This window comes from Renibacterium salmoninarum ATCC 33209, from assembly GCF_000018885.1.
In the GTDB taxonomy this organism is placed as follows: domain Bacteria; phylum Actinomycetota; class Actinomycetes; order Actinomycetales; family Micrococcaceae; genus Renibacterium; species Renibacterium salmoninarum.
Map to the genome: position 1 here is coordinate 1 of NC_010168.1, position 112199 is coordinate 112199.

The window sequence follows — 112199 nt, forward strand, 5'->3', positions numbered from 1 at the left end:
CTTACCTCGCTTCTCGCTACCACAAGGCCAATTCATCCCCTAGTCTTGTTCAATGGCCTCTTATCCACTGGTTGTGAATAACTCTGTGGATCACGGTATTGGGATCGGTTGAAGCCATAACGAAGTCAAACAAAGGTAGCTAAGTGAACACTGAAAGCAATGGCGATATCGCCGGATCATGGCGCAAGGTAGTCAAGATCCTCGAACAGGACGAACATGTCTCGCCTCGCCAGCGCGGGTTCATTACCTTGGCTCAAGCTCAAGGTTTGATCGGATCAACTCTCTTGCTTGCTGTTCCTAACGAGTTGACTCGAGAGGTTTTACAGAATCAAATCAAAGGATCCCTCGACCTGGCGCTGCGCGAAGTCTTTGGTGAGGACGTGCTCTGCGCGATCAGCATCGACACTGATCTCACGCCGGTACCAGAAGAAGTTCGCCAAGAAGTTGAACCTGATGAACCTTCGGAAGAATCACGACCACAACCAGGACCACCCAGTACCTCTAACGAATTTGGCCGACTGAACCCTAAGTACCTCTTTGATACTTTCGTCATCGGACAATCAAACCGTTTTGCGCACGCGGCCGCAGTTGCGGTAGCTGAAGCGCCAGCAAAGGCCTACAACCCGCTCTTCATTTACGGTGATTCCGGCCTGGGAAAAACTCACCTTTTGCATGCAATTGGCCACTACGCGCGCCGGCTCTACAACGGGATCCGAGTTCGTTACGTAAATTCTGAAGAATTCACCAACGAGTTCATCAATTCCATTCGTTATGACGAAGGCACCAGCTTCAAGACCACCTACCGCAATGTGGACATCTTGCTGATTGATGACATCCAGTTTCTCTCCGGCAAAGAAGCAACTCAAGAAGAGTTTTTCCACACTTTCAATGCGCTACACAACCACAATAAACAAGTGGTCATCACTTCAGATTTGCCACCAAAGCAGCTATCAGGCTTTGAAGAACGGATGCGTTCGCGGTTTGAATGGGGCCTGCTCACAGATGTTCAGCCGCCCGAACTAGAAACTCGAATCGCTATTTTGCGCAAAAAGGCTATCGGTGAGGGTTTACACGCGCCGGACGACGTTCTTGAGTACATCGCTTCAAAAATCTCTACCAATATCCGAGAGCTTGAAGGAGCTCTCATCCGTGTCACTGCGTTCGCCTCGCTGAACCGCCAATCAGTCGACGTCGGTCTTACTGAGACTGTTTTGAAGGATCTCATCACCGATAATGGCGACCAACAGATCACCGCAGCAACAATCCTTGGTCAGACTTCGGCATATTTCAAGCTGAGTCTCGACGAGCTCCGGTCAAAATCCAGAACCAGAACTTTGGTTAATGCCCGGCAAATTGCTATGTATCTTTGCCGAGAGCTAACAGATCTCTCGCTACCAAAAATTGGTCAAGAACTTGGTGGTCGAGACCATACAACGGTGATTCACGCCGACCGAAAGATCCGCGAGTTGATGGCTGAACGCCGCACAATCTTCAATCAAGTAACCGAACTAACCAACCTCATTAGGCAGCAACAGCGCGAAGGTTGAGTCGACTTTTTAACAGGTGTGGAAAACTTTGTGGATAAACCCGTGGACAAACCCGCTCGTTATGGTGACAACTCAACCACTGGCTGTGGATCAGCGAAATGGCGCAGAAGTTGTCCACCGTGGTCGTGCTGGCTGATGTCGCTGAACCAACATCTTGTACACAAGCAACTTCACCCAGATTGCAAGGGCCAGAGGAGTTATCCACAGTATCCACAGCAGTTATTAACACTACGATTCCCAATAATTTGAATCCATCAAATAACAACTAAGCTTCCGAGATCACCCGGACTCCCGCTCTCACGACAAAAAACCAAGCATGGACGAATGGTCGGCGAGAGCAGCTAAGCTGGTGAGCAATATGTCATTCCCGACAGCAAGGTCGGGAGATGTCCAATGCGAGGAAAAGGGGCGCCCTGCAGTGAAGTTCCGAGTTGAACGGGATGTTCTCAATGACGCGGTGAGCTGGGCGGCACGAGCTCTTTCACCTCGCCCTCCGGTACCAGTTTTGTCCGGGCTGTTGCTCAAAGCGTCAGCTGGCACACTGAGCTTGTCGAGTTTTGACTACGAAATCTCAGCCCGCCTCGAAATCCCGGCAGATATTGCTGAAGAAGGCACCATCTTGGTTTCGGGACGGCTATTGGCTGATATTTGCCGAAGCTTACCCTCCGCACCGGTGGAAGTAAGCACCGATGGGTCGAAGGTAATTTTGACTTGTCGAAACTCTCGCTTCAATTTGGCAACCATGCCAGAGGCCGATTATCCAGAACTTCCAGCGCTGCCAAAAATCAGCGGCACTGTTGCCGGTGATGCGTTTGCCAAAGCGGTTACTCAGGTCACGGTCGCGGCTAGCAAAGATGACACTTTGCCTATTTTGGCCGGCGTCAAGGTTGAAATTGAAGACGATCTAATCACCTTGTTGGCCACTGACCGGTACCGATTGGCCATGCGCGAGCTCAATTGGAAGCCAGCGGTGCCAGGTATCTCGACCTCTGCATTGGTCAAAGCCAAAACTTTGAGCGAAGTCGCGAAAACTCTTGGCGGCGCGGGTGAGATCAACATTTCGCTTTCGGAAGATTCCGAGCTTATTGGCTTCGAAAGCGGCGGCCGTCGGACCACCTCGTTGCTAGTTGACGGCGACTATCCAAAAATTCGTTCTCTTTTCCCCGAAAATACGCCAATTCACGCCACTGTTGAGACCTCTGCGCTGGTTGAAGCGGTGCGCCGCGTGGCCTTGGTCGCGGAACGAAATACGCAAGTTCGGCTAGCCTTTACCGATGGCCAAGTCGGTCTAGATGCCGGAACTGGCGAGGATGCACAAGCTTCAGAGGCGCTCGAAGCGGCGCTCACCGGAGAAGAAATCACTGTTGCCTTCAACCCGCATTATTTGAGCGAAGGTTTGAACGCATTTGAAAGTAAATATGTTCGGTTTTCTTTCACCTCTGCACCGAAACCGGCCATGATGACGGCGCAAGACAGCATCGATGGCGATGATCAAGATCACTACCGCTACCTCGTTATGCCAGTAAGACTTCCTAACCAGTAACTCGGTTAGCTGCCAAACAAAGGTTCGAGAGAAAAGAGTCATCATGCATATCGGTCTTATCGGTTTGGGAAAAATGGGATTTAACATGCGTGCGCGATTGCGCGAAGCTGGAATTGAAGTAACCGGCTTTGATCGAAATCCAGAAGTGACTGACGTTTCTTCAATCGACGATCTTGTCGCGGCTCTGCCGGCACCCCGAATTGTTTGGGTAATGGTCCCCTCGGGCGCGATTACCGATTCCGTCGTTGACGAGTTGAGTGCAAAACTAGCTGCCGGTGATTTGTTGATCGATGGTGGCAACTCGCGATTTACCGAGGATCAGAAGCACACGGCACAGTTGGCCGAAAAATCCATCAAATTCTTGGATTGTGGCGTTTCCGGCGGTGTGTGGGGACTTCAGAACGGTTACGGCTTGATGACTGGCGGCTCGGATGAAGACATCGAAGCCGCGATGCCGATTTTCGATGCGCTTCGGCCGGAAGGCGATCGGGCAGACAGCTTCGTTCACGTGGGCGGAGTTGGCGCAGGACACTACGCCAAAATGGTGCATAACGGCATCGAGTATGGACTGATGCAGTCGTACGCCGAAGGTTATGAGCTGCTTGCCGCGAAAGACATCGTTAAAGATCTCCCGGGCACATTCCGAGCTTGGCAAAAAGGCACCGTAGTTCGGTCTTGGCTGCTTGATTTGATGGTTAAAGCACTCGAAGAAGATCCCGGTCTGGCTGCAATCGATGACTATGTTGAAGATTCCGGCGAAGGACGTTGGACCGTGGAAGAAGCAATTGCCAGCTCGGTGCCAGTGCCAGCAATTACCGCAGCGCTCTATGCTCGGTTCTCCTCTCGCGAAGATAATTCCCCGGCGATGCGCATGGTTTCGGCACTGCGCAATCAATTCGGCGGACACGCGACCAAACCGGCGAAATAGTGTGTATTTAGAGCAGCTTTCGCTCACGGATTTTCGCAGCTATCAGCAAGCTGATCTTGGTTTGGAGCCTGGTGTCAACGTTTTTATTGGCTCAAATGGCTTAGGTAAAACCAATTTGGTTGAAGCACTTGGCTATTTGGCTTCATTGAGCTCGCATCGTGTTTCGCAGGACGGACCGTTAATTCGGTTCGGTGCGGAGCAAGCATTGATCCGTGGAAATCTTGTGCGCGGCACCCAACGGCTCGGTCTAGAAGTAGAAATTAATGCAAGTCGCGCCAATCGGGCGCGGATTAATCGGGCTAATCCGGTTCGAGCTCGCGAAATTTTGGGGCTTTGCCGCACGGTGCTTTTCGCCCCTGAAGACTTGTCATTGGTAAAGGGCGATCCTGGCAACCGACGGCGGTTTTTGGATGATTTGCTGCAGTCTTTACATCCAAGATTTGCCGGGCTCCGCGCGGATTACGAGCGCGTGTTGAAGCAACGTAATGCCCTGCTAAAGTCCGCGCGGGGACACAGCAGATCGCGGCAAGCGCCTAGCGCTGATTTTCTTTCCACCATTGAAGTTTGGGATCAGCATTTTGCCAACCATGCTGCGCAGCTGCTTTCGGCCAGGCTAAAGGTCTTAGAACAACTCAAACCAGAGATGTCGCGGGCGTATCAAGAACTCACTGATGGTTCGAAAGAGTTGTCCGCTCGTTATCGATCAAGTTTGGACGGCTACCAAGAAGACTCGGATGACGCCGCTGAAATTCACGATGACGAAGCTGCCTCATTAGTCAGTGCGAGTGTGGAATCACTCACTGAACACTATTTATTGGCCTTAGCAGCAGTGAGGCAGCGTGAAATTGAACGCGGTTTAACTTTGATTGGACCGCACCGAGACGAGGTGGAACTCGGCTTGGGTCAGGCGCCGGCACGGGGCTACGCATCGCACGGCGAAACATGGTCTGTAGCGTTGGCTCTGCGACTAGCTTCCTACTATGTGCTCAAAGCAGATCAAGAGATTGACGGCGCAGATCCGATTTTGGTATTGGATGATGTTTTTGCGGAGTTGGACTCTTCACGGCGTAGCAAGCTCGCTCACATGGTTGCCGGTGCGGAACAAGTTCTTGTCACCGCTGCAGTAGACGATGACGTGCCGGCTGAGCTTAGCGGCCGTCGAATCAGAGTTTCGGCGATTGGGGTTGTCGATGACTGAGTCAGAGAACGGTCATGAATCAGAGACCTGGGCGGATGCTAAAGATCAGGGCATTGATGCGGCGCAATCTGCGCTAAATCGAATGCGGGAAGCCGCCAAATCTCGCGGTGATCGACGGGTGCGCAGCGCAGCCGCGTTGAGTAAAAGTCAACGCGCTAAAGCGCGCCCCGGTGGGAAGTCATCTGAAAATGATGTTTTTGTGGGTCGCGATCCACAAGGCTTGGGTGGCATCGTTTCGCGGATGGTTGCCGAACGCGGCTGGTCATCCCCAGTAGCAGTTGGTTCGGTGATGGCGCAATGGAACACCCTTGTTGGCGCTGAAATTTCAGCTCATTGTCAGCCCGAATCTTTCACCGGTACCGTGCTACACGTTCGCTGCGATTCGACCAGTTGGGCTACCCAACTGAGGCTACTTTCGGCAAGCCTCTTAGCGCGATTTGACGCAGATTTGGGCAGCGGAGTGGTGACAAAAATCCAGGTATTAGGGCCCACCGCGCCAAACTGGCGCAAGGGTGGCCGAACAGTAAATGGCCGCGGCCCAAGAGACACCTACGGCTGACCGCCAAATAATCCTCTCAGCCGCTTGCGCACTCCCTGGTATGTATCCGGAGTCATAAGCAGGAGCCAAGATTCGTTCTGAGCGGTTTTTTTGACCTTTTAGGGCTATTTCTGGGCTAGCTTCACCCCTAAAACAACCAGACCCTGTAGAATAATCAGAAGGAATGAATCGGACGCTTACTCGGCCGACGCGATGGCGCATGCCACGAGTCGAATACGTGAAGCTGATTAACCAAGAATAGAGGGGTCGAGCACGCCTGTGTCCACCAGCAACCCAGAAAATCCGCAGAATCCAGATGCATCAGTTGATGAAGCGGCCCAGCCTTCCCCCTCAGCAAAAGCTGTTCCCACCTCGCACGTTTCACCCGAAGAATCGCATTACGATGCCAGCGATATCACGGTCTTGGAAGGCCTTGAGGCGGTCCGTAAACGGCCAGGAATGTACATCGGTTCTACCGGACCTCGAGGCTTACACCACCTGATTACCGAAGTTGTTGATAACTCTGTTGACGAAGCTTTGGCGGGCTACTGCACGCATATTGAAATCACACTGCAAGCCGATGGTGGCGTCCGCGTCGATGATGACGGCCGCGGTATTCCGGTAGATATGCACCCGACTGAGGGGAAACCCACCGTTGAGGTGGTCATGACGGTTTTGCACGCTGGCGGTAAGTTTGGCGGCGGTGGTTACGCGGTTTCTGGTGGCTTGCACGGCGTCGGTATCTCGGTAGTTAACGCACTTTCTACTCGCGTAGAGACGACGGTCAAACGACAAGGTTTTGCTTGGCACCAGTCATTCGCTGACGGTGGACAGCCGGTTGGTACGCTGCGAAAAGGCGAACCCACCGATGAAACAGGAACCACTCAGCTCTTTTATGCAGATGGCAGCATCTTCGAATCAACTGAATACGATTTTGAAACACTGCGCGCACGGTTCCAGCAGTATTCCTTTTTGAATAAGGGCTTGCGGATCACGCTCACGGATGAACGGGTCACTGAAAGCGTCGAGGAAGAAATCGCTTCCGATGCAGAATCAGCTGAAGATACTCCGGCACATCGTCAAGTGATTTATCAGTACGACAATGGCCTGATTGATTACGTGACGTATTTGAATTCGTCCAAAAAGGTCGAGGTGATCAATCCCGACGTGATCGCTTTTGAAAGCGAAAACAAGGATCTTAACGGTCGCTCGATCGCGCTCGAACTGGCTATGCAGTGGACTACCGCGTATTCGGAAAGTGTGCACACTTACGCAAACACCATCAACACTCATGAAGGTGGAACCCACGAAGAGGGCTTCCGCGCGGCAATGACTTCCTTGATCAATCGCTATGCACGCGAGAAGAACATCATCAAGGAAAAAGATGAGAACCTCACTGGCGACGACATCCGTGAAGGTCTTACCGCGGTTATCTCAGTCAAGCTTTCTGAGCCGCAATTTGAGGGCCAAACTAAAACGAAACTTGGCAACTCAGAAGCTAAAGGCTTTGTTCAGCGCGTTGTGACTGACGAACTCGGCGATTGGCTAGAGCGCAACCCCGGCCCGGCCCGCGATGTGATCCGGAAATCAATTCAGGCAGCGCAAGCTCGGCTAGCGGCGCGAAAAGCTCGTGAATCAACTCGACGCAAAGGCCTGCTTGAGTCCGGTGGTATGCCTGGAAAACTGAAGGATTGTCAGTCTAAGGATCCCTCGAAGAGCGAGATTTATCTGGTGGAGGGTGACTCTGCAGGCGGTTCTGCAGTTCGCGGGCGAAACCCCGAGACGCAAGCAATTTTGCCGTTGCGCGGAAAGATCCTCAACGTCGAACGTGCTCGGTTGGATCGCGCGCTTGGCAATGCTGAAGTCCAGGCAATGATCACCGCGTTTGGCGCGGGCATTGGTGAGGACTTCGACGTCGAAAAGGCCAGGTATCACAAGATTGTGCTGATGGCAGATGCTGACGTTGACGGCCAGCACATTACGACCTTGTTGTTGACCTTGCTGTTCCGCTACATGCGTCCGCTTGTTGAACACGGGTATGTCTACCTAGCCCAGCCGCCGCTGTACCGGATCAAGTGGTCCAACGCCCCGCACGATTATGTGTACTCGGATAAGGAACGCGACGAAGCGCTGACCAAAGGTGCAGCTGCCGGCCATCGGATCCCGAAAGACAATGGCATTCAGCGTTACAAGGGTCTCGGTGAAATGGATTACACCGAATTGTGGGAGACCACCATGGACCCGGACCACCGTACGTTGCTGCAGGTGACCATGGACGATGCCGCATCGGCGGATCAGACCTTCTCCATTTTGATGGGTGAAGACGTTGAATCGCGTAGGCACTTCATCCAGACAAATGCCAAGGATGTGCGCTTCCTTGATATCTGAGCTGGGTATGCTCGCCAGTGCGATGCAAAAGAACTCCGAACGTTATAACGAACCCAAGATGTTGAACGGGGCCACACAATGAGCGATGAGACCGGCGAAATCATCACAGACCGGATTGAACAGGTCGATCTGCAAACCGAAATGCAAAGGTCCTACTTGGACTACGCCATGGCAGTTATTGTTGGCCGTGCGTTGCCGGATGTGCGCGATGGGCTTAAGCCTGTGCACCGTCGGGTGCTTTATGCGATGTACGACGGCGGTTACCGGCCGGATCGCTCGTTCAATAAGTGTGCTCGTGTGGTCGGTGAAGTTATGGGCCAGTACCACCCGCACGGCGATTCAGCGATCTACGATGCCCTGGTCCGCTTGATCCAAGATTGGACCATGCGCTACCCCTTGGCACTTGGCCAAGGTAACTTTGGTTCGCCGGGTAACGATGGTGCTGCCGCTCCGCGTTACACCGAAACCAAAATGGCGCCACTCGCGATGGAAATGGTCCGTGACATCGACAAGAGGACCGTCGATTTCCAGGACAATTACGACGGTAAGAATCAAGAGCCAGTCATTTTGCCGGCGAGGTTCCCGAACCTGCTGGTCAATGGCTCCTCCGGCATTGCCGTTGGTATGGCTACCAACATTCCGCCGCATAACCTGCGTGAGGTCGCCGAAGGTGCACAGTGGTACCTGGCTAATCCAACGGCAAGCAAAGAAGAGCTGCTCGAAGCCCTGATTCAGCGAATCAAGGGGCCAGACTTCCCAACAGGTGCCCAGATTCTGGGGCATAAAGGCATCGAAGACGCCTACCGCACTGGCCGTGGTTCAATCACCATGCGCGCTGTGGTCAATGTGGAGGAGATCCAAAACCGCACCTGCTTGGTCGTTACTGAGTTGCCGTACCAGGCAAACCCGGACAATCTTGCGGTAAAGATCGCCGAGCTGGTCAAAGATGGCAAGATCGGCGGCATTGCTGACCTTCGCGATGAGACTTCTGGCCGCACCGGCCAGCGCCTCGTCGTCGTCCTGAAGCGCGACGCCGTCGCCAAGGTTGTGCTGAATAACCTCTATAAGCACACCTCGCTACAAGATAACTTCAGCGCCAACATGCTTGCCATTGTTGATGGCGTGCCCCGCACGCTGAGCTTGGACGCGTTTATCCGGCACTGGGTTGCGCACCAGATGGAAGTAATTGTGCGCCGTACCCGCTTCTTGCTCAACGAGGCAGAAGCGCGGGCACATATCTTACGAGGCCTACTTAAAGCACTTGATGCGCTTGACGAAGTAATTGCTTTGATTCGCCGTTCACCCACGGTAGACGAGGCTCGTGGTGGCCTTATCGACCTGCTTGGCATCGACGATCTGCAAGTGAACGCGATCCTGGATATGCAGTTGCGTCGACTGGCTGCCCTGGAACGGCAGAAAATCCAGGACGAGAATGCGAAGTTGGAGCTCGAGATTGCCGAGTACAACTCGATCTTGGCTTCCGAGGATCGCCAACGCACTATCGTCAGTGAAGAATTGGCGGAGATCGTCAATAAGTTCGGTGATGAGCGACGGACTCAGATCATGCTCGGCTATGACGGCGACATGAGTATGGAAGACCTTATTCCTGAAGAGGAAATGGTCGTCACGATTACTCGCGGTGGTTACGTCAAGCGCACGCGCAGCGATAACTACCGTTCACAGCATCGCGGTGGCAAGGGCATCAAGGGTGCTCAGCTGCGTGGAGACGACGTCGTCGAGCATTTCTTTGTCACGACCACGCACCATTGGCTGCTGTTCTTCACCAACTTGGGTCGTGTTTACCGGGCTAAGGCCTATGAGCTGGTTGAAGCTGGACGGGATGCTAAGGGCCAGCACGTAGCGAACTTGTTGGCTTTCCAACCTGACGAGAAAATCGCCCAGGTCTTGGATTTGAAAGACTACCAACAGTCGCCGTATCTGGTGCTGGCGACCAAGAACGGCTTGGTTAAGAAAACCCGGCTCGAAGACTACGACACTAACCGTTCAGCCGGTGTGATTGCGATTAACCTACGCGATGAAGATGAGCTTGTTTCCGCTCAGCTGGTCTCGGAGAGCGACGATATGTTGCTGGTTTCCCGCAAGGGTCAGTCGATCAGGTTCACCGCGACTGATGAGGCGCTGCGTCCGATGGGCCGGGCAACTTCCGGTGTCACGGGAATGAAGTTCCGCCAGGATGACGAATTGCTCGCCGCTAACGTAGTCACAGAAGATTCATATGTCTTCATCGTGACTGAGGGCGGTTACGCCAAGCGCACCGCGGTGGAAGAATATCGTACCCAGGGACGAGGCGGTTTGGGCATCAAGGTTGCCAAACTTGTTGAGGACCGCGGAGATCTAGTTGGCGCACTGATTGTTCAGGACGACGACGAGGTTTTGGTCGTTATGGAAGGCGGCAAGGTAGTTCGTTCTAACGTGGCTGAGGTTCCTGCGAAGGGCCGTGACACAATGGGCGTTATTTTCGCTAAACCGGACAAAAATGACCGGATTATCGAGGTCGCACGCAATAGAGAACGCGGCTTGGAGAGCGAAGAAACCGAGGATGAAGTACCGTTGACTGAAGGCCAGACGGCTGAAGGCCAGACTGAGACTGGTACCGAGGAGGCACCGATTGAGCACGAATAACTCGAACTCTAAGCCCGGCGTGGGCCCAAGGGTAAGTGCGCCTGCCCGCCCGCCGCAGCGGCCGACGTCGACCACGGCTACCGCTAGTCGGCCGGCCTTAGTCAAACCGGCTCCTAAGGCTAAAGTCCGCCGTGCAAGGCTCCAGGTTTCTCGGGTAGATCCCTGGTCAGTGCTAAAAATGGCGTTCTTGCTTTCGGTTGCCCTTGGCATCATTACCGTGGTTGCCGCGATCGTGCTCTGGACCGTTTTGGACTTGACTGGTTTGTTTAACCAGATCAATTCATTGCTTGGCGATATTCAGGGTCCGGAGGGCACACCGCTGGACGTGAAGAAGTTTGCTTCGCTGGGTCAGGTTGCGTCCTTCGCCACAATCATTGCCGTGGTCAACGTGGTGTTATTGACCGCACTTTCGATGCTTTCAGCGGTGTTGTACAACATCTCCGCCACTTTGGTCGGTGGAATTGGCGTCACGTTAACTGACGACTAGGCGCTGTGACGGCTGCCAATTTTGGCAGCCGTCACATGATGCTGTAGAGTTTTATCTCGGCCCGAGAGGGTCGTGGGGGCGTATAGCTCAGGCGGTTAGAGCGCTTCGCTGATAACGAAGAGGTCCCAGGTTCAAGTCCTGGTACGCCCACGGATCCTACTAGCGCAGGAGGAACGATGAAGAAATTGATCGTGATCGCAGCAGCTATTGCTGGCGCAGTTTTCTTGCGAAAGAAAATGCAGGTTTCGAAGCAACAAAAGAACGTCTGGAACCAGGAAACTGATAAGGTTGACTGAAGCCGCTACGGGGGGCATGGCGCAATTGGTAGCGCACCTGCTTTGCAAGCAGGGGGTTCGGGGTTCGATTCCCCGTGCCTCCACCGTATGAAGAAGCCCGGGTCTAAAGATCCGGGCTTCTTTGTGTCTAAAACGTGTCTAAAACCCATTGAGGTGCCTAAAGCCCGTCGAGTGTCGAGTTGTGGTCGCTAAACACGGAGTTTAGCGACCACAACTCGACACTCGACGGGAATAGCGGGGATGAGGGTGCGGAGAAGCGTGCCATACTCTGAACCTGTGAACTTCGTATTGGCCACGATTGCCATTTTGGGCGTCGCTGCATCCGGCCCCATTATGGCCGCGACCGCAGCACCGGCAATAGCCATCGCTTTTTGGCGAAATGCGCTGGGTGCAGTGCTTATGGGCGCCCCAACAATGCTCAGGCAACGAAGCAAGTTCCGTCAGCTGACTGGTAAGGATGTTTTTTGGGCAGCGGTAGCAGCAGTGGCCCTGGCTATGCACTTCGCCTGTTTCATCACGGCGCTCAAACTGACCTCAGTTGCTACCGCTACCGCTCTGGTTTGTTTGCAGTCGGCCTGGATTGTGTTGTTTCAGTTACTGCGGAAAGTGAAACAGGTACCGGCGATCTTTAATTGGCCTTGCTTTGGCTTTTGCCGGTGTAGTGATCATTACCGGATTCGATTTAGGCACCTCGCCGACGGCGATTATTGGTGACCTTTTGGGACTTGGCGGTGGGCTATTGGCCGGGGCATACACACTCACTGGCTCTAAAGCACGGCAGACGATGGGCACAGGCGTCTACACGACGCTCTGCTACGAGTTTATGCGCTGCGCTCCTCTTATTCCTTGCGCTGGCCTTGCAGGTGCCTTTGCTGGCGTTTCCAGCGGCCGCCTGGATTGGCATTGTTGCTGTCACAGTGGTTGCGCAAATTCTTGGTCACAGTATTTTTAACTATTTGTTGGCCAGCATGAGTCCATTAGTTATTTCGATGCTTATTTTGCTTGAAATTCCGGGCGCGGCAATCTTGGCCGGCATTTTTCTACAAGAACGCTTGCCTGCTGGAATTTATGCAGGTTTGCTATTGATCTTGGTTGGACTTGCCGTTGTGGTCTTTGGGCAAGGCCGCGGAATTTCACCGTGGAAGCGGATTAGGAACGCAGCGCCCGTCGTGCCATCTGATTGACGTTGGCAGTGTGTACTGCTCGCACGACCTTCAAGGGGAAATACACCGAGAAGAAGACCACCATAGGTGTCTTCAAGGCTAGACCTTTCACATTGTGCGCCTTGTAGGTCCGTTCGAAGCGGGTCACGTAGTAACGGTAATCTCTCGGAGAATCTTCTAGTCTGCGGGCAGACATGCCACTAACCATGGTCTGCACGTATTGAACTTTGAGCGAGTGTTCAGCTAAATGCAGGGACAAATCAATATCCTCATGCATTTCGTCTTTTTTGTCCCGGCAGGTCTCGTCCCTGATCTGTTCCCAAGCGCTGCGCCGAAGGGCCATATTGGACCCGAAGAGAAAATGGTATTGATGTTTGGCAAGCTTGAGCATTAGTTGACGCATCTTGTCGTCAGCTTTCAGACCGAAGCGCCGCAAAGGCATATCGTAATAAACGACCGGACCAGTCGCGGCCGAAATGGCGGAGTCAGTGAAGGCTAGTTGTAGCTGTTCAACCCAGTCCGGTTCGATGACCGAATCTGCATCGATTCGGCCCAAGACATCACCCGTTGCGTGGTTTAGTCCGTAGTTTCGAGTCGGGATGAGGCCTTGTTCTTTGCTTTGATGGAGCAAAGAGATGGGGCTCTCCGGGTATTCCAACTGAATTTGCTCAACGATTGCACAGGTTGAGTCAGTGGATTTGTTGTCGACCACGATTATTTCGTGCGCCGGAACGGATTGGTAAATTGCGGCGATCAGGCATTGCCTGATCACGCTTTCTTCGTTGTATGCCGGGATCACTATGGATACACTCGGCAGGCCCGGTGGAATTCCTGGGGCCCATGAGTCATCGCCTGACATGGCTAAGTCGCTTGGCATCGGATCAAATCTAGCATCCAATGAAACGGGACGGCAGGTTACCTTCCGTCCCGTTCACAAAGATTGCCTAGTCTTTGGCTTCTTCTGCCTTGTCAGCAATTTTCTCGCCCAAGTCCTTCGCGGAGCCCTTGGCCTTGGAAACCGTCGCTTTTGCGGCGTCCTTGACGTCCTGGGCCTTGTCGACGACGGCGTCTTTTGCGTCCGCAGCCGCATCGGATGCCTTGTCCGCAACCTTCTCGGCTTTGTCAGCTACCTTTTCGGTATTGTCCGCGATCTTTTCGCTTACTTTGCTTGCCGCGTCGTCCGCTTTGTCAGCTACTTCGGAGACCTTTTCGGCTGCAGCGTCCTTGACGTCCTCAGTCTTGTCCGCGATGTTTTGTGCGGCGTCCTTGACTGGAACCGGAGTCTTCCAGGGATCCTCAACCGGGCGCGAGGCACGCCATACGGCAACGCCAGCCGCAGTGGCAGCCGCGATAATGCCGAATACTAGCCAGCCTTTGCCGCCGGAATTATTGGATTTCTGTTCCCGCTTGAGCTGGCTAGCTGCCTCCTTGGCCGCCTGTTCAGCTACCTTTCGGGCCTGGTTAGCGGCACGCTTGCCCTGTTTGATGACTGGCGCAACCGTGTCAGCAGCCTGAGTTACCGCCTTCTGAGCTGCCGGAGCAACCGTGTCAGTGACGTAATCAGAGACATTGCTATTTACGCCGTCGAGCGCTTTACCTACGGCGGTAGCTGCATCGCCGAGCTTGTCGGAGATCAGCGGAAAGTATTCATCGACGACTTTGTCTTTGGCATTTTGCAAAGCGGGCGTCGCTTTCTCTAGAGCTTCAGCAATCTTAGGTGCGGCATCGTCCACCGCATCTGAAATCCTCGGGCCAAGCTTCTCCAGGCCCTCTTGAAGCTTGGGCGTGACGTTTACTACGCCGTCGGCAGTGAATTGAGCCGCTTTTCGGAGTCCTTCTTGCACCTTTGGCGAAGCATTCTCGATGCTCTTCTCCGCCCAGCTGCGTGCTGAATCAAGATGCGGGCTTGCCCACTCTTTGGCATTTTCTACACCGTTGGCCAAGGTTTCCTCAAGGTCACGGGTGACGCGGTCTGCTTTTTTCACAACTACCTCCCGAGTATTGGAATCTTTCCCTAGCCTACGTGGAATGGCCGAGTCGAGCGAGTCTGCGCTCTCAGTGGAACTACCGGGCAGGATCTGGGCGAACATGGAAGAATTGGCGCATGACTGCGATTCCAACAGCAAAAGCGACTCTGCACACTAACCAAGGAGACATCCGGATCGACCTCTTTGGCAATCATGCGCCCAAGACGGTCGACAACTTTGTCGGTTTGGCTACCGGCGAAAAGACCTGGACGCACCCGGCAACGGGCCAGGAGAGCAACGAACCGTTCTACAACGGCGTAATTTTCCACCGCATCATCCGCCAGTTCATGCTTCAGGGTGGTGATCCTTTAGGTCAGGGCACTGGCGGCCCCGGCTACGTTTTTGACGACGAGATTCACCCAGAGCTGGTTTACAACAAGCCTTATCTGCTGGCAATGGCCAACGCTGGTATTCAGATGGGCCACGGAACCAACGGTTCACAGTTCTTCATCACCACCGTTCCTACCCCGCACTTACAGGGCAAGCACACCATCTTCGGTGAAGTTTCTGATGATGAGTCGAAGGCCGTCGTTGACGCGATCGAAGCAGTTCCTACTGCGCGCGGCGACCGCCCGCTAGAAGATGTAGTGATCAATTCCGTCACGATCGAAAAGCTCTAGAGGTTTACTAACGTGAGTTACGGGATTCCGACGGCGGCCTCCGGCGAGGGCGCGCAAGTTCCGGTTTGTCCTCGACATCCGGATCGGGTCGCCTACGTGCGCTGTCAACGTTGCGGCCGTCCGGCTTGCACCGAGTGCCAGCGGCAGGCCGCCGTCGGGATCCAATGCGTTGATTGTGTTCGGGAAAGTGCCAAAAACGCTCCGGTCAATCGAACGATGGCCGGCGGCGTGGTTACCACCGGTAAGCCGATCATCACCTATGTGCTTATTGCGCTATGTGTTCTGGTCTTCGCTGCCGAACTGATTCCTAATGCCAATGTGATCAACTACTTGGCTTATGCGCCCTTTGCCACGGAACAAGAACCATGGCGGATACTGACGTCAATTTTCACGCATTCAACCACCTTCTTGCCGCACATTCTGTTCAATATGTACTCGCTGTACATCTTGGGCACGGTACTGGAACCGGTACTCGGACGGCTCAGGTTCTTCGCGCTATTTTTAGTCTCCGGTCTAGCTGGCTCGGTGGGCGTTCTGCTCATTGCACCGGTTGATTCGGTAGTAGTCGGTGCATCCGGGGCGATCTTCGGCCTCTTCGGTGCGCTTTTCGTCTTACAGCTCAAACGCCGCGGCGATCTGCGCCAGATCATCGTACTTTTGGTGGTCAATGCCGTGATCGGTTTCCTACCCGGTGCCAATATTGCCTGGCAAGCGCACCTAGGTGGCCTTATTGGTGGCGCCTTGGTCGCCGCGATTTTGATCTATGCGCCTACTGGCTGCATCCGGCAAGTATTGCAATGGGGCGGCATTGCCGCTGTTTTACTGATCCTGATTGTGTTGACTGTTTTGCGCACGGCAGCCATCCATCCAATGCTGGTACTGTAGCACTTTGGATTAAGTTATCCACAACACAGTCCACAGTTGGGCATAACTTACACAGCTGTAGTTCAGTAGATACCTTCCCAGGAAGGGAATTTTTTCCTCGCTCGAGCTATTCCTCATAATAGCAGGGACCATTAGGGTCCTAACAGAAGATCCTTATGGCTGGATCGTGGTGAGCGGGGAGATCGTATGAGCATTTGGCAATGTGCAACGTGTGGCGTCGAGCGAGCTGCCGAACCGGTAGCAGCTGATGTTTGTCCGATTTGTGCGGATGAGCGTCAATACGTTCCGTTGGATGGACAAGTATGGACTACCGTTCAAGCACAAATCGATCAAGGGATGACCCTAGACGTTTTTGACGTTGAGCCTGGACTTGTTGGAGTTACCTCAACCGGCATTGGCATCGGTCAGCAAAGCATGCTCGTGGTCACGCCGGCCGGCAATCTTTTGTGGGACCCGGTTGGCCTAATTTCCGCAGACGCCGTTGCCGCCGTTGCTGCCTATGGTCCAGTTGTGGCCGTCGCAGCAAGTCATCCGCATATGTTTGGTGTTCAGGTGGAGTGGGCTAAAGTCTTAGAGGCAAAAGTTCTAGTTAACCAGGCCGACGCCGAATTTCTGCAGCGCTCAGATGATCGAGTGGAATATTGGTCTGGTCAATATGAAGTAGTGCCGGGCGTCACCCTGCACCAGCTTGGCGGGCACTTCAAAGGCAGTGCGGTTGTTCATTGGCCCGAGGGCAATGAAGGTAAAGGCGTTATTCTCGCGGGCGACACAATCTTTGTGAATCAGGACCGAACTGCGGCATTCATGCGGAGCTATCCCAACAAGATCCCGCTTTCCGCCGCAGTGGTGGACCGGATAGCAAAAGCGGTATTGGAATTCGAATTTGATCGCCTCTACAACAATTTCGGCAGCGTGATTCCGGCAGGTGCTTCAGCAGTAGTGCGTCGCTCCACTGACCGGCATATCGCTTGGGTTCGTGGCGATTTCGATGATTTGACCTAACGACTCCGGTTTAACCAAGCGGTGGCACCACGGTGAGCTCAAGCTCGATCCCAAGTCGGTCAAGCGTTTGCGCAAAGTCCTGCGCTGTCAGTTGAGGCGTTTCAGTCACCAGGCTTAAGGTACTTCCGCCGCGGCTACCGGCGTAGGGCGTGGCGGTCAAAGCAACACTGTCCGCAGGATTGAAGAGTTGCAGATTTGGTGCCGCTTCTTTGAAGGCGAAGCTGAGCCAGGGTAGATGAGTACTTGAAAGCGTGACACCGCCGATGGTTTGGCCTTCGCGACGTTGCTGATCGAGAAATTCGGCAACCAGGGCAACGGTTCCACTGGGGTCCGCTACAAATTGGCCAGATTCGACTAGATCGATGAGTTTCGTTGCAGCAGCGGTCTGGACGCGCCAAGCCTGCTGACCAGCTTCACGATTGATAAAGTCTTGAAGCTGTTGGCTTTGGGTCATTGAGGCAGCTCCGGCAAGAAGCAAGACTTCCGTCGGCTCAATTGAGCTGAGTGCGACCTGGATGGGCGGCAAGACGCCAAGTACCGGGAAGGCGCATTGTGCTGCGACGGCGTCGAGCACGGTTACTGACGGCGCATTAGAGCCGATAATCACGCAGCTGGCGCCCAAAGAATTGAGGTATTGGCAGCTTCGCAGGGCAACCTCAAACAGTTCTGACGCTGATTTGGCACCATAAGGAAAGCTCGCGCGATCCGCGAAGTAGATCAGATCCACGGCCGGAAAGTGGTTGCGAAGGGCGCGAACTATGTCATAGCTGCCCAAGCCTGCGTCAAAGACTGCAATCGGGCCCACACTGGTGTCTTGGTCTGCCACAGGATCAGGCTAACACCGTGGCTAGTCTGCGGCCGTGTGTGCGGTTAAATGTGCCAAGAGCAGCGGGATCACCTTTTCAGGAACTTCCTCGGTCAGCCAATGGCTAGCACCGTCGAGCACTTCGAATCGATAGGGGCCATCAACAAAATCTCCAGTTGCTCGCGCTGCAACTTCACCTAGCGCCCGGTCGTCGCTTCCCCAGATGTACAACGTCGGCGTAGTCACTCGATCAGCTGCCGAGTTGAAGTGGTCGTCAGTTGCGCCGCGGTACCAGTTCAAAGTGGCGGTCAAAGCATTCGGCTCGGTCAATCGGACCAGGTTTTGTTCCACCAACTCTGCTGGAAATTTTCCGCCGTAGGTGGCGCGAAGCTTTGCGGCATCGTTGGCCAGCAAAGTCGATTCGGCAACACCTCCGTCTTGCCGAAAGAAGCGAACATAGTTGAGTCGCTCGCGCTGATCTGCATCGTTTTCCGCTGCTTTTTGCAGCGCTTTGGGGTGCGGTGTGGCAAGTACCGAAAGTGAATGCAGTCGATCAGGATTGCTGCTGGCTAAGGTCCAGGCGACCATGCCGCCCCAATCGTGGGCGACTAGATGGAACTTCCGAGCTCCTTGAGCATCCGCGAAAGCTAAAGCATCAGCTACCAAGTCTTCCATCGAGTAGTGTTCGACGCCGATTGGCCGCGCTCCCACCGCATAACCTCGTTGATCTACTGCAACGGCGCGGTAACCGGCATGTGCCAAGGCAATCAATTCCTCGGCCCATGAATCAGCAAATTCAGGCCAGCCATGCAGCAGATAGCACCAAATCGCCACTAGCTGGGTCGGCCGCGATTGCGGTGTGCTCGTGCTCGGCTACTGTGATTTTGAGATTTTCAAATCTCATTTGCGGCCACCTACCTTGACTTAGTTCGTGATCAAAATCATACTTAGGGCATTGTCTGGGTCAGTTGACCCACTTGGGGCTACGGTCCCAATCAGCAGTGATACCGAGGTGAATCCGTATGGCAAACGTTCCGGCGGCCGAACGCCGTCGTACTTTAATTGACGCCGCCTTTGTCATTATTGCTCGCGATGGCATCTCAGCGGCCAGCACCCGCGCGGTTTCACATGAAGCCGGAGCTTCATTGGCCAGCTATCACTATGCCTTCCACTCACAAGCTGAGTTAATGGAAGCGCTTATTGAAGACACTTTATCTTTTGAGCGACTTGGTCTTGAATCAGCAATGATCAACGCCACGGACCTGCGATCTACTATGCGGCTTTGCTTGCTGAACTATTTCGAAGGCCTCAAAGCCAACCCCCAGCGCGAAATGGCGATGCTCGAACTAACCCAATATGCTCTGCGTAAGCCGGGCTTGGAGCACTATGCCAGCAAGCAATATCAGCATTACTACACGCTAGCTGAAGGCATCATTGAAGCCCTGGCTATGGGGTTTGGTGTGATTTTTTCAACGCCAGCCGAAGTACTTGGCCGACTGATTGTGGTCTTTACCGACGGATTAACCACGACCTGGCTCGCCGAACGCAACGACCAACAAGCTTTGCAGAATATCGAGATGATGACCGACGTCCTGATGGGGTTCGTCCAAGGATATCCAGCATGACCGAACAATCAGTGGACCTGAGCCAGCTAGATCTTGGTTCGACGCAACTGCGCGCTGCCGCAACCGAAGCACGCTGGCGGACTCCGGAGAAATTTTGGCCGCGTATTGAAGCGGTAACCGCAGAGCTCGACCCGCCATTTGGGGTGGTGCACGTTCCGTCGCTTGCTTTCAATGCGCACGACCTGCTGCGTCGAGCCCAAGGGACGCCAATTCGAGTTGCTTCCAAGTCGATTCGTGTCCGTGAAGTTCTCGCGGCAACGCTGAAATTGGACGGCTATCACGGCGTGCTCGCATACACCTTGGCTGAGGCGAACTGGTTGGCCACGGATGCACCAGGTTGGGCAAGCATTGACGATGTGGTGGTTGCCTACCCCAGCGTAGACCGGGCTGCGATTAGAGTCTTAGCTGCTTCCGAAGCGCTTTCGCGTCGAGTCACTTTGATGGTGGATTCCATTGCGCAACTTGACCTGATTGACTCAATCATCCCGCCAGCGCAGCGGAATTCAGTTCGAGTTGCTATTGAACTTGATTGTTCCTGGGACACACCGGTCCTTGGCCGAGTAGGCGTCTGGCGCTCGCCAGTTCATTCACCCGATGATGCATTGAATCTGGCTCAGATTATTAATCGTCGGCCCGGCTTCACTTTGAGTGGCATGATGGGATATGAAGCGCAGATCGCCGGATTGGCGAATGCGCCGATTGGAAACGCAGCTCGTGGCGTTATGGTTCGTGAACTGCAGAAACGGTCTGGCGCAGAGTTGTTAGCGCGCAGGCAGAAGGCGGTGGCGTTGGTTCGGCAGGTCGCCGAGCTGGAGTTCGTCAACGGCGGCGGCACCGGTTCGCTTGAATACACACATAACGATCCATCGGTGACCGAAATTGCCAGTGGCAGTGGACTTTTTGGCCCGCGTCTGTTCGACAACTACGCACATTTCCAACCGGCGCCAGCGGCATCTTTTGCGCTCGACGTCGTTCGAAAATCAGTACCCGGCATTGCCACGGTCTTGGGCGGTGGCTGGATCGCCTCCGGACCGCCAGCGTGGGATCGGGCGCCGTATCCGGTCTGGCCACAAGGCCTTGAATACATCCCGCGCGAAGGCGCTGGCGAGGTACAAACTCCGCTCAAAGGGGATGCGGCAGTGTCGCTCTCAGCCGGTTCGAGAGTCTGGTTCCGGCACACGAAGGCGGGAGAGATTTCTGAGCATCTCAACGAAGTGTACTTTATTGACGACGACGGCGTGCTTGGCTCGGTGCCAACCTACCGGGGTGAAGGAAAAGCTTTCCTATGAGCGTTGAGACGAACGTGACAACCGGCCAATCCAGGCGGCGGCCTTGGCGCAATTGGGGCCGGAACCAGACTGCCTACCCGGCTGACTATGCCTTTCCGTCCAGTGTGGAATCGGTTCAAGAGACAGTCGAGCGGGCCCGTGCAGCCGGTCTGCCGGTGAAAGCAATTGGCGCTGGGCATAGCTTTACCGCCATCGCAGTAACCGATGGCGTGCAAATTGGGCTTGATGATCTGAGCGGTCTAATAGACGTCAATGTGCCCCAAAAGCAGGCGACCTTCGCCGCTGGAACTCGACTTTTCGACGTTCCAGGACTCTTGGCGCCGTATGGCTTAGCCATGCCAAATCTGGGCGATATTGATCGGCAAAGTTTGGCCGGCGCTATTTCTAACGGAACCCATGGCACCGGCTCAGCATTCGGCAGCATTGCAACCCAGGTAACCGGTGTCGTCGTGGTGACTGCCGATGGCACGCTCTTACGTGCTGATGAGAACCAGAACTCTGAACTGCTGCCAGCGTTACGGGTGGGGTTGGGTGCGCTGGGCATCATCGTTGAAGTGACGCTGCAACGCGTGCCGGCCTTCGGGTTGCAGGCGGTTGAGGCGCCGATTCAGTTAGAGGAGGTACTCAACACACTTGATGATCGTTTTGAGTTTCATTGGTTCCCACACAGCGCGGTAGCTTCGACGAAGTCGAACACTCGAATCCCCGAGGGTTCAGCACTCAAGCCACGCAGCGCAATGAACCGATTCATGAATGACACGGTAGTCGCCAATGGTGTCTACCGATCGCTCCTCAATCTGGAACGGCTTGTGCCAGCGATGATCCCGAGCGCGAATCGGATTGCCGCGCAACAGTTTGCGAACTCCGAGTACTCCGATCATTCTCATCGGGTGTTCGCAACCAGTCGGAGCCTCAAGTTTCGGGAAATGGAATATGCGTTGCCGCGCGAGGAGATTGTGCCGGTATTCAACCGGATTCGGCAGCTTATTGATCAGCGTGGTCTGCGAATAGAATTTCCGATCGAAGTTCGGGCCGCAGCGGCAGACGAGAATTGGCTATCAACAGCCTATGGACGCGAAACCGGTTATATTGCGGTGCACCGATTCTTCCGGCAGCCACACACAGAATTCTTCGCTGCCGTAGAGGAGATTTTTACCGCGCACGGCGGCAGACCGCACTGGGGTAAACTGCATAATCGTGACGCGGAATACTTGCGGAGCGTCTACCAAAAAATGCCCGATTTTTTGGCGCTTCGTCGGCAAATCGACCCCACCGGGGTTTTTAGCAATGATTATCTGCGCAAGGTACTAGGCAGCTGAGTCCAGAAGGTCTTTGAAGCGTGTGATGGTTTGATCAATCGCCTGTTGCGTGGCGGGTGCAAACGGTCCCATATTCAAGAAGCCATGAATCAGCCTCTGGAATTCGTGGAACACGACGTTATTGCCGGCCGATGCGAGCGCCTGAGCATAAGCTGCGCCCTGATCTTTTAGCGGATCGAACTCTGCGGTGACGATGACGGCAGGCGCTAAGTTGTGCAAATCTTGCGCGAGCAACGGTGAAACCCGCGGGTCACTGCGTAGCGATTTATCGCTGAAATATGCGGAGTCAAAGAGTCGCATCGCAATGGAATCCAGGTAGTAGCCATCGCTGTAGGCCAGCCCGGATGGGTAGGCCTTTGATCGGTCCGTTGCCGGGTAGATGAGTAATTGTGCGGCTATGTTTTCATTGCGAAGGGCTTGCGCAATAACTGCGGCAAAGTTTGCGCCAGCACTGTCGCCGCCGATGACCAGAGGCTTGCTCGCGCCACCGAGCTCCTGAAGATTCTCTAGCGCCCAGCGAGTTGCCGCGATTGAATCCTCCAGGCCAACTGGGAAGGGGTGTTCTGGGGCGAGGCGATAGTCAACGGCCATCAGAGTCATACCCAGCCCGTTGCTCAGTTCACGGCAGGGGATGTCATGCGAGTCTAGATCTCCGAGCACCCATCCACCGCCGTGATAGAAGACAAAAGTGCCCTTTGAATCTTCAACCGCAGGTGTGTAGATCCGAACCGGAATATTGCGTCCATCGGCTTCAAGAGTGCGATTGACTACCCTAGCCACGGGGCTGCGGAACTGATCCATAGTGACTGGATCTTGCCGTGATTTATATACCGCGCGCGCGGCAGCCGCATCCACCGTGCTCTCGGTAACTAGCGGCGGAAGTTGGGCCAAAATTGCAGCAATTGCAGCAATTGCAGCAATTGCAGCAATTGCAGCAATTGCGGGATCTAGGGGCACGCTATTCTCCTGAATCGCCTCGGCTCAACACTGAGGCAAGGCCTGCTCTGATCAACGGATGGTCCTCGCCGACAAGGACTCGAAGCTGCTTTTCCACTGCTCCCAGCCTAAACGACACCGTTACCAGCAACGTGCGGCAGCTGACCGGCAGCCAGAAATGGTGCGGGTGCGCCAAGAAATTGCCTTAGCGCACCCGCGTTACGTCAATCTGGTCAATTGGGCTTAGGAGCCAGAGACTCCCGAAGTCTTGGTGATCCACGAAAGACTCTGCGAGATCGAAGCGTGGTCGTTGTTGTATCGCGTGAAGTCGGAAGGGTTCGGCGTAGGCAAAATGCTCGACGTCGAAAGTACGCCAACCAGCTTGCCGTTGACGACCAATGAACCGCCAGAATCGCCGCTGAGCGTGTGGCCACTTTGCGACTTCGTATTCACGCTCACTCCGCCGTACGTGTCCGTACCCTTACCGGCAACTTTTACGCTCGCGGTTTTTAAGCTCGGCGAGCCCAAGTTTGATCCTTCGGTCTCATCACCCCAGCCAAACACCGTCGCGGTAGCTCCAGTGCTGGGGAAACTGCTTGCAAGACCAATGTAAGTTCCCGTGTGCGGCGACGAAAGCTTCAGCAAAAGAACATCGTTGTTCGTCGGAGAAGCGTAGCGTGCGGCAACCGTGCGGACGGTTCCGCCAGAGCCCTGGTCAGTTGCGTCGAAACGCACCGATTGCAAATCAGAGCTATTGCAGTGTTTCGCGGTAATAACCCAGTCTGCCGAAATCTGGCTGCCAGTGCAGCCAACATTCGTGCCAGTGGAGTCGAAAGATATCTGCGCAGGATAAGGGGCTGCCGAGATTTTCACGTAAGAACCTCCAGCAATGCGCGGGGAAACCGCGCCGCTGTTGGTAACCGGGGCCGCCTGGGCAGCACTGACCGGGACAAGCAGGACTGCGGCAAATGCAGCACCGGCCATAAGACGTTTGAGCTTCACTGTGATTCCTTCCCTAAGAAAACCGGCCTGCGATGGAGCGGTTGCCCCACCAAGACTCAGCTTCAGGGCTGTATTGGAGGGATCTCACCCCTTCCACACAACCCAAACCGACTGAAATGCCACTGAGTTAAACCTGGTATTTTCCTGAATCTCAACTTAACGTAAGCCGTGAGTTTGTTGCCTGCTAAAACCATCGTCAGTGATCGGGCCCTTGGGTTAGCCCAAGGGCCCGATTGCCCTATCTGCACCATGGGCCGGCGCCGAGCTCTCCGGAAGAATAAGAAGCAGCAAATACTCCGAAAGATAAAGGCCATGGACGAATCTACCCAGCAGCTACTCAAACGAACCGAGGGGCTTAGCCTGTCGTATCGGTTTTTCTGGCGCTTCCAATAAGGCATGCTCGGTTTTTTCGGGCCGCCAGATAACGGTCCTGGCGGTGGTCCCCGTGGCGCGCTATTGCGCGAAAGACTGGCCAAAGTAGAAAGCTTCGCGCAGCAGCAACTTCCGCTGAAAGATTGATTCGTTTAACCGGACTGCGCTAAAACAAAAGGCAAAACGCTGCCAACGCCAGCCTGCCGGAGCGCGCGGGCGGTAATGGTGAGCGTCCAACGACTGTCCACCAAGTCATCAATCAGCAACACCGTCTGCTCTGCTGGCAACTCCGCGGTAATACCAGCCGGTACTGCAAATCGCTCCCACAAGCCGGCGAGCCGATACGCGCTATTGCCGCCCCGCGAGCCGGTTGGGCCGCCGTCGAGAATTGCCAACTCACCTAAATAAGGCAACTGACCAATCCGCGCGATTCCTTCCGCAAAAGATCGCGTAAGCAGCGGTTTACTGCGTGAGGGAACCGACACCACCGCAGCGGGTCGGCCAGCTCCCGACCAGCCCTCAGCCGCCCAATCTTTCATCACTTCCACGCAAGCGGCAAGGAGCTCTTCGCTGATCGGCGCATCCGGAGCACCCTCTGCAAAGCGCTCTCTGAGCGGCCCACCCCAGCCCAAATCGGTAAGTCTGGCCAGGACTCGACCTTCAGCGAAAAGTTGATCAGCCGGGATTTTTCCTTTGACTGGCACGCCGAGTCGGTCCATACCAGAGGGCCATTGCGCACGCGGTTCCAGCGCCAAACCTGCGCGCCGAAGGGTTTGAGCTGCCGCTTCCAATTCGCTGCCACGAACTTCAGCCGAGAACCAGCGTCCAGCACAGTTATCGCAACGACCGCATGGTGTGGCCGTTGAATCATCCAAGGCAGCGGCCAAGTATTCCATCCGACAACCAGCAGTTTCTTCGTAGACAAGCATCGAATCCTGCTCATCTACTCGGGACTGCGCAATTCGGGCATAACGCTCCGCATCGTAATTCCACGGCTGCCCGGTGGCTCGCCAGCCGCCAGAAACCCGCTCCACCGCGCCGTCTACCGCCAAGACTTTGAGCAACAATTCCAACGGAGTCCTGCGGACATCGACTCGCACTTCAATAGCCGCACTAGACATCGCTGCTCCTGCCTCGGCCAAGGTCTGCAAAACCGCATCGGCATTAACTTGCGATGGCATTGAGGCGGTAGCAAAATACTTCCAAATGTCTTGATCTTCACTACCCGGAAGCAACACCACATCAGCATTTTCGGTGCTACGACCGGCACGGCCAATCTGCTGATAGTAAGCAACGGGGGACGACAGTGCACCCAAGTGCACTACGAAACCCAAGTCCGGCTTATCAAAGCCCATCCCGAGCGCACTGGTGGCCACAAGCGCCTTGACCTGGTTGTCCTTGAGTAATTGCTCGGCATTTTCACGCTCAGCTGTGTCAGTTCTACCGGTATAAGCAAGAACTTTATGACCGCGCTCGGCCAATAGTCTAGCCGCGTCTTCGGCAGCAGAAACCGTCAACGTGTAGATAATCCCGCTGCCGGGCAGGTCTTCCAGATGACTCAACAGCCAGCCCAGTCGATCGCGAGAGTCATTGAGGCGAAGCACGCCCAAGCGCAGCGATTTGCGCGCTAGCGGGCCACGAATCGTGAGGACCTGTTCGGCTAGTTGCTCTTCGATGTCTGCCACAACGCGCGAATTTGCGGTCGCCGTCGTTGCCAGCACAGGGACTGTGCCTGGTAATTGCGAGATCAGCTCGGCAATTCGCCGGTAATCCGGCCGGAAGTCATGGCCCCAGTCTGAAATACAGTGCGCCTCGTCGATCACGAGCAAACCAGTTCGGCGGATCAGATCCGGCAACTGCTCATCTCGAAAGCGCGGGTTATTGAGTCGCTCCGGTGAGACCAGCAATACATCAACTTCATCAGCGGCGAGCGCGTCCCGGACTAGATCCCATTCCGTCGCGTTTGCTGAGTTGATGGCGACGGCGCGCACGCCAGCACGGGCAGCTGCCGCCACTTGGTCTCGCATCAAGGCCAGCAGCGGCGAAACTATCAGCGTCGGACCGGCCCCGCGAGCCCGCAGCAGCAACGACGCAACAAAGTAAACCGCGGATTTCCCCCAACCGGTGCGCTGTACCACCAAGGCTCGCCGTCCGCCGTCGACTAGTGCTTCGATCGCTTCAAACTGACCCGGATGGAAGTCCGCTTCTGGCGCACCTACTAAAGTGGCGAGAATTTTCTGGGCATCGATCCGGGTTTTCTCACTCGCAGCGCTCATAGAGTGAAGTATTCCAGGCAGCCCCGACAACGACGATTTAGTCAGATCTAGTAGGCTCGTCCCGTGAGTAGCAACGAGACACCTCTTGACCTTTCCGCCTCTTTCAAGGCCTACGACGTGCGCGGAATCGTCGGTGAAAGCATTACAGCACCGATGGTCGAAGCCATTGGCGCGGCTTTCGTGGACGTACTGAATCTTTCCGGACAAACCGTGCTCGTGGGCGGCGATATGCGGCCTTCGTCTCCGGAGTTCTGTCAAGCATTCGCGCACGGGGCAAACTTGCGGGGAGCCGATGTAAAACTGCTAGACTTTATCTCTACGGATGAGCTCTACTTCGCCTCTGGCCATTTCAGCGCTGCCGGTGCGATGTTCACCGCAAGCCATAATCCAGCTGAGTACAACGGCATCAAGATGACCCAGCCGGGTGCCGTCCCGTTGTCCTCCGAATCTGGTTTGCAGGAGATTCAGGAACTCACCGCCAAGTACCTCGCCGAAGGCATCCCTGCAGCGGAAAAACCAGGCCAAATGGGCGTCCGCGATGTGCTCGAGGATTACTCGCGGTACTTACGCTCCTTAGTGGACCTTTCCGGCTCACGACCTTTGAAGGTTGTAGTAGACGCTGGCAATGGCATGGCTGGCTTGACCACGCCAGCGGTGCTGGGCGATCAGCTGCTCAAGGCTTTGCCCTTGGAAATTGTGCCGATGTACTTCGAGCTAGACGGTACCTTCCCTAATCACGAAGCGAATCCGCTGGAACCTGCCAACCTCGTTGACTTGCAGGCCGCCGTCGTCAAACACGGCGCGGACATTGGTCTGGCTTTCGATGGCGACGCTGACCGCTGCTTCGTGATTGACGAAAAGGGCGATCCGGTCTCTCCTTCCGCGGTAACCGGTCTGGTTGCCCGGCGTGAAATTGCTCGGGCGAAAGCCGCGGGCGAAGAACACCCCGCAATCATCCACAACCTGATTACCTCGCGCGCGGTGCCAGAATTGGTGATCGCCGACGGCGGTCGTCCGGTCCGGACCCGAGTGGGTCACTCGTTTATCAAAGCCGTGATGGCCGAAGAGGGTGCTGTTTTTGGTGGCGAGCACTCGGCGCATTACTACTTCCGTGATTTCTACAATGCAGATACCGGCATGTTGGCCGCCATGCATGTACTGGCCGCGCTCGGCGAGCAGTCCTTGCCCTTATCAGAGCTTGGTGCCGAATACGAGCCTTATGTTTCTTCGGGCGAAATCAACTCCAAGATCGAGGACAAGGCGGCGGCTGTTAGTCGAGTCCACGAAATCTATGCACGCGAAGACGTCACGGTAGACGAATTGGACGGCGTCACCTTCTCCGCGAATTCGGGTGACTGGTGGTTCAACTTACGCCCGTCCAATACCGAACCGTACTTGCGCTTCAATGGCGAAGCCAAGGACCGTGCAACGTTGGAAGAGCTCCGCGACGCGGTACTAGCGCTGGTCCGGAGTTAGTCCTCGTCTAACGCAAAGCCACCTGGCTATCTGAAACCGGGATGTGAGCTTAGCCTAGGCGCTCTTTGAGACCTTCGAGTTCGCCAAGTAGCTCTTCGGGTAGCGAGCCACCAAAGCGGCGGTACCACTCGTCGATGCTCTCTGCTTCAGCAGCCCATTCCAGCGCATCCACGTTTAATGCCGCGGAAAGCTGCTCGTCGGAGATATCCAGGCCGTCAAGGTCCAAGGATTCTTTGGTCGGCACAAAGCCGATCGGAGTTTCGACGGCGTCAGCCTTGCCCTCAATCCGCTCAATAGCCCATGTGACTACCCGCGAGTTATCGCCGAAGCCAGGCCAGGCAAAGCCGCCATCAGCAGTGCGGCGGAACCAGTTCACCAGGAAGATCTTCGGCAACTTCTCCTGGTCGCCTTGCTTGGACAGCTCAACCCAGTGCTTCAAGTAATCACCAGCGTCGTATCCGATGAATGGCAGCATGGCCATCGGATCGCGCCGGACGACGCCGACGGCGCCAGCAGCAGCCGCAGTGGTCTCCGAAGAGAGCGTAGAGCCCATGAAGATGCCGTTGGTCCAGTCACGAGATTGCGTCACCAAAGGGATCGTGGTCTTGCGACGGCCGCCGAACAGGATCGCAGACAGCGGCACGCCGTCAGGCTCGTTGTACTCGGGAGCCAACATATCGATCTGGTCAATTGGTGTGCAGAAGCGCGAGTTCGGGTGAGCCGCTGGCTCTGCGGAATCCGGCGTCCAGGAGTTTCCACGCCAATCGGTCAAGTGCGACGGCGTCTCGGTGGTCATACCTTCCCACCAGACTCCGCCGTCGTCAGTTAGCGCAACGTTGGTGAAGATTGAGTTGCCCTTGGCAATCGCCCGCATCGCGTTCGGGTTGGTATCCCAGCCGGTTCCCGGAGCCACACCGAACAGGCCAGCCTCCGGGTTGACGGCGCGCAGCGCGCCCTCGTCGTCGAAATTCATCCAGGTGATGTCATCACCCAGTGTCTCAACCTTCCAGCCCTTGATCGTTGGATCCAAGAGTGCGAGGTTAGTTTTGCCACAGGCAGAGGGGAAAGCCGCCGCCATGTAGTACGTCTTCTGCTCTGGCGAAGTCAGCTTAAGGATGAGCATGTGCTCGGCCAGCCAGCCCTCATCGTGCGCCATTACCGAGGCGATCCGCAGCGCGTAACATTTCTTGCCCAACAAAGCGTTGCCACCATAGCCGGATCCATACGACCAGATTTCACGACTTTCCGGGAAGTGCACAATCCACTTCTCGTCATTGCACGGCCACGGCACGTCAGCCTGACCTGGTTCTAACGGTGCACCTAGGGAGTGGATAGCTGGCACGAAGAAGGCATCCGGCTCTTCAATCTTGCGCAATACCTCAGTGCCGATTCGCGCCATGATGCGCATTGACGCGACGACGTAGGCAGAATCAGTGATTTCGACGCCGAATTTGGGGCTCTTCGCATCCAGGTGCCCCATCACGAACGGGATCACATACATCGTGCGGCCACGCATCGAACCCTTGAAAAGCCCGCTGAGTTTGGTCCGCATTTCGGCGGGCTCCATCCAATTATTGGTGAAGCCGGCATCGTGCTCTTTCTCGGAACAGATGAAAGTCTGCTCCTCAACGCGAGCAACGTCCTTCGGGTCTGAGAACCCGGCAAAAGAGTTGGGGAAGAGTTCCGGATTGAGCCGGGTAAGCGTTCCTGCCGCTACAAGCTCATCGGTCAATCGGGTGTTTTCCGCTTCGGAACCGTCAACCCAATAGATCGACTCAGGCTGGGTCAGCTCGGCAACTTCAGCCACCCAATCGAGCAGACGCTTATTAGTTGTGGGTGCAGTATCCAAAACTGGCTGTGCGGTGAGGCCCATGATCTTCCCTTCATCGGGTCAGGTGATGCCATTCAGATTAGGGGGAGGTGGGCCGAAAATTGGGTAGATTTATTTGGAGCTCACTGAAGGACAGATTGACAAAAGGTCAAATTTCCTTGAATTTACAAGGATTTTGAAATCTTCATTATTGACCCTCTGTGACTAAGGTCACATGTACCGGTCTAGGTAAAAAGTCTTTTTCCACACTTGATGCGACATTTTCCCAAACCGTCAGCCTGGCCTGCTTTACTTGCTGAAGACTCTACAGGAGGATCATGAAACGCTCGCCGCTCATTAGCGCGACCTCGGCTCTACTCGGCCTTGCCCTCGTCGCAGCCTCAACATCATGCGCCGGGCATCTGCCCAGCCAATCAGAAGAATCCGCACCAGCTGCGGCCTTCTCCGCACAGGGCACCGGCGGGGCTGTGGTCTCAGATACCGTCCAGTCAACACAGGCTGGAATCTCAGTGCTCGCTGCGGGCGGCAGCGCGGCAGATGCAGCTGTCACCGTGGCGGCCACTTTAGGCGTAACGGACCCATTTGTGTCGGGTCTGGGTGGCGGCGGATACCTTGTCTGCTACGAGGCAAAAACGGGCAAGGTCAGCACCATTGATGGCCGGGAAACCGCACGTGCAGCAGATGGACCCACACTGTTCCTCGACCCAACTACTGGTAAGCCCTTGAGCGCCACCCAAGCAAACGTTGGCGGCATTGCGGTAGGTGTGCCCGGTCAACTGGCCCTATGGAAACGGGCACTAGACCGCTGGGGCAAGCGGGGACTCACTAATGCGCTGACGCCAGCCGTAGAGCTCGCTGATCGCGGCTTCCCGGTTACTACCGCCCTACATAACCAAATAGCGGATAGCCAGAAGACTTTCGGCACATTTAGTACTACTTCCGCAACCTAACTTACCGGGGGGGCAGTCCGCTAGCCGCTGGTACCACGTTGAAAAACCCGGAGCTTGCGCAAACGTATCGAACTATCGCAGATAAAGGCCTAGCTGGCTTCTATCAAGGCGAAATAGCTCAAGACTATAGTCAACGCCGTAAACGAGCCTCCTTTGGCTAGTGGGAAAAGTGCGCTCGCCGGAAAAATGACCGGCGCCGATCTTGCCAGCTATTCGGCTCTAGATGCCGAACCGATCCAGAGCAGCTATCGCGGGCTGGACGTATATGGCATGGGCTCATCGTCCTCCGGTGGGGTGACCGTAGGCGAGGGACTGAAAATCCTGGAACAGTTCCCCTTGAAGGACGAGTCAAAAGCGACCGCGACCATGCGGTTCCTTGAAGCGAGCAAGCTGGCCTTTGCTGATCGCAACGCTTATGTGGGTGACCGCGGGTCGGTCAACGTGCCAGATGCGGTATTGCTTTCAGATAGTTTCGCGAAGTCCCGCGCCTGCCTGATCGACCCAGCTAAAGCGCTACCTGCGCCACAACCTGCCGGCGCATTAGATGCTAAGAGGTGTTCCACACCAGCAGCGAGCACGCCCGAGCCAGTGGAGGGTCAGCACACCAACCATTTTGTGGTCACCGATGCTGAAGGAAATATCGCCTCCTACACAAACACCATCAACTTTTATGGTGGTAGTGGAATTCTGGTTCCGGACCGCGGATTCTTGCGCAATAACGAGCTCACCGACTTTGATTTCGCTGCCTCCTCCCCGGGTGCGACTGATCCAAATTTTCCGGCGCCTGGCAAACGACCAAGATCATCCATGTCACCAACCATTGTGCTGAAGGATGGGAAGCCATTCCTTGCCCTAGGTTCGCCCGGTGGATCGACCATCATCACAACGGTGTTGCAGGTATTGATGAACCGGATCGACTTAGGCATGTCGTTGTCCGAAGCCGTGGCAGCACCGAGGGCATCGCAACGCAACAGTACCTCGACGCTCGTCGAACCTGCCTTTGAGAAGCTACCTGAAGCGGATCAGGCCAAGGCTGCTGGTTACAAGTTCGAAGTAGTACCAACCCCTGATCAAAATCCGGCGAGCGTTACGCCGCCAAGAATCGGTGTGGTGGCGGTATTGGAGTTCGGAGCAAGCGAATCGGGGACTGAGGTTAAGATCACAGCGGTTGGCGAAAAAGACCGCCGTGGCGGGACTAGCGCGGCGGTGGTAACGCCGTCGTCATAAGCGAAACGGGTAGCTAACACGTCTTCTGGCTCGCCGACAGAAAATCCGATTTGATGCTGAGCCATGATTCGCGCTACAGTTGTCTTCGGACTTTTGGCCAGTAAATTGCGGGCGTAGCTCAACGGATAGAGCATCTGACTACGGATCAGAAGGTTGGGGGTTCGAATCCCTTCGCCCGCACAGATAGCAGCCCCTCACCCTCGAGTGAGGGGCTGCTATCTGTTAAGGCCCAGGGTGCTAAGCCAGGAAGCACGGTGAAGGAACAGCAGTCGAACTAACATCAGCTGCGCTAGGCAACAAGTTGTCCGAGCACCCCATTGATGAGGCACCCGGACAACTTGTTTTGCTATTCAGAAATGAATCGATAACTACAAATCAGCTTCGTGCCCATTGCTGATTGGTGCCGTCAGTGCAGGTCCAGACTTTGACCGCAGAGCCTGCCACCGTCGATCCGTTCATCACATCGAGGCAGAGGTTCGATGATCCTGACACTATCGAACCGTTGGCCTTGAGCGCCGATTTCTGGTTGCTCCCACCGTTGCAATCCCAGACCCCGACGGTTGAACCTGGCGCGGTCTTGTTATCAAAGAGGTCCAGGCATTTACCGTTGGTATCGAGCTTCAGCTCGCCAGCGGCGGTGACCGTCCATTTCTGATTCACCGCGCCAGCACAGTCGCCAATATCCACCGTTGCACCGTTGCACCGTACTTTGCGCCGCAGTTTCGAGGCAACGCGAGGAGGCGGCTCCCACCAAGGTAAATGCAGAGCTAGACACTGAAGTCTCCTGGAGCGAGAGCGTCTGACTTTGCGGCGTACTGGTGTCCGCCGTGCCGGTACCGCTATTGCTCCAGTTCCGGAACGGACTCGTTTGAACTTTGGCACTGCCCAGGCTGATCACTAGTCCGCTGTAGCGGTTAATGATGCGGAAATTCCCGCTCTGATCTGACTGCGCTTGAACAAACCACTGCTGGCCAACATTACTTGCGCTAAGTGCGCCCAATACTGGTGCCGTGCCCCAAGCCCGGTTGGCCGTCGTCGTCGGCACACCAAGCGCTAGACCGGAGTCGGCGTTGGTGATCGAGTACGAGCCGTCGTTATTGCTGCGGAATCGCCAAGCTTCTGAGGCAGCGCCAGTAGGCGTGGATTTGGCCGCAGTTGCATTTCCGGCTGGCGTCAAGATTGTTCCGGCCCCGGACTTGATCAAATAGGCCTTAGCCGGATCAACCACGGGTGCTGCTGGAGCGCTGGACCCAATGGTTACATCAACGTATTCGCCGTCAGACTGATTGCCGTTAGCCTGTTTGGAGCAACTAATGGAGCAATATGACCGGAAGGTCTTGCCCAAGATGTTTCCGGTTGTCCCGGTGGCAGAATCAACCATCCAGCGGTACCAGGATGACGTCGAATAGTTCGGTGCAGCACCCAGATCAGTCCACTTCTGCGTTGCTAAATCTTTAGTGCCGTAAAAGTGCAGCGGCTGAATTCCGTCGGTTTCCGGCGTACCGATGTACATTCCTAGATAGGCGCTGTAAGAAACATTCATCACGAACAAATCAGAGCGCTTGAGAAGCTTCCCTGCGGCAATTTGCTGACTCGCGGTGCCGGTATTGGCCGGGTTGTAATCCTTGGCTGTGGGTACATAGCAATCTGGGTAAGTGGTTGAAGTGGAGACGATATTGCTCTCTTTGCCGCCTAGGCCGTCAGTCTGCCATTTGCCTTCGAAATATTTCTGCCATGATCCCGGTGCCATCTTTTGCGAGATCGGCGCACGAGCAACATGTTCCGAAAAACCGTTCCAGCCGCCGTTTTTGTCAACAACCCGTGAGCCGTAATACACGTAGAAATAGCCCGACGCCGTATCCACCAGCAAGCGCTGGTCACCGTCGCCGTAGTAGTACGTCTGGTTGGGGAACTGCGTAGTGTCGCCGCGAGTGGTGCTGTAGGGCGAGGTAATGACCTTGTCTTTGATCTTCCAGGTCTTGCCTTGATCGCTAGAAACCGCGTAGTCAATTGCGTCGCGAGTAGCTCGCGTTATTCGGCGCATACGTCGATGTCAGACCCGTTGGGCTGTTATTGCAGCGCCAGGTAGTGTCATTGTTTTTATCTTGCGAGTTGGCTGGATTGACCGCATCGCTGGTGGGGGATTTCTTGGCATCGTCGAAGCTTGTGCCTGTATAGAATTCCCATTCGCGTGGATTTGATTGCAGGTCAGCGCCGTACAGCGCGGCAGCTTGCTGGAAGTAGAACTTGCCATCCTTATCGATATAGGGGCTAGCTGGCGTATCGGTGGGGTACGCATAGGACTTAGTCGGTCCCGTCGAAATTGTGTAGCTGTCGGCAGCTTGGGCTTGCGCTGGCACCATCGCCAGCGTCAAACAGCTGGCCGCCAAGCCTGCAACCAGCACGCGTGCAGTGTGCATTTTCATCGAATCCCCTCTCGCGGCACTAAATCTCACAGCACCGAACAGAATATGACACGTAATGATTCATTATAGGTGATTAAGATCATGATTGATCAAAGGGCACATTGCAAGCCTCGTGGTGATTTTGTCGAAAATCGACCCGTAACACGACGATGGCCCGCAGCTGCCAGCTACGGGCCATCGCACTGGCTGAACTACTAAGCCAAGATCCTCAGGGTGATGCTTCGAGCCTCTGGCCGTAGCGTATAGCTCGGCCAAACGTCCGGCCCGCAAGCCCGCGAGCCAAGCCCGTGCTGTGCCGCATCCAAATAAAGATAGGAACCGGACGACGTCGGCAACTCATGCGGGTGTCCGGCTGCGGTTAGTTCCTCAGCCGTGTAACGAAACAAGGTGAAACCTGGTCGCCGCCCTTGTTGGTCGGCAAATGCCCGGATCGACAATCGCCGCTGACCCGCAGCCAGCAAATCCAGCTCACGTAAGCCCGAGCGATGACCGGTTTCCTGCGGCCGCGCATAACCGGCCGACAGCGCATCAATACCTAGCTCGAAGCGACCTACGGCAGCAGCCCGCATGCTGTCCGGGTAAGACTCAGCAGGTCCTTGGCCAAACCAGCGCGCGCCGTCGATCACTGCAGGTAGATCAAACCGTACGCCGATCCGGGGCCACACCGAAGTCCAACCCCGCGAAGGCTCAATGTCGATCCCCAGCACCAACTCATCATCAACAAACTGCCACAGCACAGTGCTACGCACGTATTCCCGAGAATCTGCCGCGGCCGATCTGGTCACGGTACGCACGAAGCCTTCGCCAACTTCTTGCGCATCCAATCGATGCTCCAAGCGATCTAAGCCTGCGCTATGCCAAAGAGCCGCAACGGCAGGTCCGGGCTTCCCCCACCCACCGGTGGCAACCGGATCGCCGTCGTCGTAGTTCCCAAACGACGCGCCTTCATCGTTATCGGTTGGCGCACGCCACAGCTGCAATTGTGGGCCGGCAATTTCTAGGCCAGCAAGTTCAGTCAGCACCCCGTGGCTAAAAACCGCCGACCCAAGTCGAATAGTCTCGCTCACCCCATTATTCATAACAACGCCAAGCGGCCTTGCTGGCACAGCCGTTACCACAGCAGCCTGAATCTGGTTCTGCGCGGAAGCCACAATGTGTCCTGCTTCCGCCCAGTTAGTTGGCGCTTTCAAAGCGGCGGTGACGGTTAACCACAATTCGCCAGTGGCATCGGGAGTCGGCGGCATCGGAACAATGGCATCGTCACCGGCCGATATCTGTGGGAGCGCCAAAATCCCGCTCGAATGCTGCTCCCCATCACGGTCGATAGTCCAGCTAAATTCCAGATCCGAAGTATCAGCGGAATGCCGCAAATTGCTCAGCCGCACCGAATCCGCATCGAAACTGAACAGGATCGGCTGCACCACAGCTTTGTACTCATGCAATCCCGGTGTAGGCGTTTCATCGCTGAGAATCATGCCATCCATCACGAAATTGCCATCATGAACCACTTCGCCAAAGTCGCCGCCATAACCATAAAAAGGCTTCCCTGCTGGGGTGCGGGTCAGCAGGCCGTGATCACGCCATTCCCAAACGAATCCGCCGTGCAAGCGTGGATGCTGCCACACTAGATCTTCATACTGATCAATCGCGCCCGGGCCATTACCCATCGCGTGCACGTATTCACAAAGCAAGAACGGCTTGCCGCGCTGGCGAATAGATTCAGCAACTGAACAGTTATAGAGCTGAGTTGGCAAGTCTTGTGCAATGGAAAGCAAAGCCGGAACCGGCGCATACATCAGCGAGTAAACGTCCGTATATGCGCCCGCATGATCACCTTCGTAGTGCACCGGACGGCCCGCGTCCCGCCGATGCACCAAGGAAGACATTGCGGCAAGATTCGCCCCAGTTCCTTACTCATTTCCCAATGACCACATCACTACGCAGGGGTGGTTTTTATCCCGCTCCACAGTGCGCTCAATTCGATCCAAATAGGCATCACGCCAGCGTGAATCATCACTTGGGTTACTGATCCAACCGCCCTTTTCAAAGCCATGCGTTTCCAGATCGCACTCGTCGATAACCCAAACCCCTAGTTCGTCCGCCAAATCAAGCAACCGGGGGTGTGGTGGATAATGGCTGGTCCGGATCGCATTGATATTGAACCGTTTCATCTGTGCCAGGTCTGCCCGAGCGTGTTTTTCGTCAAAAACGCGACCTCGCTCGGGGTGAGCTTCATGTCGATTAACACCGTGGAAAACCATGCGCTGACCATTGACCAAAAATTGATCACCAATAATCTGCACGGTACGGAACCCCGTCCGCAATCGAACTACTTCGCCAGCCGAAATGACTTCAACGTCGTAAAGCCTTGGCGACTCAGCAGTCCACGCTTGCACTGAACCACAGTCGATTATGGCTACCTCGGCAGCAGATTCCCAACGTTGTTCAATACCTAATTCGGCCACCCGAAAGGTGATCGGATAAGCGGTTGGCTGGGCCTTAATTTCCACGTCGAGATCTCCCTGCCCAGCCAAGAAGCCGGCGCGAATCCAGACATCGTCGATGCCGCCAGCTGGCCGGGACATGAGTGTGACCTCGCGGAAAATACCAGGTAACCACCATTGGTCTTGATCTTCCAAATAGCTTGCCGCCGACCACTGATGCACCCGAACTGCCAAGAGATTTTGACCAGACTGCAGCGCCGCGCTGACATCAAATTCCTGGACCAACCGGCTGCCTTTGCCCACTCCAATTTCGACGCCGTTGAGCCAGACTCGGTAGGTGGACTCCACGCCGTCGAACCTCAGCAATACTCGCTCGGCGGCGGACCAATCTGCAGGCAGCTCAAACCAGCGTCGGTAATCGCCGGTTGGATTCTGCTCGGGAACATGCGGGGGATCGATCGGAAAGGGAAACTGCACATTGGTGTAGATCGGCTTGCCGTATTTTGGCTCGCCGTCAGCTAAGCCTTGGAGCACCCAATGCGACGGGACCTGCAGCACGTCCCAGCCGCCGTCGTCGTAATCGAGGGAAGTCATCGATAATGCGGATTCGCCGGCCGGGAGTGCCCGATCGCCAGCTAGCGTTCCCGGCGCCGCTGGCAGCATCCGGAATTGCCAATCGCCATTGAGCGGCAGCACCGCAGCGTCGGAGTTCAGCCACGATCTTGGCGCGGTTCTCAGCCCACGGCCAGGCGCGGTATCCGTGATGTAGCCAGCGTTCATTTCCTGATCCGTCATTTAGCTGAACCTTTCGTCAGGCCTCCGCGCCAGAATCTCTGCAAGACCATCATGGCAATTGCTCAGAGGATAGTCGACCCGCAAGTGGCTGTGGCAAAGCAATTGCTCGCCTATCTCAGCCTCTTGATCGAGCCTGCTTGAGTTAGGCTCGGAGCATGACTGAGGAACGTTCTGCGGAAACATTCGACGTAATCGTCATCGGCGCAGGAGCCGTCGGGGAAAACGTTGCCGACCGAGCGGTAAAGGGCGGCCTCAGCGCGCTGCTCATCGAATCAGAACTGGTTGGCGGTGAGTGTTCTTATTGGGCTTGCATGCCTTCTAAGGCCTTGATTCGGCCAGCTACCGCGCTCAAAGCGGCACAAAGCCTGGCCGGTTCGCGCGAAGCGGTTAGCGGAAAAATTGATGCCGATGCCGTGCTGAAGCGACGGAATTCTTTTACCGCAGATTGGCACGACGACGGTCAGGTTGCTTGGGTTGACGGTGCCGGGATCAAGTTTATCCGCGGCAAAGCTAGGCTCACCGGGAAACTCAGCGTTGATATTTCCGCCCCGGATGCCGGGGTCCAATCTGTCCAGGCGCGCTACGCCGTCGTACTGGCCACCGGATCCCAACCAACACTGCCGCCGTTTACTGGTCTAAAAGACATCGAGTTCTGGGGCACTCGAGAGGCAACTAGTTCACAACGCGTGCCCGAAAGTCTCATCGTGATTGGCGGCGGGGTTGCCGGCGCAGAATTGGCCCAGGCCTACGCCCGCCTTGGCGCTAAGGTCACTCAATTAGTTCGCAGCGGACTGCTTAACGTCGCGCCGGCCGAGGCTCGGCAGCTAGTACGCCAGGCGTTCCAGCAGGACGGTATTGACCTTCGCGAGAACACCTCGCCACGCTCGGTTAGCCGCGATTCCGACGGCGTGCACGTTGAACTAGACGGCGAAACGATTCATGCCGAAGAGCTGCTGGTAGCTACTGGCCGCGCACCCGCGCTTGCCGATGTCGGGCTAGAAGGCCTCAATCTGCAAGCCTATGACCCGGCAAAATCCCACCTTTCCACCGACGAAAGTGGCCGAGTTGACGGCACTGACTGGCTATATGCGGTAGGTGATGCTGCCGGAAAAGTACTGCTCACTCATCAGGGCAAATACGAGGCTCGGATTACTGGTGATGCGATCGCGGCTCGCGCCAAGGGGCCAGTGGAGTCAAAGCGCTGGAGCAAGTTCGCACAAACCGCAGACGAGCTCGCGGTACCCAGCGTCATCTTCACTGATCCAGAGGTGGCGCTGGTCGGCCGGAATGTGGCTCAAGCCAACTCAGACGGCGTCAGGGTCACTGAGGTTTCATTACCAATCGCCGTCGCCGGATCTAGTCTCTACGCCGACGACTATCAAGGCTGGGCACAACTAGTCATTGATGCGGAGAGAGAGGTGATTATCGGAGCCACTTTTGCCGGGCCCGACGTTGCCGAGCTCTTACATTCGGCAACTATTGCCATTGTGGGTGAGGTTCCCTTGAGCCGTTTGTGGCACGCGGTTCCGTCATACCCCACGATTAGTGAAGTCTGGTTGCGACTGCTTGAAAAGCTGGGCCTCTAAGCCTGCGCCATATGCAAGATGGGGTACGGATTCCCCTCCGCATCTGTCTCGGAGCGACCCGTTGACACAAAGCCCATCCGTTCATAAAAGCCGCAGGCACGAGGATTTTGTTCGTTCACATCCACGGTAAGTGGCCCTAGCTCTGCAACTGTTCGCTCCACAAGCGAACGACCAATGCCCTGGTTATGCGCATTCGGGTCAACAAAAAGCATCTCTAGCTTGGCCTCGTCTAATCCGGCGAAGCCAATTAATTTCCCGCCGTCAGACTCCGAGACAAGGACCCGCAGTGCCGGTAGGTATTCGTAATGAACCTTAGGCTCCCAGTTGTCAATCTGTTCGGGCGTAACGAAAGCGTGCGTAACTTTCCACTGCGGCGCGCCAAATAGTAGTCAACTCGTGGAAGTCTGCGTGCTCGGCAGCTCTGATGAAGGCCATAGCTTCATGCTACGACGGCGCCACCCCTCCAGAGCTGCGAACCGATTTCGCTCCCGATATTGGATGGAGCAGCTGAAATTTTGGCGGCTCCATCCAATATCGAGGGCGAAGCTCACATCGAATAATGACAATCCTATTGGAACTGACCGGTCAGTTCAGTTAGAGTAGTACCAGAACCACTTCACCGGAAGGTCGCATCGTGCTGATCGCACAACAACTTAGAGTCAAGGGCCGCCACGACGACCTGGTGCCACCCATGTCCCTGCAAGCCGCCAGCGGTTCACTGCTTCTGGTTGCCGGAGACCTGCAGCCACAGCGAACGGCATTGGCTTTAGCACTCAGTGCGCGGATGAAAGTCAGCGCAGGCACGGTGAGCTTGGGCCAAAGTTCTAAGATTGGCGATCTGCGCAATAGCAGCGCCCTCATCGACTCACCTGGCGTCAATGAACCCGAGCAACACCTGAGCGTCAAAGACCTCGTTACGGAGGACCTGGCTTTGATCCCGCGGCGTTATCGTGGAATTCGGCATGCCTCGGACTGGCTGAAGATCAACGCCTTCGAAGACATCGCCAAAGTTTGGGTAGATCAAGTACCTACCGCGCGCAGGCTCGAATTGCTTTGCACCCTTGCGCTTGCCAATCCTGAAGTGGACCTACTCGTGGTTGACTCCCCCGACCGGCACAGTGCCGATCCGCAAGACTGGCTTCCGCAGTTGGTGGCCAGGGCTGCGGATCCGGGCCGGCCGCTGTGCATCGTAGCCACGGTGTCCGGCATTCCGGCGGACTGGCACCGCGCCCAAGCGCACATCGAAAACCCGATCGATCTTCGCGCGGCCACAACACAAGCCCCCGAAGAGCCTGAACCAGCAGAAACACCCGAAGCAGAAGAATCGCAGGACCAATCATGACCGTATTCCGTCTCGCGCTCTCCGAACTAAAACGGATGACCGGCGGTTTACTACCCAAACTGTCCATTCTGGCGCTGACTTTTGTGCCGCTGCTTTATGGGGCCGTGTACCTATACGCCAACTGGGATCCGTACGGTAACCTCAACCAGCTCAACGCAGCAATCGTCGTTGACGACCAAGGAACCACAACGGCAGATGGCAAAGAACTCAAGGTTGGCCAGCAAGTGGCGCAGAACCTGGTTGACGGCAAGAAGTTCAACTGGATTGTGGTGGACTCAGATCAACAAGCCGACGACGGCGTTGCCAATGGCAGCTATTCCTTCGCGCTAAAGATCCCGAAAGACTTCTCTGCCAACCTGGCTTCACCGGCACATTTCGACTCAGCCAAACAAGCCATCCTCAACGTCACCACCAATGATGCAAATAATTACCTGCTCTCCACGATTGTGGATAAAGTCACGACTCAGGTACATACTTCGGTAGCTAAGCAAGTCGGCGAGACCACAGCGAACCAGCTGCTTACCGGCTACGGGACCATCCACACGCAAATTAGCAAAGCGGCCGACGGCGCAAAACAGCTTTCAGACGGCGCTAACCAACTTCGCGACGGCGTACAACAACTGCATTCTGGCAGCACTGAGCTGTCTTCGGGTGCCAACCAACTTGCGGATGGTCAGCAAAAACTAGCGGCCGGCGCTGGTACTTTGAGCGCCGGCACTAATCAGCTTTCCAGCGGTTTGGCGCAATTGAACAGCAAAACCGCCGGGCTGCCAGCATCAGCACAGCAGCTTTCCGACGGCGCCGCCCAAGTAGCCGCCGGAAACGCCACGCTCAATGCGAAAGTCCAGTCCGCCGTCGGTAGTCTTGGCCAGATCGATCAAGACGCCTCAGGCAAGCTAAACACTCTGTTAGACCAGCTCGTCCAGCAGCAAGTGTTGACTCCTGAGCAAAAAAGCCAGATCCAGCAGAATCTAAAAGCCGATATTGACCCGATCAAAGACAAGATCCAAACCGATGCAGCCGATGTGCAACGGCTGGCCGACGGCGCGCAGGCAGTGTCTAACGGCGCAAAAACTCTAGCCGGCGCTACTCCTGCGCTGAGCGCCGCCATTAGCCAAGCCAATGATGGTACCGCAAAACTGGCCACCGGCGCCCAGACACTGGCCAGTTCGGAGCAACAGGCAGTCGCTGGAACTAACAAACTCGCTGACGGCGCAAAAACTCTGGACGACGGCGCCGCGAAGCTCGATGATGGCGCAGTCAAGTTGGCCGACGGCGCCAACACCTTGGCCACCCAGCTAGGCCAAGGCGTCGACCAAATCCCGAATCCAAACGACGCAACAAAGGCCAGCGCATCGAAGGTTATTGGCGATCCGATCACGGTCAACTCGCTGGCACAGACCAAAGCTGCAAACTATGGCGCGGGCTTGGCACCATTCTTCTTAGTTTTGGCGCTCTGGGTTGGTGCCTTCATGTTGATGCAAGCGATGCGGCCATTGACGCAACGTGCACTGGCTTCCAACGCACCGGCCTGGCAAGTGGCGATTGGCGGTTGGCTGCCATTCCTCACGGTCTCAGTCGTGCAAGCCGTAGTGCTCTACTCGGTAGTTCACTTTGGTCTAGGTCTTGAGCCCAGCTACCCGGCACTCACGCTGGGCCTGCTGTTATTAGCTTCCATGGCATTTACCGCGCTGATCCAAGGAATCGTCGCGCTATTGGGCACGCCGGGCAAGTTCGTCGTCTTGATCCTCTTAGTGCTACAGCTGGTAGCCTCCGGCGGCACCTTCCCCTGGCAAACTACGCCGGAACCGCTGCACGTACTGCACCAGATCTTGCCGATGGGACACGTGGTGGACGGAATGCGAGTGCTAATCTGCGGAGCCGATTTGACTCCGATTTTGCCAATAGCCCTTGGCCTAGTGGGTTACACAGTCCTGGGCGTACTGTTCTCCTTCTTAGCAGTTCGCAAACATAAATTCTGGACGTTGAAGACCCTGCAGCCGGAGATCTCAATATGAGCGCCGAGGCCAGCGGGGTGAAACGACCCGAACGCACCAATGCGACCCGGCAGAAGCTTTTCGAGGCCTCGATGCAGCTGATCGGCGAGCGCGGCCCCGCGGAGGTAACCGTGGATGAGATTGCTGCCGCTGCGGGCGTCTCCAAGGGCACCGTGTATTACAACTTTGGCTCGAAGTCCGAGTTGATTGCGCAATTGCTCGAATACGGCGTGCAATTACTTGAATCTCGGCTTACGCCGGATGAGAGTTTACCTTCGCTCGAAGCGTTGGAAGCCGTGATGGGCAAAACCCTGGACTTCTTTGCCGAGTATCCGTCTTTTACCCAACTATTGGTGTCTGAAATGTGGCGCACGCCGAGCGAATGGCGAGAGACGCTGACTCTATTGCGCGAACGCCTTTTCACCCTGGCTGGATTGACCTTTGCTCGGGTAGCTGCCGAGCATGAGGTTCAGGACAATGTAGCCCCAGACATCATCGTTGGCATGACCTTGGGTGCTGCCTTGGTGATCGGTTTAGACCGGCAGGTATTCCATCCCGAGCGCAAACGCGATGAAGGCGTCCGGGCCTTGATGACGGTGATGCACGGCTACCTTAAGACGCCTTCGGCCTGAATCTGCTCCGACAGCACTTCTGGCACCGGTCGCGGCTTCCGGCCAAAACGAATAACTGCGGTTGCCACACCGGCGAGCAACAGCCCACCGCCTACCAACTCGGGAATGCTTGGCGCTTCTTGCAGTACCAGCCACGCTGAGGCAATGCCGATTACTGGGATGAGCAGCGTAAACGGCCCGACCACCGCTGAGGAGTATTTGCCGAGCAAATAATTCCAGATTCCATAGCCAACGATCGTCGAAATATAGGCGGTGAACAGCGCGCCGATAATCGCCGGCAATTGCAGGTGACTCAGCGCAAAACCTATTTGCTCCGGGCCCTCCAGCAGGAAGGACAAGGCAAACATTGGCACCGGCACCACGGCTGCAGACCAGATCACCAAGCTGAGTCCGGATGTAGCCGTACTGGCATTCTTCTGCACCTGACGCGAGACGACGTTGCCGATGGACCAGGACAATGCCGCGCCGAGGCCCAGAATAAAAGGCAGGATGGGCGCTACTTGAGCCCGGCCTACCCCAACAACAATCAGGCCAACGATGCCTAAGCCAATGCCGATCGACTGGCCTAAGTTCGGCTTCTCTTTCACAAAGAACATTGCGATCAGCACGGTAAGTAGCACTTGCGCTTGGAGCACCAACGGTGCCAGACCAGTCGGCAGCCCCATGTGCATCGCTAGGTACATTAGGCCAAATTGACCCGCATTGACGGCCAGACCCAGAGTCACAATGACTTTCCAGCCAATCTTTGGCGGTTTGATGAAGAAGATCCAAGGGAAGATCGCCAGCACAAAACGCAATGCCACGGATAACATCGGCGGAATCGACTGCAATGTGGCGTTGATCGCCAAGAAATTTGTGCCCCAAATAAGGGTAACCAGGACGGCGAGCAGGGCGTGCTTGGGCTTCATTCTTCCACTGTGACAGTAAATTCATTTAAGTAAAAGCAAATCTTTCGGCATCTAACTATGTAGAATTGCTTCATGATTGATGTGGTCGCAGTCCGAGCCCTAGTAGCCGTCGAACAAAGTGGCTCAGTGGTGAAAGCCGCTGAGCCTATGGGGTACAGCCCCTCCGCCATCTCGCAACAAATCAAAAAGTTGGAGAAGCAATCTGGCGTTGTGTTGCTGGAGCGCTACGGACGCGGCGTACTACTCACCGAGCGAGGCAAAACGCTAGCCGAACGCGGTCGACAGATCCTGGACGACGTTGAACTGCTCGAATCGACATTGTTGGCGGACCCGCAAAAACCCGAAGGTACGTTGCGCATCGCCGCATTCTCCACCGCATGCCGTGGTTTGGTTGGACCCATTTTGAACGAGCTCGACGGCGGTGGCGTGCGGCTTTCGATCATTGGCGAAGATCCCAGAGAAGCAGTGGAAAGGGTGGCGACAGGGCAAGCCGATCTGGCCGTTGTACACGACTGGCAGTCCGTCCCACTAGCTATTCCGGATCACCTGGCGGTGGAGAACCTTTGCCTCGACGACGCCGAAGTTTTGGTCAATACCGAGCACCCACTTGCCAGCGCAACCGAGGTATTTCGACGCGACCTTCTTGACGAACCTTGGATCAGCACTCCGATGGGCGCGATCTGCAGTGAAGCGTTGATGCAGATCTTCGCGGATAGGGGCACTACGCCAAAGGTTCGAGTTTACGATCCAGACTTTTCCACCCACATCGAATTCGTCTCGCTGGGTATTGCCGTGGCACTAGTACCTCGGTTAGGCAGGCCAGCGCTGCCGGAGAATGTGGTGCCGATCTCGGTTGTCGATATGTGTAACCAGCGCCAGGTGCAGGTCATTTTCCGCAAGACGATGGCCGCTAGCCCAGCGATCCGGCACGTCGTGGCTCTTTTGCACCAAGCAGCGTCAAGGATCTAATCCAGCGGACTAGTCAGCGCGGCACCACGAAGTTGCTGAGCTTGGCATCCTGCCCGTCTAGCTCAGCCCAACTCAGCGAATGCTGCAGAACTGCAAAAGCTGAGGTGGGGAACCGCTCCGCCAAGTCCATATAGGCATCTTGATCCGAGTCCCGCGAAGCTAGCCGCAAGGCGACGTCTTGAACCGTCGGGAAGTGCGAAATCACTAAAAGCGAGGTCACCGTTTCGGGCACGTGATTGATCATTGAAAGCATCCGCGCCGGGCCGCCGTCGTAAAGATCGTCTTCCAGCTTTGGCGTGGGAGCCAAATCGCCAAGCTCTAGGCAGACCCAAGTGCAGGTCTGCCTAGTCCGCAATGCTGAAGAGCACAGAATGAAATCCGGCACTACAGCGTTTTCCAAAAGCCACTTCCCAGCCAGCGGTGCCTCAGCATGACCACGCGCCGCCAACGGGCGCTCATGATCGGCTACTCCGCGCGGATAATCCGCTTTGGAGTGCCGCATCAAAATGAGCTTTTTAAGGTGATGCCCGCCAGATTCCATCAAGTCAGTCTAAGACCAAAGCAGAAGCTAGACGGAGTACTCTGGAGCTGCCCAGACCACAACTTCGGGGTGCTCGTAGAACCGGTAGCCTTCGCCGCGCACGGTGCGGACAGTATTAGCTAGGCGGCCCAGCTTAGAACGCAAGCGCCGAATGTGCACGTCGATCGTGCGTTCATTGGGTACCTCTTCAGCATTGCGCCACAGACCGTCCAACAGCTCGTCGCGGCCTACCGTCCGAGTGCCATTCTCCACTAGGTAGTTGAGCAACTCAAATTCCTTGAAGGTCAAATTCAAGGTTTCGCCGTCCAAATGAACTTCTCGGCGAGCCAAATCTATCAAAACTCCCGCAGGACGGGTCTCTTGCGGTGAGAACTGCCGAGCTTCCGGTCGCTGCCGCACGGCAACGGTGGGGCCACCAAAGGTGGAGCGGACGACGTCGAGCGGGGTGCCTGGTGCGTCAGCCGGGGCAATCGCCACCGCAGCATAGCTTTTCGCCTGCGGCACTAATGACTGCGCATAGGCGCGAATGTCTTGAGCCAGCTTGGCCAGCGAGGTTCCGTTAGCAGCCGCCGTCTCCTCATCAATACCGAGGTAGAGCACAAAGCCGTGCGCCACGTTGTCCTGACCAACACTGCGCACCGAATGGTCCGAACCAGCAATAAGTGGCGTAGGTGCGGTCATTGGCGCGTGCTGGCTAACCGGCACTACTCGGTGTTGGGGTGCTTGCGGCGTCGCTGAAAAACCGTAACTGGCCGGGCGGCTCTGTGGGTAAAGGCGTAATTCCGGTGCGAGAAACCTTATTAGCGTTTCGTACGGAAATGTGAACGTAACCGGGTGCGATTGACATGATTGACCTCGTCGTGAAATGCCGACATCGAATAGTCGGCTCGAATGCCTGACTCCGCTAAGTTTTTCCGCGGAGGTTGCCCATCATTGGGCTGGCCAGATTGGCCGTTTGCCTTGCACTCTTCAGATGGTGAGGTTAGGCATGCATTCGACAACAGCACATGGCTCCATCGACGGGTGTGTCGTTGGGAATCGCTGCGGCTGCAGATGCTCTTGAGTGGATCTTCACATATGAAGTGTGCAACATAACAATCCAAACTTGCAAGTAACAATGAACAATTTGGCTCACATTTTGAGACAAATTGATGATTTGTGATGCAGATCACAAATCAGTCAAAGAATGAATATTCTTCGCTTCTGACCGAGAATCGATGTCTATTGACTGATTTAAGTCAATCATTTAGCGTTCCGGTAAAATTATATTCGCTCAAATTCCAGATTCTTCGCACGGCGTCTTCTCCTGCCTCGAAACAACCTGTTCGGTCAAGGTCGGCTTGCTCGGCTCATTCAAGACAGTCATACGCAAAATCCACATCGGGCACTCCGAGAGTTCCAAGCACGTTGATACCTTTCAAAGCCACTATTGAGATGAAATCAGGACTAGATTTAGTTCAGCTTGATTCACAGCTTGCACAGTTGATCTCCAGTCGGCTCCAAGATTATTCATGTGAAAATATCAGAAAGTTAGATTATGGCTACTACTCGATCATTCACAGATAACCTGCCTCGGCTCAATCACCCGGATGGCTCCCCTATTCGCGCCCTGGTGGTCGACGACGAGCCGAGTCTGGCCGAATTGATGTCCATGGGACTACAAATGGCCGGCTGGGACGTCCAAGTTGCCCACGACGGTAATGAGGCGCTCAAGATTGCCCGGGAATACCGGCCGGACGTCTTGGTACTGGACATCATGCTGCCAGGCTTCGACGGCGTCGAGCTCCTGGGCAAGATTCGCCTCTTCGCACCGAACATTCCGGCGCTGTTCCTGACCGCGAAGGACGCAGTGCAGGACCGCGTTGCCGGTTTGACCGCCGGTGGCGACGATTACGTCACCAAACCCTTCAGCATGGAAGAAGTGCTGTTGCGCCTGCATCGCATTGTGCAGCGCGCTGGCGTTATTGCTGAAGACTCCGCTGAAGTTCGGGTTGGCGATCTAGTGCTCAATCACGACACCCGCCAAGTTACTCGCGGAGCTGATGATGTGACGCTTACCGCCACTGAGTTTGAACTACTTCGGTACCTCATGGAGAACCCGAAGCGCGTGATTAGCAAGACGCAGATCCTGGATCGCGTCTGGAATTATGACTTTGGTGGCCAGGTGAACATCGTTGAGCTCTACATTTCATATTTGCGAAAGAAAATCGAAGCGAATCATCCACCGATGATCCACACCGTGCGCGGCGCAGGTTACATCCTCAAACCGGCTGATCAGTGAGTTCTGATCCAGCAAAAAACGATATTGATCGTAGCGAAGGCGCACCCGAACCGCTGAATTCACCAGCGCCTCAAAACGCTGAGCCGGTGACAGCATCGCCTAGTTCAACGGCTCCCTCGCCAACGGTCGGCGCGAAGCAATTCAATTCTTCAGCTCGAAAAATGACTGCGCAGGCTGGCAAACTACGTCAGGAAGCTCAGGAACGATTCGCTTTTTCGCGCTGGAGCTTGAGGTCAAAAATGGTTTTGGCCACGCTTGGGCTTCTGACCGCGATCTGTTTCATCGTGGGAATGATCTCCTACGCGACGATGAGTTTGGTGCTCAACAACCAACTCAATGTTGCGGTTCGCGATGCCTCAAGCCGAGTCACTACGTACTACGCCCAAGACGTGCTGCGAGTTACCTCAATGCAGGGCCTGAATTATGGCACCATGGTTGCTTACATCCATAACGGTGCGTTGGAAACCGGCCTCGACGGCAATCCGCAAATTGTGGCTAATGCAAACGTCAGCAAAAAGATGTTGCTGCCAGATTCCGATATGCGCACGCTCACTGATATTTTGCCCTCGGACGGTTTCACCGATCGAAAATTCACTTTCGGCAGCTATCGGCTCATCGCAACTCGGCAAAGCGACGGAAACATCGTGCTGACCGGCCTGCCTAACGGCGAGATTCACGATGCCCTGACCACGCTGGTGCTGACTATATTGCTTGTCTCCGCCTCGGGTCTGATCATGATGGGACTCATCGGTACGGTCATTATTCGCCGAGCAATGGCGCCATTAGACAAACTTGCAGCCGTGGCCACCCGAGTTTCTAAGCTGCCGCTCGACGAAGGCGAGGTCAAGCTCGCCGAGCGCGTACCGCCGTCGGCCGCTAATGAATTCACTGAGATTGGCACCGTCGGCCTGGCGCTGAACCGGATGCTGGATAACGTTGCCTTCGCGTTGCAATCGCGGCAACGCAGCGAAACTAAAGTACGTCAGTTTGTTGCCGATGCCAGCCACGAGTTGCGCACCCCACTCACCGCAATCCGCGGTTACACCGAGATGATCAAGATGACCGAGGAGCTCAGCGCTTCGGGTGAGAAGTCACTCTCTCGAGTGGAGTCGCAATCCAAGCGAATGGGTGCCATGGTGGAAGACCTTTTGACGCTGGCCAGGCTCGATGAAGGCAAGCCGTTAGAGCTCAACGACACCGAAATGACGCAATTGGTAGTGGAAACGGTCAACGATATGAAAGTTGCCATCACAGACCATCAGTGGAAACTGGACCTGCCCAGTGATCCCTTCATTTTGAAAGCCGACTCCGGCGGAATTCGCCAGGTGCTGCTCAATCTGCTCTCCAATGCAGCCAAGCACACGGATGCAGGCACGGTGGTCACCACAAGCCTGCGCCAAGCAGATGCGAACACGCTTCGGCTCACTGTGGCAGATAACGGTCCCGGAATCCCGAAAGAATTTCAATCGGCTATTTTCGATCGATTCTCCCGAGTGGATGTTGCACGTTCCGGCCATGATGGCACAACCGGTCTAGGGCTCTCGATTGTGCAAGCAATTGTTGCCGCGCACGGTGGCACCATTTCCTTAGCTTCTGAACCCGGTCGCACCCAATTCATTGTGGATTTGCCTCGAAACCAGTGAACTCGCAGTACGTTCTTGGCGATCAATTCCCACCAAGGACGCAGAAATCGTTACCTTCGATATCTGCCAGGCACACCCAGGGAACCTGACCTTGGCCAAGTTCGACGTCGGTAGCCCCCAGCTCTCGCAGCCGCGCCACCTCGGCGGATTGGTCGTCGCCGGTATAGGGCAACAGATCAAGGTGGACGCGACCGGACTCAGCCTTCAACGCGGGAGTGCGGTGGAACTCAAGATACGGTCCCAAGCCGTCGGCTGAACGTAACCGTGCTTGGTCATCACTTGCCTCGGTCAAGGTCCAGCCCATTGCGCTAGCCCAGAACTGTGCCATCGCCCGGGGATCGGCACAGTTGACCACTACAGCAGCTATTGGCCCGGTATCGCGATAAATCGACCGCGGCTCCAGTACCCGAAATAAATTTCCTTCCGGATCGGTTAGAGCCGTCCACAGCACCTTACCCTGGCCTACCTCAGCTGGCGTTGCGCCAAGTTTTATCAGCTGCGCCACCAGCTCAGCTTGATGCGCTGCGGAAGTGCTGTTGAGATCCAAATGCGTGCGATAGTGCACCGTTTCCGGATCTGGCACCGACACCACATCAATACAGACGGCGGTGGAGTTTGGCCAAGAGAAGTTCAACGGTTCAATATTGGTTACGCCGGGCGCTTCGCTGGAGACGCCCCAGCCCAGTGCATCAGCCCAAAATTGACCCAGCGCGGCGTCATTTCGAGCTTTGAAATTCACCTGAACGAGTCGTAGTCCCATAGCCACAAATCCTATTGGCTGGCAGGTAATCTCGATAGCGAATCAAGCCATCGCGCTCAGTGTCAGTGCTTCAGTGCTTTACTCAACTTGAGGCTCGGCATGACCGAACCCAACTGTGCCCGCAACGATGTGTGATTGCGCTTGCGCAAAATCAATTAAAGCCACAATGCCAGCTAACAAAGCAGCAACGCCGCCAACAATCAATGAATATCTCGGGCCCAATAACGTGCCCACCCAGCCCACTAGCGGGGCACCAATCGGCGTACCGCCCTGCATCACCGCCATATAGACAGCTAGCACTCGTCCGCGAAATGCCGGGTCGGTCGTGAGCTGGACCGTGGTGTTACAAACGTTGAGGAAGGTCATTGCGGACAATCTGATCGGAATCAGCGCCAGTGCAAAGAGCCAGAAACTTGGCGCAAAGGCGGCAATAATTGTGAAGACCCCGGTGGCCAGCGCAGCCGCAACAATGTATGCCATTCGAACGCTCTTTCGCCGAGCCGCAAGCAGTGTTGCCGATAGCGTACCCACTGCCATCACGGTGCCAAGTAGGCCGTACTCTCCTGGCCCCTTACCAAACACCGCCGTCGCCATCAGTGCGTTGGTTATTTGGAAGTTCATGGTCAAAGTCGCCACCAAACTCACCAAAACCATGAAGATCATTAGATCTGGGCGCTGTTTGATATAGCGCAGGCCCTCGCGGATCTGCCCTTTGCCACGCGGCGCTTTCGCGGTTGGGTGCAATTCTGAGGGCCGCATCTTGGCCAAGGAAATGATTACTGTGCCAAAGCTCGCAGCATTGATCAAAAACGCCGGTCCGGTGCCAAGCCAGGCCCAGCCAACCGAGCCAGATTGAACGAAGTAGCGTTCAACGCAACCGCGTTTGGCACGTCGTCGGCTTCCACAACCTCCGAAACGAAGGCCTGCCGCGACGGCGCATCGATCGCACTCCCTACGCCAAGTAGCAGCGCCAAAAGATAGACATGCCAAAGCTTGACGGTGTTGGTTACGACCAAAACACCCAAGATTAGCGCGCACGTGCCCATTGCGCTCTGCGTCATCAGGAGAATCTTGCGTTTGGAATAGCGATCCCCTAAGAGACCAGCCCATGGCCCCAAAATGAGGATCAGCAGGAACTGCAGGCCGGTGGTGATCCCCACAGCGGTGCCTGAGTGATTGGTAAGCACCGTGAGTACCAACCAGTCCTGGGCCACTCGCTGCATCCACGTGCCAATATTTGATACCAACGCACCGGAAACCCAAAGCCGATAGTTGAAGACTTTCATCGCGCTGAACATACTGCTCATTTAGCCGCCACTCGCTGCAAGATCTCGGCCGCTTCGCGAAGCGTTCTTCGTTCTTCGTTACTAAGCTTGGCTAAGCGCTTTTCTAACCATTCGGTGCGACACTGCCGGGTATCAGTCAAGATTTCTCGCCCTTGCTCGGTGAGATCCGCGAGGATTTGCCGGCCGTCGGTCGGATGTGGCGTCCGGCGAACCAATCCAGCTTCTTCCAGCCCGTTGACAGTTCGAGTCATTGACGGTGCCTGAACGTGCTCAGCATTCGCCAATTCACGCAACGTCAAAGGACCTTTTCCTAAGAGGGCAAGTACCGTAAACTTCCCGGCCGTCACGCTCTCGCTAGTGGCTTCAACTCGAAGTCTTCTCGAGGTACGCATCACCGCCATTCGCAGTTCGACGGCGAGCGGTGAGATCTTTTTTCGAGTTTCCACATAGTTAGCATAAGTCATTAGCTTTGCTAAGTAAATGCCAAAATATGTGATCTCGTTATCTAAATGTGACTAATCTCGAATGGTCCCGTATCGTGGATGAGGTGTCTGCATCAGTGGACACGGCCTCCGGAGGTTCGCCGAGCTCTGCCGCTACCGGATGGTTCAAGCAATTCCGGCAGAGACGGGGAACCACATTCGGCCGTTTAGGCGGCCTTGGGGTGAAGCCTTGCAGCGCAAGGCCGGGTGCTCTCCATCCGAATCAGACAGCCCACCTCGCAGGCTCAAAGAGAGGCACCACCACGTGGCTAATCAAGCCAAAGGACGCCGCAGCTTGGCGCGCCATGCAGCCCTACCCGGCGAAGCAAATAGCGCAACCAGCACCTCGGTAGCGGGCGAACGCGGACGGCGCAGAGCCCCCATCCAGAAAAGCACCCTTGGGCTTTTGTGGGAGGCCACGCCAAAGGTTCCTACCCAGCGGGTAGCTGCCTTAGCGGTAGCCGGAATCCTCGTCGCCGGCATCAGCACCACTGCACCGACGCAAGCTGCCTCCAACGTCACTGCACAGAGCCCCAGCAAGGCCTCGGTAGTTACCGCTGACGCAACAGCAAACCTAAGCTTCGTCCGGGTCGTTTCCACGTCGACGCCGTCAGCTAATAAGCCCGGCACCAACGCCGCTTCCTCGGATGTCCAAGCCTTAAACGACCCGAGTGCCGCCCAGGCGTTCGCTGCTAGCCAGCTGGCCAGCCTCGGTTGGGGTCAAGACCAAATGAGTTGCTTGGTCTCACTGTGGAACCGCGAATCAAGCTGGAAGACCACTGCGGAGAACCCGTCTTCGTTGGCCTATGGCATTGCGCAGTCCCTGCCCGCAGAGAAAATGGCAAGTACCGGAGCGGATTACCGCACCAACTACAAGACTCAGATCACCTGGGGATTGGGCTACATCAAGCAGCGTTACGGGAGCCCCTGCGGCGCCTGGGGTCACTCGCAGTCCGTTGGCTGGTACTGATACTCGTTCAAATCAAAAAGTGCTCCTGGCTGCTCATTAATCAGCGGCCAGGAGCACTTTTTGTCTACGCGATGAGCTCAGTAAACAACCTTCTGGCTTTTGAACTTGTAGTACTCGCTTGATGGCTTGAGCCACATGAGCGTCAGTGCAGCGATAGAAACGATCAAGGTCAAGATACCGAAAATTAGGCTGCCCACGATCAAAGTATGGTTTGCGCCGCTTGAAACCACACTGATCAGCTGGCTGACAATGCCGATACCGGCAAAACCCGTGGCAACAATCCGCGCCCAGTTTTTACCCGCGTTATTAGCCAATGCCATCCAGATCCACAATGCGGTGCCCACCACAATGCTGAAGAGCACCCCAGCGTAAGCAATCGCTCGAGCTACTGAGGCCGCCGTTTCATATTCGCGGCCACTCAATCTGGTATTCGAGCTATTCAAGCCCAGTTGGATGCCTTGCTCAATCGTCACCAGGCTGAAAATGCCGCCGACAATCGCCAACGCCGCGCCGGCATACATCAGATAGACCGCAATGGTTAAGCTCTGCGGTGTGGCAACAGGAGCGATCTGCGGAGTGCCGTACCCACCAGGGTAGCTAGGGTATGCCGGCTGGCCGTAAGGCTGCGGTTGGCCGTATGGTTGCGGTTGCTGTTGCGGCTGGCCATACGGCTGTTGCGCTGGTTGGCCGTACGGTGGCTGCACTGGCTGGTTCGGCTGGTTATTCGGTCCCGGAGGAATACTCGGTGGCTGGAATTGGTCCATGCGCTGAGCATATCGCTTGAGTGCCCTGCATTGAACCAATTTGTGATAGACATTCCCGCACACATAACAAGAACACAGCCTCACGATCTAGGCAGATTGGTCCCGCTAGACGGTCAGATCTAGGGCGTACCAGCGCGCATTTAGCCGACGACGCCGTAGAGCCGGTCACCCGCGTCACCTAGGCCGGGCACAATGTATGCCTTTTCGTTCAAGCCTTCATCGATCGAAGCCAACACAATCGTGACGTTGGCTCCCTCATGCTGTTCGCGCAACGCTTCGATGCCTTCCGGGGCGCCCAGCAAGCAGATACAAGTGATGTCCAGCGCTCTACGAGCGAACAGAAACTTGATTGCTTCGCGCAATGTTGCACCGGTTGCCAGCATCGGGTCCAAAACGTAAACCTGGCGACCAGTGAGATCCTCAGGCAGCCGTTCGGCGTAAGTTATTGCTTCCAGAGTTTCCTCATTACGAGCCATACCGAGGAAGCCAACCTCGGCGGTCGGCAGCAACCGGGTCATACCTTCGAGCATGCCCAGGCCTGCCCGCAAAATTGGCACCACAAGCGGCGTCGGCTTCACTAAACCGGTGCCCACTGTCTTGGTTACCGGCGTTTCAATGCTCACCTCTTCAACCCGAACCTCGCGGGTCGCTTCATAGGCCAGCAAGGTCACCAATTCTTCGGTGAGCTGCCGAAAAACCGGCGAAGGAGTGTTTTTATCCCGCAAAACGGTGAGCTTGTGGGCAACAAGGGGGTGGTCAACAACCAGAACGCGCATAGCTAAAAGTTACCATTGAGCGGTGCCCTTCGAATCCGAACCTTCAGATGCCGATAAATTCCGGAGCTGGATGGGGGCTGCCCTCGTCGAAGCGCAGGCGGCATTACAAACCGAAGATGTCCCGATCGGCGCCGTTGTCTTAGATGCTTCTGGCAACGTGGTTGGCACGGGCAGAAATCGACGCGAAGCCGACGGCGACCCCACCGCACACGCGGAAGTACTGGCCCTACGTGCGGCCGCTGAGGCAACTGGCTCCTGGCGGCTCGACGGCTGCACCTTGGTGGTCACCTTGGAACCGTGTGCCATGTGTGCTGGCGCCATTGTGCTGGCCAAAGTGCCGCGAGTGGTGTTTGGTGCTTGGGACGCCAAGGCGGGCGCAGCTGGCTCGGTGTTCGAAATCCTGCGCGAACCGCGCCTCAATCATTGGGTGGAAGTGTACCCAGGCGTCCGGGAAGCTGAATCTGCCATCCTCTTACGCGAGTTTTTCGCCGGACATCGGCAGGGCTGACCAAATGGCCACTCGAAGCAATCTGTTGCGGTCTTCCTGGCGGTTCGCCGTCGTCGGCTTGACCAGCAACTTACTTGGATACCTACTTTTCGTCGTCCTGTCCCTGTTTGGTGCATCAGCTTTCATCGCCCTGACCGCGAGCTTTTTGCTGAGCATGGTGATCAGCTACTTTGGCAATCGCGGTTTTACCTTTGCGCATCAGGGAGCTGCCGGACGCTCGGCTGCGAAATTCCTTGCTGTGGCAGCATTTGCTTACGCATTCAACTTCGGCATCCTCATGGCTCTTTGTACAGCTTTGGGGCTTCCCGCAAATCGTGGTGCAGTTCTTTGCCATCGGCTGCGTAGCACTATGCACTTTCACGCTGATGCGTTTATGGGTATTTCGATCAGACAAGACTAAGGCCGATGGGAACGTAGCCGCCTAAGCATCCGCGCGTCATCGAATCCGACAGCTGCTGCCGCCGATTCCACCGTGCTCCCATGCTCAATCAAGGATTCCGCTTCCTCTAAGCGCAACAGCTGCTGGTAGCGCAGTGGCGAGAGCTGAAGTGAATCGGTAAACGCCCGGGTCAAAGTGCGCTCGCTGACGCCTACAGCATGCGAGAGCTCGGTCAGCGGTAAGCGTTCACGAAATCTTTCATCGACGATGTCCTGAGCGCGGTGCACCAGATCGGTCAGATGTGCCCGATGCCGAAGAATCCCGCTTTGTTGCGGCGCATTACCGTTGCGTCGGGCGTACATCACCATTCCGCGAGCCACCCGCGCTGCCATTGCTGGCCCCTCTTGTTGCGCCACGATGTGTAGCGCTAGATCAATCCCGCTAGCAATGCCGGCCGAGCTCAGAATGTTGCCGTCCTCGGTAAAAGGACGTCAGAAATGACGTTTGCTGCCGGGAATCTGGCGGCCAGTCCCTGCTGAAGTTCGTGATGGGTGGTGCAGCGCCGACCATCAAGCAGACCCGCCAAGCCAAGCGATATCGCACCGGAACAGACACTCGCCACCCGCCCACCGCGGCTGCCGTGCTCGCTGAGTCGTTGCAGGCTCGCTGAACTGAGGATCGACGCCGACTTGACCTCTGGCGCTGACCCACCCGGGACCAAGATGAGATCAGTAACGGAAAGATCCGGCCACTTTGACTCGGGGGCAAGAGCGAGTCCTTGCGCAGAGGAAATCGGCTGCTCGCCATCTTTGATAAAGCAGAGCTCAAAATCGGAACCAAGCGCTGCCGCGTCACCGAAAACCTGCGCGGGGCCAGCCAAGTCAAGCAAGTGCACCCGATCCATCACAGGTATTGCAATGATCGTCATCTCGTCTCCCAGTTAGAGCTTTTAGCGCGACAAAACCTCATCAAGTGTCACGATGCTAGCGAATCTGCCAGCAAGTGCATAACTAGTTCGCTCAATGATTTCATTGGTGCCAAGTGTCAGCGGATCGGCCAACACCTCGGTGAAGCTTCGGCCAGCTTCGGCAGTCCAGTGTTCTATCGGTTGAGTCGCCGTAGCATTAATCACGAATTCCACTGGGTAACCAAAATCGCTGGCCACACGCGCAGTGGTCTCGCAGCACTGTTCGGTTCGGATCCCGCAAATACGCAATTCATCAATGCCGTGGCTCACCAAATACTGCTGTAACCCGGTAGCGCTGGAGGCGTTATGTGAAGTCTTAGTGAAAATAGGTTCGGCCGAGATCGGCTCAAGGCCTTCAATCGGGCGAGTAAAGCCCAGCTCAGGATCGAAGACATTGCCGGTGCCTGGTTCCACATGCAAAACCCACAGCACGGCATCGCCAGCGCGTCGAGAATGCTCCACCAGTTGGGAAACTTTGGCTGCGATATTCGGATCAGAAATTACGGCCCAGTTCTCGCGTTGCCGAAATGACTCTTGGACGTCTATTACTAAAAGGGCTCTCATACCTTCGAGCCTAAGATCCGCGACCCGCCTGCACTAGGGCGTAATCGGGTCCGATGTGGACGGATCTGGTCATTCGTACCCGGCTTAGCCGCGCATATCCCGCAAGGCGTCAATCCGCTTCTGCCGCGATGCTGGCGAATCTAAGCTGAATGAGCGGAAATCACCCAGTTCATCGCGAATATAGCTCTCTACTTCCGCGAGGCGTTCTTTCACGGCACGGCTGGGTTTCCGGAAGGTCCACGCGACAAGCTCCTGTTGGCCCGGATCATATTGCCACAGCCCAATAATGGTGCCACGATCAAAAATTGGATGATCGGGTAAATCCGCCTGCAGAGCTAACGACTTTTCGCCAAGAATCGACTTTTCCGCGTCCTCGGCGGCCAGCAGCTCGGCGGAGTTACGCTTGAGCAAGGCAATGCCATCAGTGCCGGCAAGCAACTGGATCTGCTCCTCGGTTGGCGGCTGGAAATCCTCGAAGGATTCGCGGTCGGCTGGGAGCTGCCACACCCCGTCGTGCTCAATTGCACCAACGTCCGCGAGCGCCGCTTTGGACTGCGCAACGGTGAAAGCGGTGAACCATTGACTTTGTTTGAGCGTCGCGCCACCGGTCCAGGCCAGATACTTAGCCATTATTGCGTTGCGCGCTTGATCATCACTGAGGTTACTCAAAGGCAAGTCCCAAGCCAGATAAGAGTATCGCTGCTGATCTAGCCGACCGTTGCTCGGTACTCGCCGGATTCGGCCTTGGGTCTGCAGCGTACCCAAGGCTGTAGGCAGCGTGGTGGCGGCACCTTTTCGTTTGCCCTCCTCACCAAGGTTGCGCACGGCGTCACCCAGCTCAGTTTTGAGCCGTTGCGGGTCTAGTGGGCCGCTGTTGTTGAGGGTTTTCAGCACCGATTCCGCGAGCACCTCAATCTCTGCCCGAGTGACGCCAAGTTTTTCCACCACTTTGATTGCGGAGTTATTGGCGCCTTTACCCAGTTGGAGCGCCCAGTCGAAATCCTTGGCGTCCAGGACTATAGGTGCAGCCGCGAACCACCGGAAGTTCATGAATTTCGACGGCGGCCACCGCGGCATCCACTTCAGCACGGTGCAGACCTGCGCGGGCAAAGAGTCCGAGGTAGGGATTCGCGCCGCCCACTGAGCGGGCCCAGCCGCTGCGGTTCAGCACTTCCGAAGCGGACTGACCGGCGAGTGAACCGTCCAGTCCTTGTTTGTGCCAGGACCAAGCGCGAAGTTTTGCTGTGCTCATGGGCGTATTGTTCCACCATTTTGGGTGGATGGGTTGTGTGCCGTAGAGTATTCGGGTTGGTGACGTGTCCGAGCGGCCGAAGGTGCAACACTCGAAATGTTGTTTAGGTGAGAGCCTAACGTGGGTTCAAATCCCACCGTCACCGCCACGATAAAAGGCCCCCGGTTTCCTTGTTAAAAAGGAAACCGGGGGCCTTTTGCTTTGCCCGATCTCAGCCGAGTCGGATCAGGCGTTCTCAACCTTTGCGTAGCCTGCACGTATTTCGTCGAATGCGTCATTGTCCCAAGGCGCTGGGTGCCCGGAAAGCGCTGGCTCAAGCCGATCGAGCGAATGGTGCAGACCCACTATGTCGCCACGCTCAATAGCCATCTCCACATTTTGATTCGGGATGAAGTAGGTAGCCAGCAGCCTGGTACCTTCCGGCGTCGACTCAAGCTCCCAGCGCATCCAAGCCCCCGGGCTGGCGTGGGTGTGCTCAAGCAGCCTTGGCACCTCAAGGCCAGTGATGGTGAACTCAAAAGTTGGGAAGTCTGTGTCTGGCCAGACAAATACCAACTTGCCGCCCACGCGAAGATCGACAGTGATCTCCGCAGTGAACGGCGGCCACCAGTCGCTCAGACGAGCGGGTTCGGTAATTGCCGCCCAAACATCTTCGATGGAGAACGCAAGCAAGCGGTCAAAACGAACGAGGCCGCCTTCAGCGGTGCGCTCGATGCTGCCATTGGCACTGTGGCTCATGATGACTCCTTTGTTGATTGATTGTTAGATATTGGTCTAATCGGTTGAGAGGTGCGTTCTAGATGTTGTTCCAAGGCGTCTAAGCGGCCAGCCCATTCCAGCCGATACGGCTCAAGCCACTGATCCAGCTCTTTCAATGGTTCTGCGCGCAGACGGTAGAGCCGGCGTTGCGCATCTTGGCGCACCTCAACAAGCCCCGAGTCTCGAAGCACTTTGAGGTGCCGGGAAATGCCTGGTTGGTGCATTCCGACAATCTCCACAAGATCGCCAACCGATCGCTCACCCGTGCGGATGGCATCGAGAATGCGTCGCCGAGTTGGTTCGGCAATAGCTTCTAGCACGCTGTTCGATCTCATGATCGTTAACATACTCCAAGTCATATATATACACAACCATATGTATGATTCAATGATCAAATACTCAATAAGCCTTGCAGTACAGGACCAACTATCGGAGGCACCTTATGAGAATTCAACGCACAAGCATCTTCGTCGAGGACCAGGAAATGGCGCTGCAGTTTTACGCAAATATTCTTGGGTTCGAGAAAAAATTTGATGTCCCGCTCGGTGAAAATCGCTGGCTCACCCTAGTCTCACCGGAGGATCCGGACGGCACTGAACTGCTGTTAGAACCGAACCGTCACCCGGTAGTCAAGGCTTACCAAGAAGGCCTCGCAGCGGAGGGCATCCCGTGCGCTGCTTTTGCCGTCGAAAACGTCGTTGCGGAATTTGAGCGCTTAACTGCTCTGGGCGTGCGCTTCCAGCAAGATCCCCTCGAAATGGGGCCGGTCACCACCGCAGTCTTTGACGACACTTGCGGAAATCTGATTCAGATCCTGCATAACAACTGAGGCGCAAGAGACTCGCCATTCGATCCGGTTTAAATCGGCTAAAATCTATCCGGCGACCCGCTACGAATCGCTATTGATCAGTTTTGATTTCCCAGCGAATGACGAGAGGAACCGGAGATGCCTAAACCCGCCCCTTCCGGCTCCTGCGCAGCGGCGTTGTTGCCCTCAGCGCCCTGTTCATTGCGGGCGGGGCGCACATCGGTGCCGGTGGCCAACTGCCGGCCCTGCCGATTCTTGCCGCAATGGCATCCTTAGTCCTTTTACTCTGCGTGCTCCTTGCCCAATGGAAACTTACGACGCCGGCCATGCTGGCAGTGTTGGCCGCAAGCCAGCTTGCACTTCACCAAGGTTTTGAATGGTTTGCGATCGGCCCGATGTCCGAGGTGACGCCAGCATTGGGGCACCAACACGGGATGCCTAGCCAAATTCCAGATCTAGCGATGCCAGAGCATCTTGCTAATTCTGGCGGCGTTTTGATGCTCATCATGCACTGCGCTGCTACCGCAATGACCGCGTTATTACTTGCTCGTGGCGAAGCAGCTCTGCGGGCGTTGGCAGCTTGGCTACGCCCACTGATCGAGCGCAAACTGCCAGTTTTTGTGCCGCTATTCCGCCGCCCGGACAGCACACCGCGGAGCATCGAAAAACCGCTGCCGGAATGCTACTTGAGTTTGCATCGCTGGCGGGGGCCGCCGTCGCACTGGATGACATTCAAACTTTCCTGATTCCGCCTGGTCGGCGGATAAAACTTGAATCCGCCTTATTTGGCGCACCCAGAAAGCTACTCACATGAAAAAGAACTCCCAGAAGACTGCCTTAAAAACCACGATGGTCGCAGTAGCGACCGCGGGGCTGATGGGCCTCGGTGCGGCGGCAGCGTCCGCACACGTGAGCGTCAGCGCCTCCAGCACCGCTTCGAATTCCTACTCGCTACTGACCTTTAGCGTCCCGCACGGCTGCAGTGGTTCCGCGACCACCAAAATCGCGATTTCACTGCCGGAAAATATTGACGACGCAACCCCTACCGTGAACCCTAATTGGGTTGCCAGCAAGGTCACTACCAAGTTGGCTCAACCGAAAACCTTGGAAAATGGCAGCCAGGTGACCGAAAAGACCAGTCAGGTCGTTTACACGGTGAAAACCCCCTTGGACCCGGCGCAACGCGATGCCTTGGTGCTCTCGCTGAAACTCCCAGATGCCAGCGGATCTCAGCTGAACTTCCCGGTTCTGCGAAGCTGCGAAAAGGGTGAGACTAACTGGGCGCAAACTGTACAGCCCGGCCAAGATCATGATGCGGTCAAAGATCCCGCACCATCGATCACCCTGACGGCCGCCGCTGCGGAAGATGCGCACAGTGGCCACAGTGCACCGACCCCCGCTGCCGCAACTCAAGATTCCGGATCGCAAGCTCCTGGCTGGATCGGGCTAGGGGCCGGAATTGCCGGGTTGTTATTGGGTGCATTTGCACTCTTCCGCACCCGTAACAAAGCTTCGAAGACGTTGGACGCCTAGCTGAACCACGATTGGGGTCGGTCACAATCCGGCCCCAATCGGCCAATCGCCCGGCTAGATGATTGACTAGGGCACCGGTTAGCAGCATCGTGTTGGTATGCCATCATCAATCTCATCGCGCGCCCTTTTCGTCACTGGAACGCTAGCTCTGCTCAGCGTTGCGACACTAGCTGGCTGTGCACAGCCAGCGCCGCAAAATTCGCCAAGCAACAGCTCGCCGTCGGCATCAAGTCCCAGCCCGACGACGACGCCGCCTACCTCGAGCGCCCCCTCCAGTAGCGCTGTTGCCGGCCCCGCGCTGTGCACTGCGGCGATGCTCAGCGGCACGATTGGTGACGGTGGGGCCGGAGCTGGACACGTATTCATGAAAATCATCGTCAAGAATTCCTCGGATAAACCCTGCACGATTGACGGCTACCCGGGGGTATCACTCGTTGGGAATGGCAATGGTACGCAATTAGGAGCAGCAGCTGATCGCGATCAGAACAAGCCATCCAAAGGACCAGTTCTGCTTGCAGCCGGGCAAAGTGCTACTGCCGATCTGCAGTACTCTCAGGCGTCTAACTACCAAAGCGGCTGCAGTCAGTCACAGGCCGATGGCCTAAGGGTCTACCCGCCCAGCGCCACGGATGCGCTCTATATCGCCCAACCGCTCACTGCGTGCACCGAGAACGCTGTGGTGTTGTTGCAAATCGGCGCTTTCATGGCGGTCTGACAAATCAGGCTTAACTAGATCCGTCAGGCTGCCCAACTCCATTGGCCGTCGCGGCGTTCGTCTGCCGTGCAACATAGTGTGCAAGCGCATTGCCGCAATCACGCAAGCGACTGCGGAAATACCTTGCAAGATGCCAGAAAGCACCGGGGCCGGGGCAAAAAGCGCCAAAAGTGCGCTTACCGAACAGATTGCTCCGACGGTGACGAGGATTCGAGCCTGCTCTACCCGGCCATACCAAGCAAGCCCGATGCCAAGCACTAACCAACCACCCAAGCCCCGAAACGGTTCAATTGCGCCGCCAAAAAGGACGCCGAACTCAACTCCGCAGGCCAAATATAAATAGGTTTTCGCAGTACCTGTCATTGCTGGCTTACGATTCAAAAACCAGAGCCAGGTAACAAAGGCCAAAATCATTGAACCAACGGCATAGTGCAAGGCAATGAGCGAGCTATTTGAGCTGGTGCTCAAATCGGCCGCCGCACCACTGAGAAACAACAAAGCCAACACCGTTAAGGGTAGCCAGTTGTTCCCTACATGCCGCGATTCCACGGCTATTCCATCTCCCACATCGTCCCCACGAATGATTGCTTTGCACCGGTCTTTGCCGAACCCTGGAAATATCGCGGGGCGTCAGTATTTTGCCGTTAGCTTCAGATTACCTCGCGGCGCCGACAGTGTGTTGCGGACACACCGCAGGAGTGTTTCTGTCAGTGCAATACGCAATGATGGTAGCTATGAGCAATTCTGCCCTTGACCTTTTCAGCGCGCCAACTCGCGCCTGGTTCGAGGGCGCCTTTTCGCAGCCGACGCCGGCTCAAACTGGCGCTTGGCAGGCTATTGCAAGCGGCGCAAATGCCTTGGTGGTCGCGCCCACTGGTTCCGGCAAAACGCTAGCGGCGTTCCTCTGGTCGCTAGATTCGCTCATCAAAGCGCATGCGGAGGTCGCCGCTTCTGAGCGGATTGGCACTCAGGTGCTTTACATTTCTCCGCTCAAGGCCTTGGGCATTGACGTCGAAAGGCATCTGCGCGCTCCACTGATCGGTTTGCGGCAAAACGCCTTACGGCAGGGCGCCGAAGTTCCAGAAGTCAGCGTTGGGGTGCGAAGTGGTGATACTCCCGCCAATGAGCGCCGGAAATTACTTAGCCATCCACCAGAAATCTTGATCACCACTCCAGAGTCACTTTTTCTGATGCTGACATCGCAAGCAAAACAAACTTTGAAAACGGTACGTACCGTGATCATCGACGAGGTCCACGCGGTTGCTGGCACCAAACGCGGCGCTCATCTGGCAGTTTCCCTCGAACGGCTAGACACCTTGCTCACCGGGTCGGAAGGTACTGGCAAAGCTGCCCAACGCATCGGACTATCCGCAACGGTTGAACCGCTCAGCACCGTTGCTCGGTTCCTGTCCGGCGAAGCGCCGTGTGAAATTGTGGCACCACCGGCGTCGAAAACCTGGAATCTGCAGGTCACGGTACCGGTGGAGGACATGTCAGACCTCGCTTCAGCTGCCGCTGCGCACGACCTTGGGCCGGCCTCGGGGCTGCAACCCAATGCCTCAATCTGGCCACACGTGGAAGAACGAATCGTGGACCTGGTGTTAGCGAATCGCTCAACCATCGTCTTCTCTAACTCTCGACGTCTTGCTGAAAGGTTAACCGGCAGGCTCAATGAGATCTACACCGAACGCATAGAGGCTAAGGAAGAAAACAGCGCTCCGCTGCCGGATTCGCCCATGCCAGCGCACATCATGGGCCAGGCAGGTAGCACGGCTGGCAGTGAGCCAATACTTGCGAAGGCCCATCATGGTTCGGTCTCCAAAGAACAGCGCGCGCTGATCGAAGATGATCTGAAGGCTGGCAGATTGCGCTGCGTGGTGGCCACTTCTAGCTTGGAACTCGGCATCGACATGGGCCTAGTGGACTTGGTTATCCAAGTTGAATCACCACCCAGCGTCGCCAGCGGTTTGCAACGAGTGGGCCGAGCTGGCCACCAAGTCGGTGAAGTATCGCAGGGTGTGCTGTTCCCAAAACACCGCGCGGACTTGGTACACTCCACTGTCACCGTGGAAAGGATACTTGCTGGCAATATCGAGCCGCTTTTCATCCCCGCAAATCCTTTGGATATCTTGGCGCAGCAAACCGTTGCCGCAACAGCCCTAGGCAGCCTGGATGTTGAAGAATGGTTCAGCACAGTTCGACGCAGTGCACCCTTTTCCGCGCTGCCTCGATCTGCGTTCGATGCGACCTTGGATCTACTCGCTGGGCGTTACCCCTCCGATGAATTCGCGGAGCTACGCCCGCGCATCGTCTGGGATCGCAACGCCGGCACCATCACCGGCAGGCCAGGGGCACAAAGGCTCGCCGTCACTTCTGGGGGCAGAATTCCAGATCGCGGGCTCTTTGGCGTCTATCTAGTTGGCGCTGAGGAGGGAAAAAATTCACGCCGGGTGGGCGAGCTCGACGAGGAAATGGTCTACGAGTCCAGAGTCGGCGACGTTTTCGCTTTGGGCGCGACCAGTTGGCGAATCGAAGACATTACACACGACCGCGTGCTGGTCTCACCCGCATTCGGCCAGCCTGGTCGATTACCCTTTTGGAAGGGCGACTCCTTAGGCCGCCCCGTGACACTGGGCCGCGCCATCGGCGCCTTTATGCGCGAGGTCTCAGCAGCATCACCAAAAGTGGCCACCGAGCGTTGTGCCGCGATTGGCTTGGACAACTACGCAACCGGGAACCTCCTCGGTTATCTATCTGAGCAAGCCGAGGCTACCGGCGTCGTACCTGACGACCGGACCTTGGTCATCGAACGTTTTCATGACGAATTAGGCGACTGGCGAATTGTGCTGCACAGCCCCTTTGGCATGCCAGTCCATGCCCCCTGGGCACTCGCGGTAGGCGCAAGACTTCATGAGCGCTACGGTCTTGATGGCTCAGCTATGGCGGCTGACGACGGCATAGTGCTGCGGGTGCCGATGATGGACGATGAGCCACCGGGCGCTGAGTTGTTCATTTTCGACGCCGACGAAATCGAACAGATTGTCACTGACCAGGTGGGCGGATCGGCACTTTTCGCTGCCAGATTCCGCGAATGCGCTGCGCGTGCGTTGCTTCTGCCCCGTCAAAACCCCGCAAAACGATCGCCGCTGTGGCAGCAACGGCAGCGCTCTGCCCAGCTACTCGATGTAGCCAAAAAATACCCAACCTTTCCGATTATCTTAGAAAACGTGCGGGAATGCCTGCAGGATGTCTACGATCTGCCAGCGTTGAAAGATATTGCCAGCGCAATTGCTCGGCGTGAGCTTCGGATGACGGAAACTACCACCCAGCAACCATCACCGTTTGCTCGCTCGCTGCTCTTTGGCTACGTGGAAAGTTTTCTTTATGAAGGCGATTCACCGCTTGCCGAGCGGCGCGCAGCGGCGCTCTCACTCGACCCCGCACTACTTTTAACGAGCTACTTGGCCGAGCAGAGCTGCGCGAGCTCTTAGACCCACAAGTTATTGCTGATACCGAGGCCGAGCTGCAAGGTCTGGCAGTCTCACGACAAGTTCGAGGCGTAGAAGGCGTCGCCGATCTACTCCGACGGCTTGGGCCGCTTTCGGAACAAGAAATCACGGCGCGGCTTAGCGCAGAAACCGCCACCACAGAGCTGGTCAGCGCCGAGGTGGCGATTACCGAATTAGTCAAAGCAAATAGGGCATTTACTAGCAAGATCGCCGGCCAATCGGTACTACTTGCGGTAGAAGACGCCGCTAGAGTGCGTGATGCGCTTGGCCTCCCACTACCGATGGGCATTCCGCTGGCGTTCATTGAACCAGTTTTGGACCCGCTGGGAGACCTAGTCTCCCGATATGCCCGCACACACGGGCCGTTTCTCACCTCGGAAGTGGCCGCGAGATTCGGCTTGGGCGTTGCGATTGTCCAGTCCGCTTTAGACCGGCTTGGCGCCGATGGTCGAGTAGTGCAAGGCGAGTTCCGGCCAATTGCTACGCAGGGCGGTGCAACCGGGCTGGAATGGTGCGATGCCCAGGTTCTGCGTCGCATCAGGCAACGTTCACTGGCCGCGTTGCGCGCCGAAGTTGAACCCGTTGATCGCGCGGCCTACGCTAGGTTCCTGCCGGCTTGGCAACACATTAATTCCTCACTCCGTGGTCATGACGGCGTCCTCACGGTGATCGATCAACTTGCAGGTGTACCGATTCCGGTCTCCGCCGTGGAGCCCTTGGTTCTGGCCGTGCGGGTGCGAGATTATTCGCCGGCCTTATTGGATGAGCTGATGGCCTCCGGCGAAGTGCTGTGGTCTGGAGCAGGTTCGCTACCAGGTAATGACGGCTGGATTTCCTTACATCTGGCAGAGTCTGCCGCGCTCACGCTAAGCCCCGCCGAGGACTACATGCCAGGAGCGCTTGCCTTACGAGTTCAAGAATTTCTCAGCTCCGGAGGTGCCTATTTTTTCCAACAGTTACGTCTGGGCCTCAGCGACACTGAATTGCCCTCCAATGAAGCGCTCACCTCAGCACTCTGGGAACTAGTCTGGGCTGGCAGGGTAGGAAACGAAACTTTCGCTCCGGTCCGCGGCATGCTCGACGGCGGGCACACCGCGCATAAGCAAAAGGCAAGGACGCCTCGGCTACGGCCCGGACGTTTACCAGGCGCCCAAGGTGCTGGGCGCTACGCGGGTCTGAGTAGACCGGCGACGCCAATGGGTTCGCCTATGGTCGGTGGCCGTTGGAGCAGTTTCGCCGTTGCCACCGAGGTGTTAGAGCCGACCGTTCGCGCGCACGCTATGGCGGATACTCATGGACCGCTACGGGGTAGTCACGCGCGGCTCGGTTGCCGCGGAGGGTCAGCCAGGCGGATTCGCCTTAATGTACAAGGTGCTCTCCCGCCTTGAAGAACAAGGTAGAAGCCGCCGCGGCTACTTTATTGAAAAGCTTGGGGCGGCTCAATTTGCCGTGCCAGCTACCGTCGATCGGCTACGGACCTTCGCTACAGATTTCTCGGCAGAGCAGCTCTCTCTCCGCACTGGCCTTGGCTGCAACAGATCCAGCAAACCCATATGGGGCAGCATTAATTTGGCCCAGCCTAGAAGGCTCCGGTCATAGACCAGGGCGAAAAGCTGGGGCGCTGGTGGTACTTGTCGACGGCGAGCTGGTGCTTTACATGGAACGGGGTGGAAAAACCGTGCTTTGTTTCGCCACTGAACCTGCCGTAATTGCCGCAGCGGCATCCGCACTGGTCAAACTCGTGAAACGCGGTGCGGCCGAGCGGCTTGCCATCGAAAAGTAAACGGTGGCGAGGTGCTAGGGACCTTACTAGCCAGCGAATTGCTTGCAGCAGGGGCGTATTCAACTCCACGCGGGGTGCGGATCCGCGCCTGAGGGAGATACTGTTTGGTGGCAAGCACAGCAGCTCGACCTTGTTTTGCACGGAATAAGAACTACATCGCAGCGATTTTCGCGTACCGGCCTACGCCACTGTTGACCTAGCCGGATACCGAGTAGAAAACGTCAAAGCCCGCGGCAGACATCTGCTCATTGAGTGCAACTCCCCTGCTGAAAACACTGCGCTGATCCATTCACATCTCAAAATGGAAGGCAGCTGGCACACTTATTCTCGCCAGGAAACCTGGCGTCGCCCAACTTACACTGCCCGCGTCATCCTGGAGGCCGCAGAAGCAGTAGCAGTTGGGTTTTCGCTGGGATTTGTCCACGTGGTCAAGCCGGATGAACTCGATCTGGACTATTTGGGCCCAGATTTGCTGGGACCTGACTGGAACCCGCTAGAAGCCCGGAACCGACTTAGCGCCCAACTTGGCCGACCAATTGGCCTGGCATTGCTCGATCAACGGAATCTGGCCGGCATCGGAAATATTTATCGGAACGAATTGTGTTTTCTGATTGGCGCACATCCGCTCAGCGCAGTCGAAAAGGTTGACCTAGGCCGGGTAGTTGAGCTTGCTAAACGGCTGCTTGAAGCGAACAAAAATCGAAAGCAACGCAGCACCACCGGAGGTCCCGCCCGAGCAGATAATGCGAGCTGGGTTTATGGACGAGCTCGACAACCTTGCCGTCGTTGTGGGTCCCTCATTAGAGAAGACGAACTTGAGGGCCGAGTCATCTACTTCTGTCCGCGATGCCAACCCTTAGCCAACTAAACTAGTCCGGTGATGGAATCTCCGCTCCCGGTGCGCAACGGCGTCAACGCGACCCGGCTCAGGCTGCCTGAAGAGGGTCCCTGGACGACGGCGATGGAATACGTTTTGGATCGCTTCAACCATGTGGACCCGCAGGGTGTAGTGGATCGTTTTGAACGCGGCGAGGTTCAAGGACTTGGCGGTGTGGTCATCACACCGCAGACGCCCTTGGCTGAGCACACTTTCCTTTGGTACTACCGCGAGCTCCCAGTGGAAAATCGGCTCCCAGTAGAACTGGATGTTTTGCACCAAGACGATCATCTGGTCGTTATTGATAAACCTCATTTCCTGCCGACAACGCCAGGCGGCATGTATGTTGCCGAATCCGCACTGGTGCGGTTAAGGGTGCTTTTAGATCTACCAGACCTGGTGCCGATCCACCGTCTAGACCGGATGACAGCAGGAATTCTGCTCTTCGCAGTCAATCCACAAACCCGAGGAAAATACCAACTGCTCTTTGAGTGCCGCCAAGTTCGCAAACATTATGAGGCCGTCGCATCCGTGCGTGAGGATCTGCAATTGCCGCTGACCATCCGGAGCCGACTGTACAAATCACGCAGCTATCTACTCACTCAGGAGCTTGCCGGTGAGCCCAACGCAGAAACTCGAGTTTCATTGGAACGGTCTTGGCCCAGTGCGGACGGCCCCCGCGGCCTTTACCGGCTTGAACCACATAGCGGCAAAACTCATCAATTACGCGTGCACATGGCCGCGCTAGGAATGGGCATTCTCAATGACCCGTTCTATCCCGTGTTAAGCGAACAAGCACCCGATGATTACCAAAAACCACTGCAATTACTGGCACGCAGCTTGGAATTCACTGACCCGATTTCCGGGCACGATGTGCAACATCTCAGCCGGCTAACCCTCCGCGAAGTCGTTTGACCCGCCGCGAGTACCCCTAAACAGCTCAACTAACAAAAAGCCACTTGCCACGCTCGCGTCGCAAGGTGGTCAAGCGGCCAGTGATGGCAATTTCTTCAATCGCGCTGCGCAACTTTGCCGAGGCATCGCTCGCCCGCAGATTTTCGTCCTCGTCAGTGCTCGCCTCCACCAGAAACCGCAAGGTAATCACTGGAACTCCGGCCACGACGTCGAGCGAATTGGCTTCAACAAGATGGATTGAGCCTAAAGCGGCAACCGCGGTACTCATCACCGCTTGTGGCTGATGACCGGGAAGCAGGCCTTTGATCTGGAGGACTGCGCGGAAAGAGGGCATTTGTCCAGATTAGCCTGCGGCACCGACGATTTTTCAAAGGAATAGCTTCCCAGCACCAAGAGTTAGCTACAGCATGACCTTGAAATCTTGGGAAGCCTTTCGCGCCGAACGAAACCGAACCTTGCCCGCACCGCACGGCTGGCTGAGTCTTACATCATTTCAGTGGCTCCCGGAGACAGCTGCCACCCTGGACTTGATTCCGGGCGCTTGGCAAGCCGACGAAAGTGGGGCAACGGTCACCGCGCAGGCCGCAGACGGACTCATCCTGATAGCCGGTAATGTTCCGATCGACGGCACCATATCGGCAAAGCTAGCCGAAAACGAGTCACTCAATTGGCTACGAATTGGTTCAGTCGTGATCGAACTTGCCGTGCGCGGCGGCAGTTACGCAATCCGCACTAGGGACTCCAGCGCAGCCACGCTTCAATCGTTCGACGGCGTGCCCACTTTTAGTTACGACCCGAGTTTTGCGCTCAGTGGGAGCTTCGAGCCCTTCGATGCGCCTACACAACGCGCCATTGCCAGCGCCAATCCACGGGTACCGGCCAGTGTTGAGCTAGCCGGCGAAGTTCATTTCGAGCTTGCGGGCGAACATTACCGCTTGCTGGCTCAGGACACTGATGATGGCTACCTGGTGAATTTCAAGGATTCCACCAACGGAACCGAAACTGCCGGCTGGCGGTTCCTCAACGTCAGCAAACTCGAGGACGGCAGACTTGATCTTGATTTCAACTATGCCTTGAACTGGCCCAGCGGTTTCTCTGCTTTTGGCACCTGCCCACAGCCGGTGCCGGAAAACTCTCTGCCGGTGCGGATCGAAGCTGGTGAAAAGCTGCTCTAACCTTCGAGTAGCGAGTACGCTGCTGGCAGCCGAACCACCTGCGCCGCCGCTGTCATCCCGGCGCCAAAGCCAAAAAATAGCGCGAGCTGGCCAGGTTGGGCACGCCCAGAGGCTAAAAGTGCCGCGGCAGCCAACGGGATTGAGGCACTAGAGGTATTTCCCATGGTGGACACATCATTGGCTAAAATCGCGCCGCTGAAGCCCAAACGTTTCACCAGTTCCTCGGTAATACGAAAGTTCGCCTGGTGCGGTACAAAGACTTCAATTTCTTTGCCGGCGTTTTTCAAGGCTTTGTCAATAATCGATGAACTATTTTCAATAACCCATCGAAATACACCTGCTCCCTTCATTGAAGAACTAGGCCAAATAGGTGGGCTGGAATCAAAGGCATGCCGCAAATTTCCTTGACTCATACCAATAAGGTCATGTTTCGTGCCGTCGGGATACATTGCAGCGGGCCAGATCGTGCGGTTTGCTGCGGCCGAGATCAGCGCGGCCCCGGCACCGTCGCCAAAGATTCCGGCAGTGTTCGGATCCTGATAATGCAACCAAATACTCGTCTGCTCGGCAGCAACCAAGAGGATCTTCTCCGCACCACCGCCGCCTATCAGCCCACTTGCAACACTCATGCCATAACAAAATCCGGCGCAAGCGGCACCAAGGTCGAAGGCGCCTGCATTTTGCGCCCCAACCTGCTGAGCAATCAGCGGGGCCAACGGTGGCGACTGCACCACTGAACTCTCGGTGGTCACAATGACCAGATCAATTTCCTCCGGTAGAGCCCCCGCGGTTTGGACTACCTCTAAAGCAGAACGAGCGGCCATTTCTGCGACAGACTGTTGCGTATGACGCCGAGAATCAATTCCGGTTCGCCGCTTTATCCAACCTTGCTTCTACCTGAATTCCGGCGGAGAGTTTTTCATTGAAAACAACCCCGGGCGGTCGGTATCCAGAAATAGCAAGCACATGGGGGTGCATGCCATGAATCTTATCGAGATAAAAGCCCGTCCGTTGGCACCGCCGCCATATTAGACAATTGCGGATAAACCGGTTATTGAACGGCCAACAATGAGAGTATTAATCTCAAACGATCCCTCGTAAGTGAAGATTGCCTCAGCGTCTGCAAAGCACTTCGACATGCGGTAATCGGAGACGATGCCGTTGCCACCCAAAATCGATCTACCTAGAGCCACGGTTTCACGCATTCGTTCCGTGGTGAACGCCTTCGCCAAAGCCACTTGGTCCATGCTCATAAAAGGCAAAGAGGTCAACTGAGTCATCATCGACAATGAGGCCGTGGCATTTCCAAGCATTTTCACCAACTGGGCCTGCACCAATTGGAACGACCCAATGGGCCGGCCAAACTGCTCCCGCTCAACCGCATACTTCCTGGCGATCTCGAATGCGCCCAATTGCTGTCCAACAGCTTGCCAAGCCACCATCACTCTGGAACCTTGCAGCAGGACATTAGTGTCTTGGAATGAGTTGATTCCCGCGAAACGGTCAGCTTCACTGACGCGAACTTTGTCCAGCTCGATATGGGCGTTCTGCACCGTTCGCAGCGCAATCTTATTATCAATTTTGACTCGGCTGACGCCCGGGAGCGAGGTGTCCAGGATAAACCCGCGCACCCCGCCGCTTTCTGCGTCTTTGGTCCAGAGCAGCATGTAATCGCAAAAAGTCCCGTTGCCAATCCAACGTTTTGCCCCGTTGATGACCCATTCGTCGCCGTCTCGGAGCGCCGTCGTCGTCATTCCGCCAGCAACGTCAGAACCATGTTCTGGCTCCGTCAATGCGAATGCCCCGGTAGTCCGCAGCGCGAGCGCGTCGGCCAAATAACGCGATCGCTGATCGTCAGTGCCAAAGAGGTAAAGGGACTCTACGAAAAGATCGTGGTGAACCAAGAAGAAGGTTGCCAGCGAGGTGTCTACTTTGGTGATTTCCACAATGACTAGGCCAGCAAAAAGCGGGCTATAACCTTGCTGAATAACAGTAGAAAGACCAAGCTTGGCCAGATCCGGCAGAATATGCGCCGGGAATTCGGCATCATTCCACCACTGCACACAATAGGGTGCAACCTGCTCGGTCAAAAACTCGCGCAGCTGCGCCAACTTCTGCTGTTCGAAGCCGGTCAGCCTCGATTCAAGATGGTAAAAGTCGGCGCTGGGCAAGCTGCGTTCGGGCACACTCATTTAGGCTGCATCCTGATTGCGCCGTCCAAGCGAATGGTCTCGCCGTTGAGCATGGCATTCGCAATGATGTGTTCCACTAAGGCCGCATACTCATCGGGCTGACCAAGCCGGGACGGGTGCGGGATTTGCGCGGCCAAGGAATCTTGCGCGTCTTGTGGCAACCCGGCCACCATCGGCGTGCCAAAAATACCGGGCGCAATGGTCATCACCCGGATGAGCGAGCGGGCAAACTCTCTGGCAATGGGTAGTGTCATTGCGGCAACCGCACCCTTTGAGGCCGCATATGCTGGCTGCCCAATTTGTCCGTCAAAAGCAGCCACCGAGGCGGTATTGACAATGACGCCGCGTTCGGAAGTGTTGAACTCGCCAACTACGGGCTCGTTATTCGCCATGGCAGCGGCTGCGAGTCGAAGCACATTTAAGGTGCCAACCAAATTCACTTGGATCACCCGGTTGAACGCCTCAAGCGGCAGTACGCCGTCCCGGCCCAAGACCTTTCCTGGCGTACCGATTCCGGCACAGTTGACCACTACGCGCAAGGTTCCAAGCGTCGAGGCAGCGGCGACGGCTGCCTGTACCTGCGCCTCGTCGGTGACGTCCGCCCCAGCAAAAACAGCGCTGTTCTCACGACTGGCGTTAAGTTCGGCGGCAACTTCGGCACCATGAGAGCTAGGCAAATCAACAATGACGACGGCGGCACCACCGGCATGCAGTCGCCGGGCCGTGGCCGCACCCAAGCCCGAGGCACCACCTGTCACCAGGGCCACCACGATTTCAGAGTTCAAACCGCTAATCTTCATGTTTCCTCCTCATCGAGTTCCGTTAATGCATACTAACCGAATTAACAGCTCTGACGCAGAGCTACCCATCAGCACGAAACCAGGCAATCGGATTAGAGTGAATGCATGAGCGGGCAAACCCAGACCGAAGCATGGGCACACCGGGCCGCGACGGCGGAAAGCGCGGTAAATTCCCGGTTTGGCCGCCGACTCCTGATCATCCCGGGTACCTGGTTGGCTAAGATTGCTGCCCCTGCGCAGCGAAACCTGGAATGGCTTACTGGTGGCAAGCTCATTATCTGGATTGCCTTCTAGATGCCGGTTGGCGCAAGCTCCAAACCGGCAAACAGCCTAATTTACACCGAGCTCAAGCCTTGTTACGCAGCATCAAGCTCCGCAATTTCTTTCGACTCAGTAATAGTTTTTATGACGATATGGCGTGGCTGGCGCTGGCGGCCGGCAGAGCCGAGCAGCTCTCACTACAAGCCACTGGCAGGTCTTTCCCGGGTGCAAACCGGGCTGTACGAACGTTGGGCCGGCAGCTAATTCAAGGCTTCAGCACTGAACCGGGCTGCGGTTTGTTTTGGTCTAAGCGGCGTGACTTCAAAAACACGCCGGCCAACGGACCAGCAGCGCTATATTTCGCGCGCGTCGGCGACGTGCAACGAGCTCAGCAGCTTCTCGACTGGCTCTACTCCAACCTCTGGGATACCGAACGTGGTTTGTATCTGGATGGAATCCACCTCAGATCGACCGGGCCAGAACGCGAAGAAACGGTCTGGACTTATAACCAAGGACCGGTCCTTGGTGCGCTGTGTGCAGTGCCAACTGACAGCAATCTAGACCGGGCCGCTGAGGTGGTGGCCGGCGTCGAACGCGGATTGAGCTCGGATGGCGCAATTTTGTTGCATGGCGATGGCGACAGCGGGCTATTTACCGGAATCTTGGTTCGCTATCTGGCAGTTGCGGCCCGGAATCAGGCGCTACCGGCCCGGACCCGAGCCACTGCCGCGAGTTTGGTCTTCACAACCGCCGAGGCGATCTGGGCCTCCCGCTCCGCCGAAGACGTCTTTACCAAGGATCTGCAGCTCCGTGCTGATCAGTCGTATCCGAATCAGACGCCGGTGCAACTTTCGACCCAGCTACAGGCCTGGATGATTTTTGAATCCGCGCACCAACTGGCTCAGACCGAAACGCGTCTGCCACCAGAACTAACGACACAATAGCGAGCGAAAGCGACAGCCCCGCAAGTACATCGGTGAGCCAGTGATGGCCCAGATACAGTCGGCTGAATGAGATCGCGAAAATCCCGACGACGGCGACTGCCGCCCAAACAGCGCGGCGGCCAACTTCCGTATTCCTGCTGATCAGCAAGTAAGCCAACACGATGAAAAAGACGCCCGCCGCCAGAGCATGCCCGGAGGGAAAAGAATACGAGGTGCTGATACCGAACAGCATGTCTTTCGCTGGCGGCCGAGGCCTGGCAATGGCTAGCTTGACGAAGGTACTGGTCAACGCCACTACCCCCATGGCTAAGGCAAGCAACACCGGTCGCCAAATTTCGCGCCGGAGCAAAGCCCAGAGCCCCGCGAGCACAATAACAATCACGGTGAACCAGAGCGGGTTCGCCGCGGTGGTGATTATTCCTAACAGCTGCGTCGCCCAAGGCACCCGGATGGTTTGTAGCCACTCAAGTAGCGGCTTATCGTAAACGGTAAGGCCCGAATTTTCTGCCACCATGCCCCACAAAACAAAGAAACCCGTCAACCCGACGATGAATAAAACTCCCGCCCAGATCAAAAGGGCGCGGTTCGGGGTCGCTCGGCGCGAAGTTGAAAGCATCCGTCTATTCTGCCTTGGAAAACTGGGCAGATCCTATGGTGCCTGCCGGTGATTCGGCGGGCTGAGCACTATTCGCCAGCCGGTTTATCCCGTTGCGGGTATGGCGCTTCATAGCGCGCGAGCATCTCAACAAAACCAGCTATCTTTCGCTGGCGACCAGCTTCTGTCTTGAGTTGGCTGAGCCGGAAATACATCGCGAAGCGGTTTTTGGTGTTGAGCACATCGAGCATCTTTTGTGCTCGATGGTTAGCCGAAATAGCTTCGAGCAAGTCTGCGGGCAACTCCGAATCACTCTGGGTTGCATAAGCCATCTCCCAACGACCATCGGCTTTTGCTGCTTCTACCGCCGCCCAACCGGCTTGCGCCATTTTGCCTTCAGCTTCCAACCGAGCAATGTGCTCAGTATTTCGCACCGACCACGAGCTTTTTGGCCCGCGTGGCGTCCAGCGCTGAAAAACACTTTCGGCATCGCGGCGTTTGGCCTGGCCGTCGATCCAGCCAAAGCACAGCGCCTCATCGAGCGCGCTGGCGTGAGTTATCTCGGTGACAGTGCCACCTTTTTTATGTAGCACAAGCCACACACCAGGACGGCTCGCGTGATTTTCAGTGAGCCACTCGCGCCATTGCTCGGCATTTTGCACCAATAATTCGGGGACTTCTGCAGCCATGCCGCCACATTACCGTTTCCGACCGCTACCGAACAGAGTTCAGCTGAGCCAATAGCCGCGTTCATGCATCACCTGCGCCAGCAGGTCGGCCCGATCGGTCATCACACCGTCCACGCCCAAGTCAAAGAGCCGGTGCATATCTGCCTTGTCGTTGATGGTCCAGACATGCAACTTCAAGCCCCATAAATGCGCTCGATGAATGGATTTTCTACTCACTACCCGAAGGACCCCGGCGCGCTCGGGCACCTGTAAGCAATCGACGTCGTGCAGTATTCGCTTCAGCCAACGCCGTGGCAGCCAGGCGGAAAAGAGCAGAAAAGCCGCAATCGATAGCATCCCGCCTGACGAGGCAGTGCGCTTGCTCAGTCTGGCCAACACCGCGCGGCGACGCGAGTCTGAAAATGATGCGATACAAATTCGATCATGCAACGAATACCGCTCAATGACATCCACTAACGGCACCACGCCAGCAGCATCTTTGACATCAAAATTGATTTTGGTTCCGGGCAACGCGGCAACCAAATCTTCGAAACGCGGAATAACTTCCGTGCCATTGATTCGGAGCCGGGAAAGTTCCGCAAAGGTGTGTGCAGAAATCTTGCCTTTACCGTTAGTAACTCGGTCTAAGACCTCGTCGTGGAACACCGTCAGAGCTAGTTCGCAGGTCCGTTTCAACGTGCCGAAAGCCCAATGCGACGGCGGACTGAAAGCTAGGCAAGGAATTCTCAATATTCGTGCCAGTCATCGAAAACCCACGATGCGCGAAGGCCAATGGAACAGCCGAGTCTAGATAAGGCAAAGGCCCAGTTGTGTTCACGCGGCAAGCGTACCAAGCTACGGGGGCTAGAAGCGCCGCCAAAGCAATCTGGAACTTTCTAGCCTTGCTGTTGGGCCAAAAGCTGCTCAATCACTTGCGCCACGCCGTCGTCGTCGATCCCAGGCGCCACCAAGTCAGTGGCCGCCAAAGCAGACTCGTGCCCGCTAGCCATCGCGTAGCCGCGCCCGGCCCAGGCGAGCATTTCGACGTCGTTAGGCATGTCCCCGAAAGCAACTACCGCCTCGGCCGGGATGCCGCGAGAAGCTGCAAACTCGCTCAAGGTTGCAGCTTTGTTGACGCCGACCTTGGACATTTCCAATAAGGCGATATCCGGTGCTGAATGCGTGGCATCCACCCATTGGGCGGCGGCGGGCCGGACCTTTGCTAAAAATTCATCCGCGTTTGAGTCCAGTGTCTTAGCCAATAGCTTCAACACGCCACATTCTGCGCGTAACGAATCTGCCAAAAGCTGGGGCTCTATCGCCTTCAATGCCGCCGGTGCGGTCTCTCAAACAAACCCTGGTTCAATGAACAATCCGTCGATGGCCTCGGCGGCAAAACTAGCCGAAGCCACCACCTCTTTAATCGCCTGGCGAGCCGCCAAAACGTCTGCAATTGGCAAACATTTAGTACTGAGCACCCGCTCTTCAGCCAAATCGTAAACCAGCGCGCCATTGGAGCAGATCCCTGTTCCCACGTGGCCAATTTGCTCACGCAGCGGATCCAACCAACGCGGAGGACGACCCGTCACAAAGACAACTTCGACGCCGGCTGCAAGCGCGGGCTGGAATGCAGCCACGGTGCGTGGACTAATTTTCCCGTCGTGGTTGAGGATCGTTCCGTCGATATCGCTTGCGATCAATTGCATAGCTTCAGGTTATCCGTGCTTCAGATGGCTCAGCGACCGCGACGCCTTCTTGATAACTGGCCGAGGCAAAGCCGACCAGTAATAAATAGAGTCGTGAGGCCACAAAACCGCCAGTAATGATCCAAAAAACTGGCGCAGCGCCTAGCCAAAGCACTAAAGCCCCGCCCAGCGGTGCACCAACGACAATCATCGCGCGATTAATCGAACGCATCGTGGCGCTCATCCGGCCATGTAGTCGTCTCGGCGTCAGAATCACGCGATAGGCCAACTCATGCGCACCGCTCATCCCGAAACCCAAACCATAGATGAACTGACCTGCGATCAAAGGCAGCCATAATTGCCATACGGCATTGGGCGCGCTGGTGGACGTCACACCAGAGGTTGCCTGCAGCGCAATCAAGGCAAAGCCGAGGGCATCAAAGGCGCCGGAAAGCATGATGGTTTTGCCTGGGCCAAGCCAATGACCCAATCGTGTGGTGAGTGCAGTACTCACCGTTGCACCGACGCCAACTCCGGTAAAAATCAGGCCCGCAGCGGCCGCATCAAGATGCAGCGTCAGGGTCAGATAGGCGATGAAGACCGTACCTGCCATCGCGTTGAAGATAAACCAGACGTGCGAGCTTATTGCCAAAGGACGCCGCCGAGGATGCGTGTAGACCCAGCGCACCCCTTCACTGATTTCGCGCGGCAAATTCAGTTTGGCCCGCGGCTCTGAAATTTCTGGTGCCATAAGGTTTTGCGCTCTGATTCGCCAGATCACTAACGCCGAAAAAACATAAGAGAGCGCATCGACTAAAAATGCCAACGGAATCCCGATCATTTTGATCAGGCCACCAGCAAGCAATTGTCCTGTGGCTTGTGCAACCGCGTCGCTTTGTTCAACTCGGGCGTTCGCTTTGTGCAAGAGTTCTCGCGGTACGAGTTGCGGCAAGTAGGTCTGGTGCTCGGTGTCGCCAATCAGCGAAAACGCGCCGAAAACAACCATCGCCACGATCAACATCGGTACGGTCAGCACGCCAAGCAATCCCGAGAAGCTGATGAAGCCAAGTGCGCCCGCTCGCAGTAGATCCGCAACAATCAGCAGCCTGCGCTGCGGCAACCTTTCCACTAACGTGCCGGCGATCAAGCCCAGAAAGACGTATGGCAGCCATCTGGCAGCGTTGACCAACCCCAGTTCTAGCTCGCTTTGACCAAGCTGCACCGTGACCAGAAACCCCAGCGCCAAGGTGGTGATGTAGGTGCCAAAACTGGACACTGTGGCCGCGCTCCAGAGCAGCATAAAAGACCGGTGTTCGCGAAGCTTCATCGCGCCTCCGTGTCTTATCGAGTCTCGCCGCAAGCCAATGAACTATTCAGCTAAGTTAATGAGAAAAAGTACCAATCATTCGGGCCCGGGCAATGCCGTGGCTGAAGATATTGAAGCCCAGGTAGGCGCAGGAACCTTCAGCAGGTACATCTAATGCCTCAACATCGAGCGCATGTACCACCACCATGTAACGGTGCGAGCCGTGCCCAGCTGGCGGTGCCGCACCCACGTAGCCCGGCATGCCGGCGTCGTTTTTGAGCGTCACGGCACCCAACGGCAAAGCCTGCGACTGCGGCGTCCCGGCACCGGCCGGCAAAGACGTGGTGGACGCCGGAAGGTTGAAAACTGCCCAGTGCCAAAACCCACTCGCGGTAGGCGCATCGGGATCATAGGCCGTTAGGGCGAAGCTCTTTGTGTCTGCCGGGAAATCCGACCAGCTCAATTGGGGTGACTCATCCGATCCACCCGCGCCCATCACGCCGGAAACCTGAGCCGTTGGCAAGACATCGCCGTCTTTGAATGACTCGCTGCTCAGCGTAAAACCGGGCAACTGCGGCAGGTCTGCATAAGGGTCATAACTAATCATGATTTACCTTCCAAAATTGTGGAGCTCATCTTTAGTTGGCGGATTCGCCCCTGGTCGAGAAACGGTGATTGCCGCCGCATGTGCCGCAATGTTCAGGATGTCAGCTAAATCTTGCTTGCCTATCGCGCGCAGCTGCTCTCTACGCTGAGCTCCATCAAGCTCACGGTCAACAATCGCGCCAATCAAGGCCGCCATAAATGAATCACCGGCACCCACGGTATCTGCGACTTGGACCGCTGGCACATCTGCTGTCACTTCGGCTGCAGCAGCAACAGCCCAAGGACCACCTTCGCCTCGAGTAACCACAACAAGAGCAGGGCCATCTGGGTATCCCAGCCAATTGCGTGCAGAATCGAGCGGATCGGACTCTGGATACAACCAATGCAAATCTTCATCGGAAGCCTTGACCACATCAGCGAGCCGTACGAATTTCTCGGCTCGCTCACGAGCTTCGGCAACATTTTTGATGATGGACGGGCGGCAGTTCGGGTCGTAGGAAATCGTGGCATGTCCGCGTGCCGCGAGCACCGCTTGGTACACCGCGTCTGCGCCCGGCGATAGCATTGCAGCGATCGATCCGGTGTGCAGCAAAGTTGTCGCTTGAAGTTGTTCCGATGTGACCTCAGGCAGCGTCCAAGCCAGTTGAAATTGATAACTCGCAGCGCCGTCCGCATCGAGATTTGCCCGCGCAACACTGGTGGCCAATGCATCGGCGGCCAGCGGAGTCAGCACTGAATTTCCGTGCAAGTGTGCGGCAATGAGTTCACCGTAGGCGTCCTGGCCGTAGCGGCCAAGGAACTCCACTGGATGACCTAATCTGGCTAGTCCCACCGCAACGTTGAGTGGGCTGCCACCAACGTGCGGCACTGGTTCCGCGCCGGGATGTACAACTTCGTCGATCAGGGCTTCACCGATGACTGTCAGCATGCTGCAACTCTATCTTTTGCCTGCGACAGGATGCACAGTTGATCAGAGGACTAAGTGCGGGCGCAGCAGTTAAAGAAGGCGAAAACATGTCAGAGACAACGGCAGATAAAGGGCGGGACGAACGGTTCGAGCGAGGTATGGCAATGCTCAACCAAGTAAGCGGCGACGGCGGTGGCCAGCAAGTCGTTGATTCGCTTGCCGGAATCTCGCCCGAGTTAGGTCATCAGATTGTGGCCTGGGGTTTCGGTGAAATCTATAGCCGCCCACAGTTGGCACCGCGTGACCGCCAGTTAGTCACGTTAGGTATGTTGACGGCTTTGGGCGGCTGTGACCCGCAACTCGCTGTGCATGTAAATACTTCGCTCAACGTCGGTTTGACGCCCGATGAAATCATCGAAGCGCTGCTCCAGTCCGCCGCCTATTGCGGAATTCCCCGAGCCATCAATGCCACGTTCATAGCCAAGAAGGTCTTCGAAGAACGCGGTGTGCAGATCAGCACCGATTGAGGTTATTGGATTCGCTGGATGAAACGAGCGGACTGGCTAAGGCGGAGCTGATAGTCCGCACCGGCGAAGCCACGCCCTACGCGAATATTTTCGTTACGCTCCGGAGTGGCCTTCTAAACCGTCATCAACGAGCGTCGGCAAACCGTTCTGCCGCCTCGAGGATGAGTTGAGTCGTTTTTGCACTGCCCTGATGCCCAGCTTCCGAAACAATATGTAGCTGAGCCTCAGACCATTCTTGAGCCAGCAACCAAGGCACGTCTGCCGGGCCGCTGATATCTAGCCACCCATGAATCAATACGCCTGGGATCCCGGCGAGTTTGTGCGCGTTTCGAAGCAGTTGATCTTCTGCCAACCAGCCGGCGTGGTGAAAATAGTGCGTGACCAAGCGGGCAAAAAGCATCCGGAAATCCGGGTCTTGAAATCGTTTGTATGGTGTGAATCCCGGCGCTAAGGACAACACGGCGTCCTCCCACAGGCACCAATCCAGAGCGGCTTGTTTCTGCACAGCTAGATCGCCATTTTGGTTCAGCAACTGGTAGTAGGCCGCGACCAGATCGCCGTCACGCTCCGCTTCTGGAACGCCGTCCCGGAATGCATGCCATTGCTCGGGTACAAATCGGCCAGCTTCATGGGCAAGCCAATGCACATCGGCGGGCCGCGTCATCGTCACCGAAACCAGAATCATCGCTCGCACCCGCTCCGGATATTGCTGCGCGTAGGCGAGGCCAAGCGTAACTCCCCAGGAGCCGCCCCAGAGTACCCAGCGGTCCACGCTAAGTAGCGTACGCAACTGCTCAATATCGGCAATCAGATGACTCGTGGTGTTGTTGGATAAATCCAATGACGGATCGCTGGCTAACGGCCTACTATGCCCGCAATTGCGCTGGTCCATCTGCACAATTCGATATTTTGCTGGATCCCAATTTCGCCTACCACCCGGCGTCGTACCTGAACCTGGGCCACCATGCAGGACCAAAACTGGTGTGCCCTGTGGGTTACCGCTGACTTCCCAGCAGATCTGATTTCCATCACCGGTATCCATCATTCCGGTTTCATACGGTTCAATTTCTGGATAGCGTTCCATGGTTCTCCTCAGATATAACAGCGCTGTTATAGTTTAGCCATGGAGTCCACAGATCTCATAGGCACTCGGCTAAAACAAGTCCAAGACTTGCTCGACGGCGGGCTTGCCCAGGTGTACGCCGAGCTAGGCTTACCGGGTTTTCGGCCGCGCTACACCCCAGTACTAAAGGTTCTGGACAGCGCAGACGGCCAATCCATTCGAGACTTAGCCGAGGCCGTGGGCGTAACTCATTCAGCGATGAGCCAGACCGTTGCCCAGCTCTTGCGCGACGGTCTAGTTTCGAGTGAAGCAGGGTCTGATGCACGCACGCGATTGGTGCAACTAACTCCGGCGGCTCGGCAGATCATGCCCATTTTGAATCGAGAATGGCAGCTAACCTCGATTCTGGCCCGCGAATTAGAAGCAGAAATGAGTGTGCCGCTGAGTCAAGTTATGGACGAGGTACTGGCGCTGCTGATACAACGCCCGTACGCCGAAAGGGCAACCGCCGCATCAGCGCGGCTTCAGGGCTGAAGCCGCGCAGGTCGATTAGAGATAAGGCCTAGTTATCAGTTCGATCGCGTGGCCAGCTGGGTCCTTGAAATAGACGCCTCGGCCGCCGTGTTCCGTATTGGTTTCGCCGACGCGCTGCATTTGCGGATCGGCCCAATGTTCCACACCAGCTGCTTTCAGGCGTCCGTAGGCCCGATCAAAATGCTCGTCATCAACAAGATACGCGTAGTGCTGCATCTGAATCTCGACCGGTGGCGCAGCGAATTGCAACAGCACACCGCCGTCCAACTGAATATTGCGGAAAGGCCCCCAAGCTGGAGCCTCAGGCAACTCAAAGAGCTCGCAATAGAAATCTATTGATTCGCCGCTGTCCTTCGAGGCGATAATTGTGTGGTTAAAGGTGACAGTAATAATTAGCTCCTGGGTGAACACCGCGCTGCGGTATAGACACTATGCAATCAGAGGAATTCAGCGAGGACAACCATTTCTTGCACTTGATCCCAGCTGCTATACATGTATAATCTAGATCTTATAGCAACTCGAAGGAGCTTGGCCATGAGTCAGCTAAACCTGCGTGTCGATGAGCAAACCAATGCTCGTTTACAAAATCTCGCTGAGCGAACTGGTCGCTCTAAGTCTTTCTATGCAACTGATGCGCTCAAACAGTATTTAGATGAGCACGAAGACTTCTTCTTAGCCAAGGACGCGCTCGAGGAATTCACTCAGTCAAACGATGAGATTGTCTTGCACGAAGAAGTTGACTGGGATTCGCTGGGCGAATGACCTATCGAATCGCCTACACGCCGCGGGTCATCAAGGATCTAAAGAAATTAGATAAGCAGACCGTTCGACGAGTGAAAGATTTTTTTGACCGCCTGAATCGAGACAATCCTCGATCACTTGGAAAGGCACTGGTCGGCCAAGATTTCTGGCGGTATCGAATTGGGGATCATAGGATCCTGGTTGCCATTCAAGACGACGTACTTACCGTTTTAGTTGTGAAAGTTGCGCATCGCCGCGAAGTTTATAAAGAGCGCTAGCTCAATGCCCGCAACGCCAGCTCTCGGCACTTTGCCCAGGCCGGCGTCGAAACGTCGATCAGGGCAAAATGGTCGCCGGGAACCGCAATTAACTCAACTGGATCGCCAGCAGACTTTGCTGCGGCCGCGTAGTCTTTGGAAATCTGTGGCGGGACAGTAGTGTCCATCTCGCCGTAAACAACATCTACTGGGATCCCCAGCGGTAGTTGCTGCATGGGGTCCGCCAACCGGTATTGCACATCCGACGGCGATCCGCCGAGCAGATTGACCACAGCACCATCGCTCAGATTCAGCTCGCGCGCGGCCTTGAGATCCAACACTCCAGATTGACTGACGACGGCGGTCGCCAAGATTTTCGGCGCAGCACCTGGCGTGCCAGCGGGCAACTTCGCCCGACCGCCAGCCCAAGCGGCAAGCTGCCCGCCAGCTGAATGCCCCACCAGTACTACCTTCGCGGTGTCTACGCCCAAGTCGGCCAGCTTGTCGATCGCCGCGGCGACATCCTCGAAAGTTGCCGGCCAGCCGCCGCCATTTCCGGCTAGACGATACTCAATATTCCAGGCTGTTATGCCATGTGCCGCCAAATCTGCGGCTAAAGGTTTGCCCAATTCAGCGCCGTAGGTAGAGCGCCAATAACCACCATGGATCACCACAGCAACGCCAGCAACTGACGCCGATCCAGTAGGCAGATAAAGCTCCCCGTATTGCGCGGAATCGTTCCCATAAGCGAACTTCTGCATCCCAGATTTCCTCTCCGAACTACCGCATCCACTCAGGGCGATAACTCCGGAGGCAGCAAGAAAAAGCCGTCGAGATACCGTCATGAGAAAGCCTTCACGCCATTGATCATAATATTTGCAGCGATGTTAGGCTCCGAATATGGAATTCCTTGTGCTCTCCGAACGCGATTTGGTTAATTTTTCCTTGGCTGATTTTGAGCCATATATCCCCGGCGAAACCAATACCATTCGTCGGCTTTACGGCGAAGGGAAAGTCCGAAACATTTGGCTACGCGGAGATACCAGAGGGGTTTGTTTCATCCTTGAAGCACAAGACGCCGCTGAAGCTCAAGCAATCATCGATGCCTTACCACTGGCCCAGGCCAAGATGTCCAGCTTTCAGCTCATCCCGCTCAACCCTTATGGCGGTTTTGCACAGCAACAGTGATCCAAGCTGATTCTGTCTTGGCGCGATGCTAGGCTCCCACTGGAAGGGAGCATGAATGAGCACGCAATGGGACCGATTGGATGAGCGGTTACAGCCAACAGTCGCTGCGAACGTAGCCGTTTACGAGCGGATTCGGCCTGCCCTCGAAGCAGTCACTGCAGACGTTGAGGCTCGGATTCGGGCCATGTTCCACGACGTCGAGGTCAAACCGCTTTTTGTCTCCAGCCGCACTAAGTCCGTTGAGTCCTTTCGAGAAAAGGCTTCTAGGACTCTTGAGGCGGATGGCGAACAAGTGCTCCAGTTCCCGGATCCGCTGCGAAATTTGATTGATCTTGTCGGCGTCCGGGTAATCACCACGTTGCCCAACGAGAACGCTGCCGCGGCAAACCTCATCAAACGTCGACGCGCAATTTTCGATTGCCGGGGTGACCGAGAAAAAGACATTGGCTCCATTGAGTCCGGCACCTACGGCTATTCAAGCAGGCACTTGATTCTGCGTACCATTCAAAACGAGGCGGTCCGGGCCTATCAAGAAGCCCTCTATGCCGAAGGTAAACCGAACGGTAGCTACCTCTTTGAATACCAGATCCGTACCGGTTTTGCGCACGCATGGAGCGAGATCGAGCATGATATTCGCTTCAAAGCAGAAGATCGCCGCGCTTGGAGCCCCTACTTTGATCGGCAGTTCACCGCGACGGCGGCCATGTTAGAGACCGTCGACAGCACCTTTTCGGATTTGCACGAGCGTTATGAAACGGTCACTAGTTTTTGGGATGAAGCTGGTGAAGGTGGCACCGCGCTTTCGCCAGAACGGATCAAATACATCTGGCAGACATTATTGCCCCACGTAGACCGCAAATCCGATGACGACTGGGGCTGGGCAACGGAGCTGCTTGCCGCGCATGGACTTGTGCGGACGGTCGATCTTGCCGCGCTACTTCAGTCCGCATCGATATCGCATGTTCGCAAGGCCCTGGATCACCGATACTCCCCCGGACCAGACCGGCTGCTCGACGATCTCTTGCTGTGGCGTTACGGTCCAGAGCATATTGAACTCACCGCTGCGGACGACGAAAGCCGCCGGGACAGTCTGCAAAGGCGATGGCGGCAAATGCAGAGCTATCGGAGCACTGCAACGCTTTAGCCAGAAAACGGGTGGTGTTTAGCTGGAAATAATCCAGCCAAACACCACCCGTTCATCCGTATTCGAGTTACTCGTTGTTGCTCTGAGCTGCCGCAGCAGCATCCGTGTCCGCTTGAGCTTTCGCCAGGCCAACAAGAAGATCCGCCTGAATCAGGCCAGTGCCCACCCGCGTTGGGCCGTAGCCATCAGCAGCCGATGTTGTGGCGTTGCCGGAGGCAATCCACTCCCTGATTTTTGCGGGCGTTGCGGCAGGGTAAGCCGAAACTGCCATCGCTACCGCACCGGCGACCGCGGGAGCCGCCGCACTAGTGCCGTAAAAAGCAGCAAATCCCTGCACGGTGGTGGCCACGCCGTCGGGCGCCATCACCTCGGGCTTATTGCGCACTTCCGCGTTGGCTAGCGCCACCCCGTTTTGATTGAAGTACTGCGTCACCGGGCCGCGTGAGCTGAAGCTCTCTGGAACCGTTGGCGTGGACCATTTCGCAGCGGCAACTGCGATGACGTCTTTTGCCGATGAGACACCGGCGTTGAGCGTAATTGCATTGCCGAAGCCGGCTACAAAATCCTGGTTTGACCGCAAGCGAAACAACGGAGGCGCTGGCGTGCCGCGTTTATGTTAAATTTGCGCATAAACATCAACCGCTGCACCAGTGGTGTTGATGTAGCTGACACCTTCTTGCGGAATTCCAGACGCCACATTATCGGCATCGCTATAGGACGTTGCCGTCAACAGCGCACCGGTCGAGTCGACCAATCGCAAGCCGAGATCACTTTGCGCGTTACCCCAGCCTTCCTTCCACTGCAGGTCGTAATTCACTTTTCCCTTCACCGGGATAGTAGCGATCTTTTTAGTCGTGACACCATTGCCGAAATCTTCCAGCTCCGGCGCGACTGGCTTATTTGGATCGGCTTCCTGCGCATCGGGATCCGCGACGAAGTTCGGAGCAGTCTCGAATGCCGAATTGCCACAACGATTACCAGCGGAAGCAACATAAATCACGCCTTGAGCTATCGCATTATTGGCAGCGATTGCGGCAGCGCCATCTTGGTAAACCGGATCGGAAAGGTTGTAAATGTCGTCCGCGATAACCTTGACGCCTTCGTTGACCAAGCTGTTGATAGCTGCGGCCTTGCCGATTCCGCCCGAGGTTGAAAACGCAAGTTTCGTGATCCCCGGCGCTTCATCGTAAATGATCTGCGCCATCGCCTGACCCTCGTCAGTTGCAGTCGCAGAACCCTCACGCAAAATCTTGACAGTGGCCGGCAAATCGCCCGAGTCCTGCGCCGCCTTCAGGCCAGGGACGGCCTTTTTCTGGCCGGGATTATCCGGATCATCTACCTGAACGGTTTTGATATTGAAGGAATCAGAAATGACTCCAACATAGACGCCCGCGCCATTGGCTGACACGGGCTTTGCCGCGGTAGTTTGCCGAGCCTCAGGGCCCTTAATCGCGGCGTCACCCTGCGAGGTCACCGAACCTGCATCAGTCGACTGGCCCGAATCGGCCGGAGCCACCCTTTTGACGCCGGGCAGCTTGCCGATCAAGGCTAATTCCTGCGCGGTAACCGAAGTATAAATTGTCGGCAAAGGCCCAGACTCCACCAAACTCAGCTCTTTGAGTCCCTGCCCCTTCAGTCCATCAGCAACCTTTTGCAGACTTCCACGTGCCACCGAAATCTCAACCGGAAATTTGCCCGCTGCATCCGAGAGTTGCGCGGCCGAACCTAACTGCTCACGAACCGTTGCAGCCAAGGCCGACTGCGGCGCAGCGCTGGCTTCGGCAATCACCGCCAATGGAGTCGCGAGAGCCTTGTCGCCAATAGCAGTCTGGCCCGGTTGCGCGTCAGCCGCGTTCGCAATCGTCGAAGCTGCGCTAAGGCTCGCTATAGACATTAGCGAGACCAAGAAAAGCGTTGTGGCCTTCCCATGTATTCGATTCATCTTCAAGCCCTACTTCTTTGCGTTCGCGGCTACGGCGTCGGCCTGTGCCTTAGCCAGCCCAACCAGCAGGTCAGCCTGGATGAGGCCGGAACCTACTCGATTCGCACCATATCCCTGCGCGGCAGGCGTTGTTGCGTTGCCCGAAGTAATCCAGGTCTTGATTTGAGCCGGGGTAGCTGCCGGGTAGGCGGTCAGCGCGAGTGCTGCTGCACCCGCGGTTGCTGGTGCAGCAGCACTCGTACCGGAGAACGCATCGAATCCGTCTACCGTGGTGGCAACGCCGTCGGGCGCCATCACATCCGGCTTATTGATCACTGCCGGAGTTGCCAACGCAACACCATTCTGGTCAAAGTAATGCGTTACCGGACCACGTGAGCTGCACTCTTCCGGCACCGTAGGGGTTGACCAATCAGACGCGGCTGCGGCGATAACACCCTTTGCCGAGGAAACACCGGCATTCACGGTGATTGCGTTACCAAAGCCAGCAACGAAATCCTTATTCGAACGCAAACGCAAAAGTGACGGTGCCGGAGTTCCACGCTTATGCGTGATCTGAACGTAGACATCAACCGCTCTGCCGGTGGTGTTTTTGTAGCTAACGCCTTCCTGCGGAATGCCAGAAGCCACGTCGTCGTCGTCACTGAGCGAGGTCGCGGTCAAAAGCTTGCCTGCCGAGTTGACTAGACGAAGACCTAGGTCACTCTTGGCGGTTCCCCAGCCTTCCTTCCACTGCAAGTCGTAATAGACGCTGCCCTTGTTGGCGATCGTGGCGATTTTCTTATTGGTCACTCCATTGCCGAAATCTTCCAGTGCCGGATTGACCGGTTTTGCGGGGTTCGCTTCCTTCTTACTCTTATCGGCAACGAAGGCCGGCTGAGTCTCGAATGCGGAATTGCCACCACGGTTACCGGCAGAGGTCACATACGAAATCCCGTGCGAGACTGCATTCTCCGCAGCTACCGCGCTTGGGTCATCCTGGTAAACCGGATCGGTGATGTCGTAGATGTCATCCGCAATGACCTTTACACCAGCGTTAACCAAGCGATTTATCGCGACGGACTTGCTTTCCTCTGAGGCGGAAGCAAAGGCGAACTGAGTGATTCCAGGGGCCTCATCGTAGATGATCTGAGCCATCGCCTGGCCCTCATCAGAAGAGTTATTTGGCTCAGCCACGGTATTTGCTGGTCCATCATTGAGAACGTTGACTGTTGCCGGCAAATCTCCAGAAGCCTGGGCAGCTTCGATGCCAGAAACCGTTTTAGTTGCGCCAGGATTGTCTGGATCAGCTACCTCAACTGACTTCCGGTTGATGGAGTCAGAGATAACGCCAACGTAGACGCCCGCGCCATCGGCCGACGTCGGCTTGTCTTTTGTTGTTTTCCGCGCCTCCGGGCCCTTGATAACGGCGTCGCCTTGTGAAGTCACGGCGCCAGCATCTGTTGATTTACCAGCATTAGCTGGCGCTACCCGACGGACGCCGTCAAGCTTGCCAACTGTCTTGAGTTGCTGTGCTGAAATCGAAGTGTGAATCGCTGAAAGCGCGCCGGCATCAACAAGATCCAGTTTGGACAGGCCTAGTTTCCGCAATTCGCCAGCCACCTGCTGCAAAGCGCCCTTGGCCACTGAAATCTCAACGGGAAGTTGACCGGCGGCGTCAGTCACCTTAGAGGCGCTATCTAGTTGTTCCCGAACTGCCGAAGCGAGTGAAGACTGCGGAGCGTCATTGGCCGTAGCGATCGCTGCTAAAGGAGTGGAGAGGGTTTTGTCATCGGGGGCAAAGCTGCTGGAGCCTTGTTCAGCAGCAGCAGCAGTTGCCGTGCCGGAACCTACTGAGAGAGTTGCTGCAGATATCAGTGAAACCAAGAAAAGCGTTGCGGCTTTTCCGTGCAGACGATTCATGGTGTTCCTTCGTGTGGAGGACAAGATTCGACGCCTTTGGTAAGTGCGTTTGAGCGATTCGATTTCACGAAACTGGGAAATACCTGGGTATTATGCACTTAGAACAGCAACGCTTACTCTCGCCGTCCAGCGATCGCCTTCCACAGGTGCCAAATCTACTGAACCGGTTAAGTTTGAGAATAAGAAAGTCTGTCCCTCCTTTTTCGAATTAACGAAATGTGACAACAGTCACCTAGAACCAATCAACAATCATCGGAGCTGCCGCGTTGAACCCATCTTGCGCGAGGGATTCAACGCGGCAGCGCCGATTGAGCGCTACCTGTTTAGGGCGCTGGTGTGATGCTCAGAATTTGCGCTGCATTGCCGGGAGTCTGCCCAGCAAGCACGAATTGACTGGATTGCGCCTGTAAGGCGAAGCCGCTATTTCGATTGACCAGTCGGTATCTCTGCACGCCGTCGACAGAAGTCTTCGATGCTTGAGCCTGCGTGGCATCTGAGGAATTCAGAGCCAAGGTAAGCGGGACATTGTCAGTAACTGGTTGCAAATACCATTGGTCGCTGCCGCCAGGTATACCGTTACCCCCGTTCCCGGCTGCATTGAATCCAGGAAGTACCGGGCCTTGCAGTGCTGCTGAACCGATTGCTCGTCGAGACTCCACAGTACTGCCGCCAAGCTGTAAATAGGCTCCAGTGGCTGAATTCTGCAATCGGTAGAAACCGCTATTGTAGGCCGAATCGGTTTCATCACGGACTGGAACGATCTTCCATAGACTGCTTGGCGAACCCGCGCCTAGCGCTAAAGGCGTGCTTCCCAGCGCCAATTGATAATTGGCCTGCGGATTGATGGTATTTCCTTGCACGTCCAAGGGTAAGCGGCCCTTGGAGTACACAGGCTGCGAAGCGGTGTGTGGAGTTTGGCTGATTGTGGAGGCAGCGCCATTCAAAGCTGAGATCGTGCGGTAGGTTCGGCCGCTGACGTTTTGATTGGTTAAGCTGCCATTATCGATACCGGACAAATAGGAGTTGGTCGTGCCGGCCGGCTGCTTGCCCACCGGGAACCAACTATTAGGTTTGCTCAGATCATCGGTTTCATAAACGTAGCCGTTGTAGCTTACTGTGCGATACCGCTGGGAATAAGCGTCGTAGCTGATGATCGACTCTTCGATCCGGTTTTACTCAACGTATAACCGGTGCGTGCTGGGGTTTTGGAAAATGACATTTCCAGCAGAAACCACCTGTTGCCGAGAATCGCCAGCATCGTTGGTCACCGTAATGACAATCTTCTTTGCCGAATTCGCTTCCACGAGGACGTCCGCCCCAATCGCCGGATCATGGAACTCAACCTTCGGGAGCACATTTCCGCTAGCGTCGCTCAGTGTACCCAGGACTGCATCGGCCTGGTAATTAGTCCCTTGGGCATCGGCGAAACCAAAAACTCCGCTCGAGGAGACTTTTTGATTCGAGAAATTGAGCGTGCTGCCGTCCGCGCCGGTGCCTTGATAGCTCACCAGGTCATTGGCAGCGTTGTATGACGTCTCAATATCTAACGAACTGCCCATTTTTCCGTCTTGCCCACCAAGCCCTGGCTCAGTCCAAGCCCCATTTGCGTACTTGTTCCAGGTGCCCGCAGCCATCTTGCCACTGATCGGCGCACGGGCCATCGAGAACCATTTGGCGAAGCTGGTGTAACCGGGCTTAGTTTTGATCTGCTCGTTATAGAGCAAGTAAAAATACCCGCTGGCTTGGTCAACGAAAAGCCGGACGCCGGCAATTCCGTAGGACCAAGTATTCGCCGGAAACGCGGTGCTATCGGCCACGCCATCGTGCTGATATGGCGATGTGACAATTGCTCCTTGGTAGTTCCAAGTCTGCCCTTTGTCCGAGGAAGTCGCCATCAGGATGCGGTTGTAGTGGATGCCAGTGGCCACCCGCTGCGCCGGGGTGGGGTTGCTAGTGGACCACGGGTTGAACTGGAATTCATCGTTGACAGCTCCATACCAGGTCCCGGTTGCTGGGTCAGTCCAGATGCCGATCACATCATAATGGTCATCTTGATAAAGCGAAGGAGCCGGATTTACCGGCTTCTGATTCACTTTGTAACACAGCGAGCCAGGCAAATTCATATGAGTATTTGCGTCCTTGACCGTGGTGGTGTTGCCTATTCCGCTGTTTACCGTGCCCAGATCAGAATTGGTGAACGTTTTGGTGAACGTTTTGGTGCGTGAGTTGGTCGTGGCGGTATCTGTGGCGTTGTTGTAACCGGAATAGGAGCTAATCCAGTGGAACGCTCCATCGTTGTCGACGAAGGCAGAACCGGCGATGTCGCCACGCAAGCTGCCATTGATCGCCGGGTTGCTGGCGCTGCTGTACTCCGGGAACGGCTGGGTGCCAGCGGCCAAAGCAGCCGGTGCAATACCCAGCGGGAGAATCAAAAGACCAAGCGTGAGCGACGCCAGTCCAACGTTGCGCCGCAAAGGTGATCGGCGGACTATCCATGGAGACATGAGATTACCCTTCATTGGGCGGATCATATTATTTATAGTAAGCGTTTACTATGCGAAACATCGTATGTTTCGGCGATTGCGCTGTCAATGGTGTTGCGATTAAAAGGATTTTTATACCGATTTTGGCGTCACACTTGTCCGGGTCATTCCGCTTTAAGTAAGCGTTTACCGAGATATTTGGCCGTATTCTTCAGAAAAGAGGTACCGCAATGTGAAGTCGGCGACTAGCCGAAAATGCTCGAGAAGATCAGACGGCTCGCACCGAATCGCGGAGCACAATATGCGTACCAAGAGTTGAGTTGGCTGATTCCGAGCCAAATTCAAAAGGCCCTAAAGCCGCCCGAACCGCTTCCCTGCCCAAGTCCTCCAGCGGCACATTGACTGTAGTGAGTTTCGGATTGACTTCACGCGAGACTGGGATGTTGTCATAACCCACAACCGAGATGTCTTCTGGTACCCGCAAGCCAGCTTCAGCAATAGCTTCCATCGCGCCAACAGCAACTAGATCGTTAGCGCCAAAGACCGCGCTAAAGCTGAGACTGGACGCCAGAATTTCACGCATCCGACGGTATCCGAACGCGCGGCCAAACTCGCCTAGATGCACTAAATTCGGGTCCAATGCCAAACCGCGGGCCTCCATGGCAGAGCTGAAGCCCCTGAATCGCGAGGCCGTGGTAGAAAGATTTTCCGGCCCACCGAGATAAACGATCCGCTGATGCCCTTGCGAAATGAGATAGTCGGTGATCGCAAAGGCACCACCGGAATTGTCGTAATTCACGCTCACAGTAGGTACGTCATTGCCCAAGGAGGGCCGTCCGCACAGGACCAGTACGGAGCCATTTTCCGCCAAGGCAGCCGCCCGGGCCGCCATTTTGGCTCGATACCCCGGATGGTCGGAGGCGCCGCCGACCAAAATAACGGCATCGGCACGCTGCTCCCGCATCAAGTCGACAATCGCCAGCTCGCGATCGCGATCTCCATCCGTCGCCATAATCAAGCAAAGTCGTTTTTCCGAGCTAGCTTGGCGTTCTACCCCGCGCGCGATGTAGCCGAAGAACGGATCGGCCACGTCCGCAATCACGATACCCACGGTTCTTGTCGTAACACCGGCCAAGGCTCGCGCATGCGCATTCGCCACGTAACCGAGCTTCTGCACTGCTTCAAGAACGCGCACCTTTGTGGATTCTGCGACCGGGTAATTTGCGCTCAGCGTCCGGGAAACAGTGGCCACGGACACGCCTGCCGCGATTGCGACGTCGGCAATAGTCGCAACAGGTCGGGGCTTCCGTTCGCTCGGATTCATATCTGCTTTGGAAGGACCCATCCCACCATTATGCAATTCGGGAGAGATCATTGACGACTACGGGATACTCAAAGGGCAGGCCGTGGCTCAATCTGCCCAATTCGGAGATTTCTTGTTGCCCCAACCGCTTGACTTCATTGCCCATCGCGCCAGCAATGTGCGGGGTGAGAAACACGTTGCTCAGCCGGTATAAGACCGAACTTGCCGGTAAGGGTTCTGGATCTGTGACGTCAAGAAATGCGTCAAAGCGCCCAGTGACCAATTCAGCCTCCAGCGCGGCGGTATCGACCAAACTACCGCGGGCGGTATTGATAAGCACTGTGCCGTTTGCCATCGCGCCCAGTTGTGCCGCGCCGATCATCTGCCAAGTGTCTGCGGTTGCCGGTGCGTGCAGGCTGACCAAGTCCGATTCTCGGCAAAGCTGATCCAGGTCAACTAATTCAGCACCAAGACCCGTGGCATCCCGCGCCGATAGATAGGGGTCGTAAACCAGAACGCGCACATCGAATCCACTCAACAAATTGATCACCCTTCGACCAACTTGGGATGCGCCAACGATGCCGATCGAGACGCACGCTTGAGCCCCATGATGATGCTCGCCAGCGTGTATTCGGCCACCGGAATCGCATTTGCAACCGCTGCCGAGGAGACCTGGATGCCGCGCTCAAAAACTTCCGGTGCCAAAAACTTCTTCACGGTTCCACCAGCGTGGATCACGTACCGCAATGCAGGCATCGCCTCAAGAGATTCCGGGCCAATCCACAGTGCGCCCCAGCCGGTAATCAGCACCTCGGTCTGCGCCAAACGTACGGGATCGACGTCGGCCAAATCAGTCAGCGGAACCCTACTAGTCAAGATCGACAGTTGCTCAATCTGCTGCCACTCAGGTTCGTCGAAGAGCACTGCCTTAGTCTCCTCGTCCATTGCCAGAGCGGCCTGAAACCTTGGCCGGCTGGCTGCGTCCGTACTCATTGATCGTCCTCGTTAGGGGTCGTGGTGTGATGCGGAGGTCTCACACCTATATGTAAACGTTTTCTATCCTAGTCATCTAATCACAGCTTTACTCAACAGTAATCAAGTCAATAGATATAAGGATAGTCTCAGGACCATGTGATTGACATCACATGGCCCTGAGGGCATACTGAGCAAAATAGAAAACGCTTACTAGGTATTTTCAAACCACCTCAGAGACGAAAAGGAAGCTCGCGGATGAGCGTATTGAGCCCGCCACGACCCCCAGCTAAGTCGAAGACAGCGCCCAACGCATCCATCCCGCGGCTGCGCAAACGCAGCTTTCGGCAACGGCTCCGACGCGACAAAGTCATGTTGGCCCTGGTGTTGCCCGGCTTCCTCTTTTTCGTGGTGTTCAACTACATCCCGTTGCTCGGCAATATCGTGGCCTTCCTGGACTATCGTCCATAATATTGGCTTTATCGACAGCATTTGGGTTGGTCTAGATAACTTTAGTCTTGCTTTTTGCAGACCCGGCATTCTGGGCCGCTTTCCGCAACACCCTAGTAATTACCGTCGTGCAACTGGTGCTGGTCTTTCCCGTGCCCATCCTGTTGGCGCTTTTTCTCAACAGCATCATCTCGAAACGACTTCGGAACTTCATCCAGAGCGTGATCTACCTGCCGCACTTCATCGGCTGGGTGATCATCGTCGTCTTATTCTCTGAAATGCTCGGTGCCGGTGGCGCGCTGACACATTTCTTACAGTCATTGGGCCTACCAGGCTTCAACGCCATGAATACACCAGAGTTCTTCCCCTTCCTCATCACCTTGCAAAGCATTTTGGAAAGATTCCGGCTGGGGCACCATCATTTTCCTGGCTGCAATCGCCAACATTGATCAAGAACTTTACGAAGCAGCCGCCGTCGATGGCGCGAAAGCTCGACACCGGCTGTTTCACATCACCTTGCCCGGCATCTTCCCCGTCATTTTATTGCTGTTTATTTTGCAACTAGGCAGCATCCTGTCGGTCGGCTTTGAGCAGATCCTGCTGCAACGCGACAACGTAGGGCCGCAGGCAGGAGAAGTCTTGGAAACTTATGTCTTTTTCAACGGCGTCCAAGGCGGGCCGTGGGGTGTTGCCGCGGCTGCCGGGCTGATCAAGGGCGCGATTGGTCTGATATTGGTTCTTGGCTCAAACAAATTGGCCCATAAATTCGGACATGAAGGGATCTACGCCAGTGGCAAACAACGTCATTAATAGTCGCCGGGTTGCCGCTCGCCAACCAGCTCGCCGCCTGAGTTCCAGACCGGTATGGCAGGAAAAGCCGCATTCCATCAGCCTGATCTTCAAAGGCCTGTTGATTCTACTGATCGGATTCTTGACGCTTTACCCGCTGCTTGCCGTGCTTGGCACCAGTTTTGCTGGCCAAACAGAAATCGCACAAAACAACGGTCTGGTGCTTTTCCGCTGCACCCAAATTGGGACGCTTATCAGACGATATTCTCCGGTGGGGTAGTAACCAGCGCACTGGTCCGTTCGCTCCTGATCACCGTGGTGGGCACAGCATGTTCGTTGTCGATCACGGTAGCTATGGCTTACGGATTGACGAGGAAAGATCTCATCGGCGGCAAGTTCTTCTTGACTGCAGCCCTTTTCACCATGCTCTTTAGCGCCGGAATCATCCCGAACTTCCTCGTGGTGAAGGAACTCGGGCTGCTCAACAATTACGTTTCGCTGATCTTGCCCGTAATGATCTCCGCCTTCAATTTGATCGTCATCCGATCGTTTTTCCAGAACCTGCCACAGGAATTGTTAGAGGCGGCAAGGATCGACGGTGTGGGCGACTTTGGCATACTCATCCGAATTGTGCTGCCACTGTCCAAAGGAGTTCTGGCCGTCATTGGTTTGTTTTACGCCGTCAATTACTGGAATGCATTTTCAGCGCCATGCTCTATCTCAATGCGGATCAGTGGCCGTTGCCGATGATCCTTCGGCAATACGCCTTACTAGGGCAGCCTATGACCGACGGTGCCAACACTGCGGAGATCGCAGCGCCCTCCCAGACAATCCAGATGGCCGTTGTGGTTATCAGCTTGGTCCCGATTGTTTTAGTCTTCCCATTTCTCCAGCGCTACTTCACCAAAGGCGTTCTCATTGGCGCCGTCAAAGGCTAAGTTCAGCCCGGCTATCGAAGGACATCATGACTGAATTTTTGAACAACACCAGCCGTCGGTCGTTTTTGGGACTGGCTGGCTTTAAGCGCCGCTTTAATCGGCACAACTGTATTGGCTGGGTGTGGGCAGCGAGCGCCGTCGGGAACGGCGAGCGCAGGGCCAGTCACGTTGCCGCAGTACTTGCCGGCTAAGGATTTCACGCCAGATTTGCCGGGCAGCAGTGATGGCGTTCCAGCCGCGTTCTACAACTATCCAGCTCCCTATAAAACCGTCACTAGCGCGCCATTGAGCGGCCAGAAATATAGTGCCACCACACTGCTGTTTGGCCCGGTAGCTAACTCGCGGGATAACAACCCGGCCTGGCAGGAGATTGAAAAGCGATTAGGCGGCAGTATTGAACTCACTGCGGTTTCCTCAGATGACTACGCCACTAAGTTCAATACCCAGGTAGCCAGCGGAAATCTGCCGGATCTGATGTTCAACGACTCGGTAGCTATCAAGGATATTGTCGGATTCTTGGAGTCCAGCTGCGCGGATCTGACTCCTTTTCTCAGCGGTGAGAACATCAAACAATATCCAAACTTGGCTGCGATTCCAGAAGTGTACTGGCAGGCCTGCGTCCAGGCCGGGAAGATTTACTTTCTGCCCATCCCTCGCGGCCTGACGGGCGGCTCGGGCTTCTTCAACGAAACATTGCTGAAGCAAGCCGGGGTGGATTCCACCGAAAAGATCAAGAACAAAGACGACTTCACCGCGCTACTGAAGGAGCTGACTCGGCCCGACCAAAACCAATGGGCACTTGGCAGCACCGGCTTTGGCTTGCCAACTCTGCACCACATTTTCCGCTCGCCGTACCAGTGGCGCTGGGACCAAAAAAATTTAGTAAAGGACTTCGAAACCGACGAATACTTGGCGGCAATTGAGTATGCCGCAGAGCTCTATAAAGCGGGTTACTACTGTCCTGGCTCCGATGGCTGGACTAAGAGCCAGATGGTCAATGCCTTCGTTTCCGGGAAAGTCACCATGATCTACGACGGCCTACCCGCGTACCTCAGCAGCACCGGTTATGCGCAAAGCCTGCCACAAGCTAATGCCAGTTATAAGGCACTGCCGATCCTCCCCTTCGGGCACGACGGCGGCAAAGGTCAAGCTTGGATCGACAATGTAGTAGTGGGCACCACCATGGGGAAAAGGCTGAGTCAAACAAGGTGAAGGATCTTCTCGCCGTGGCAAATTTCCTGGCCGCGCCCTTTGGTAGCGAAGAGTACTTGCTGATCAACTACGGCTCGGCTGGCACCGATTATGTGCTGGATGCCAAAGGAAACCCCCAAGCCACCCCGCAAGCGCAACAGCACACTGGAGTTCCGTGGAAGTTCGTTGCGGCACCGCAACAGGCAATTTACAGCCCAACCGATAAAGCCGCCGTCGACGCTTTGCACTCGGCCTATCAAAAGCTCATTCCAGGTGCCTCAGCAAACCCGTGCGCCAACCTGTTCAGCTCCACTGATGCGGCCAAAGGCAGCGTATTGGGACGCCGTCAAGGGCTTTGTCGCGGGCCGGCAATCGATGGACGACGTCAAGAGTGCGGTGACCAAATGGAAGCAATCAGATGGCGACACGATCCGCGGCGAATACCAGAAGCTTTTGACTAAGTAGTTTTGCCAGCATGAATTAGCAAGCCAATTGAGGAGGAAGTGCCTGCAGCATGACGGATCAACCGTTTACTTTGCCCGCTCTTGATATGAATCTTTCGCCGAGTACCGGTTGGACTCGGGAACACTGGTGGCGCACCGCCGATCAGTGGCTGGCACCCGTGATTGCCGCCGGAAGTCCCGGTCACGCATTGCCGGTGTTACCGGGACCGGTGACCCGAGATGGCGTGCGGCGTGAAGGAATGGAAATCATCGGCCGGAGCTTGCTTCTGGCTGCCCCGCGGATTGCCGGCGCGCACCATCCGGCCAGCTCTGTTGCCGAGCGTGAATCGGCATCCAGTTTGGCTGATTGGTACCGGCAGGCTCTGGTCAGCGGCACCGCGCCGGCTGGGCCTGAGGCTTGGCCGAAAGGGGTTGCTTGCCGCACTCCTTTGCAGGGCGTGACCAATTCGATCGTGGAAGCGGCGAATATTTCCTTCAGCCTGTCCGTCTGCCCGGAACTTTTATGGGAGCCGCTTTCTCGGCAAGAGAAATCATAAGTTGCCGCCTGGTTGAAACACCACGCAAGTTTGGAGGTTTGGCAGAACAACTGGAAGCTTTCCCCGCTATGGCTGAAGCTTTTCTGCACTCGGTTGGTGAGGACACCCGCGGACTTACCGGGGCGCGAAATGTGGCCCGGGTGGAGGGATGGTATGCCGGCGATGGCTGGTACACCGACGGACCCGAACATGCTTTTGACTACTACAACGCTTGGGCGATTCACCCCTATCTTTCGGCCTGGTATCGGCTGACGGACCGCCAGCACAGTGCCGAAGCTGAACGGCATACCGGCAGATTGAATGAATTTGTTGCCGGGTTTGCAGATTTCGTTGCCGACGACGGCGCGCTGCTGCATTTTGGCCGGTCACTGACCTACCGCACTGCGGCTTTAGCTGCGCTCTGGTGCGCTGTTTCAGCAGACAGCAATACCTCGCCAACGATCGCAGCGGGCGCGAGCCGAAAATTGGCTTCCTCGGTGCGCTCGCGTTTTGTCACTGAGGGCGTCGGAGTTGAGCAACCGCTAAGTCTGGGCTGGTACGGCCAGCATCGTGGCAGCTGCCAAAGCTACAGCGGCTTCGGTTCGCCCTTTCTTGCCGGAATAGGATTCTTGGGCCTCGCGCTGCCTGCCGATCACCCAGTCTGGACAGATTCTGAGCCTGAGCCACAGCCACCGCTTGATGCCGTCTCGAGTTTGCCCGAGGTCGGTTGGTCACTAAGCCGAGCTGACGGGATTTTCAGAATGGCCAATCATGGCAGCGACCATTGTTGGCTCTCGGCAGATTCCGGGCAGGACCCGGACGATCCGCACCACGCTAAGTTCAGTTACAGCTCACATACCGCACCGGGGACCGATGCTGCCTGGGCCGATAATATTGATGGCCAGCTAGCGTTAGTCGATCAGAATGGGCTGGCGAGCCGACGCTGCGCCATCCGCGGGTTTCGCACCGACGGAGCGCTCAGCGGTTCGGTACATCTGCCCCAGGTAAACGGCAAAACCTTGCCCGGCAGCGCAGTGCTCACCCTCTCGATATTGCATGGTCCACACGAGCTGCGTTGTCATCTGGTGCATGGCTCGGCCGGTTATACGGTGCGCGAAGGTAGCTTCGCCTTGGCTGGCAACACCCCACCCACGCAACAAATTCAAACAACAAGCGTCCGACTAGAACAAGGCCTGCTCCGGTCTTCTTTGCTAGGAATTCATGGTTGGGAACAGGCTGAGGTGGCTCGGTACCAAGGATGTAATGCGCTTGGAAAGCACTCAGCGGCGGCTTTTCTCACGGCACCAGGAAGCAGCGAAACTAGCTGTTACGTAGCACTGCACTCCTTGACTGTTGAACGTGAACTGCCCAAAACCGCTGCCGAGGTAGTCGCCGTCAAAGTTTCCGGCAGTACGGTGAGTTGGCGTTGGTGTGATGGCCCATCTGGCACGATTGATATTGCCGACTTCGTGCCCTGGGACGGGATCTTGACGCAGCCAATCGTGGCGGTGACGGCATGATCGAGCTCAAATATGGCGCGACCAGGAAGCATCCGCGCCAAGACCCAGCGATGCAGAAATTCCGGGCCAATCGCTTTGGCCAATTCATCCATTGGGGCCTCTTACTCTTTACCAGCCGGAGTGTGGCAGGGCAAAGAATACAAATTTGTTGCTGAGTTCCTGCCTCAGACCGCCGGGATTCCAGAACCAGAATGGGCCAAGCTGGCAGCAGAGTTCAGCATTGAAGCTTTCGATGCGCAGGAGTGGGCCCGCATTGCGGTCGACGCTGGCGTTAAGTACGTCACCATCACCACCAAACATCACGAAGGTTTTTGCCTCTGGCCCAGCGAGTACACCGATTTTCACGTTGGCAATGCTGCTGTAGGTTGTGACGTTTTGGCTGAGCTTTTGGCCGCCTATGAAAATCTCGGCGTAGAGGTCTACCTCTACTACTCAGTGCTGGATTGGCATCATCCGGATTGGCGTTACCGGCTAGAAAATGCCGAGGATGAAGTGGCCTTTACCCGTTACCTGGACTTCGCTTTGAACCAATTGGAAGAACTTGCCACTCGCTACCCGACGGTCAAAGGGTTCTGGTTCGATGGCACTTGGGACGAATCGGTCAAGGCAAATGGGCAATGGACTTGGCACGTTGAACAGCGACTTAAAGCGATCATTCCCGGACTCATTGTGAGCAGTAGGCTCCGTGCGGACGACTTGGGTTCCCGACACCGGGATTCGAACGGATTCCTGATGGGCGATTATGAAAGTGGTTATGAACGTCGGCTGCCCGAGCCGTGGGATCGGACGGTGGTCATACAAGATTGGGAAGCTTGTATGACCATCCCGCAGGCCAGCTGGGGGCACCACGCAGGCCCTTGGGCAAGTCAGACGGTAAAGAACTCTGCCGAGATTATCGACATGCTGGCGCACTGCGTCTCTTTGGGTGGCAATCTTCTTTTGAACTTTGGCCCCACCGGCAACGGCTCACTTGAACCGAGTGAAGTTGAGCTGGCGAAGGAAATTGGCCAGTGGCTTCGCGAAAATGGCGACGCCGTATACGGCAAGGGCCTGGCCGCAGCGTGGGCCTACCCGGGCTGGGGATACTTCTCACAAGGAAGCGATCCAGATACGGTTTACGCCACGGTAACCAAACTCCCGATTTCGAAACGAATCAGGATCAACCTACCTGCGGGACGGCGATTGCTTAGCTGCACAGCCCTGTCCGCAGCAAGCAGAGGTTTTGTGCTGCGGGAATTGGAAAGGTCGATCATTGAAATAGACCTCACCAGCTGCCAGCCACACATCCTAGCGTTTGCCCTTGTTACCGGGGCTCTGGACAGTGCCGAAGGCTGGGCCGAAGACTGGCAGGAACCGAACCCGGATGTGGTGAACTAATGCCGTTAGCCTTCTCCACTTTGGGTTGCCCAGACGCAGATTTGCCGGAAGTCTTGCGCCTTGCCCAACGCTTTGCGATCAAAGGTCTGGAACTGCGCTCCGGTGAGGGCCAACTAGTTCACCCGGGCTTGACCGCCGTCGACCGCCGCAATCTTCGCCAAGCCTTGGAAAACCATGACCTGAGACTGCTCAGCGTGGCAAGTTATCTGCGGCTTCTGGGCCAAAACGAACCGCCAGCGAGCAAAAGTGAAGTGACCAGCAGTGAGGCGGCAGCGATGATCTCGCTCGCGGCCGACCTGCAAGCAGGCGGACTTCGGGTTTTCCCCGGTGGCGTCAGCACACTCAACACCACTGTGCAAAGCGATGAACAGCTGCTCAACGGCCTTGCCGCACTGAGTTTGGCAGCTCAAGGCAGCGGGGTACAAATCTTGCTTGAAACTCACGATCAGTCCCGCAATGGTGCAGATATCGGCAGAGTAATGCGGCTGTTGGAGGCAGAACTTCCAGACCATAATTTCCGGGTGATTTGGGACCTTCGGCATAGCTGGCAAGCCGGTGAGCAGCTAGCCGAGACCTATTCTGCGCTCAAGCCGTGGCTTGGCTACCTGCAGTTGAAAGACTTACATAACGACGGCGGGTTGACCTTACCGGGCGACGGGGAGCTGCCGTTGCGTGAGGCTGTGCAACTCGTCGGACCTGAGCAGTGGTTCTCACTGGAATGGGAGCTCGCGTGGAATCCTGAGCTGCCAGCCTTGGAAGATGCTTTAGCCGCGCTGCAAAAGCTAGAACTTTTCGGCACTCAGCCCGAACTTGAACCAATCACCAAGAAGGAATTCTGATGACAGCACGGCCGGGATCGAAATCATGATCATTGGCAGGGACCGCAACAAGCTCAATCTGCCCGGCACGAGTGAAGACTGACTATTCGAAACTGGTGTTGCCGTTCCTCTGATTTGGTCTCGCCAAGAGCGCAAAAATCACAGAAACTAGCTGACTGCACTTTTCAGAAATCAGCGCCAACGTGGATACTGAGAAGATGTGCGGAAGATACGCGATCGACTCCGAAGTCAACGACATGATCATTGAGTTTGTGATGGCGACTGGTCAAGCGCCGCACGATTGGCGGCCAGGCTGGACGCTTTCAGAAAGCATCCGGCCAACCGAACAAGTTCCGATCTTGGTTGAAACGCTTCTTGACCGAAACGATCCAACCGGCCCAACCAAACTTAGGGCCGAGCCAGCACAGTGGTGGCTCACGCCGTCGTTCTCGAAAGAATTACGCGGCAAAAACCCCACCTTCAATGCGCGCAGCGAAACAGTCACCGAATTGGCGTCTTTCCGCGGGCCAGTCAAGCGGCAACGAGCCATTTTGCCCGCCGCTGGCTACTACGAAACCCACACAGAAGGTACTGTGAAAACCCCGTATTTTGTCCAGGATCCCAATGGACTGTTGTTCTTCGCAGGCCTCTATTCTTGGTGGGCTGACCCGGAAAAACCGGCCGATGATCCCAACAAATGGCATTTGACCACGACTATTCTGACCAGGCCAGCAGCGGGCGAAGTTGCACAGATCCACCCCCGGACGCCGGTCTGTCTGCCGTTCGAATGGATCGAAGAATGGATCATCCCGCACCAAGAGGGGACTGCGGAATTCGTCGCAGAAGCAGTGCAAAGCTCAGAAGAAATCATCCAGGAACTGTAGTTCATGGAGATTCCGCGGTCGTAACTTTCTTGCTGGGAGCGACATCCGCAAGGTATCAGTGAAAGCGTGGGAGAATGCCCACGACTACCCCGGCTTCCAGCACTTCTGACCTCAAAGAACAACACCGAGCCCGGATCGCGGTGACCGTTTTCCCGCTTCTGGTTATTCTCGCCGGTGTTCTAGGATTCTTGGTTCCCGGCGCCTTCTCACCCATGGCGCCCGCGGTGCCCTATTTACTAGGCACCGTGATGTTCTGTATGGGCTTGACCCTTACTCCGCCGGATTTTGCTTCGGTGATCAAGCGGCCTTGGGCTGTGGCCCTGGGCCTGGTGGCGCACTACGTGATCATGCCTGGGGCTGGTTGGCTGATTGCCACGATGCTGCACTTAGACCCCATGTTGGCCGCTGGCGTCATCCTGGTTGGCTGCGCACCCAGCGGAACGGCGTCGAACGTGATGGCCTATTTGGCCAAAGGTGATGTGGCGCTTTCAGTAGCGGTTGCTACCGTTTCCACCCTGGTGGCGCCGCTGGTGACTCCGGCCTTGATGTTGCTGCTCGCGGGATCTTTTTTGAATATCAATGCCGGCGCCATGATGCTAGACATCGCGATTACCGTGTTGGTCCCGGTTATCTCCGGCCTTCTAGCCCGCTTATTACTCAAGCGCCTGATTAACTTTATTTTGCCAGCCCTACCCTGGCTTTCGGCGCTGGTCATCTCGATAATTGTGGCGATCGTCGTAGCGGGCAGCGCCGCGAAACTAGCTAGCGCGGCCGCCGTGGTTTTCTTGGCCGTCGTCTTGCACAACGCTTTTGGGCTCAGCCTGGGTTGCCTAGCTGGTAAGCTCGGCGGCCTCGATGCGAAAGCCCGGCGCGCACTGGCTTTCGAAGTTGGCATGCAGAATTCCGGTTTAGCATCTTCGTTAGCCACCGCCCACTTCTCACCACTTGCCGCACTGCCAGCAGCAGTCTTTTCGGTATGGCACAACGTCTCCGGGGCTATTTTTGCCGCGTTCATGGCACGTAGACCGTTGCCGAGCACAGCCTCAGTTGAGACTGTCAGCTCCGAGGCATAGTGTCGAAGAGTAAGGACGTTCGTTGAGTGAACAGGAGCAAGCAACATGCAAGCATCAGAAACTCTGGCTGCAAACCTGCAAGCCGTTCTGGTCGATTTGATTGAACTCCATGTCCAAGGCAAACAAGCGCACTGGAACATTGTTGGCAAGAACTTCCGTGATCTTCAACTGCAGCTTGATGAAGTAATTGCCGACGCCCGTGAATTTTCTGACACTATCGCTGAGCGGATGCGCGCTTTGCACGCCGTTCCAGATGGCCGAACCGCAACGGTGGCGGCAAGCACATCACTACCGGCCTTCCCCTCCGGTTTGGTAGATACCGGCAAGGCTGTCGATCTGGTGGTTGAGCGGCTAGATGCCACCGCAGCAACCGCACGTCGAGTGCACGACGACGTCGACGCGGAAGACCCGACGTCGGCCGACTTGCTGCACGCAATCATCGAGAAGATCGAGCAGTACTCCTGGATGGTCGGCGCTGAGAATATGAGCGCCTAGCCATTCACTCCGGGCCCTCGGCGTGAAAGCGCTGAGGGCCACCAAATGGTGCCGCCCAGATCATAGGCCAGGGCCGGAACTAAAATTGACCGCACAATGACGGTGTCCAAAAGCACTCCGAACGCGACGATGAATGAAATCTGCGCAAGAAATAGAATCGGGATAACGCCCAGCGCAGCAAATGTCGCGGCAAGGACGACGCCAGCGGAAGTGATCACGCCACCGGTCACGCCCAAACCTCGGAGAACTCCGGGTCGAGTACCAAGTCGAAGTGACTCTTCACGAACCCTAGTCATCAAGAAAATGTTGTAGTCGACTCCCAGTGCCACGAGGAAAACGAATCCGAATAGCGGCACGGAAGCATCCGCGCCGGGGAAACCAAAGATGTGGTTAAAAACCAGTGCCGAGACTCCTAGCGCGGCTAGGTAACTCAGGACCACTGAGCCAATCAGCAGTACTGGCGCAAGCACCGAACGCAAAAGCAGCATCAAGATCAGTAAGATCACTGCCAGTACCAAGGGAATGATCTTGAATAAATCACTCTGTGCAGTGGTATTTGTGTCCAAGGCGACCGCGGTGACCCCGCCGATGAGCGCCGAACTATCCAGCGTGGAAAGTTTAGAACGTAAACCTTTCACAGCTTGCTCTGCCTGCGCGGAATCCGCGGCCGACGTGAGCGTGGCATTGACCAAAACTCGGCCGTCTTTGACAATCTCGGGTGCCGCAGGATCGGGGCGACCAGCTCCTTGGTACACGGAAGCAGCCGAGAAGTCAGCTGAATTTTTAATGGTTTGAAGTATTTGATCTTGAGCCGAAGCCTGCGTGATGACAACAATCGGGCTACCACTGCCGGCGTCGAAATGTTCGCCTAAAGCCTTTTGCCCGTCTACAGCATTGGATTGCTTAAGAATCAACGCGGTGTGCGGTACGCCATTTGCTTGGAGCTGCAGTACTCCGGCCGCACCCGCGAGCAAAACCACTACCGCGATCAGCCAACTAGCCCGAGGACGCCGTCCGATCAGCGTGCCGATTCGTTTCCACAGCCCGGAAATACCTGCTAATCCAGCTAGCTCCGCAGATTGAGCGGCATGCCGATGATGGCCAGCCGTCTGCTTGGGCATAAAAGGCCAAAAGGCTACTCGGCCAAATATCGCAAGCAGCGCCGGAAGCAGGGTCAAGGCCGCCGCTAACGAGAACAGGATGCCGATCGCTGCGATCGGCCCAAGGCTGCGGTTGGAGTTCAAATCAGAGACCAGTAAGCACAGCAAGGCCACCACTACGGTGCCACCCGAGGCCAAAATCGGCTCCCAAGACGCTTTGAACGCTCGGCCGAGGGCAGCCCAACGGTTATCTACCTCATGCAGCGCTTCACGGAATCGAGAAACCAGCAAAAGTGAATAGTCGGTGGCAGCGCCAATCACCAAAATACTCAAGATGCCTTGGCTTTGTCCGTTGAGAGTTATCCATCCCCAACTTGCCAAAGTGTAAATCAAAAGAATCGATGCGGTGAGAGCAAAGACTGAAGTTAGCAACACCAAAAACGGCAAGACCACTGAACGATAAACAATCAAGAGAATGACCAAGACTGCGGCCAAAGCGACAATCAGCAAGATGCCGTCGATTCCACCGAAAGCGCTCACTAGATCCGCGCTCAGCCCGGCAGGGCCGGTAACAAAGGTCTTCAACCCATCAGGCGCATTTTCTTCCAGTGCGCTCCGGAGCGCTCCGACAACTGTTTTAAGGTTCTTCGTGTCAGAGATGGGAATGATTAATTCCGAGGCCTTGCCATCCTGCGACGGCATGGGCCCAATCACTGAGCTGGAAGTCTGTTCCGAGTGGCCTTGCACTCCAGGAACAGAACTGATCTTTGTTACCAGCTGGGCGATGCCAGCAAGCTGCTCCGAACTCAGTTTAGTTTCAGAAGTAAGCAAGCCAATAGCTGGAATTGCCGACGAATCTGAGAACTTTTTCTGCCATTCCCCTGCCTCAGTGGACTCTGCGCTGGCCGGCAAAAAACTCGATTGATCATTCGTAGAAACCCCGGAAAGTTTGCCAAAGGTTGGGCCACCAAATGACGCCGCAAGTAACCAGAGAACAATCAAAATCGAAGGCAAAACGATCCGCAGCCAGCGACGCGGATTCCAATCTTGCCTATCGGTACGCTCATCAGTTGTGCTGGCAGCCACAGGTGCCGGATGATGGGCTGTACGTCCAACATCAAGTCTCTCCATGATGGAGATAATACCTATGAATGATTCCGAAACAAATAGCGACAGTCATCGGCAGCTCAGCGCAACGCTTCTGCTGTTGCTGCAAGAGTTAACGGTACAAACCGAGCATTTCATCGAAACCGTGGGCGCCGGGGCAGGTCTGCACCGAACAGACCTCAATGCGCTAGCTCATTTGGCGAGGTTCGATCGCAACGGTTAGGCGGCGACGCCTGGCAAACTTGGTCAAGCTTTGAACCTAAGCTCACCAGCCACCACAGCACTGATCGACCGCCTAGACCGGGCCGGACACGTGGAACGACGACGAAGCGGAACAGACCGCCGGCAAGTCCAACTGGCAAGTACTGAGAAAGCAAAGCAAACCGGTCGAGCTCTCTTCGGACCGCTTGCCCGACACCTAAGCCTGGCAATGCAGGGTTTACAGTGCCACAGATCTAAGTCTCATCAGCCGGTTCATCAGCGAGATGACAGCAGCCACCCAAAGCGCGGAGGACGACGTTCTTAAGCCATCGTGAGCGCCTAGCGTCGTTTACCAGGCCGCCGTCGAGCTTGATTTTGCGGTTTACGCTTGGTCGGTTGAGTAGGTTTGCGCACCGGTTTCTTTTTCGCTGGGGCTTCCTCAGCCCTAGCGTTACGCGAGGTATTAGCTGTTCGACCGCGAACTATGCCAATAAATTCTTCAATATCGTCCTCTTCGCGTTCAGCCAACCAAGCAATCGCCACCGGATACTCGGGCGCATCGGTTACCGGGCGGAAGCTCAGATCCTTGCGGTTGTAGTGCCTCGCTTCAGACTGCGGCAAGAGGTAAAGCCCGACGTCGGCCGCGACCAGATCCAGAATCGCTTCCGTGCCATGGTGACCGGGAACGCTAGCATCGTCGAGTAGGTTTTCATCGGCCAAATCAGCCAGCGTTAACTCATCAAAAGCCATCGCAGCATGATCTTTAGGGGCTGCAACCACCGCAACCTCGGTATAGAGCGGAATCAGATGCAGGTTTTCGCGATCCACTGGTGGCCGGAGTAGGCAAAGATCTGCTCGCCCGTCAAAAAGCACCTCGCGCTGCTCTTCGATACTGATCGGAACGGCTTCCACCGGATGACGGGGATGCCGTTCAGCCCAGCGACGGAACCATTTGTCCGGGCTCACTCCGGGAACGAAGGCGATGCGTAACACCATCACAGCCTAGTGCGTCACTGGTGCGGTGCCCCAAACATCGTTGCGGCACTGCACCAGTTCTTCAGACTAGGCGTGCAGCCATTTGACGCGCAGCGCGCTGCTGCTCGACTTGCTCGCTTCGGTCTTTTTGACGTTGTTGTACTGCACGTCATACAAAGTGGGGCTGGGCGAACCGTCGGAAGTGATGGAAATATTACTAAAATCCACGGTGCCGAAATTGGCCAAGGGCTCACCATATGCCTGGCGATACGGCGGTTCAGCGATGACTTCAGCAGTCAGGTTTCCAGCGGAACTCCCTGGTGCATTGCCGTCCTTGGTATAGGTCCAACCGCGGCTAGAAACTTCTTTCAGCCGGTACTGGCCATTAGCTAGCCTGGTCACGCTGGCATCAAGTTTATCGCCGGGCTTGACCGGATATCCGGAGTATTCGCCGCCGTCTCCGGCAATGGGACCGTCCGGCCAAAACTCGGCGAACAAACCATAGTGCGCGGTTCCGTTATCGCACCATTGCGCGGAACCAACTTGTTCTAAAGCCTTGTCATCGTTCCAACCGCCAAGCCCAATCCACAGGTAGGAAGACTGGAATCCAGATGATGGACAGCTGAGGTTTGGCACCGTCCAGCTTGCCTTGACGCTAGAGAACTTTGCGTTATGCGAGACTGAATCGCTCCGGTGTGTCCGGAGGGTTTCTCAGACGATGAGCCTGTCGGCGGCTGCCGTGCTCTGGTAGTGATTGTAGTAGTGGTTTTCTAGCTCTACTGGTGGGATGTCTCCGCAGTACTGGTAGAGCCTTCGGTGGTTGTACCAATCGGCCCATTCAGCGGTGCCGATTTCGACTTCTTCTAGAGTCCGCCAGGGCTTGCCGGGTTTGATCAGCTCGGTCTTATAAAGCCCGTTGATGGTTTCCGCCAAGACGTTGTCGTAACTATCACCCACAGAACCGATCGAGGGGCGGATACCGGCCTGGGCCAGGCGTTCGGTGAAGGCCAAGGAGGCGTATTGAGCCCCGGCATCGTGATGATGAATCACCCCGGAAATCTCAGCCCCGGCCCGTTCACGACTCCAGATTGCCTGATTAACTGCGTTGAGCACTAGCACGGTGTTCATAGAAGCACTCGCTGACCAGCCCAGGATCCTCCGAGAGTAAGCATCGATCACGAAGGCAACATAGACCCACCCGGACCAGGTCGAAACATAGGTGAAATCATCTACCCATAGCCGATCCGGTGCCGTTGGTGTGAAATCACGGCGGACCAAGTCCTTCGCTCGGGCCGCCTTCGAGTCTTTGATCGTGGTGCGTTTGACCTTGCCACGGACCACACCCTGTATGCCAAGTAACCCCATGAGCCGTTCTACCGTGCACCTGGCCACCGGCACACCTTCACGGTTCATCGCCAACCAGACTTTCCTGGTGCCGTAAACCCCGTAATTAGCGGCATACACCTTCTGGATCACGGGCTTGAGCACCTCATCACGTTGTTCTCGGTGAGATCGTGTTTTATCCACCCATTCGTAGTACGTGGACGGGGTGGTCTTCACCCCGTCCCAGTAAGCACCTGGCAGATCGACTCGACACCCCACCGCAATCCATTATTCTCGCGGTGACCGGCATGGTCCTTGATGTATTTCACGATCAGTGTTGTGGCGGTCGAGTTCGACCGCGACAAAAGCTGAAGCACTCCGACGTGGAAATCATCACTGCTGAGTGGGTGTTCTGGTACAACCACGAACGATTGATACATCGCCTAGGAAAGATCCCGCCCGCCGAAGCAATAGCCAACTACTATGCTAGAAACCAAGCCGCCAAGCTGTCAGCTTCACACATAACCGGGAGTGCATGAAACCCGGGGCGATTCAAATCGCTTATAACTTCGTTACAGTCTAACCAACTACAGAGACCAGCGGTAATTTTTTTTGTGGTTGAGGGCTAGTGGTGAAATACCCCATCAAACCTGCATCAGCCCCCTTAACTCGCTTCAAGGCTACAGCAGAGTTAACATTTTCGAACATGGTGGTTATTCTGCTTACTTCCAAGAATTCAAGCCTGATGGGAATCCCGACGCGGTCAAAGGACCTTCTTTTGTTTATAAAAAATATGGTCCTGCCAGGGAACGGACGTTCACATCGCGATAGAGGTTAAAGTCTCTACACCTAACGGTTCCGCAACAGCAACTGACAAATTTGAATACGTGGGTAGTGACCAACACCCAGATATCCATGCACCAGATGGAGCAACTCCGGTTACTGGTAAATGGTGTTCTGGGGGCTTGGCCCACGTTTGATGGAAAACACATCGCAGACCTCAAAACCGATCCTCCAGTGAATTCTCCAACAGTTTTCCAGCCTGCGCAGGCCCAGCAGACGGTTTGTGGCTTTCTTTAATAGTCGCCAAGCCGCCATGAAGACTAGTTTCTAGACTTCTTACAGAATGCATCCGGCGTTGCCGTCTTACCTGAATCAACACCTGTTACCTAAAAAGCCAACAACCTTTAACTAAGGTTTATTAAATCCTTAAATGAAAAAAGCCCATCCACTGGATGGGCTTTTTTCATTTAAGGATTTAATAAACCTTAGTTAAAGGTAATATCTATTTTTCCGCTAAGGTCATTAGATAGTTTCCAAGCTCCGGAGGAGTGCTCAAAAACACCGAAACTCGTCTTACCCTCACCATTCCACTGACCAGTTACCGCAACATCCCCAGCATTACCAAAGACATGGGTTGAGGCAACAGTCTGGGCATCGTAACTAATCAAAATACTATTCTCACGATGTAACCCAACCTGGGTTTTTGCAGTCCCGATCCAGTTCCCAGTAATTGGGGCATCAGTAGAATTTCCGAATATGAAATGATAGGAAACAGGCGGATTGGCAGTGGTTAGATCTGATGTAATATACCACTCTAATCCATTAGCAGTAGACCGTGTCACACCAATCGATGTTTTACCTTTACCATCCCAGTCACCTGTGACAGGAGTATCACCGGGATTACCAAAAGCAACGATCGCTGTTACTTTACCAATAGAAGTTCCAGCATTCGATAGATACCATTGGCCGCCTCTCTCAACGCCAATACCAAATCGACCTTTACCATCCCAGTCACCTGTGACAGGAGTATCACCGGGATTACCAAAAGCAACTGAAACGGAACCAGCATTTGGCTTTTGCAGTACCCATTGGCCGTCCTTGAACCATCCACCATACGTGTTGTTGTCGCCAGACCACCATTTACCAGTAACCGGAGTTGCTCCATCTGGTGCATGGATATCTGGGTGTTGGTCACTACCCACGTATTCAAATTTGTCAGTTGCTGTTGCGGAACCGTTAGGTGTAGAGACTTTAACCTCTACCGGGCCAGCGGCATCTACTGCTGGTGTTTTTACAGTCAACGAGTTGCCATCCTGCGCGATGTGAATTTCCGTTGCCTCGTTGTCTCCGAAGGTAACTCTCGATACGTCGAATAGGTTGCCGCCATTCACCTTCACCACAGTACCGCCGTCACGAGGCCCAGTCTTAGGCTCGAGAGTTGCTGCTGTCGGGGCGCTTCC

The 112199-nt window shown here is 55.8% G+C and carries 115 protein-coding genes, 4 tRNA genes, 10 pseudogenes and 1 riboswitch (1 of these 130 running past the window's edge); of the genes and pseudogenes, 71 read left to right on the forward strand and 58 right to left on the reverse strand.

Annotation, left to right across the window (positions count from 1 at the left end):
* Positions 1–143 precede the first annotated feature (143 nt).
* From dnaA to RSAL33209_RS19440, 13 genes are all read left to right on the forward strand, one after another.
* Complete coding sequence (gene dnaA / locus RSAL33209_RS00005; protein ID WP_012243469.1) at positions 144–1547, forward strand: chromosomal replication initiator protein DnaA; 1404 nt, start codon at positions 144–146, stop codon at positions 1545–1547.
* Positions 1548–1965: 418 nt separating this feature from the next.
* The gene (gene dnaN / locus RSAL33209_RS00010; protein WP_041684206.1) at positions 1966–3090 is read left to right on the forward strand and encodes a DNA polymerase III subunit beta; all 1125 of its coding nucleotides are present in this window, start codon (positions 1966–1968) and stop codon (positions 3088–3090) included.
* Between the two features lie 43 nt (positions 3091–3133).
* A complete protein-coding gene (gnd, locus tag RSAL33209_RS00015; protein ID WP_012243471.1) occupies positions 3134–4018 on the forward strand; it encodes a phosphogluconate dehydrogenase (NAD(+)-dependent, decarboxylating) in 885 nt (294 codons plus the stop codon).
* Position 4019: 1 nt separating this feature from the next.
* Entirely contained in the window at positions 4020–5216 is a 1197-nt protein-coding gene (recF, locus tag RSAL33209_RS00020; RefSeq protein WP_012243472.1) for a DNA replication/repair protein RecF, read from the forward strand.
* Positions 5209–5775: a DciA family protein gene (locus RSAL33209_RS00025; protein WP_041684208.1), complete on the forward strand. Its 567-nt coding sequence runs from the start codon at positions 5209–5211 to the stop codon at positions 5773–5775. Before recF ends, RSAL33209_RS00025 begins: the two co-directional genes overlap by 8 nt.
* 258 nt (positions 5776–6033) lie before the next feature.
* Positions 6034–8142, forward strand: a complete 2109-nt coding sequence (gene gyrB, locus RSAL33209_RS00030) for a DNA topoisomerase (ATP-hydrolyzing) subunit B (protein ID WP_012243474.1) — start codon at positions 6034–6036, stop codon at positions 8140–8142.
* 78 nt (positions 8143–8220) lie between these two features.
* On the forward strand, positions 8221–10785 hold the full coding sequence (gene gyrA, locus RSAL33209_RS00035; protein ID WP_012243475.1) for a DNA gyrase subunit A: 2565 nt from the start codon (positions 8221–8223) through the stop codon (positions 10783–10785).
* Positions 10772–11272: a DUF3566 domain-containing protein gene (locus RSAL33209_RS00040; RefSeq protein WP_012243476.1), complete on the forward strand. Its 501-nt coding sequence runs from the start codon at positions 10772–10774 to the stop codon at positions 11270–11272. The genes gyrA and RSAL33209_RS00040 overlap by 14 nt, the downstream gene beginning before the upstream one ends.
* Before the next feature lie 76 nt (positions 11273–11348).
* A tRNA-Ile gene (locus RSAL33209_RS00045) sits at positions 11349–11422 on the forward strand.
* 26 nt (positions 11423–11448) lie between these two features.
* On the forward strand, positions 11449–11568 hold the full coding sequence (locus tag RSAL33209_RS17870; RefSeq protein WP_012243477.1) for a DLW-39 family protein: 120 nt from the start codon (positions 11449–11451) through the stop codon (positions 11566–11568).
* A 10-nt stretch (positions 11569–11578) separates the two neighbouring features.
* Positions 11579–11651: transfer RNA gene (locus RSAL33209_RS00050), tRNA-Ala, on the forward strand.
* A gap of 193 nt (positions 11652–11844) precedes the next feature.
* Positions 11845–12282 carry an EamA family transporter gene (locus RSAL33209_RS19435; RefSeq protein ID WP_325051561.1) on the forward strand — a complete coding sequence of 146 codons (438 nt, stop codon included), beginning with the start codon at positions 11845–11847 and terminating at the stop codon, positions 12280–12282.
* Positions 12283–12431: 149 nt separating this feature from the next.
* A complete protein-coding gene (locus RSAL33209_RS19440) occupies positions 12432–12752 on the forward strand; it encodes a hypothetical protein (RefSeq protein WP_325050150.1) in 321 nt (106 codons plus the stop codon).
* Here RSAL33209_RS19440 and RSAL33209_RS00060 read toward each other — a convergent pair.
* Both RSAL33209_RS00060 and RSAL33209_RS00065 read right to left on the reverse strand, forming a co-directional pair.
* Entirely contained in the window at positions 12718–13590 is an 873-nt protein-coding gene (locus tag RSAL33209_RS00060) for a glycosyltransferase family 2 protein (RefSeq protein WP_041684209.1), read from the reverse strand. The two genes, RSAL33209_RS19440 and RSAL33209_RS00060, sit on opposite strands and share 35 nt — an antisense overlap.
* Positions 13591–13675: 85 nt before the next feature.
* On the reverse strand, positions 13676–14716 hold the full coding sequence (locus RSAL33209_RS00065) for a hypothetical protein (protein ID WP_145962021.1): 1041 nt from the start codon (positions 14714–14716) through the stop codon (positions 13676–13678).
* Positions 14717–14835: 119 nt separating this feature from the next.
* On the opposite strand from RSAL33209_RS00065, the gene RSAL33209_RS00070 reads away from it, so the two are divergent.
* The 3 genes from RSAL33209_RS00070 (at position 14836) to RSAL33209_RS00080 (ending at position 17265) form a co-directional block, all read left to right on the forward strand.
* Positions 14836–15378 (forward strand): peptidylprolyl isomerase, encoded by a 543-nt coding sequence (locus tag RSAL33209_RS00070; RefSeq protein WP_012243481.1) that lies wholly within the window; start codon positions 14836–14838, stop codon positions 15376–15378.
* Between the two features lie 12 nt (positions 15379–15390).
* Entirely contained in the window at positions 15391–16263 is an 873-nt protein-coding gene (locus tag RSAL33209_RS00075) for a rhomboid family intramembrane serine protease (protein ID WP_012243482.1), read from the forward strand.
* 186 nt (positions 16264–16449) lie between these two features.
* Positions 16450–17265: an MBL fold metallo-hydrolase gene (locus RSAL33209_RS00080; protein WP_012243483.1), complete on the forward strand. Its 816-nt coding sequence runs from the start codon at positions 16450–16452 to the stop codon at positions 17263–17265.
* A gap of 10 nt (positions 17266–17275) precedes the next feature.
* On the opposite strand, the gene RSAL33209_RS00085 is transcribed toward RSAL33209_RS00080, so the two are convergent.
* Complete coding sequence (locus RSAL33209_RS00085) at positions 17276–18091, reverse strand: glutamate racemase (RefSeq protein ID WP_012243484.1); 816 nt, start codon at positions 18089–18091, stop codon at positions 17276–17278.
* Between the two features lie 21 nt (positions 18092–18112).
* Positions 18113–18904 (reverse strand): alpha/beta fold hydrolase, encoded by a 792-nt coding sequence (locus RSAL33209_RS00090; RefSeq protein ID WP_012243485.1) that lies wholly within the window; start codon positions 18902–18904, stop codon positions 18113–18115.
* Positions 18905–19092: 188 nt separating this feature from the next.
* Here RSAL33209_RS00090 and RSAL33209_RS00095 point away from each other — a divergent pair, with 188 nt between their 5' ends.
* Genes RSAL33209_RS00095 through RSAL33209_RS00105 form a run of 3 tightly spaced genes read left to right on the forward strand, consistent with a single transcriptional unit; the run spans position 19093 to position 22303 of the window.
* Positions 19093–19695, forward strand: coding sequence for a TetR/AcrR family transcriptional regulator (locus RSAL33209_RS00095; RefSeq protein ID WP_012243486.1), 603 nt, complete (start codon positions 19093–19095; stop codon positions 19693–19695).
* The gene (locus RSAL33209_RS00100; RefSeq protein ID WP_012243487.1) at positions 19692–20984 is read left to right on the forward strand and encodes an amino acid deaminase/aldolase; all 1293 of its coding nucleotides are present in this window, start codon (positions 19692–19694) and stop codon (positions 20982–20984) included. The genes RSAL33209_RS00095 and RSAL33209_RS00100 overlap by 4 nt, the downstream gene beginning before the upstream one ends.
* The gene (locus RSAL33209_RS00105) at positions 20981–22303 is read left to right on the forward strand and encodes a D-arabinono-1,4-lactone oxidase (RefSeq protein WP_012243488.1); all 1323 of its coding nucleotides are present in this window, start codon (positions 20981–20983) and stop codon (positions 22301–22303) included. Before RSAL33209_RS00100 ends, RSAL33209_RS00105 begins: the two co-directional genes overlap by 4 nt.
* Here RSAL33209_RS00105 and RSAL33209_RS00110 read toward each other — a convergent pair.
* Positions 22292–23260, reverse strand: a complete 969-nt coding sequence (locus RSAL33209_RS00110; protein WP_012243489.1) for an alpha/beta hydrolase — start codon at positions 23258–23260, stop codon at positions 22292–22294. The genes RSAL33209_RS00105 and RSAL33209_RS00110 overlap by 12 nt on opposite strands.
* Before the next feature lie 58 nt (positions 23261–23318).
* Between RSAL33209_RS00110 and RSAL33209_RS17340 the strand changes: the two genes are divergently transcribed.
* On the forward strand, positions 23319–23486 hold the full coding sequence (locus RSAL33209_RS17340) for a hypothetical protein (protein ID WP_012243490.1): 168 nt from the start codon (positions 23319–23321) through the stop codon (positions 23484–23486).
* On the opposite strand, the gene RSAL33209_RS00115 is transcribed toward RSAL33209_RS17340, so the two are convergent.
* Complete coding sequence (locus tag RSAL33209_RS00115; protein WP_012243491.1) at positions 23483–24241, reverse strand: S1 family peptidase; 759 nt, start codon at positions 24239–24241, stop codon at positions 23483–23485. The two genes, RSAL33209_RS17340 and RSAL33209_RS00115, sit on opposite strands and share 4 nt — an antisense overlap.
* 524 nt (positions 24242–24765) lie before the next feature.
* Positions 24766–26889 (reverse strand): RecQ family ATP-dependent DNA helicase, encoded by a 2124-nt coding sequence (locus tag RSAL33209_RS00125; RefSeq protein ID WP_041684212.1) that lies wholly within the window; start codon positions 26887–26889, stop codon positions 24766–24768.
* 63 nt (positions 26890–26952) lie between these two features.
* On the opposite strand from RSAL33209_RS00125, the gene RSAL33209_RS00130 reads away from it, so the two are divergent.
* Positions 26953–28365: a phosphomannomutase/phosphoglucomutase gene (locus tag RSAL33209_RS00130; protein WP_012243494.1), complete on the forward strand. Its 1413-nt coding sequence runs from the start codon at positions 26953–26955 to the stop codon at positions 28363–28365.
* Positions 28366–28414: 49 nt separating this feature from the next.
* Here the strand turns inward: RSAL33209_RS00130 and RSAL33209_RS00135 are convergent, their stop codons facing one another.
* On the reverse strand, positions 28415–30238 hold the full coding sequence (locus RSAL33209_RS00135; RefSeq protein WP_012243495.1) for a phosphoenolpyruvate carboxykinase (GTP): 1824 nt from the start codon (positions 30236–30238) through the stop codon (positions 28415–28417).
* A 275-nt stretch (positions 30239–30513) separates the two neighbouring features.
* Here RSAL33209_RS00135 and RSAL33209_RS19060 point away from each other — a divergent pair, with 275 nt between their 5' ends.
* From RSAL33209_RS19060 to RSAL33209_RS00145, 4 genes are all read left to right on the forward strand, one after another.
* Complete coding sequence (locus tag RSAL33209_RS19060) at positions 30514–31146, forward strand: gamma-glutamyltransferase (protein WP_012243496.1); 633 nt, start codon at positions 30514–30516, stop codon at positions 31144–31146.
* Positions 31147–31184: 38 nt separating this feature from the next.
* Positions 31185–31307, forward strand: coding sequence for a gamma-glutamyltransferase (locus RSAL33209_RS19065; RefSeq protein ID WP_012243497.1), 123 nt, complete (start codon positions 31185–31187; stop codon positions 31305–31307).
* Positions 31300–32373, forward strand: a complete 1074-nt coding sequence (locus tag RSAL33209_RS19070) for a gamma-glutamyltransferase (protein ID WP_012243498.1) — start codon at positions 31300–31302, stop codon at positions 32371–32373. The genes RSAL33209_RS19065 and RSAL33209_RS19070 overlap by 8 nt, the downstream gene beginning before the upstream one ends.
* A gap of 107 nt (positions 32374–32480) precedes the next feature.
* Positions 32481–32553, forward strand: a tRNA-Arg gene (locus RSAL33209_RS00145).
* A gap of 195 nt (positions 32554–32748) precedes the next feature.
* Here the strand turns inward: RSAL33209_RS00145 and RSAL33209_RS17715 are convergent.
* From RSAL33209_RS17715 to RSAL33209_RS00160, 5 genes and pseudogenes are all read right to left on the reverse strand, one after another.
* A complete protein-coding gene (locus RSAL33209_RS17715) occupies positions 32749–33033 on the reverse strand; it encodes an RICIN domain-containing protein (RefSeq protein WP_049758726.1) in 285 nt (94 codons plus the stop codon).
* The gene (locus RSAL33209_RS00155) at positions 32975–34417 is read right to left on the reverse strand and encodes an RICIN domain-containing protein (protein ID WP_049758728.1); all 1443 of its coding nucleotides are present in this window, start codon (positions 34415–34417) and stop codon (positions 32975–32977) included. Before RSAL33209_RS00155 ends, RSAL33209_RS17715 begins: the two co-directional genes overlap by 59 nt.
* Complete coding sequence (locus RSAL33209_RS15660) at positions 34380–34799, reverse strand: hypothetical protein (protein ID WP_049758729.1); 420 nt, start codon at positions 34797–34799, stop codon at positions 34380–34382. The genes RSAL33209_RS00155 and RSAL33209_RS15660 overlap by 38 nt, the downstream gene beginning before the upstream one ends.
* Positions 34800–34993: 194 nt before the next feature.
* Positions 34994–35878, reverse strand: coding sequence for a beta-galactosidase small subunit-related protein (locus tag RSAL33209_RS19445; RefSeq protein WP_325050151.1), 885 nt, complete (start codon positions 35876–35878; stop codon positions 34994–34996).
* 60 nt (positions 35879–35938) lie between these two features.
* Positions 35939–38038 (reverse strand): annotated as a pseudogene (locus RSAL33209_RS00160) (glycoside hydrolase family 2 TIM barrel-domain containing protein); the annotation flags it as partial.
* 155 nt (positions 38039–38193) lie between these two features.
* Here RSAL33209_RS00160 and RSAL33209_RS00165 point away from each other — a divergent pair.
* Positions 38194–39624, forward strand: coding sequence for a dihydrolipoyl dehydrogenase family protein (locus tag RSAL33209_RS00165; RefSeq protein WP_012243504.1), 1431 nt, complete (start codon positions 38194–38196; stop codon positions 39622–39624).
* Here the strand turns inward: RSAL33209_RS00165 and RSAL33209_RS15665 are convergent.
* Positions 39621–39956, reverse strand: coding sequence for a GNAT family N-acetyltransferase (locus tag RSAL33209_RS15665; RefSeq protein ID WP_199533211.1), 336 nt, complete (start codon positions 39954–39956; stop codon positions 39621–39623). The genes RSAL33209_RS00165 and RSAL33209_RS15665 overlap by 4 nt on opposite strands.
* 302 nt (positions 39957–40258) lie before the next feature.
* On the opposite strand from RSAL33209_RS15665, the gene RSAL33209_RS00175 reads away from it, so the two are divergent.
* From RSAL33209_RS00175 to RSAL33209_RS00185, 3 genes are read left to right on the forward strand one after another with little or no spacing between them, the layout of a single operon-like run.
* Positions 40259–40966, forward strand: a complete 708-nt coding sequence (locus RSAL33209_RS00175) for a hypothetical protein (protein ID WP_012243507.1) — start codon at positions 40259–40261, stop codon at positions 40964–40966.
* Positions 40963–42984: a YhgE/Pip domain-containing protein gene (locus tag RSAL33209_RS00180; RefSeq protein WP_012243508.1), complete on the forward strand. Its 2022-nt coding sequence runs from the start codon at positions 40963–40965 to the stop codon at positions 42982–42984. The genes RSAL33209_RS00175 and RSAL33209_RS00180 overlap by 4 nt, the downstream gene beginning before the upstream one ends.
* Positions 42981–43595, forward strand: coding sequence for a TetR/AcrR family transcriptional regulator (locus RSAL33209_RS00185; protein ID WP_041684214.1), 615 nt, complete (start codon positions 42981–42983; stop codon positions 43593–43595). Before RSAL33209_RS00180 ends, RSAL33209_RS00185 begins: the two co-directional genes overlap by 4 nt.
* On the opposite strand, the gene RSAL33209_RS00190 is transcribed toward RSAL33209_RS00185, so the two are convergent.
* Positions 43571–44503: an EamA family transporter gene (locus tag RSAL33209_RS00190; RefSeq protein ID WP_012243510.1), complete on the reverse strand. Its 933-nt coding sequence runs from the start codon at positions 44501–44503 to the stop codon at positions 43571–43573. The genes RSAL33209_RS00185 and RSAL33209_RS00190 overlap by 25 nt on opposite strands.
* A 72-nt stretch (positions 44504–44575) precedes the next feature.
* Between RSAL33209_RS00190 and RSAL33209_RS00195 the strand changes: the two genes are divergently transcribed.
* On the forward strand, positions 44576–45472 hold the full coding sequence (locus tag RSAL33209_RS00195) for a LysR family transcriptional regulator (RefSeq protein ID WP_012243511.1): 897 nt from the start codon (positions 44576–44578) through the stop codon (positions 45470–45472).
* Positions 45473–45485: 13 nt separating this feature from the next.
* Here RSAL33209_RS00195 and RSAL33209_RS00200 read toward each other — a convergent pair whose 3' ends face one another.
* Together RSAL33209_RS00200 and RSAL33209_RS00205 are read right to left on the reverse strand one after the other, a co-directional pair.
* Entirely contained in the window at positions 45486–46013 is a 528-nt protein-coding gene (locus RSAL33209_RS00200; RefSeq protein ID WP_041684216.1) for a SixA phosphatase family protein, read from the reverse strand.
* Between the two features lie 27 nt (positions 46014–46040).
* Positions 46041–46860 (reverse strand): annotated as a pseudogene (locus RSAL33209_RS00205) (winged helix-turn-helix domain-containing protein).
* A gap of 690 nt (positions 46861–47550) precedes the next feature.
* Between RSAL33209_RS00205 and RSAL33209_RS00210 the strand changes: the two are divergent.
* Together RSAL33209_RS00210 and RSAL33209_RS00215 are read left to right on the forward strand one after the other, a co-directional pair.
* Positions 47551–48294, forward strand: a complete 744-nt coding sequence (locus RSAL33209_RS00210; RefSeq protein WP_012243515.1) for a response regulator transcription factor — start codon at positions 47551–47553, stop codon at positions 48292–48294.
* Entirely contained in the window at positions 48291–49937 is a 1647-nt protein-coding gene (locus RSAL33209_RS00215) for a sensor histidine kinase (RefSeq protein ID WP_012243516.1), read from the forward strand. The genes RSAL33209_RS00210 and RSAL33209_RS00215 overlap by 4 nt, the downstream gene beginning before the upstream one ends.
* A 22-nt stretch (positions 49938–49959) precedes the next feature.
* Here RSAL33209_RS00215 and RSAL33209_RS00220 read toward each other — a convergent pair whose 3' ends face one another.
* From RSAL33209_RS00220 to RSAL33209_RS00230, 3 genes and pseudogenes are all read right to left on the reverse strand, one after another.
* Entirely contained in the window at positions 49960–50697 is a 738-nt protein-coding gene (locus tag RSAL33209_RS00220; protein WP_041684218.1) for a VOC family protein, read from the reverse strand.
* Positions 50698–50775: 78 nt separating this feature from the next.
* A pseudogene (locus RSAL33209_RS00225) lies at positions 50776–52004 on the reverse strand (MFS transporter).
* Positions 52001–52447 (reverse strand): MarR family winged helix-turn-helix transcriptional regulator, encoded by a 447-nt coding sequence (locus tag RSAL33209_RS00230; RefSeq protein WP_012243520.1) that lies wholly within the window; start codon positions 52445–52447, stop codon positions 52001–52003. The pseudogene RSAL33209_RS00225 and the gene RSAL33209_RS00230 overlap by 4 nt, the downstream one beginning before the upstream one ends.
* A 137-nt stretch (positions 52448–52584) precedes the next feature.
* A riboswitch (cyclic di-AMP (ydaO/yuaA leader) is annotated at positions 52585–52725 on the forward strand.
* Positions 52726–52730: 5 nt separating this feature from the next.
* Between RSAL33209_RS00230 and RSAL33209_RS00235 the strand changes: the two genes are divergently transcribed.
* The gene (locus tag RSAL33209_RS00235; RefSeq protein ID WP_041684220.1) at positions 52731–53435 is read left to right on the forward strand and encodes an aggregation-promoting factor C-terminal-like domain-containing protein; all 705 of its coding nucleotides are present in this window, start codon (positions 52731–52733) and stop codon (positions 53433–53435) included.
* A 77-nt stretch (positions 53436–53512) separates the two neighbouring features.
* Here RSAL33209_RS00235 and RSAL33209_RS17345 read toward each other — a convergent pair whose 3' ends face one another.
* Complete coding sequence (locus RSAL33209_RS17345) at positions 53513–54199, reverse strand: hypothetical protein (protein ID WP_145962022.1); 687 nt, start codon at positions 54197–54199, stop codon at positions 53513–53515.
* A gap of 140 nt (positions 54200–54339) precedes the next feature.
* Complete coding sequence (gene upp / locus RSAL33209_RS00250; protein WP_012243523.1) at positions 54340–54975, reverse strand: uracil phosphoribosyltransferase; 636 nt, start codon at positions 54973–54975, stop codon at positions 54340–54342.
* Positions 54976–55045: 70 nt separating this feature from the next.
* On the opposite strand from upp, the gene RSAL33209_RS00255 reads away from it, so the two are divergent.
* A complete protein-coding gene (locus RSAL33209_RS00255) occupies positions 55046–55483 on the forward strand; it encodes a nucleoside deaminase (RefSeq protein ID WP_041684899.1) in 438 nt (145 codons plus the stop codon).
* A 4-nt stretch (positions 55484–55487) separates the two neighbouring features.
* Positions 55488–55883, forward strand: a complete 396-nt coding sequence (locus RSAL33209_RS00260) for a GtrA family protein (RefSeq protein ID WP_012243525.1) — start codon at positions 55488–55490, stop codon at positions 55881–55883.
* Here the strand turns inward: RSAL33209_RS00260 and RSAL33209_RS17890 are convergent.
* The 5 genes from RSAL33209_RS17890 to RSAL33209_RS18320 all read right to left on the reverse strand — a co-directional run bounded on the left by RSAL33209_RS17890 (position 55880) and on the right by RSAL33209_RS18320 (position 58645).
* Positions 55880–56278 carry a helix-turn-helix domain-containing protein gene (locus RSAL33209_RS17890; protein WP_012243526.1) on the reverse strand — a complete coding sequence of 133 codons (399 nt, stop codon included), beginning with the start codon at positions 56276–56278 and terminating at the stop codon, positions 55880–55882. The genes RSAL33209_RS00260 and RSAL33209_RS17890 overlap by 4 nt on opposite strands.
* A gap of 44 nt (positions 56279–56322) precedes the next feature.
* Positions 56323–56790 (reverse strand): DJ-1/PfpI family protein, encoded by a 468-nt coding sequence (locus RSAL33209_RS17895; protein ID WP_012243527.1) that lies wholly within the window; start codon positions 56788–56790, stop codon positions 56323–56325.
* A 21-nt stretch (positions 56791–56811) separates the two neighbouring features.
* Positions 56812–57393, reverse strand: a complete 582-nt coding sequence (locus RSAL33209_RS00270) for a cysteine hydrolase family protein (RefSeq protein ID WP_012243528.1) — start codon at positions 57391–57393, stop codon at positions 56812–56814.
* A gap of 84 nt (positions 57394–57477) precedes the next feature.
* On the reverse strand, positions 57478–58443 hold the full coding sequence (locus RSAL33209_RS00275; protein WP_233494234.1) for a DNA glycosylase AlkZ-like family protein: 966 nt from the start codon (positions 58441–58443) through the stop codon (positions 57478–57480).
* Entirely contained in the window at positions 58367–58645 is a 279-nt protein-coding gene (locus RSAL33209_RS18320; RefSeq protein WP_233494235.1) for a hypothetical protein, read from the reverse strand. The genes RSAL33209_RS00275 and RSAL33209_RS18320 overlap by 77 nt, the downstream gene beginning before the upstream one ends.
* Positions 58646–58703: 58 nt before the next feature.
* Here RSAL33209_RS18320 and RSAL33209_RS00280 point away from each other — a divergent pair.
* Positions 58704–58793 (forward strand) — tRNA-Ser (locus RSAL33209_RS00280).
* A gap of 77 nt (positions 58794–58870) precedes the next feature.
* Here the strand turns inward: RSAL33209_RS00280 and RSAL33209_RS00285 are convergent.
* Positions 58871–59383 (reverse strand): SRPBCC family protein, encoded by a 513-nt coding sequence (locus RSAL33209_RS00285; RefSeq protein WP_012243530.1) that lies wholly within the window; start codon positions 59381–59383, stop codon positions 58871–58873.
* Positions 59380–59739, reverse strand: coding sequence for an ArsR/SmtB family transcription factor (locus RSAL33209_RS00290; protein WP_049759034.1), 360 nt, complete (start codon positions 59737–59739; stop codon positions 59380–59382). Before RSAL33209_RS00290 ends, RSAL33209_RS00285 begins: the two co-directional genes overlap by 4 nt.
* Before the next feature lie 107 nt (positions 59740–59846).
* Between RSAL33209_RS00290 and RSAL33209_RS00295 the strand changes: the two genes are divergently transcribed.
* From RSAL33209_RS00295 to RSAL33209_RS00305, 3 genes are all read left to right on the forward strand, one after another.
* Positions 59847–60233 carry a VOC family protein gene (locus tag RSAL33209_RS00295; RefSeq protein WP_041684225.1) on the forward strand — a complete coding sequence of 129 codons (387 nt, stop codon included), beginning with the start codon at positions 59847–59849 and terminating at the stop codon, positions 60231–60233.
* A 242-nt stretch (positions 60234–60475) separates the two neighbouring features.
* Positions 60476–60958 carry a hypothetical protein gene (locus tag RSAL33209_RS00300; RefSeq protein ID WP_012243534.1) on the forward strand — a complete coding sequence of 161 codons (483 nt, stop codon included), beginning with the start codon at positions 60476–60478 and terminating at the stop codon, positions 60956–60958.
* Between the two features lie 64 nt (positions 60959–61022).
* A complete protein-coding gene (locus RSAL33209_RS00305; RefSeq protein ID WP_012243535.1) occupies positions 61023–61745 on the forward strand; it encodes a YcnI family copper-binding membrane protein in 723 nt (240 codons plus the stop codon).
* Between the two features lie 78 nt (positions 61746–61823).
* On the opposite strand, the gene RSAL33209_RS18325 is transcribed toward RSAL33209_RS00305, so the two are convergent.
* Positions 61824–62111, reverse strand: coding sequence for a hypothetical protein (locus RSAL33209_RS18325; RefSeq protein ID WP_233494236.1), 288 nt, complete (start codon positions 62109–62111; stop codon positions 61824–61826).
* On the opposite strand from RSAL33209_RS18325, the gene RSAL33209_RS19890 reads away from it, so the two are divergent.
* Positions 62059–62460 carry a DUF4232 domain-containing protein gene (locus RSAL33209_RS19890; protein ID WP_411740989.1) on the forward strand — a complete coding sequence of 134 codons (402 nt, stop codon included), beginning with the start codon at positions 62059–62061 and terminating at the stop codon, positions 62458–62460. The genes RSAL33209_RS18325 and RSAL33209_RS19890 overlap by 53 nt on opposite strands.
* On the opposite strand, the gene RSAL33209_RS17350 is transcribed toward RSAL33209_RS19890, so the two are convergent.
* Positions 62347–63009 (reverse strand): hypothetical protein, encoded by a 663-nt coding sequence (locus tag RSAL33209_RS17350; protein ID WP_145962023.1) that lies wholly within the window; start codon positions 63007–63009, stop codon positions 62347–62349. The genes RSAL33209_RS19890 and RSAL33209_RS17350 overlap by 114 nt on opposite strands.
* Positions 63010–63182: 173 nt before the next feature.
* On the opposite strand from RSAL33209_RS17350, the pseudogene RSAL33209_RS00320 reads away from it, so the two are divergent.
* From RSAL33209_RS00320 to RSAL33209_RS00330, 4 genes and pseudogenes are all read left to right on the forward strand, one after another.
* Positions 63183–67844 (forward strand): annotated as a pseudogene (locus RSAL33209_RS00320) (ATP-dependent helicase).
* Positions 67845–67987: 143 nt separating this feature from the next.
* Positions 67988–68080: pseudogene (locus tag RSAL33209_RS19450) on the forward strand (Fpg/Nei family DNA glycosylase); the annotation flags it as partial.
* The gene (locus tag RSAL33209_RS00325) at positions 68054–68620 is read left to right on the forward strand and encodes a zinc finger domain-containing protein (protein WP_012243542.1); all 567 of its coding nucleotides are present in this window, start codon (positions 68054–68056) and stop codon (positions 68618–68620) included. The pseudogene RSAL33209_RS19450 and the gene RSAL33209_RS00325, both read left to right, overlap by 27 nt.
* A 12-nt stretch (positions 68621–68632) precedes the next feature.
* The gene (locus RSAL33209_RS00330; RefSeq protein WP_041684231.1) at positions 68633–69544 is read left to right on the forward strand and encodes a pseudouridine synthase; all 912 of its coding nucleotides are present in this window, start codon (positions 68633–68635) and stop codon (positions 69542–69544) included.
* Positions 69545–69569: 25 nt separating this feature from the next.
* Here the strand turns inward: RSAL33209_RS00330 and RSAL33209_RS00335 are convergent, their stop codons facing one another.
* The gene (locus RSAL33209_RS00335; RefSeq protein WP_012243544.1) at positions 69570–69878 is read right to left on the reverse strand and encodes a hypothetical protein; all 309 of its coding nucleotides are present in this window, start codon (positions 69876–69878) and stop codon (positions 69570–69572) included.
* Between the two features lie 73 nt (positions 69879–69951).
* On the opposite strand from RSAL33209_RS00335, the gene RSAL33209_RS00340 reads away from it, so the two are divergent.
* A complete protein-coding gene (locus RSAL33209_RS00340) occupies positions 69952–70719 on the forward strand; it encodes a DUF1684 domain-containing protein (RefSeq protein WP_012243545.1) in 768 nt (255 codons plus the stop codon).
* Here RSAL33209_RS00340 and RSAL33209_RS00345 read toward each other — a convergent pair.
* The 3 genes from RSAL33209_RS00345 to RSAL33209_RS00355 form a co-directional block, all read right to left on the reverse strand.
* The gene (locus RSAL33209_RS00345) at positions 70716–71600 is read right to left on the reverse strand and encodes a ketoacyl-ACP synthase III (protein ID WP_080503721.1); all 885 of its coding nucleotides are present in this window, start codon (positions 71598–71600) and stop codon (positions 70716–70718) included. The two genes, RSAL33209_RS00340 and RSAL33209_RS00345, sit on opposite strands and share 4 nt — an antisense overlap.
* 147 nt (positions 71601–71747) lie before the next feature.
* Positions 71748–72911, reverse strand: coding sequence for an acyl-CoA dehydrogenase family protein (locus RSAL33209_RS00350; protein WP_012243548.1), 1164 nt, complete (start codon positions 72909–72911; stop codon positions 71748–71750).
* On the reverse strand, positions 72908–73711 hold the full coding sequence (locus RSAL33209_RS00355; protein ID WP_012243549.1) for an SDR family NAD(P)-dependent oxidoreductase: 804 nt from the start codon (positions 73709–73711) through the stop codon (positions 72908–72910). The genes RSAL33209_RS00350 and RSAL33209_RS00355 overlap by 4 nt, the downstream gene beginning before the upstream one ends.
* A 105-nt stretch (positions 73712–73816) precedes the next feature.
* On the opposite strand from RSAL33209_RS00355, the gene RSAL33209_RS18330 reads away from it, so the two are divergent.
* Together RSAL33209_RS18330 and RSAL33209_RS00360 are read left to right on the forward strand one after the other, a co-directional pair.
* Complete coding sequence (locus RSAL33209_RS18330) at positions 73817–74005, forward strand: hypothetical protein (protein WP_012243550.1); 189 nt, start codon at positions 73817–73819, stop codon at positions 74003–74005.
* On the forward strand, positions 73963–74916 hold the full coding sequence (locus RSAL33209_RS00360) for a glycoside hydrolase family 76 protein (RefSeq protein WP_233494237.1): 954 nt from the start codon (positions 73963–73965) through the stop codon (positions 74914–74916). Before RSAL33209_RS18330 ends, RSAL33209_RS00360 begins: the two co-directional genes overlap by 43 nt.
* Positions 74917–74953: 37 nt before the next feature.
* On the opposite strand, the pseudogene RSAL33209_RS19455 reads toward RSAL33209_RS00360, so the two are convergent.
* The 7 genes and pseudogenes from RSAL33209_RS19455 to RSAL33209_RS00395 all read right to left on the reverse strand — a co-directional run.
* Positions 74954–75532: pseudogene (locus RSAL33209_RS19455) on the reverse strand (phosphatase PAP2 family protein); the annotation flags it as partial.
* Positions 75533–75600: 68 nt separating this feature from the next.
* Entirely contained in the window at positions 75601–76200 is a 600-nt protein-coding gene (locus tag RSAL33209_RS00370; protein ID WP_012243552.1) for a YdeI/OmpD-associated family protein, read from the reverse strand.
* A gap of 39 nt (positions 76201–76239) precedes the next feature.
* Positions 76240–76945 (reverse strand): annotated as a pseudogene (locus RSAL33209_RS00375) (glycerophosphodiester phosphodiesterase family protein).
* Positions 76946–77075: 130 nt separating this feature from the next.
* Positions 77076–77885, reverse strand: a pseudogene (locus RSAL33209_RS00380) (HAD family hydrolase).
* Between the two features lie 4 nt (positions 77886–77889).
* Positions 77890–79191 carry an MFS transporter gene (locus RSAL33209_RS00385; protein ID WP_041684235.1) on the reverse strand — a complete coding sequence of 434 codons (1302 nt, stop codon included), beginning with the start codon at positions 79189–79191 and terminating at the stop codon, positions 77890–77892.
* Positions 79192–79246: 55 nt separating this feature from the next.
* Complete coding sequence (locus RSAL33209_RS00390; RefSeq protein ID WP_012243557.1) at positions 79247–79777, reverse strand: YbhB/YbcL family Raf kinase inhibitor-like protein; 531 nt, start codon at positions 79775–79777, stop codon at positions 79247–79249.
* A gap of 3 nt (positions 79778–79780) precedes the next feature.
* The gene (locus RSAL33209_RS00395; protein WP_012243558.1) at positions 79781–80704 is read right to left on the reverse strand and encodes a carbohydrate kinase family protein; all 924 of its coding nucleotides are present in this window, start codon (positions 80702–80704) and stop codon (positions 79781–79783) included.
* An 86-nt stretch (positions 80705–80790) separates the two neighbouring features.
* Between RSAL33209_RS00395 and RSAL33209_RS00400 the strand changes: the two genes are divergently transcribed.
* Entirely contained in the window at positions 80791–81210 is a 420-nt protein-coding gene (locus RSAL33209_RS00400; protein ID WP_041684903.1) for a carboxymuconolactone decarboxylase family protein, read from the forward strand.
* A gap of 124 nt (positions 81211–81334) precedes the next feature.
* Here the strand turns inward: RSAL33209_RS00400 and pip are convergent, their stop codons facing one another.
* On the reverse strand, positions 81335–82294 hold the full coding sequence (pip, locus tag RSAL33209_RS00405) for a prolyl aminopeptidase (protein WP_012243560.1): 960 nt from the start codon (positions 82292–82294) through the stop codon (positions 81335–81337).
* A gap of 39 nt (positions 82295–82333) precedes the next feature.
* Between pip and RSAL33209_RS00410 the strand changes: the two genes are divergently transcribed.
* Positions 82334–82807: a MarR family winged helix-turn-helix transcriptional regulator gene (locus RSAL33209_RS00410; protein WP_012243561.1), complete on the forward strand. Its 474-nt coding sequence runs from the start codon at positions 82334–82336 to the stop codon at positions 82805–82807.
* Between the two features lie 15 nt (positions 82808–82822).
* On the opposite strand, the gene RSAL33209_RS00415 is transcribed toward RSAL33209_RS00410, so the two are convergent.
* Positions 82823–83218: a VOC family protein gene (locus RSAL33209_RS00415; RefSeq protein WP_012243562.1), complete on the reverse strand. Its 396-nt coding sequence runs from the start codon at positions 83216–83218 to the stop codon at positions 82823–82825.
* Between the two features lie 123 nt (positions 83219–83341).
* Here RSAL33209_RS00415 and relB point away from each other — a divergent pair, with 123 nt between their 5' ends.
* The gene (relB, locus tag RSAL33209_RS00420; protein ID WP_041684236.1) at positions 83342–83569 is read left to right on the forward strand and encodes a type II toxin-antitoxin system RelB family antitoxin; all 228 of its coding nucleotides are present in this window, start codon (positions 83342–83344) and stop codon (positions 83567–83569) included.
* Positions 83566–83826, forward strand: a complete 261-nt coding sequence (locus RSAL33209_RS00425; RefSeq protein ID WP_012243564.1) for a type II toxin-antitoxin system RelE family toxin — start codon at positions 83566–83568, stop codon at positions 83824–83826. The genes relB and RSAL33209_RS00425 overlap by 4 nt, the downstream gene beginning before the upstream one ends.
* Here the strand turns inward: RSAL33209_RS00425 and RSAL33209_RS00430 are convergent.
* Complete coding sequence (locus RSAL33209_RS00430) at positions 83823–84566, reverse strand: alpha/beta hydrolase (protein WP_041684238.1); 744 nt, start codon at positions 84564–84566, stop codon at positions 83823–83825. The genes RSAL33209_RS00425 and RSAL33209_RS00430 overlap by 4 nt on opposite strands.
* Positions 84567–84705: 139 nt before the next feature.
* On the opposite strand from RSAL33209_RS00430, the gene RSAL33209_RS00435 reads away from it, so the two are divergent.
* Both RSAL33209_RS00435 and RSAL33209_RS00440 read left to right on the forward strand, forming a co-directional pair.
* A complete protein-coding gene (locus RSAL33209_RS00435; RefSeq protein ID WP_012243566.1) occupies positions 84706–84993 on the forward strand; it encodes a hypothetical protein in 288 nt (95 codons plus the stop codon).
* A 55-nt stretch (positions 84994–85048) separates the two neighbouring features.
* Positions 85049–86137 carry a GTP pyrophosphokinase gene (locus RSAL33209_RS00440; RefSeq protein WP_012243567.1) on the forward strand — a complete coding sequence of 363 codons (1089 nt, stop codon included), beginning with the start codon at positions 85049–85051 and terminating at the stop codon, positions 86135–86137.
* A 67-nt stretch (positions 86138–86204) separates the two neighbouring features.
* Here the strand turns inward: RSAL33209_RS00440 and RSAL33209_RS00445 are convergent, their stop codons facing one another.
* The 8 genes from RSAL33209_RS00445 to RSAL33209_RS18345 all read right to left on the reverse strand — a co-directional run bounded on the left by RSAL33209_RS00445 (position 86205) and on the right by RSAL33209_RS18345 (position 94757).
* A complete protein-coding gene (locus RSAL33209_RS00445; RefSeq protein WP_012243568.1) occupies positions 86205–86726 on the reverse strand; it encodes a S8 family serine peptidase in 522 nt (173 codons plus the stop codon).
* A gap of 27 nt (positions 86727–86753) precedes the next feature.
* Entirely contained in the window at positions 86754–88079 is a 1326-nt protein-coding gene (locus RSAL33209_RS00450) for a S8/S53 family peptidase (RefSeq protein ID WP_114597549.1), read from the reverse strand.
* Between the two features lie 9 nt (positions 88080–88088).
* A complete protein-coding gene (locus RSAL33209_RS00455; RefSeq protein WP_041684241.1) occupies positions 88089–89978 on the reverse strand; it encodes a S8 family peptidase in 1890 nt (629 codons plus the stop codon).
* Positions 89979–90301: 323 nt separating this feature from the next.
* Entirely contained in the window at positions 90302–91030 is a 729-nt protein-coding gene (locus tag RSAL33209_RS00460; protein WP_012243571.1) for a hypothetical protein, read from the reverse strand.
* Between the two features lie 120 nt (positions 91031–91150).
* Positions 91151–92482 (reverse strand): hypothetical protein, encoded by a 1332-nt coding sequence (locus tag RSAL33209_RS00465; RefSeq protein WP_145962024.1) that lies wholly within the window; start codon positions 92480–92482, stop codon positions 91151–91153.
* 247 nt (positions 92483–92729) lie between these two features.
* Positions 92730–93806: a LacI family DNA-binding transcriptional regulator gene (locus RSAL33209_RS00470; RefSeq protein ID WP_012243573.1), complete on the reverse strand. Its 1077-nt coding sequence runs from the start codon at positions 93804–93806 to the stop codon at positions 92730–92732.
* Between the two features lie 7 nt (positions 93807–93813).
* Positions 93814–94314 (reverse strand): NAD(P)-dependent oxidoreductase, encoded by a 501-nt coding sequence (locus RSAL33209_RS18340; RefSeq protein WP_012243574.1) that lies wholly within the window; start codon positions 94312–94314, stop codon positions 93814–93816.
* Positions 94311–94757, reverse strand: coding sequence for a Rossmann-fold NAD(P)-binding domain-containing protein (locus RSAL33209_RS18345; protein ID WP_012243575.1), 447 nt, complete (start codon positions 94755–94757; stop codon positions 94311–94313). Before RSAL33209_RS18345 ends, RSAL33209_RS18340 begins: the two co-directional genes overlap by 4 nt.
* A gap of 237 nt (positions 94758–94994) precedes the next feature.
* Between RSAL33209_RS18345 and RSAL33209_RS18350 the strand changes: the two genes are divergently transcribed.
* From RSAL33209_RS18350 to RSAL33209_RS00520, 16 genes are all read left to right on the forward strand, one after another.
* Positions 94995–95207: a sugar ABC transporter permease gene (locus tag RSAL33209_RS18350; RefSeq protein ID WP_012243576.1), complete on the forward strand. Its 213-nt coding sequence runs from the start codon at positions 94995–94997 to the stop codon at positions 95205–95207.
* 47 nt (positions 95208–95254) lie between these two features.
* Positions 95255–95635, forward strand: a complete 381-nt coding sequence (locus RSAL33209_RS18355; RefSeq protein ID WP_012243577.1) for a sugar ABC transporter permease — start codon at positions 95255–95257, stop codon at positions 95633–95635.
* Positions 95631–95996, forward strand: coding sequence for an ABC transporter permease subunit (locus RSAL33209_RS18360; protein WP_233494368.1), 366 nt, complete (start codon positions 95631–95633; stop codon positions 95994–95996). The genes RSAL33209_RS18355 and RSAL33209_RS18360 overlap by 5 nt, the downstream gene beginning before the upstream one ends.
* Complete coding sequence (locus RSAL33209_RS17900) at positions 95977–96255, forward strand: hypothetical protein (RefSeq protein ID WP_199533181.1); 279 nt, start codon at positions 95977–95979, stop codon at positions 96253–96255. Before RSAL33209_RS18360 ends, RSAL33209_RS17900 begins: the two co-directional genes overlap by 20 nt.
* Positions 96256–96341: 86 nt before the next feature.
* Positions 96342–96725, forward strand: coding sequence for a carbohydrate ABC transporter permease (locus tag RSAL33209_RS17905; protein ID WP_199533182.1), 384 nt, complete (start codon positions 96342–96344; stop codon positions 96723–96725).
* Complete coding sequence (locus tag RSAL33209_RS17910; protein ID WP_199533183.1) at positions 96722–96913, forward strand: hypothetical protein; 192 nt, start codon at positions 96722–96724, stop codon at positions 96911–96913. The genes RSAL33209_RS17905 and RSAL33209_RS17910 overlap by 4 nt, the downstream gene beginning before the upstream one ends.
* Positions 96914–96939: 26 nt before the next feature.
* On the forward strand, positions 96940–97104 hold the full coding sequence (locus RSAL33209_RS17720) for a hypothetical protein (protein ID WP_158539270.1): 165 nt from the start codon (positions 96940–96942) through the stop codon (positions 97102–97104).
* The gene (locus tag RSAL33209_RS00490; RefSeq protein WP_158539271.1) at positions 97082–98125 is read left to right on the forward strand and encodes an ABC transporter substrate-binding protein; all 1044 of its coding nucleotides are present in this window, start codon (positions 97082–97084) and stop codon (positions 98123–98125) included. Before RSAL33209_RS17720 ends, RSAL33209_RS00490 begins: the two co-directional genes overlap by 23 nt.
* Positions 98122–98565, forward strand: a complete 444-nt coding sequence (locus RSAL33209_RS15685; protein WP_012243582.1) for a hypothetical protein — start codon at positions 98122–98124, stop codon at positions 98563–98565. Before RSAL33209_RS00490 ends, RSAL33209_RS15685 begins: the two co-directional genes overlap by 4 nt.
* Before the next feature lie 53 nt (positions 98566–98618).
* Complete coding sequence (locus RSAL33209_RS19075; protein WP_012243583.1) at positions 98619–99104, forward strand: DUF2264 domain-containing protein; 486 nt, start codon at positions 98619–98621, stop codon at positions 99102–99104.
* 38 nt (positions 99105–99142) lie between these two features.
* The gene (locus tag RSAL33209_RS00495; protein ID WP_158539272.1) at positions 99143–100603 is read left to right on the forward strand and encodes a DUF2264 domain-containing protein; all 1461 of its coding nucleotides are present in this window, start codon (positions 99143–99145) and stop codon (positions 100601–100603) included.
* Positions 100604–100723: 120 nt separating this feature from the next.
* On the forward strand, positions 100724–101980 hold the full coding sequence (locus tag RSAL33209_RS00500; RefSeq protein ID WP_169305774.1) for an alpha-L-fucosidase: 1257 nt from the start codon (positions 100724–100726) through the stop codon (positions 101978–101980).
* A complete protein-coding gene (locus RSAL33209_RS00505; RefSeq protein ID WP_012243586.1) occupies positions 101980–102819 on the forward strand; it encodes a sugar phosphate isomerase/epimerase family protein in 840 nt (279 codons plus the stop codon). The genes RSAL33209_RS00500 and RSAL33209_RS00505 overlap by 1 nt, the downstream gene beginning before the upstream one ends.
* A gap of 182 nt (positions 102820–103001) precedes the next feature.
* A complete protein-coding gene (locus tag RSAL33209_RS00510; protein ID WP_012243587.1) occupies positions 103002–103682 on the forward strand; it encodes an SOS response-associated peptidase in 681 nt (226 codons plus the stop codon).
* Between the two features lie 74 nt (positions 103683–103756).
* The gene (locus tag RSAL33209_RS00515) at positions 103757–104755 is read left to right on the forward strand and encodes a bile acid:sodium symporter family protein (protein WP_012243588.1); all 999 of its coding nucleotides are present in this window, start codon (positions 103757–103759) and stop codon (positions 104753–104755) included.
* A gap of 45 nt (positions 104756–104800) precedes the next feature.
* Positions 104801–105250: a Dps family protein gene (locus RSAL33209_RS00520; RefSeq protein WP_012243589.1), complete on the forward strand. Its 450-nt coding sequence runs from the start codon at positions 104801–104803 to the stop codon at positions 105248–105250.
* On the opposite strand, the gene RSAL33209_RS00525 is transcribed toward RSAL33209_RS00520, so the two are convergent.
* Positions 105247–107481 (reverse strand): MMPL family transporter, encoded by a 2235-nt coding sequence (locus RSAL33209_RS00525; protein WP_012243591.1) that lies wholly within the window; start codon positions 107479–107481, stop codon positions 105247–105249. The two genes, RSAL33209_RS00520 and RSAL33209_RS00525, sit on opposite strands and share 4 nt — an antisense overlap.
* Before the next feature lie 16 nt (positions 107482–107497).
* Here RSAL33209_RS00525 and RSAL33209_RS18365 point away from each other — a divergent pair, with 16 nt between their 5' ends.
* Positions 107498–107680 carry a hypothetical protein gene (locus tag RSAL33209_RS18365; RefSeq protein WP_049758734.1) on the forward strand — a complete coding sequence of 61 codons (183 nt, stop codon included), beginning with the start codon at positions 107498–107500 and terminating at the stop codon, positions 107678–107680.
* Positions 107681–107710: 30 nt separating this feature from the next.
* Positions 107711–107983, forward strand: coding sequence for a MarR family winged helix-turn-helix transcriptional regulator (locus RSAL33209_RS18370; protein ID WP_233494239.1), 273 nt, complete (start codon positions 107711–107713; stop codon positions 107981–107983).
* Positions 107984–107997: 14 nt separating this feature from the next.
* On the opposite strand, the gene RSAL33209_RS00535 is transcribed toward RSAL33209_RS18370, so the two are convergent.
* The 4 genes and pseudogenes from RSAL33209_RS00535 to RSAL33209_RS00555 form a co-directional block, all read right to left on the reverse strand.
* On the reverse strand, positions 107998–108654 hold the full coding sequence (locus RSAL33209_RS00535) for a LysR substrate-binding domain-containing protein (RefSeq protein WP_041684244.1): 657 nt from the start codon (positions 108652–108654) through the stop codon (positions 107998–108000).
* 66 nt (positions 108655–108720) lie between these two features.
* A pseudogene (locus tag RSAL33209_RS00540) lies at positions 108721–109293 on the reverse strand (G1 family glutamic endopeptidase); the annotation flags it as partial.
* 51 nt (positions 109294–109344) lie between these two features.
* A pseudogene (locus RSAL33209_RS00545) lies at positions 109345–110326 on the reverse strand (IS3 family transposase); the annotation flags it as partial.
* An 898-nt stretch (positions 110327–111224) separates the two neighbouring features.
* Positions 111225–112199: the 3' portion of an IPT/TIG domain-containing protein gene (locus RSAL33209_RS00555; protein ID WP_012243595.1), read on the reverse strand. It continues 702 nt past the right edge of the window; the window shows 975 of its 1677 coding nt (coding positions 703–1677); its start codon lies beyond the right edge, outside the window; it ends in the stop codon at positions 111225–111227.

Coding starts and splice junctions, on each gene's coding strand:
- gnd (WP_012243471.1), top strand. CDS start 3,134: ATGCATATCGGTCTTATCGGTTTGGGAAAAATGGGATTTAACATGCGT.
- RSAL33209_RS00025 (WP_041684208.1), top strand. CDS start 5,209: ATGACTGAGTCAGAGAACGGTCATGAATCAGAGACCTGGGCGGATGCT.
- gyrA (WP_012243475.1), top strand. CDS start 8,221: ATGAGCGATGAGACCGGCGAAATCATCACAGACCGGATTGAACAGGTC.
- RSAL33209_RS17870 (WP_012243477.1), top strand. CDS start 11,449: ATGAAGAAATTGATCGTGATCGCAGCAGCTATTGCTGGCGCAGTTTTC.
- RSAL33209_RS00060 (WP_041684209.1), bottom strand. CDS start 13,590: ATGTCAGGCGATGACTCATGGGCCCCAGGAATTCCACCGGGCCTGCCG.
- RSAL33209_RS00070 (WP_012243481.1), top strand. CDS start 14,836: ATGACTGCGATTCCAACAGCAAAAGCGACTCTGCACACTAACCAAGGA.
- RSAL33209_RS00080 (WP_012243483.1), top strand. CDS start 16,450: ATGAGCATTTGGCAATGTGCAACGTGTGGCGTCGAGCGAGCTGCCGAA.
- RSAL33209_RS00095 (WP_012243486.1), top strand. CDS start 19,093: ATGGCAAACGTTCCGGCGGCCGAACGCCGTCGTACTTTAATTGACGCC.
- RSAL33209_RS00100 (WP_012243487.1), top strand. CDS start 19,692: ATGACCGAACAATCAGTGGACCTGAGCCAGCTAGATCTTGGTTCGACG.
- RSAL33209_RS00105 (WP_012243488.1), top strand. CDS start 20,981: ATGAGCGTTGAGACGAACGTGACAACCGGCCAATCCAGGCGGCGGCCT.
- RSAL33209_RS17340 (WP_012243490.1), top strand. CDS start 23,319: ATGGTCCTCGCCGACAAGGACTCGAAGCTGCTTTTCCACTGCTCCCAG.
- RSAL33209_RS00125 (WP_041684212.1), bottom strand. CDS start 26,889: ATGAGCGCTGCGAGTGAGAAAACCCGGATCGATGCCCAGAAAATTCTC.
- RSAL33209_RS00135 (WP_012243495.1), bottom strand. CDS start 30,238: ATGGGCCTCACCGCACAGCCAGTTTTGGATACTGCACCCACAACTAAT.
- RSAL33209_RS19060 (WP_012243496.1), top strand. CDS start 30,514: ATGAAACGCTCGCCGCTCATTAGCGCGACCTCGGCTCTACTCGGCCTT.
- RSAL33209_RS00155 (WP_049758728.1), bottom strand. CDS start 34,417: ATGCGCCGAATAACGCGAGCTACTCGCGACGCAATTGACTACGCGGTT.
- RSAL33209_RS15660 (WP_049758729.1), bottom strand. CDS start 34,799: ATGAAAATGCACACTGCACGCGTGCTGGTTGCAGGCTTGGCGGCCAGC.
- RSAL33209_RS19445 (WP_325050151.1), bottom strand. CDS start 35,878: ATGAATAATGGGGTGAGCGAGACTATTCGACTTGGGTCGGCGGTTTTT.
- RSAL33209_RS00165 (WP_012243504.1), top strand. CDS start 38,194: ATGACTGAGGAACGTTCTGCGGAAACATTCGACGTAATCGTCATCGGC.
- RSAL33209_RS00180 (WP_012243508.1), top strand. CDS start 40,963: ATGACCGTATTCCGTCTCGCGCTCTCCGAACTAAAACGGATGACCGGC.
- RSAL33209_RS00185 (WP_041684214.1), top strand. CDS start 42,981: ATGAGCGCCGAGGCCAGCGGGGTGAAACGACCCGAACGCACCAATGCG.
- RSAL33209_RS00190 (WP_012243510.1), bottom strand. CDS start 44,503: ATGAAGCCCAAGCACGCCCTGCTCGCCGTCCTGGTTACCCTTATTTGG.
- RSAL33209_RS00195 (WP_012243511.1), top strand. CDS start 44,576: ATGATTGATGTGGTCGCAGTCCGAGCCCTAGTAGCCGTCGAACAAAGT.
- RSAL33209_RS00200 (WP_041684216.1), bottom strand. CDS start 46,013: ATGGAATCTGGCGGGCATCACCTTAAAAAGCTCATTTTGATGCGGCAC.
- RSAL33209_RS00210 (WP_012243515.1), top strand. CDS start 47,551: ATGGCTACTACTCGATCATTCACAGATAACCTGCCTCGGCTCAATCAC.
- RSAL33209_RS00220 (WP_041684218.1), bottom strand. CDS start 50,697: ATGGGACTACGACTCGTTCAGGTGAATTTCAAAGCTCGAAATGACGCC.
- RSAL33209_RS00230 (WP_012243520.1), bottom strand. CDS start 52,447: ATGACTTATGCTAACTATGTGGAAACTCGAAAAAAGATCTCACCGCTC.
- RSAL33209_RS17345 (WP_145962022.1), bottom strand. CDS start 54,199: ATGGACCAATTCCAGCCACCGAGTATTCCTCCGGGACCGAATAACCAG.
- upp (WP_012243523.1), bottom strand. CDS start 54,975: ATGCGCGTTCTGGTTGTTGACCACCCCCTTGTTGCCCACAAGCTCACC.
- RSAL33209_RS00255 (WP_041684899.1), top strand. CDS start 55,046: ATGGGGGCTGCCCTCGTCGAAGCGCAGGCGGCATTACAAACCGAAGAT.
- RSAL33209_RS00260 (WP_012243525.1), top strand. CDS start 55,488: ATGGCCACTCGAAGCAATCTGTTGCGGTCTTCCTGGCGGTTCGCCGTC.
- RSAL33209_RS17895 (WP_012243527.1), bottom strand. CDS start 56,790: ATGACGATCATTGCAATACCTGTGATGGATCGGGTGCACTTGCTTGAC.
- RSAL33209_RS00270 (WP_012243528.1), bottom strand. CDS start 57,393: ATGAGAGCCCTTTTAGTAATAGACGTCCAAGAGTCATTTCGGCAACGC.
- RSAL33209_RS00275 (WP_233494234.1), bottom strand. CDS start 58,443: ATGAACTTCCGGTGGTTCGCGGCTGCACCTATAGTCCTGGACGCCAAG.
- RSAL33209_RS18320 (WP_233494235.1), bottom strand. CDS start 58,645: ATGAGCACAGCAAAACTTCGCGCTTGGTCCTGGCACAAACAAGGACTG.
- RSAL33209_RS00285 (WP_012243530.1), bottom strand. CDS start 59,383: ATGAGCCACAGTGCCAATGGCAGCATCGAGCGCACCGCTGAAGGCGGC.
- RSAL33209_RS00290 (WP_049759034.1), bottom strand. CDS start 59,739: ATGAGATCGAACAGCGTGCTAGAAGCTATTGCCGAACCAACTCGGCGA.
- RSAL33209_RS00295 (WP_041684225.1), top strand. CDS start 59,847: ATGAGAATTCAACGCACAAGCATCTTCGTCGAGGACCAGGAAATGGCG.
- RSAL33209_RS00300 (WP_012243534.1), top strand. CDS start 60,476: ATGGCATCCTTAGTCCTTTTACTCTGCGTGCTCCTTGCCCAATGGAAA.
- RSAL33209_RS00305 (WP_012243535.1), top strand. CDS start 61,023: ATGAAAAAGAACTCCCAGAAGACTGCCTTAAAAACCACGATGGTCGCA.
- RSAL33209_RS19890 (WP_411740989.1), top strand. CDS start 62,059: ATGCTCAGCGGCACGATTGGTGACGGTGGGGCCGGAGCTGGACACGTA.
- RSAL33209_RS18325 (WP_233494236.1), bottom strand. CDS start 62,111: ATGAATACGTGTCCAGCTCCGGCCCCACCGTCACCAATCGTGCCGCTG.
- RSAL33209_RS00325 (WP_012243542.1), top strand. CDS start 68,054: ATGGAAGGCAGCTGGCACACTTATTCTCGCCAGGAAACCTGGCGTCGC.
- RSAL33209_RS00330 (WP_041684231.1), top strand. CDS start 68,633: ATGGAATCTCCGCTCCCGGTGCGCAACGGCGTCAACGCGACCCGGCTC.
- RSAL33209_RS00335 (WP_012243544.1), bottom strand. CDS start 69,878: ATGCCCTCTTTCCGCGCAGTCCTCCAGATCAAAGGCCTGCTTCCCGGT.
- RSAL33209_RS00340 (WP_012243545.1), top strand. CDS start 69,952: ATGACCTTGAAATCTTGGGAAGCCTTTCGCGCCGAACGAAACCGAACC.
- RSAL33209_RS00350 (WP_012243548.1), bottom strand. CDS start 72,911: ATGAGTGTGCCCGAACGCAGCTTGCCCAGCGCCGACTTTTACCATCTT.
- RSAL33209_RS00355 (WP_012243549.1), bottom strand. CDS start 73,711: ATGAAGATTAGCGGTTTGAACTCTGAAATCGTGGTGGCCCTGGTGACA.
- RSAL33209_RS18330 (WP_012243550.1), top strand. CDS start 73,817: ATGAGCGGGCAAACCCAGACCGAAGCATGGGCACACCGGGCCGCGACG.
- RSAL33209_RS00360 (WP_233494237.1), top strand. CDS start 73,963: ATGGCTTACTGGTGGCAAGCTCATTATCTGGATTGCCTTCTAGATGCC.
- RSAL33209_RS00370 (WP_012243552.1), bottom strand. CDS start 76,200: ATGGCTGCAGAAGTCCCCGAATTATTGGTGCAAAATGCCGAGCAATGG.
- RSAL33209_RS00385 (WP_041684235.1), bottom strand. CDS start 79,191: ATGAAGCTTCGCGAACACCGGTCTTTTATGCTGCTCTGGAGCGCGGCC.
- RSAL33209_RS00390 (WP_012243557.1), bottom strand. CDS start 79,777: ATGATTAGTTATGACCCTTATGCAGACCTGCCGCAGTTGCCCGGTTTT.
- RSAL33209_RS00395 (WP_012243558.1), bottom strand. CDS start 80,704: ATGCTGACAGTCATCGGTGAAGCCCTGATCGACGAAGTTGTACATCCC.
- RSAL33209_RS00400 (WP_041684903.1), top strand. CDS start 80,791: ATGTCAGAGACAACGGCAGATAAAGGGCGGGACGAACGGTTCGAGCGA.
- pip (WP_012243560.1), bottom strand. CDS start 82,294: ATGGAACGCTATCCAGAAATTGAACCGTATGAAACCGGAATGATGGAT.
- RSAL33209_RS00410 (WP_012243561.1), top strand. CDS start 82,334: ATGGAGTCCACAGATCTCATAGGCACTCGGCTAAAACAAGTCCAAGAC.
- relB (WP_041684236.1), top strand. CDS start 83,342: ATGAGTCAGCTAAACCTGCGTGTCGATGAGCAAACCAATGCTCGTTTA.
- RSAL33209_RS00425 (WP_012243564.1), top strand. CDS start 83,566: ATGACCTATCGAATCGCCTACACGCCGCGGGTCATCAAGGATCTAAAG.
- RSAL33209_RS00430 (WP_041684238.1), bottom strand. CDS start 84,566: ATGCAGAAGTTCGCTTATGGGAACGATTCCGCGCAATACGGGGAGCTT.
- RSAL33209_RS00435 (WP_012243566.1), top strand. CDS start 84,706: ATGGAATTCCTTGTGCTCTCCGAACGCGATTTGGTTAATTTTTCCTTG.
- RSAL33209_RS00440 (WP_012243567.1), top strand. CDS start 85,049: ATGAGCACGCAATGGGACCGATTGGATGAGCGGTTACAGCCAACAGTC.
- RSAL33209_RS00450 (WP_114597549.1), bottom strand. CDS start 88,079: ATGAATCGAATACATGGGAAGGCCACAACGCTTTTCTTGGTCTCGCTA.
- RSAL33209_RS00455 (WP_041684241.1), bottom strand. CDS start 89,978: ATGAATCGTCTGCACGGAAAAGCCGCAACGCTTTTCTTGGTTTCACTG.
- RSAL33209_RS00465 (WP_145962024.1), bottom strand. CDS start 92,482: ATGTCTCCATGGATAGTCCGCCGATCACCTTTGCGGCGCAACGTTGGA.
- RSAL33209_RS00470 (WP_012243573.1), bottom strand. CDS start 93,806: ATGGGTCCTTCCAAAGCAGATATGAATCCGAGCGAACGGAAGCCCCGA.
- RSAL33209_RS18345 (WP_012243575.1), bottom strand. CDS start 94,757: ATGAGTACGGACGCAGCCAGCCGGCCAAGGTTTCAGGCCGCTCTGGCA.
- RSAL33209_RS18350 (WP_012243576.1), top strand. CDS start 94,995: ATGAGCGTATTGAGCCCGCCACGACCCCCAGCTAAGTCGAAGACAGCG.
- RSAL33209_RS17910 (WP_199533183.1), top strand. CDS start 96,722: ATGATCCTTCGGCAATACGCCTTACTAGGGCAGCCTATGACCGACGGT.
- RSAL33209_RS17720 (WP_158539270.1), top strand. CDS start 96,940: ATGACTGAATTTTTGAACAACACCAGCCGTCGGTCGTTTTTGGGACTG.
- RSAL33209_RS19075 (WP_012243583.1), top strand. CDS start 98,619: ATGACGGATCAACCGTTTACTTTGCCCGCTCTTGATATGAATCTTTCG.
- RSAL33209_RS00505 (WP_012243586.1), top strand. CDS start 101,980: ATGCCGTTAGCCTTCTCCACTTTGGGTTGCCCAGACGCAGATTTGCCG.
- RSAL33209_RS00515 (WP_012243588.1), top strand. CDS start 103,757: ATGCCCACGACTACCCCGGCTTCCAGCACTTCTGACCTCAAAGAACAA.
- RSAL33209_RS00520 (WP_012243589.1), top strand. CDS start 104,801: ATGCAAGCATCAGAAACTCTGGCTGCAAACCTGCAAGCCGTTCTGGTC.
- RSAL33209_RS00525 (WP_012243591.1), bottom strand. CDS start 107,481: ATGGAGAGACTTGATGTTGGACGTACAGCCCATCATCCGGCACCTGTG.
- RSAL33209_RS18365 (WP_049758734.1), top strand. CDS start 107,498: ATGAATGATTCCGAAACAAATAGCGACAGTCATCGGCAGCTCAGCGCA.
- RSAL33209_RS00535 (WP_041684244.1), bottom strand. CDS start 108,654: ATGGTGTTACGCATCGCCTTCGTTCCCGGAGTGAGCCCGGACAAATGG.